Source organism: Amycolatopsis heterodermiae, assembly GCF_034929455.1.
Taxonomy (GTDB): Bacteria; Actinomycetota; Actinomycetes; order Mycobacteriales; family Pseudonocardiaceae; genus Amycolatopsis; species Amycolatopsis heterodermiae.
The window spans coordinates 1,632,727-1,744,479 of the sequence record NZ_JAYFSI010000001.1 but is presented as its reverse complement, the minus strand read 5'-3'; the positions used below and the strand labels follow the sequence as shown (position 1 = coordinate 1,744,479).

The following is a 111,753-nucleotide window of genomic DNA, read 5'->3' as shown; positions in this document are numbered from 1 at the left end:
AGAGGGCCGGGTCGCGGTCGCCGGCCCGCTCGGCGACGGCACCGGCGGCGTCACGCTCTACCAGGCCGACGACGACGCGCACCTGAAAGAGACGCTCGACCAGGACCCGTACGCCCTGGAGGGGGTCGTCGCCGAGCGGACCGTCCGCGAGTTCAAGCCGGTCATCGGCGCCTGGCTGCCCGAGGGCTCATAACTCCAGCACCGCGGGGCCGCGGTCGACGCAGATCCGCATCGATCCGCCGTCGGCCGTCGGCACCGCGCAGGTCCCGCAGAAACCCTGGCGGCACGAATACGGCGTGTCGGGCAGCACTTCGCGGACGACGTCGAGGGCGGACCGGTCGCCCGGGACGTCCAGGACCCGTCCGGACCGGCGCAACGTCAGCCGGAACGGCTCGCCCGCCACGATCGGCGGCGGCGCGAACCGTTCGAAGTGCACCGCGCCCGAGGTCAGCGCGAGGTCGACCCGGACGCCGGTGATCATCGGCACCGGGCCGCAGCAGTACACCGAAGCGCCCTCCGGCAGGCCGTCGAGGAGTTCGGTGCCCGAGGCCGGGATGCCGTACTCGGTGTCCGGGCGGATCCAGGCGCGGTCATAGCCCGCCAGTTCATCGACGAACGGCATCGACGCGCGGCTGCGGCCGGTGTAGACCAGCCGCCAGTCCGCTCCGCTCGCGGCCACCTGGCGGACCATCGGCAGGATCGGCGTGATCCCGATACCGCCCGCGATGAACAGGAACGGCCCCTCGCCCACGAGCGGGAACGCCGTCCGCGGCCCGCGCACGGTGATCCGCGTACCCGGCGTCAGGGCGTGCACTTCGGCCGACGCGGCACCGATCTTCCGCACGGCAATGCGGTAATGGTCCTTTTCGGACGGATCGCCGCAGAGGGAGTACTGCCGCACCCGGCCGGACGGCAGGACGAGGTCGACGTGCGCCCCCGGCCGCCAGCTCGGCAGCGGCGCACCGTTCGCCAGGCGCAGGCTCACGACGCCTTCGGCTTCGGGGCGAACCGCTTCGACCGTCAACGGCAGGTCCCGGTCGACGGCCCGCACCGGCGGCCGTCGTTTCCCGCTGAACTCGGACAGCTTGCGGTAGACGCCGACAACGCCCACCAAAGTGGACATCAGGCGGTCGGTCCGGTCGCTGCCGTCCAGCCGGGTGGGCCGGCCGAGGGTCACCCCGCCGCCCGCGCGGCGGGCGAAGAAGCCAGGTAGGCCACGGCCTGGTCGGTGTTGCCCGTCTCGGTCGGGTGGTACGCCTTCCGGAAGTACGGCCGGATCTCGCGCAGCAGCTGGCGCCCGGTCGGCAGCAGGCCCTTCTTCGCCGCCCGCCGGTAACCCCGCAGGGACGCGCGTCCCGGGCGGGTCGGGTCGTTGCGCATCAGGTACCGCGTGCCGCGGGCGAACACCCAGGCCAGCACCGGCGTCACCGCGGCCATGCTGCGCACCCGGCGGGTGTAGCGGCCGTCGAGGTGCACGAACAGGTCGAACGCGACCGACCGGTGTTCGACTTCTTCCGCGCCGTGCCAGCGCAGCAGGTCGAGCATCACCGGGTCCGCGCCGGCCTCGGCGAGCGGCGCGTCGAGCACCCACTGGCCGAGGAACGCCGTGTAGTGCTCGATCGCGGCGACGATGCCCAGCCGTTCGACCAGCCACTCCTCGGCGGCCTGGCCCGTGAGGTCGCGGTCGCCGAGCAGCTTCCGGAACAACCACTCCATCTGCGCGGTGTACGGCCGCACGCGCACGCCCGCGGCCTCCAGGTGCGCGGCCGCGCCGTCGTGCGCCTCGGCGTGCACCGCTTCCTGGCCGATGAAGCCGAGCACGTCCTGCTTGAGCCGCTCGTCGCGGATCAGCGGCACGGCCTGCTTGAACACCTCGACGAACCAGCGCTCGCCCTCGGGCAGCGCGAGGTGCAGCACGTTGATGGTGTGCGTGGCCTGCGGCTCACCGGGGATCCAGTGCATCGGCAGGCTCGCCCAGTCGAAGTGGACGTCCCGGGCGTGCAGCACGAACTGTTCGTCGCTCATGACGAGCGCCCGGAAAGCTCGTAGTCGGCGGGGTCCACCTTCCGCGTCTCCAGCCAGTACCGCCAGGTGAAGCCGGGCCAGATGGTCCGGTTGACCCCCTTGGCGTCGAGGTACCAGCTCTTGCAGCCGCCCTGCGTCCAGACGCCCTTGACCAGCTTGTCCTGGATCTCGCGCTGGAACTCGTCCTGCACGCCCGGCCGGACGTCGACCGCGGCGGCGCCGCGCGAGTCGGCCAGCTTGATGGCGTCGACGACGTAGCGCGACTGCGACTCGATCATGAAGACGACGGAGTTGTGGCCCAGCGCGGTGTTCGGGCCGAGCAGGAAGAAGAGGTTCGGGAAGCCGGACACCGTGATGCCCTTGTGCGTCCGCATCCCTTCGGCGGCCCACTCCTTGGCCAGGTTGCGGCCGTCGACCCCGGTGATGTCCAGGTACTCCAGCGCGTCGGTGACCTTGAAGCCGGTGCCGTAGACGATCGCGTCGACCTCGTGCTCCACCCCGGCGGAGTCGACGATCGAATGCGCCTTGACCTCCTTGATCCCGGAGGTGTTCACGTCGACGTTCGGCCGGTCCAGCGCCGGGTAGTAGTCGTTGGAGATCAGGACGCGCTTGCAGCCCATCGTGTAGTCCGGGGTGACCTTCTTGCGCAGCGCGCGGTCCGTGATGCCCTTCGCGATGTTCCGCTTGGCGATCAGCTCGCCGGCCTTCATGACGCCCGGGTGGCCGTTGAAGCCGATGGCGCGGGCTTCGAGAAGCCAGTACAGCGCGTTGCGGTAGGCGCGCTGCGCGCCGGGGACGCGGCGGAACAGCGTCTGCGACCACTCCGGCATCGCGTGGTCGGGCTTGGGCATGATCCACGGCGGCGTCCGCTGGAAGAGCGTCAGCTCGGCGACGTCCGGGGCGATCTTCGGGACGAACTGGACCGCGCTGGCGCCGGTGCCGACGACGGCGACGCGCTTGCCGCGCAGGTCGTACTCGTGGTTCCACTGCGCGGAGTGCCACGTCTGGCCCTGGAAGTTCGCGATCCCGGGCAGCTCGGGGACCTGCGGGATGTGCAGGCCGCCGACGCCGGAGACGAGGAACTGCGCGGAGAACTCCCGGCCGTCCTTGGTCGTCGCCGTCCAGCGGCGCTCCCGCTCGTCCCAGTGCGCGCCGGTGAGCTCGACGCCGAAGCGGATCTTCTCGCGCAGCCGGTACTTGTCCGCGACCCCCTTGAGGTAGTCGAAGATCTCCGGCTGCGGCGAGAACGACCGCGACCAGTCCGGGTTCTGCTCGTACGAGAACGAGTACATGTGCGACTGGACGTCACACGCGCACCCGGGGTACGAGTTGTCGCGCCAGGTGCCACCCACCTCGCCGGCCTTCTCCAGGATCACGTAGTCCCGGATGCCGGCCTTTTCGAGCTGGATCGCCTGGCCGAGCCCGGAGAACCCGGTGCCCACGATCACGACCTTGAACCGCTCGGTCATCTGTCGGCCTCCGCTGCTTCGAGGAAACTGCGGAGATGACGTTACCTCAAGTAACAGTTACTTGGAAGTATTACCTACCGACTAGTACGTCCCGCCGAGCTTCGTGTGGTCCCAGCTGACGATCTTCGTCGGGCGGAAGACCAGCCCGATCCGCTTGGGGGCCTGACCTGCGATGAAGGTGCTCAGCTCGGACGGTACGGGGTCGCCCGGCTTGGCGCCCGCGTAACGCTGCATGAGCGTGATCCCCATCCGGGTGACTTCCTCGGTGTCCTCGACGAGCTGGACGTCGGCCTCGAGCGAGATGCCGCGGAGCTTCTCGTAGCTGTCGCCGTCCTCGATGAGCACGGTCGCCTCCGGCAGGCGGCGCAGGTTCTTCGCCTTCTGCGACGTGCCGTACGTCCAGGTCGCGACGCCGTCCTCGTGCGGGTAGTACCAGAGCGGCGCGAGGTGCGGGCGGCCGTTCGGGCCGACGCTGGCCACGTTGATGACCTTCTGCTCGGCGAAGTACGCGCGCACCTCGTCCTCGGTCATCCTGATCTGGTCGCGACGTGACATCCGCAGCTCCTACGACTTCGTCGTGGCCGCGCGGCCGCCGTGCCCGGTGACCGCGGACTCGAACGCGCCGCGCGCCTCGATGTCGGCGAGCGCGGCCTTGTCCGCCGAAGGTACCCGGCTGCGCGAGCCGATCTCGATGATCGGCGGCAGGAACGCGCGGATCAGCTTGAGCCCGCCGACCCAGCGCGGCACGTGGATCGTCCGGGCGCGCTTGAGGATCCCGGCTTCGAGGTCGTCGAGGGCGACGTCCAGCGGATAGGTCTTGCCGATCAGGCCGGGCATCGACGCGCGGAGCTTGCCGAACACCGGGTGCGCGTCGGCGCTCTCGACCAGGTCGGTCCGGATCCACGTCGGGTGCGCGACGCCGACCTTGACACCCAGGTGGGCGACCTCGGCGCGCAGGCTGTTGGAAAAGGCTTCGACGCCGGCCTTCGCGGCGGAGTAGTTCGCCATGCCCGGCGCGTGCGTGATCGCGGCCAGGCTGGAGATCGCCAGCAGGTAGCCCTTGCGCTGGATGACGTGCGGCAGCGTGACGCGGAACGTGCGCCAGACGCCGAGCAGGTCGACCTCGATGACCTTCTCGAACGCGGCCCGGTCGACCGAGCGGACGAAGCCCGCGGTCGCGATGCCGGCGTTGGCGATGACGATGTCGATCCCGCCGAAGTGCTCGACCACGCCCGCTGTCGCGGCTTCCAGTGCGTCCCAGCTGGTGACGTCGGCTTCCCAGGACTTCGCGTTGGCGCCGATCCGGTCGGCGACCTTCTGCTGCTCTTCGGCTTCGAGGCCGACGAGGGCGACCTTCGCGCCGCGCGCGGCGAGGCGTTCGGCCAGCCCGGCGCCGATGCCGCGGGCCGCGCCGGTGATCAGGACGACCTTGCCGTCGACCTTCTTGGTGCCGCTGAACAGCGAAAACGGGTTGGCCACGGTGCCCTCCTGGACGTCGCACGTCGCTTCTGGAGGGCACCGTACCTCACCTTACCCGCAGTAAGCTACCCGATAGTAGGTTCAGGTTTCGCTCAATGCGGTGACTTCGGCGCCGGTCAGCTCGAGCGTCACGGACGCGATCAGGTCCGTCAGCTGCTCGGGGGTCCGGGCGCTGGCGATCGGCGCGGCGACCGTCGGCTGCACGCGCAGCCAGGCCAGTGCCACCGTGGCGACCGAAACGCCGTGCGCCTGCGCGACCTCGTCGAGGACCGCGAGCACGCGCTCGCCGTTCGCGTCCAAATAGGACGATGCGCGGGCGGCGCGCGGGCTGTCGACCGTCTCGTCCTTCGAGCGGTACTTGCCGGTGAGGAACCCCTTGGCGAGCGCGAAGTACGGCAGCGTCGCGAGGCCTTCGCGCGCGACGAGCGGGGCGAGGTCGTGCTCGTAGTCGCGTTCGACCAGGTTGTAGTGCGGCTGCAGCACGGCGAACCGCGCGAGGCCGTTCTTGTCCGAAGTGGACAGTGCGTCGGCGAGCCGTTCGGCGCTGTAGTTGGACGCGCCGAGGTGGCGGACCTTGCCCGCGCGCACCAGCGCGTCGAACGCGGTGAGCGTCTCCTCGAGTGGCGTGTCCGGGTCGTCCCGGTGCGCGTAGTAGAGGTCGATGTGGTCGGTTTGCAGGCGGCGCAAGGAGTCTTCGGCCGCGGCCTGGATGTTCTTCGCGGACAGGCCCGGCCGGCCGTCCCACATGCCGACCTTGGTCGCGACGACGACGTCGTCCCGGTTGCCGCGCGCGGTCAGCCAGTTGCCGAGGATCTCCTCGGAGCGGCCGCCACCGCCGTAGAGGTCGGAAGTGTCCACGAAGTTGCCGCCGGCCGCGGTGTAGGCGTCCAGCACGGCGAAGGACTGCGGCTCGTCGGCCGTCCAGCCGAAGACGTTGCCGCCGAGGTTGAGCCCGTACACGTCGAGGTCGGTGTTGCCCAGCTTGGTCATGTCACCACGCTAGCTTTCCCACGAGCTGGGAGGGTGGGAGGAAAATCGGCATCCCACGCGTTGGAGTGTTCCATGGCAATCGAACTGGGCAAGCTCGGAATCTGGCGCTACCACGGAAACGTCGACGCGAAGTTCGCGGCCGACGCGGAAGCCCTCGGCTACGGCGCGATCTGGCTGGGCGGCTCGCCCGGCGGCGACCTCGCGTCCGTCGACGACCTGCTCGCCGCGACGGAGTCGCTGGTCATCGCGACCGGCATCGTGAACATCTGGCAGGACGAGCCGGCGTCGATCGCGAAGGCGTACGAGCGGATCGCCGGCAAGTACCCGGACCGCTTCCTGCTCGGCGTCGGCGCGGGCCACCGCGAGGCGACCAAGGAGTACAAGAAGCCGCTCGCGGCGCTGGTCGACTACCTCGACGGCCTCGACGCGGCGGGCGTCCCGGTCGAGGGCCGGGCCCTGGCGGCACTGGGCCCGAAGGTCGTGGCGCTGTCGGGCGAGCGCACGGCGGGCGCGCACCCGTACCTGACCACGCCGGAGCACACGCGCGACACCCGCGAGATCCTCGGCGCGGGCAAGCTGCTGGCCCCGGAGCACAAGGTCGTCGTGTCGACGGATGCCACCGAGGCGCGCGCGATCGGCCGGGCGACGGTCAAGTACTACCTCGGGCTGTCGAACTACGTCGCCAACCTGCGCAAACTCGGTTTCACCGACGAGGACCTCGAAGGCGAGGGCAGCGACCACCTGATCGACGCGCTCGCCCTGCACGGCGACGCGGCGACGGTGGCCCGCGGCCTGTCGGCCCACCTCGAGGCGGGTGCGGACCAGGTGATCGTCCAGGTCCTGAACGAGGACCCGTGGCCCGCCTACCGGGCGCTGGCTTCCGAGCTGCTGTGATCCTCGTCCGGCCGCCGGTGCGCCGGCGGCCGGACGCACGCCTTCTGAACCGATTCCACGTGCGGGAAAGTTTCCCGTGGTTTCGGAGCGGGGACCGGTGTGCGGCGGCGGTACACCTCGTACGATGCGGTCGGGACCCATCCCTGCCAAGGAGGAATACCGATGCCCATCGCGACCCCCGAGGTCTACGCGGAGATGCTCGACCGGGCGAAGGCGGACCAGTTCGCCTACCCGGCCATCAACGTGACCTCGTCCGAGACCGTGAACGCCGCCATCCGCGGGTTCGCCGAGGCGGAGAGCGACGGGATCATCCAGTTCTCCACCGGCGGCGCCGAGTTCGCGTCCGGCCAGAAGGTCAAGGACATGGTCGTCGGCGCGACCGCGCTCGCCGAGTTCGCCAATGTTGTTGCGGCGAAATACGACGTCAACGTCGCGCTGCACACCGACCACTGCCCGAAGGACAAGCTGGACGGCTTCGTCCGCCCGCTGATCGAGATCTCGGCCGAGCGCGTCAAGAACGGCCAGAACCCGCTGTTCCAGTCCCACATGTGGGACGGCTCGGCGATCGACCTCGACGAGAACCTGGAGATCGCCGCCGAGCTGCTGGCGAAGACCGCCGCGGCGAAGATCGTCCTCGAGGTCGAGATCGGCGTCGTTGGCGGCGAAGAGGACGGCGTCGAAGCCGAGATCAACGAGAAGCTGTACACCGCCGAAGGCGACTTCCTGAAGACGATCGACGCCCTCGGCGCCGGCGAGAAGGGCCGCTACCTGCTGGCGGCGACCTTCGGCAACGTCCACGGCGTCTACAAGCCGGGCAACGTGAAGCTGCGCCCGGACGTGCTGAAGGGCGGCCAGGAAGCGGCGGCGAAGAAGCTCGGCCTCGACGCCGGCGCGAAGCCGTTCGAGCTGGTCTTCCACGGCGGCTCGGGCTCCCTCCCGGAGGAGATCCGCGAGGCGGTGACGTACGGCGTGGTGAAGATGAACGTCGACACGGACACGCAGTACGCGTTCACCCGCCCGATCGTCGACCACTTCTTCAAGAACTACGACGGCGTCCTGAAGATCGACGGCGAGGTCGGCAACAAGAAGGTCTACGACCCGCGCTCGTACTTGAAGGCCGCGGAGGCCGGCATGGCCCAGCGCGTGGTCGAGGCCTGCCAGGCCCTCGGCTCGGCGGGCACGAAGGTCAAGTAGCCCGTTCGAAGGCGGCACAGCCCCTGAAGGCCACCACGAGGCATCCCCATCCCTCGCGGTGGCCTTCAGCGCATCCGGGGTCGGAACGCCGGCGGCGTGGGCGGCACAAGGTCTTCCGTCGTCAGCCGGCGGTGGTGTGGCAGTGGCAGCAGCTCGGCGATCGCGGCGAAATCTTCGTCCAGCTCCCGATGGCTGATGATCTTCACGAGCCAAGTGTGCCTTGCGGTGTCAGGCCGCCACCCGTCGAGCGGTCCACCGCCGCGTGACCGGCCCAGCCGTCGCCCACAGCACGAACACCGCCACCAGGGCCACCCCCGCCGTCCAGTACGCCACCGGGGGTGCCGACTCCGTGTGCGCGTCACCCAGGACCCACGGCCGGAACTGCGACTGCGCCCACAGCGCGCCGTACCCGAACGCCGTCACCAGCAGCGCCCCCGCGCCGGCCCGGACCACGCCGTGGCCCATCGTGAAGGCCAGGTCCACCGCCAAGCCCACGAAGAGCAGGTAGAACGGGATCGTCGAGACCGGGAAGCCCAGGCCCAGCAGCAGCGGCCACATCACCGCGCGGTACGCGATGTACGCGAGCGCCACGAAGGACGCCGACCAGCGGCGGCCCAGGGTGTGGCGGGCCAGGGCCAGGATCAGCGCCATCACGCCGATGCCCCACAGCGGGTAGACCCACTCCGGGATCGGCATCGTGAAGTGCAGGATCGCCGTCCGGTCGACCGGGTGGCCGATCTGGTTGGCCGCGAACGAGAGCAGCGACGGCTCCGCCTCCGGCGCGCCGCGCTCCCAGGCGCGCAGGCCGAGGATGCCGTACTCCTGCTGGCCGTTCGGGAAGAACGTGTTCTCCAGGAAGAACGCCCACAGCGCGAGCAGCACGCCGGTGCGGAAGCGGCCCGGCGGCGACAGCCGCAGCCAGCCCAGCAGCACGCCCGCCTGCATGATGCCCGTGCCCAGGTAGAGCATCATGTGCGACGGGCTCCACGCGGTCAGGTCGAGGCCGTTGACGCGGTGGTTGATGACGTCCAGCGGGGCCGCGACCAGGAACGTCAGCAGGCCGATCTGCATCAGCCGCAGCGACGTCTTGTCGGCGCCGAGTCCGGTGTAGCTGTGGATCGCCACCAGCACGACGATGATCACGGTGCCGACGGTGTTGATCAGGTGCGGCGGCGCCAGGTCGTCGCGCAGCCACATGAAGTGCCACGACATGTCCCACGACGAACCGACCAGCTTGAACGCGAACGCCGCCAGCCACATCCCGTAGCAGAACCGGAGCACCCAGTCCGGTGTCGGCTGCCCGGGTGCGCCGCGGTGCCAGTGCCGCGAGAAGAACAGCCGCGTCTTGCCGATGGGGCTGCGCGGGATCACGTCCGCTACCGGGACGTCCACTGCCTTGGCCATGCGGACATCATGGCCGGTCATGGTCACGAGCGGGCCAAGACCGTGGCAAACGACGCCAAAATCGGGGTTCCCCCGACCTTCTTCCCCACCACCACCCTCAACGGAGGCGCTTCGCGCCAGGGTTCACCCCTACGGGTGGACGATTTGCTTTCGCCCAGCGCCGGTTGGCAAGGTGTGCCGCCATGATGCCGAAACGAGTTGTGGCCGCTGTCCTGATCGGCGCTCTGGTGCTGGCCGGCGGCGGGGTTCTGGCGGGCCTGTTCTTCTAGCCGGCGGGCGTGGGCAGAATGGGCGGCATGACGCACAACCTGCTCGGCCCCGAGCCGACGCTGCTGCCCGAGCACACCGCCGCCCAGGCCGCGCTCGACGCCGGGAACGACCCGGCGACCGTCGCGGCCGAACACCCCGACTACAGCGAGGCGTGGGCTTCGCTGGCCGAGAAGGCCTTCGAATCGGGTGAAACCGTCGCCGCCTACGCCTACGCGCGCACCGGCTACCACCGCGGGCTCGACCAGCTGCGCCGCGCGGGCTGGAAGGGCTTCGGGCCGGTGCCGTGGTCGCACCGCCCGAACCAGGGGTTCCTGCGCGCCCTCGCCGTGCTCGGCAAGGCCGCGGGCAAGATCGGCGAGACCGAGGAGTACGACCGCTGCCGGACGTTCCTCTCGGACTCCGACCCGGCCGCCGCGGAAGCCACCGGCCTGAAGTGACCCACCGGTCGTGGGTGGCGATCCGCGATCGCCACCCACGACCGGGCCGTAGAACCAGTGAGGCAGGTCACCATGTCCACCCCCGCGCCGCGCGGGCGGCCGCGGAAGCTCCCCGTCGGGGAGCAACGCGCCCGCGTGCTGCGGGCGACGGCGAAGGTCGTCGCGCAGCACGGGATGCAGGGCGCGACGATCGAGCAGATCGCGCGCGAAGCCGGCGTCTCGCGCCAAGCCGTCTACGAGCAGTTCGGCGACCGGACGGCGCTGTTCGCCGAGGTCGTGGCCGAGGTCGAGGGGCGGGCCTTCGCGGCCATCGCGAAGGCGTCGGTGGCCGACCCGCAGGCGGGGCTCCGGGAATGGGCACGGGCCAGCTACGCCGGCATGGTCACGTTCGTCGCCGAGAGCCCGGAGGCCTACGGCGTGCTCCGGGCCGCGGAACGCGCGGGCGACCCCGCTCTCACCCGGCTGCGGGAGCGACTGGCCGTCGTCTACGCCGAAGCCAGCGCCAAGCGGTGGGCCGCGCACGGCATCGACTCCGGACGCGCCGACCGGGCGCTCGTCACGCTCTTCTTCGCGATGACCGAATCACTGGTCCAGGCGACCTGGGACGGCGAACCGCCACCCCAGGACGCCCTGATCGACCTGCTGACCGAGTTCACCGTCGGGGGTGTCGCCCGCCTCCAGACGAAGGCGAGCGACGTCATCGAACGGCTGCGCTGAGCCCCCAAGCGGTTAAGCCACGGCCATTTCGAGGTCCGGCGACCCGATCACCCGGTTTCGCCCGCCGTGCTTGGCCGCGTAGACGGCCGCGTCGGCGGACGCCATCACCGCCTCGATCGACGCCCCGTCGAGCGGGTACGCGGCGACGCCGATGGACGCCGTCTGCCTTCGGATGTCCACCGCCTCGCCCTCGTTGGTGGTGGTGCTGATGATCAGCTCGCTGACCCGTTGCCTGATGCGTTCCGCGGTCACGATCGCGTCCGCTTTGGACGTCGAAGGCAACAGCGCGACGAACTCCTCGCCACCGAACCGGCCGACCAGGTCGTGCGCCCTGGTCTCCTGCTTGACCACGGCCGCGACCGCCTTGAGCACGTCGTCCCCCGCGAGGTGCCCGTAGGTGTCGTTGATCCGCTTGAAGTGGTCGAGGTCGATCATCATGGCGCCGAAGCTGCCGTTCTCACGCTCCGCGCGGGAGATCTCGCGCTCGGCGCCGTCCTGCCAGGTGGTCGCGTTGAGCAGCTGCGTCTTCTGGTCGGTGGTCGCGAGCTCCTCGAGCCGCTTGATCAGCACCGACCGCTGCAGCACGTACAGCGGCAGGATGACGAGCACCGAGAGCAGCGGCTCTTCGTTGAGCACCATCACCAGCAGCGCGCCGACGCACAGGGTGGACAGTTCCAGCAGGTTGTCGTCCATGGTGCCGAGGCACGACACGGGGGTCGCGCTCTCGGGGTCGGCGAGGTAGAGGCCGAGGCCGGTGAGCGCGGTGTTGACCGCGAAGAAGGCGAGCCCGGCCAGCGTCACGGTCGCGACACCGCTGCCGAGGGTCATGTGACCTACAACACCCCCGGCGAAGGCCGACAAGATCATCGTCGTCGCGTTCGCGGCCACGCGGTGAAATTCACCCGGACGGGTGCCAGACCAACTACGGAACGCGAGGTACACGTAGAGGACGACCCCGAGTGCGGCGACCAGCTGAGCCGGAAGCAGCAGTCCGGCGGGCAGCAGCCACACCGAAGTCATCGAGATGTACGGCCCCCGGCTGAGGATGCGGCGCTGCCGCTCCAGCCGCCTGCTGACCTCCGTCTGCGCCACGGCCAGGCCTGTGAGCAGCGCAAACGTGCCCAGTTGAGCGAGTGTGACCGGAACGGTCAACAGTGAAACGGCCGTCCACGTGAGCATGACCGTGATGGCGGTCAGCGTGGCGATGATCCAGTCGCGGGGGCGGGTCCACAGTGCCCAGCCCCTCACGCGAGAAATCAAGTCTTGGCCGCCCTGTTCCCCCGATGTGACCATTTTTCCCCCAGCCCCTTGCGCAGATCTACGGTGACAAAGTACTTACAGACAGTTTCAGACCGTTTGCCTGCTGTCCACAAGGGCAATCGGTGTGTACTTTTTCTTTGACACCGGAACGAGAGGTGGCCAGCGATGCGCGGCAAAGAACAGTGACCGCACAGCGCACCGCAAGGTCGCGCAGGTCGAGCCCACGCGCGGGGCATGTCATGCATGTTCTGCGCGTGCGGCTTCTTTGTCGTTCCCTCGTCTCGGCTCGCCCGACCGGGCCCGGGCCCACAGCGCCGCCAGCGGCAGGGTGAGCACGACCCCGACGATGCCGAAGATCCCGACGGTGCCGTGCGGGGTCAGCTGATCCGCGAGCACGCCGCCGATCAGCGGGCTGACGCCCATCATCGTGGTCAGCCCGGTGTTGGACAGGCCCATCACCTGCGCCCGCTGCTCGTCGGGCACGGCCAGCGTCAGTGACGCGGTCGCCTGCAGCAGGCAGACGGTGCCGAAGCCGCCGGAGACGATGAACAGCACGATCGACGAGACCGGCCCGGGGTTCAGGAAGCACAGCACGAGCGGGACGGCGCACAGCGCCGACAGCGGCCCGATCAGCTTCGGCCGCAGCCGCGCGGGCACCCAGCGCGTGTAGACGAAGGTCGCGATGACGCTGCCGATCGGGTCGGCCGCGAGCAGCAGGCCGATCGCCGAGGGGCCACCGCCCGACGCCGCCACGTACGGCGCCGCGATGCCCTCGTAGACCGGCAGGAGCCCCATCAGCCAGGTGAACAGCACCAGGGTGCGCAGCGACGAGTTCGCGAACGCCGTCCGGCCACCGCCGCCGAGCGTCGCGAAGAAGGACTTGCGCTGCTCGCCGGTCGCCGCGGCCGGCCGGGCGCGGACGCCGAAGCGGATGAACAGCGCGGAGAGCACGAACGTGGCCGCGTCGATGATCAGCGCGATGTGCGGGTCGAGCGCGATCAGCAGCGCGCCGCCGCCGGCGAACCCGAGCAGCTGGGCGCTCTGCACGGTCATGCTGCGGATGCCCATCCCGACGACGAACCGGTCGCCTTCGAGCACCTGCGGCAGCAGGGCCAGCTGGGACGCCTTGAACGGCGGGTTGATCATGGAGACGCCGCCGACCAGCACGCACATCAGCCAGAACGGCATGCCGGGCAGGGCGACGAGCAGGATCAGCCCGGCCCGCAGCAGGTCGACGAGCACCATCACGGAGCGGCGGGGGAAGCGGTCGGCGAAGCCGGTGAGGAAGATGCCGCCGAACAGGGACGGCGCGTAGGTCAGGGCGTACGTCAGGCCGGTCAGCGTGGCCGAGTTGGTGCCGGTGAACACCAGGATGGACAGTGCGACTCTCGCCAGCTGGTCGCCCGCGATCGACAGCAGTTCCCCGAACCAGAGCGCACGGAACTCGGCGATTCCGAACACCTCGCGGAACGTGATCCGGTCCGGCGGTGCTGCCATACGTCTTCTCCCGACCTCTTGTTCACACCGCGTCCTTCGCATGACCGACGGTGACGAGAGGACCAGCCAGTCATGAGGGAGTCACGGTATGTGTGTTACCTCCGATAGTGTCCCGTGACTGTTGGTGAATCTCTAGGTTCTTTCGCCGGTATCGAAGGTGTCACGGAGCTTTCCCGAACGTGTCAGACGATAGCCCGCCGTGTTTGACCGATCGCTCAGGAGTCACCAATGGATCATTCCGTACCCGTTGGCCCAGGACCAGAGGCAAAAGTAGCCACCTCGCGCGGGGCGAGGTGGCTACCGGGAGAAGCAGAAGATCAGCCGTCGACGGCCAGGGCGTCCTCGGCGGGCGCGCGGGTGGTCCCGGCGGCCCGCGCCGCGTCCCGCTTGGCGACCTCTTCGCGGACGATCGGGATGACGTACCGGCCGAAGTCGATCGTGTCGCCGAGCATGTCGTAACCCCGGGCCGAGAGGATCTCGACGCCGAGGTCGTAGTAGTCCAGCAGGGCCTGCGCGACCGTCTCCGGCGTGCCGACCAGCGCGTTCGAGTTGCCTGCGCCGCCCGTCGCGGCGGCCGTCGGCGTCCACAAAGCGCGGTCGAAGCGTTCACCCTGGGCCGCGACCGCCAGCAGCCGCTGGGAGCCGGTGTTCTCCGGCTCGGTCAGCTTGTGGCGGCGGGTCAGCGGCTGGCCGCCCTTGGTGCGGTCCTTGATCGCGCCGACCGTGCGGTGGGCCTTCTCCCAGGCCAGCTCCTCCGTGGGGGCGATGATCGGCCGGAACGCGACCTGGATCCGCGGCACGTCGGTGCGGCCGGCGGCCAGCGCGGCCGCCTTGACCGACTCGATCTGCTCGGCGGTCTGGGCCAGCGGCTCGCCCCAGAGGCAGAAGATGTCGGCCTCGGCGCCCCCGGCGGCGTACGCGGCGGGTGACGAGCCGCCGAACGAGACACCCGGCCGCGGCTGCTGCACCGGCTTGACGTCGCTGACGTAGTCGGCGAAGCGGTAGTACTCACCCTCGAAGTCGAACGGCTCGTCCGACGTCCAGGCCTTCTTGATGATCTGGATGGCCTCGCGGGTGCGCCCGTAGCGCTGGTCCTTCGTCAGGTAGTCGCCCTCGCGCTGCTGCTCGTGGTCGTTGCCGCCGGTGATGAAGTGCACTGTGAGCCGGCCGTCGGAAATCTGGTCGAGCGTGGCGAACGTCTTCGCGGCGAACGTCGGGTACGAGACGTTCGCCCGGTGCGCGAGCAGGATCTGCAGCTTGTCGAGCTTCGTCGCGACGTACGCGGCGGCCTGCGCGGGATCCGGCGAGCCCGAGCCGTACGCGAACAGCACGCGGTCCCAGCCGAAGTCCTCGTGCGCGCGGGCCAGGCGCAGTGTGTACTCCTTGTCGAACACCCCGCCCGAGCGGGCGTGCGTCTCCGACCCGTCGTGCGTGCCCCCGATGCCCAGGAACTCCACCGGCATGACGTCCACCTTCTCTCGCGTCGCTACCTCCCACGGCTACGCCTGGGCGCACCCGCGCGGCAACGGCGTCCGCAGGGTGGAACAGCGCGGGGCTTCCGGTCGTACGCACGCGGAATTCCGGAGTGTGGGAAGGACGTCCGGGCCTCCGGCTCCGGCGTAGCTTCGAACGCGTGGCCGATCCAGCGCCGTTCACACTCGCCGTCGTGGGCGCCGGACCCCGCGGGGTCGGCGTCCTCGAACGGCTCGGCGCGAACGCCGCCGAGCTGCTCGGCGGCCGGCGCCTCGACGTCCACCTGATCGACCCGTTCCCGCCGGGGCCGGGCCGGGTGTGGCGCTACGACCAGTCGCCGTTGCTGCGGATGAACTCCATGCCCGAGGACGTCACGATGTTCACCGACGACTCGGTGAAGATGGCGGGCCCGATCCTGCCGGGGCCGTCGCTGCTGGAGTGGGCGAAGAAGGTGCGTGACGGCTCGCTCGAGGCCGAGGTGCCGCCGGACGTCGTGACCGAGCTGACCGCGCTGGACGCCTTCCACTTCCCGACGCGGCGGCTGCAGAGCGCGTACCTGACCTGGGTGTACCGGAAGATCCTCGGTGACCTGCCCGAGGGCATCACCGTCGTCGAACACGCGGCGCGGGCGGTGGACGTCGACGGCTCGCTCGTCCGGCTGTCGGACGGTACGGAGCTGACCGCGGACGCCGTCGTGTTCACGGTCGGGCACCTCGACGCGGAACCGGACGAGTGGGAGCGTGAGCTGGCGTCGTTCGCCGGGCGGCACGGGCTGGCCTACTACCCGGCCGGCTACACCGCCGACGTCGACTACTCCGGCGTCGAACCGGGGGAAACCGTGCTGGTGCGCGGGTTCGGGCTGGCGTTCGTCGACCTGATGCTGCTGCTGACCGAAGGCCGCGGCGGCCGCTTCGAGGAGCTGGACGGCGGCGGCCTGCGCTACCACCCGAGCGGCCACGAGCCGGTGCTGCACGTCGGCTCGCGACGCGGGGTGCCCTACCACGCGAAGATCGGCTACCGGCTGTGCGGGAAACCGTTGCGGCTGCCCAGGTTCTTCGACGCCTACGCCATCGACGAACTGGCCGGGACGCCGGGCGCGCTCGACTTCCGCGCCGACGTCTGGCCGCGGATCGCCAAGGAGCTGGCCTGGGGCTACTACAGCGAGCTGTTCACCGGCCACCCGGACCGGGTGCGGCTGGACTTCGCCGTGTTCGCCGACGCCTTCGCCGACCTGGCCTGGGGTTCGCCGGGGATGCGGGACCTCGTCGAGCGGGCCGTGCCCGCCGAGGAGGACCGCCTCGACCTCGACGCGCTGGACCGGCCGATGGCGGGCCGCGAGTTCGGCACGCCGGAGGAGTTCGGCAAGGAGCTGCGCGAATACATCGAAGGTGACCTGGCGCGCCGCGCCGACCAGACGTTCAGCGCCGACCTCGGCGCGTTCATGGCGCTGCTTTCGGTGTACGGGCAGATGCCGGCGCTGGTCCAAAAGCGACGGTTGAACGCTGCCTCTCAAGTGTCCGATATGGACGGCTGGTTCCACGGGTTCTTCTCCTACTACGCCAGCGGTCCGCCGCCGCGCCGGCTGGAGGAGCTGCTCGCGCTGCACGAGGCCGGGGTGGTTTCGTTCGCGGGCGCGGAAATGCGCGTGACGGCCGACGCCGCGCGCGGCGTTTTCGTGGCGTCCGGCGCCAGCTACCCGGGTGAGATCGCAGCACGCACGCTGATCGAGGCGCGCCTGCCGGGCCCCAGCGTCACGCGGGCGGCGGACGGCCTGCTGCGGCAGCTGCGGGACACGGGCCAGCTCGCCGAGGAGACGGTGGCGGACCCGGAAACCGGCGTTCTCCTGCCGTCGGGCCGGATCCACACCCGCGTCTCGGACTCCCGACTGCTCGACGGCACCGGCACCCCGCACACGCACCGCTTCGCGGTGGGCCCGCACACGAGCGCCCGCTCGGCGGCGGCCTTCACCCGGCCACGCACGAACGCGTCGTCGTTCCGCCAGAACGACGCGGTGGCGCGGGAGATCCTGGCGCTGGTCAGCCCGCCCAGCTGACGAGCTCTTCGAGCACCTGCTCCGGCGCAGGCATCGCGGCGATCTCCCTTGCGACGCCTTCGGCGACCTCGCGCGGCTTCGGGTCGTCCAGCAGCTCGCGGGCCGACGTCTCGATCGCGTCCATCCGGATGGCCTCGCCCACCAGGGACTTCGCCGCGCCCAGCGCCGTCAGCGTCTCCGCGTTGACGAACTGGTCGGCGCCCTGGGGCAGCACCAGCTGCGGCAGGCCGGCGGCCAGCGAAGCGAGCACGGTGCCGGTGCCACCGTGGTGCACCACCAGGCCCGCGTGCTTCAGCACCGTGGCCTGCGGCACGAACCCGGCCGCCCGCACCCGGGGCGGCAGCTCGCCCAGCAGCGCGGGATCGCCGGGGCCGAGCGCCACCAGGACGTCGACCGGCAGGCGGGCCAGCGCGTGCAGCGCGCCGCGCAGGACCTGCGTCGCGCCGAAGACGACCGTGCCGAGGGTCAGGTAGACGAAGCCATCGGCTGGGAGGGGCGGCAGCGGGACGTCGGGGTCGAACGGCGTCGGGCGCATCCGGAACACCTTCGGCACGGCGGCGGTGCCCGGGTCGCGGACGCTGTCGGGCCAGACGTCGACGCACGCGTCGCCGAACATGGCGTCCGCGGGCAGCGTGCCCCAGAGCGGCGCCAGCCGTTCGGCGGCGAGGGCCAGCAGCTCCGGCGGCATCGACCGGCCGATCACGACGGAGACGGCGGGGACGCCCGCGCGCCGGGCCGCGACCCCGGCGCCGACGTCACTCTGCTCGTAGACCACCAGGTCCGGCCGCAGCTCCGTGAGCAGCGGCGTCAGGTCGTCAAGGAGCGCCAACGGCAGCAGCTCGGCGAACATCGTGATACCGACCTCGGCGAAACCGGCGTCCTCACCGTGGCGCCGCTTGGCCTCGGCTTCGGCGTCACCGATGGAGATCCCGGCCCGGCGGGCCTCGAACCCGAGATCACGTACGGTCTCGAGGAATTTCTCCCCGGTGCCGAACACGACGTCGTGCCCCGCCGCTTTCGCCGCGTTCGCCAGCGGGAGCAGGGGAAAGAGGTGGCCGTACGCCGGGCGGCACGAGAAGAGGATTCGCACCCACCCGAGCGTACTGGTCGGCCCGGCACGACCGGGCGGCTCAGACCTCCTGGACCGAACGGCCGGGGATCGCGGCCAGCAGTTCCTTCGTGTACTCCGCCTGCGGCTCGTGCAGCACCCGCGACGCCGGGCCCAGCTCGACCAGCGCGCCCGCCCGCAGCACGCCGACCTGGTCCGCGAGCTGCCGGACCACCGCCAGGTCGTGCGAGATGAACAGGTACGACAGCCCCAGCTCCGACTGCAGTTCCGCCAGCAGCTGCAGGATCTGCGCCTGCACCGAGACGTCCAGCGCCGACACCGGCTCGTCGCACACCACCAGGTCCGGCCGCAGCGCCAACGCGCGCGCGATCGCCACCCGCTGCCGCTGGCCGCCCGACAGCTCCGCCGGCTTCCGCCGGGCCATCGACGCGGGCAGCGCCACCTGTTCCAGCAGCTCCGGGACCCGCGTGCGCGGCAGCCCGAACGCCCGCAGCGGCTCCGCGACGACGTCCTCGATCGAGAACTTCGGGTTCAGCGACGCGTACGGGTTCTGGTAGACGATCTGCATCCGCCGCCGCAGCCTGCGCAGTTCGTTGCCGGACAACGCGGTGATGTCCTGGCCGTCGAACTCCACCGAACCCGCCGAGGGCGTTTCCAGCCGGAGCACCATGCGGGCCGTCGTCGACTTGCCCGAGCCCGACTCGCCCACCAGCGCCAGCGTCTGGCCGCGCGGGATGTCGAACGAGATCCCGTCGACCGCGCGGATGCCGCCGTCGAACGTCTTCGCGAGGTCCCGGACGGAAACCAGCGGCTCGGCGGGCGGCGCGGGCGGTCGGGTGGCGCTCGTCATGCTCGGTGCCGCCGCCAACAGCTGCTGCGTGTACGGGTGCGTCGGCGCGCTGACGACCGAGGAACCCTCTTCGACGACCGAACCCTGCGAGAGCACCACGATCCGCGACGCCCGGTCGGCCGCGACGCCGAGGTCGTGCGTGATCAGCAGGATCGCCGTTCCCGTTTCCAGAGCCAGCGACGTCAGGTGGTCGAGGATCCGGCGCTGCACCGTGACGTCGAGAGCGCTGGTCGGCTCGTCCGCGATGATCAGCTTCGGCCGTCCGGCCAGCGCCGACGCGATCAGCACGCGCTGCCGCAGCCCGCCCGACAGCTGGTGCGGGTACTGCTTCGCCCGCAGCTCCGGTTGCGGCACGCCCGCGCGTTCGAGCAGCTCGATGGCCTGCAGCGCGGCACCACGCCGGTCCGCGAGGCCGTGGATCTTCAGCACCTCCGCGACCTGGTCGCCGACCCGGTGCACCGGGTTCAGCGACACCGCGGGGTCCTGCGGCACCAGCGCGATCTCGCGCCCGCGCACCCCGCGCCACTGCTTGTCCGACAGGGAAAGCAGGTCCCGGCCGTCGAAGGTGATCGAGCCGCCGTCGACGCGGCCGCCGCGGGGCAGCAGGCCGATCGCCGCGTGCGCCGTGGTCGACTTGCCCGAGCCGGATTCCCCGACGACGGCGACCACCTCACCCGCGGCGACGTCCAGGCCGACGTCACGGACCGCCGGGACCTTCCGGTACGACACCGCGAGCCGGGAGATGCGCAGCAGGGTCATCGTTCGCCTCCGTCGAAAGCGCGGGACAGCCGGTTCGCGGACAGGACCACCGCCGCGACCGTCAATCCCGGGAACGTCGTCATCCACCAGGCCGTGGCCAGGAAACTGCGGCCGCCGGCGACCAGCGAGCCCCACTCCGGCGTCGGCGGGGTCGCGCCGAACCCGAGGAAGCTCAGCGCCGACACCTCGAGCACGGCCGTGCCGAGGGTGAGCGTCGCCAGCGCGAGCACCGGGCCCGCCGCGTTCGGCAGGACGTGCCGCAGCAGCACGCCGGACCAGCGCACTCCGCTGGCTCGCGCGGCTTCGACGAACACGCCGCTTCGCACGCGAAGCACCTCCGCGCGCATGACCCGCGCGAAGGACGCGAGGTTCGCGATGCCGACGGCGATCGCGACGTTCGTCGTGCCGAAGCCCAGCGCCGTGACCAGGGCCAGCGACAGCAGGATCGGCGGGATGGCCAGGAAGACGTCGACGATCCGCATGATCACGGTGTCCGCCCAGCCGCCGCGGAACCCGGCGAGCAGGCCCAGTGCCGAGCCCGCGATCAACGCCGTCAGCACGGCGATCGCGGTGGCGCGCAGCGAGAGCGACGCGCCGTGGATCACCCGCGCGTAGACGTCGCGGCCGGTCTCGTCGGTGCCGAACAGGTGGTGCAGCGACGGCCCCTGCAGCCGCTCGGCCGGGACGCCGGTGATCGGGTCGTAGCCGGTCAGCAGCCCGGGGACGAAGGCGGCGAGCAGCACGAACGCCAGCACCACGACGGCGATCACGAGCCCGGGCGGCACTTTCACGTGAAAGTGCCGCTTGGTGGCGAGGTCAACCACGGGCCACCGCCTCGGGGGTACGCGCGATCCGCGGATCGAGCAGCGGGTAGAGCAGGTCGACGATCAGGTTGAGCACCACGAACACCAGCGCGGCCAGCACGATCACCGCTTGCACCACCGGGACGTCCTGGGCGGTGACGGCGGCCGCGGTGACCCGGCCGACACCGTCGCGCGAGAACACCGTCTCGGTGATCACCGAACCGGCCACCAGGTTGCCCGCCACCACACCGGCGACGGTCAGCGTCGGCACGGCGGCGTTGCGCAGCAGGTGTCCGAAGTGGACGCGCCAGCGGCTCGCGCCCTTGGCCGCGGCGATCTCGGCGTACGGCTGCTCCTGCTGCGTGGCCAGGCTCTTCGCCAGCACCTGGCCGATGATCGCGCCGGTCGGCAGGGCGAGCGTGATCGCGGGCAGGATCAGCGCCGCGAAGCCCTGCGTGCCCAGCGCGGGCAGCAGCCGCAGCCGGAACGAGAAGAACTGGATCAGCAGCAGCCCGACCCAGAACGGCGGCAGCGAGATGGCCAGCGACGGCAGGGACAGCAGCGCTTGGCGCAGCCAGCGGAACCGGGTGAACGTCCCGAGGAACGCCGAGCCGCCGCCGAACACCACCGCGAACACCAGCGCCAGGCTCGTCACCGCGAGCGTCGGCGGCAACGCCGTGACGACCATGTGCGTGGCGTCGTCACCGGTCGCGACACTGCGGCCGAAGTCGCCGTGCAGCGCCGAGACCAGCCGTTTCAGGTACTGGACCGGCAGCGGCGAGTCCAGGCCGTACTCCGCGCGGGCCGCGGCGAGCTGCTCCGGCGTCGTCGACGACCCGGCCTCCCCGCCGGCGAGCTTCGCCGAAACGGCGTCCCCCGGCAGCAGGTAGAGGATCAGGAACGACAGCGTGAACGCCGCCCACAGCACGAAGACCGCTTGCGCGACCCGGCGGAGCAGGTAGTTCCTCACGACAGCCACGCGTCGAACAGCTGCAGCCGTGACGACGCCTCGAAGTCGACGGCGTGCGCCTTGGCGCTCTGCGCGACGACCTGGGTCAGCTCGAACACCGGGATCGCGTAGGCGTGGTCGACGATCAGCTTCTGCGCCTCGTCGGCGGCCGGCTCGCGCTTGGCTTTGTCCACAGTGGACGACTGGGCGTCCAGGGCGACGTCGAGCGGGTTGCCCGGCGTGAGCCGGCTGCGGTTGCCGGACTTCGTGGAGAACTGGCCGCGCAGGATGTCCGGGTCGGCGCGGGTCACGTTGTACCAGAGGAAGTCGTAGTTCCCGGCGAGCTGGATCTGGGTGGTCTCGGCGTTGGTGTGCTGCTCGATCTTGAGGTCGAAGCCGATCTTGCGCAGCTGCTGCTGGATCAGCTCCAGCACGCTGCGGTTCTGGTTGAACACCGGCGAGAACACGACGGCCGCACTCAGTTTTTGGCCGTTCTTGGTGCGGATGCCGTCGGGCCCGGGCACCCAGCCGTCGCCGTCCAGCAGCGCCGCGGCGCCGTTGCGGTCGAAGGCGAGCTGGGCGGACAGGTCGCTGTGCAACGGCGTCGCCGAGCCCAGGATGCTGGTGGCCGCCTTGTAGCTGGGCGTCAGCACGGTGTTCACGACCTCGGTGCGGTCGACGCCCTTGAGCACGGCCTGGCGCACCTTCTCGTCGGTGAGCACGCCGCGGGTGGTGTTCGCGTGCAGGTTGAACACGACGCCGGGGTTCGGCCGGATGTTCTCGGTGAAGCCGTTGCTCGTGAACTGCGGCTCGTCGACCGGCTGGACGTCGGTGATCGCGTCGAGCTGGCCGGAGGCGAGGCTGCCGGTGCGGACGCCGGGCTCCGGCACGATCTTGTAGTCGATCTTGTCGAGGTAGGCCTCACCCTGGTGCTTGAACAGCGACGAGCCCCAGGTGTAGCCCTTGCGCTTGGCCAGCACGATCTCCTGGTTCTGCTTCAGGCTCTCGAAGACGAACGGCCCGGAGCCGAGCAGGCCGTTGCCCTGGCAACGCTGTTCCGGCGTCCTCTGGAACGCGGCGGGCGCCAGGACGCCGAGCGAAACCGTCGAGCTGGCCTGCAGGAACTGGGCGCTGGGCGCGGAGAACTCGAGGCGCGCCGTCTGCGGATCGACGACCGTCGTGCTCTTGTAGGCCGCGAGGTAGCCGAAGCCGAGCTGGGCCTTCGTGCCGAGGGCCTTGATGCCGTCGAAGCTGGCCTTGACCGCGGCGGCGTCGACGGGCGAGCCGTCGGAGAAGGTCGCGCCGGCGCGCAGGCGGAAGGTGAACGCCGTCGAATCGGCGTTGCTCTCCCACTTCTCGGCCAGCCACGGCTTGATCTCACCGGTCTTCGGGTCCTGGTCGGTCAGCGAGTCGACCAGCTGGCGCGCGACGTTGATGGACGCGTTCGTGGCGGTCTGCTGCGGGTCGATGCAGTCGGGCGCGGACGAGATGCCGAGCCGGAGCGTGCCGCCGGGTTTCGGCGGACCGGAGGCGGCCTGTTCGGTGCCGGCGGCGGCGCACGCGGTCAGCAGCAGGGGCAGGGTGAGCAGGGCCGCGGCGTTGCGGGCACGGGAGAGTGGGGACACCGGACGGCCTCCAGCGGGAGTGGTTGCGTCTTCGATGAGCGACGCTAACCACGCGCTGAAGGCCGTCCCACAGAGCGAACCGCGGTCCCATTCCCTGGCACCGCAACGAATGCCCCTTGACTAAGCGCCCGCGATCAGCAGCGGCCGAGCATGTCCGTCAGGGCGGACTTCTCCGCGGTGTTGATCGTCAGCGAGAACTTGGTCTTCACCGCGACCCACATCTTCGCGTAGGTGCACCAATAGCTGGTGAGCGGCGGCTTCCACTGGTCGGGCGACTTGTCGCCCTTCTCCTGGTTGACGTTGTCCGTCACGGCGATCAGCTGCGGGTCGGTCAGGTCGTTCGCGTACGCCTGGCGCTGGGCCGTCGTCCACGACGACGCGCCGGTGCGCCACGCGTCGGCCAGCGGCACCACGTGGTCGATGTCCACATCGGACGCGGCGGTCCAGGTCTCGCCGTCGTACGGGCTGAACCAGCTGCCGGACGTCGCGGTGCAGCTCGAGTTGGTCTGCACGTTCGTGCCGTCGCGCTTGAGCACGACCTCACGGGTGTCGCAGTTGCTGCCCTGCTGGATCCAGTGCGGGAACTTGTCGCGGCTGTAGCCGGTCTGGGACCCGTCGGCCTTGACGGTCAGGGACGCCAGCTCGGACTTCGCCGTCGTGGTCGACGGGATGCCCGGCGGGGTGGCCTCGGCGACGCTGACCAGCGTCCCGGAGAAGACCGCGGCCGCGGCGAGGACAGTCAAGGAATGACGAACAGCACGCCTGGTTGGCATATTGCTGCCTCCATGTCAGGTGTGGGGACAGCTAACCCTGATACACCTGTGTGGCGAGTGCAACACGTATAGGTGACATGTTGCTGCCCGTTTCCGAACACAGCGTGTCCGGTTCCGCACTTCTGAGTGAAACTCGCAGGTCAGACCGCACCACGGACGAGCCGCAGATCCTCCGTGTGCCGGTACCAGGTCCACTTGTTCACCGCGCGTTCGTGCACGACGTCGTCGCTCACAGGGCGCGTCGGGATGCAGCCGATCTGGAACGCGCGCGAGTACAGCGTCGTCGGGCGCTTGAAGACGGTCCCCTTCACCACGCGCACGGCCATCCCGGGCCCGCCCGGGTCCGGCGTCACCTCGATCGACGCGGCCGCCCCGCGCAGCGCGACCTGCTCGTCGCAGTAGGCGACCCCGCGCACCATCCGCAGCAGCCCGCGCCCGACGAGTACGCCGCCGACGTCGTCGCGGATCAGCGGCACCGGGTCGACCTCGCCGCGCAGGGCCAGCGCGACCGCCTTCAGCGGGTTGAGCGGCAGCCCCCAGAGCGCGGCGACCGACGACTCCGGCGACGACGGCACGAACCCGACCGACACGCCGGAGATCGCGTCCTTGCGCACCAGCCGCAGCACTACCGCCGCGAAATCGGCGTCGGTGCCCGACACCACCAGGTGATCGTGTTCGCCCAGCAAGGGGTCGATTTCCGCCTTGCCGGGACGGCTCGGCACGCGGATCGATTCGACGTCATCGACCTCTTCGAAGCCCGCCGCGTCCGCGCCACAGGCCACCACTATTCCGCGCACCCGCGGGTCCTCCGTTACAGTCATGCACCGGCATTTACCAGCGCCACCGGTGTCCGCCCCGGACACTAAACCTCACGTCGTCGAACACCTTGGAGTGTCACATGCCGGCCATCGTGCTCATCGGTGCCCAATGGGGAGACGAAGGCAAGGGCAAGGCCACCGACCTGATGGGTGACCGCGTCCAGTGGGTCGTCCGCTACCAGGGTGGCAACAACGCCGGTCACACGGTCGTCCTGCCGAACGGCGAGAACTTCGCCCTGCACCTCATCCCCTCCGGCATCCTCACCCCCGGCGTGACCAACGTCATCGGCAACGGCGTGGTCGTCGATCCGGGTGTGCTGCTGGAGGAGCTGTCCGGACTGGAAGCGCGGGACGTCGACACGTCCAAGCTGCTGATCTCCGCCGACGCGCACTTGATCATGCCGTACCACGTGGCCATCGACAAGGTCACCGAGCGCTACCTGGGCAGCCGCAAGATCGGCACCACCGGCCGCGGCATCGGCCCGTGCTACCAGGACAAGATCGCCCGCGTCGGCGTCCGCGTGCAGGACCTGCTCGACGAGAAGATCTTCCGCCAGAAGGTCGAAGCCGCGCTGGAGTTCAAGAACCAGGTGCTGGTGAAGGTCTACAACCGCAAGGCGCTGGAGGCCGACCAGGTCGCCGACGAGGTGCTGGCCGCGGGCGAGAAGTTCGCGCACCGCATCGCCGACACGCGCCTGCAGCTCAACCAGGCGCTCGAGCGCGGCGAAACCGTGCTGCTCGAGGGCTCACAGGGCACGCTGCTCGACGTCGACCACGGCACCTACCCGTTCGTGACGTCGTCGAACCCGACGTCCGGCGGCGCGAGCGCCGGTTCGGGCATCGGCCCGGGCCGGATCGGCACGGTGCTCGGCATCCTCAAGGCCTACACCACGCGCGTCGGCTCCGGCCCGTTCCCGACCGAGCTGAACGACGAGTCCGGTGAGTACCTGCGCAAGCAGGGCGGCGAGTTCGGTGTCACCACCGGGCGTTCGCGGCGCACCGGCTGGTTCGACGCGGTGATCGCGCGCTACGCGGTCCGCGTCAACGGCATCACCGACTACTTCCTCACCAAGCTGGACGTGCTGTCCGGGCTGGAGAAGGTGCCGGTGTGCGTGGGGTACGAGGTCGACGGCTTCCGCACGCAGGACATGCCGATGACGCAGACCGACGTGCACCACGCGATCCCCATCTACGAAGAGCACCCGGGCTGGTTCGAGGACATCTCGGCGTGCCGCACGTTCGAGGAGCTGCCCGCGAACGCCCGCGCGTACGTCGAGCGCCTGGAAGAGCTGTCGGGCGCCCGGATCTCGGCAATCGGCGTCGGCCCGGGCCGCGACCAGACGATCGTGCGGCACCAGTTCGTCTAGGTCAGTTTCGTGCTGACCGGCGTCTCGTTGCGGAACAGGTCGAGCACCGGGCAGTGCTCGTCGACCTCGCGCTTGAGGTCTTCGTAGCGCTCCCGGCTCGCCGGCCCTTCGAGCTCGACGGACACCCGGACGTCCCCGAAACCGGGGCGGGTGTTGAGCGAGAAGCCGAAGAAGCCGTGGAGGTCGAGGTCACCGTCGACGGTGACCTTGATCGAGTCGATCGGGATCCCGCGCTTGGCCGCCCAGAACTGGTACGTGATCACCTGGCACGACCCGAGGGCGGCGAGCGCGAACTCGACGGGGTTCGCGGCCTGGTCGGTCCCGCCGAGCGCGGGCGGCTCGTCGACGGTGAACTCGTGGTCCCGCACCTTGACCGCGACTTCGGTCCTGGTGCCGGGCTTCAGGGTGTGGTCCACGCTGAAGGACACGGCGGCGTTGTGCGGGTCGGCGTCGACGGCCTTGCGAGTGCCGTCGATGACGTCGGTCAGCGACATGGGATCTCCTGAGGATGGTGATCGGGATCTCGCCAAGGGTGGGCGATTTCCGAACAGTTCGCCCGACTTCCCACGCGCTGGGAGAACCGGTTCCCGGGATGCGGAAGCGCTTGCCTGCCCGGCTGAGGCGGGGAACATGGCGCGGTGGTGTGCCTTCTCGCGTTCGGGGCTGCGGGTTCGGCTCGCGCGACACGACTTCCGGACCACCACGGCCATTCCGCCGCCGAGACGCACCCCGCCCTTCCCTGGGGGGCCGGTCCCGCCTCCAGCGTATCGGCACCCCGGGCGCGAAAACGGCGCCGACCGAAATCTGTGGACAACCGAACCCGTTGTGGACAACTCCGCCTCCCACGCGCTGGGAAGCCGGAAACCGGTGGCACCACGCGCTAGCGTCGGGATCATGACCATCGGAGTCACGCTTCCCGCCGGCGACACCGCCTCCGCGCCCAACCTCGTCGACGAACTCCTGGACCAGGCGAGACAAGCCGCCGATGCCGGGCTCGGGTCCGTCTGGTTCTCGCAGCTTCCGCTCAGCCAGGACGCCATCACCGTCGCCGCCCTCGCGGGGCGGGAGAATCCCGGGCTCGAGGTCGGCACCTCCGTCGTGCCCATCTACCCGCGGCACCCGCTGGTGGTCGCGAACGCGGCGCAGACCGCGCACGCCGCCACCCACGGGCGGTTCACCCTCGGTGTCGGGCTCGGGTCGAAGGGGTTCCTCGGGCCCGTCTACGGCGTCGAGTACCCGCCGCCGATCAAGCACCTGCGCGAGTACCTGACGGTGCTCAGGAAGGTCTTCGCCGGGGAGGAAGTCGACTTTGCCGGGGAGACCGTCCAGGCGCACGCGCCGGGACTGTCCACTGTGGGCGGTGACGTGCCGATCATCGTCGCGGCCATGGGGCCGCAGGCCCTGCGGGTCACCGGGGAGCTGGCCGACGGAACACTGCCGTTCCTCGCCGGGCCGCGGGCGCTGGCCGAACAGATCGTGCCGCACCTGCCCAGTGGCAAGCGGATCCTCGCCGCCGTGCCCGCGATCGTCACCGACGACCCGGACGCCGTGCGCGCCCTCGCCGTCGAACAGATGGGGTTCTACGCGCAGATCCCGTCGTATCAACGGATCCTGGCCGCGGAAGGCGTCGATCATCCGGCGGACCTGGCGATCATCGGTGACGAGAAGACCGTCCTGGCCGGGCTTCAGCGGTACTACGACGCCGGCGCGACCGACGTCCTCGTGTCGCAGACCGGCATCCGCTCGTCCGAAGAGCGGCGACGGACCTGGGAGGTCATCAGCTCAATCGGTTCGTGAGGGTCGTCGACACCGACAGTTCCTCCAGGTCCAGCTCGCGCAGCATCTTCCCGAGGATCTCGTCGTCGAGCCGGCCGGCGCGGTTCTCCTCGATCATCGCCTTGCGCTGGGTGATCAGCAGCTCGCGCCGGGCCTTGGCGAATTGCGCGTGCGGGCTGCCGGAGCGGTCCTCGCCGGACAGCGTGATCGCCGCCTTCGCGAACCGGTAGCGCGTGTCGACGAGCCGTTCGAGACGCTCGCGCAGCCGCTGGATCTTCTCCGGCGGCAGGTCCAGCTCGGCGAGCCGGTCACGGCTGATTTCGCGCAGCCGCTCGTGCGCCGCCTTCTGCGCGACCTCGCGGGCCGCGAGCTCCTCGGCCTCGTCGTGGGCCGCCTCCTCCGGATCGCCCACCTTCAGCACCCGGATCAGCGGCGGCAGGGTGAGCCCCTGGATGAGCACCGTGCCGATCGCCACCGCGAACGCGAACAGCTGGATCTCCTCCCGGCCCGGCGTGTCGGCCGGGACGCCGGCCGCGGCCGCGAGCGTGACGACGCCGCGCATGCCGGTCCACGAGATCACCGCGATCGTCTGCCAGTCCGGCGCCCGGCGGACCCGCCCGAACAGCCGCAACGTCTTCGGCAGGTACGCGAACAGCGCCACCGCCGGGATCCGCACCAGCATCGTCGCCGCGAGCACGGCCAGCGCCACCAGCGCGAGGGTGCCGTTGTCGCGGGCCGCGTGCGCGGCGCCGTCGAGCACGAACGGCAGCTGCAGGCCCATCAGCGCGAACACCAGCGCCTCCAGCAGGACGTCGATCGACGCCCAGACGGATCTATCCTGCATCCGGGTCGCTGGTGACGCGTAGAGCGATCGGTGGCCGAGGTAGAGCCCCGCGGCGACGACGGCGAGCACGCCCGAGCCGCTGAACTCCTCGCCGAACGGGTGCAGGTGCTCGGCGGTGACGTACGCGCCGAACGGCACGATGATCCCGAACGCCGACTCCAGCAGCGGGTCGTCGAGCAGCCGCCGGATCCCGACGACGAGCGCGCCGATCGCCAGCCCGACCGCGATGCCCAGCACGGTCGCGACGCCGAACACCGCGAAGCCGTGCCCGGCCGAGCCCGCGGTGCCGGCGACGGCCGCGAGCGCGACCTTGTAGAGCGTCAACGCGGCGGCGTCGTTGACCAGGCTTTCGCCGGTCAGCACGCTCATCACCCGCCGCGGCAGCCCCAGCTTGCGCCCGATCGCCACCGCCGTCACCGCGTCCGGGGGCGCCACGACCGCGCCCAGGACGAGCGCCGACGCGAACGGCACGTCCGGCAGCAGCAGGTGCACGACCAGCGCGACGACCACCGCGGTGACGGCCACCAGCACCACGCCCAGCGCGACGATCGGCCGCAGGTTGCGCTTGAAGTGCGTCAACGAGCTTTCGAGCGACGTCGAGTAGAGCAGCGGCGGCAGCACGACGGTGAGGACGAGCTCCGGCTCCAGCTCGAGCCGCGGCACGCCGGGGATCAGCGCGACCCCGAGCGCGACCACCACGACCAGCAGCGGGGCGGACAGGTTGTAGCGCCGCGCGAACGCCGTCAGCGCGAGCGAACCGGCGAGCACGCCCATCAGAACCAGGATCTCCACGCGCGTGATCCTCGCTCAGGTGGCGAGCTTGCGCTCGGCTTCCGGTGAATGGAAGTGACCTGGATTACGCCGTGTCCGATATGCATACTTGTTCGCACTACGCACACTTGTGCGGATCACGTGCACCGACGCACATCCGGAGGTTCCCCCATGTCCCCTGGCACCCGCTCCTGGGTCGTGCCCCTGGCCTGGACCGCCGTTCTGCTCGACGGGTTCGACCTCGTCGTGCTCGGCTCCGTGCTGCCCGTGCTCCTCCGCGACCACGTCTGGGGCCTGACGCCCGGCACGGCGTCGGTCGTCTCGACCGTCGGCTTGGCCGGGATGATGCTGGGCGGTTTGGCGATCGGCACGATCACCGACGTCATCGGCCGCCGGAAGTCCCTGATCATCTCGGTCGCGCTGTTCTCGCTGTGTACGCTCTTGTGCGCCTTTGCGCCCTCGACGTTCATCTTCGGTCTGCTGCGCTTCGTCGCCGGTCTCGGCCTCGGCGGCTGCCTGCCGACGGCCATCACGCTGGTCACGGAGTACGCGCGCCGTGGCAAGGCGGGCAGCGCGACGACCACGGTGATGACCGGCTACCACGTCGGCGCGGTGCTGACGGCGCTGCTGGCCATCGTGCTGATCTCGCCGCTGGGCTGGCGCGCCATGTTCGTCGCCGGGGCGCTCCCGGCCGTGGTGCTGATCCCGCTGATGCTGAAGTTCCTGCCGGAGTCCGAGTCGTTCCAGCGGGTCCGCGAGACCGAGCGCTCGGCCGGGCACGCCGTCGCCGGCCTGTTCCGCGGCGGGCTGCTGCGCGCCACCATCGCGTTCTGGGTGACGTCGTTCATGGGCCTGCTGCTGGTCTACGGCCTGAACACCTGGCTGCCGGAGATCATGCGCCAGGCCGGTTACCCGCTCGGCGCCGCGCTCAGCCTGCTGCTGACGCTGAACCTCGGCGGCATCGTCGGCCTGCTCGTGGCGGGCCGGGTCGCCGACCGCGTCGGCATCCGGCCGTCGGCGATCGTCTGGTTCTGCGCGGGTGCGGTGTTCCTGGCCCTGCTGAGCGTGCGGCTGCCGGCCGTCGGGCTGTACGCGGCGGTGTTCCTGACCGGCTGCTTCGTCTTCAGCGCGCAGGTGCTGGTGTACGCCTACATCGGCCGCATCTACCCGGACGCGATCCGCGCGACCGGCCTCGGCTGGTCCGCCGGCATCGGCCGGATCGGCGCGATCTCCGGCCCGCTGCTGGGCGGCGCGCTGCTGACGGCCGGAATCGCGTACCCGTGGGGCTTCTACGCCTTCGCCGCGGTCGGCGCCCTGGGCGCAACAGCCGTCACGGTGGTCCGCCCCGGCCACAATGCCCGCGTCGAAGAACCCACCCCAGCGCGGGAAGCCACCGCCTGACCAGGAAAGTCCGTGAAGGCCACATTGAGGGACTCAGAGTCCCTCAATGTGGCCTTCACGGACCGTCAGCCGAGTTCCTTGAGTTCCTGTTCCACCGCCGCGAGTTCGGCTTCGGACCCCTGGACCTTGGGGCCCTTGAACCACTTCCGGGCCGAGACCGCCCACCACAGGCCGGCGCCGCCGAGGACCACCAGGAACGCGATCGGCGTGTAGTTGAACGAGTCCACCGTCACCGGCGACGCCTGCGGCAGCATGAACAGCACGAAGATCACGACGACCCAGACCGTCGCGATGATGCCGACCGGCTTGCCCCAGCGCCCGAGGTGCCACGGCCCGCGCTCGAAGTCGTCACCCTGCCGGACCCGCAGGAACACCGGGATCACGTACGCGACGTACAGGCCGACGACGGCGATGGACGTGACCGCGCTGTAGGCCGTGTAGCTCCACAGGTACGGCAGGGCCAGCACGAGCGCGCCGCCCGCGCCGAGCCAGACGGCGTTGGTCGGCGTCTGCGTCCGCTTGTTGATCTTGTGCCAGAACTTCGACCCCGGGATCGCGCCGTCGCGGGCGAACGCGTAGATCATCCGCGAGTTCGCCGTCACCGACGCCATGCCGCAGAACAGCTGGGCGCCGATGCAGATCAGCAGCAGGAACTTGCCGGTGACCGCGCCGGTCGCGTCGATGAAGATCTGCGCGGGCGGGACGCCGGTGGCCGAGCCGACCTCGCCGGCGTAGTCCTGGATCGCGAACGTCAGGCCGATCAGCAGGATCCAGCCCGCGACGAGCGAGACGACGATCGACATCACGATGCCGCGCGGGCCGGCCGTCGCCGCGCTCTTCGTCTCCTCGGTCATGTGCGCCGACGCGTCGTAGCCGGTCAGCGTGTACTGCGCGACCAGCAACCCGAGCGCGAAGACGTAGAACGCCGAGCCCCAGCCCGTCTGGTTCACGAAGCTGCCGAAGACGAACGACGCGTCCTGGTGCTTGGCCGGCACGAAGATCAGCACGCCGACGATCACCAGCACGCCGATGAGGTGCCACCACACGCTGACGTTGTTGAGGATCGCGACGATCCGGACGCCGAAGGTGTTCAGCAGGCCGTGCACAACGAGGATGATCGCGAGCAGCAGGATCGTGTGCCCCGGCGTCGCCGAGAAGCCCCACTGCAGGTCGAGGAACGCGTTGAGGAACAGCGCCGCCCCGAAGTCGATGCCCGCGGTGACGGCGATCTGCCCGACGAGGTTGAACCAGCCGGTGAACCACGACCACGCGGGGCCGTTCTTCCGCGCCAGCCGCGCCGCCCAGTAGTACAGGCCGCCCGCGGTCGGATAGCTGGAGCAGACCTCGGCCATGCCGAGACCGACCAGGATGACGAAGATCCCGACCAGCGGCCAGCCCCAGATCATCGCGGCCGGGCCGCCCGTCTTCATGCCGAAGCCGTAGAGCGTCAGGCAGCCGGACAGGATGGAGATGATGGTGAACGAGACGGCGAAGTTCGAGAACCCCGACATCGTCCGCTTGAGCTCCTGCGCGTAGCCCAGCTGGTGCAGCCGTGCGGAGTCGTCATCGTGGTCGGGGGTGGTCTGCTGGTCGGAGACATCCATCGGGCACCTCTTGAAAGGTATGCGGCCAGACCATTGAATTCGCCGAAGTTAGCCCTGGTGGGTGAGGGGTGTCAAGGCTTCGTCAAGAACTCGTCCAGCTGCCTGAGCAGCGGCCCGCCGCCGCGGTGGTCGTTCGAGATCAGCGTCGCGGTGACGCCGTCGGCGTGTGTGCTCCGGAACGTGACGCCGTAGTCGCCGCCTTCGAGCCGGACGCCGCCGGGCCATGGCAGCCAGAAGCCGAGGCCGTACCGGTCCGCGTGCGGGCGCAGCATCCGGCCGACCCACTCGCGCGGCACGATCCGGCCCTCGAGGAACGCGGGCCAGAACCTCCGGATGTCCGGCGCGGTGCTGTAGATCCCGCCGTCGCCATGGCCGACCACCGGCAGGCTGAACACGTTGGTACGGCCGTCTTCCAGGTAGCCGGTGGCGGTCCGGCCGGGCAGGGCGTCCGAACGGAGGAACGCCGTGTCGGTCATCCCGGCGGGCTCGCAGACGCGCTCGTGGACGAGGTCGTGAAAAGGTCTTCCCGCGATCCGTTCGGCGATCAGGGCCAAGACGGCGAACGCGCCGTTGTTGTACCGGAACTCCGTGCCGGGCAAGGATCTCTGCGGGAACCCGTCGAGCGCGGCGAGGTAGTCGGCGGACGTGGCGAGCAGGGGTTGCAGCGGCGGGTCCGCCTCTTCGTCGCAGTAGTCGCCGATGCCGGAGGTGTGCGTCAGCAGGTGCTCGACGGTCACGGCGTCGTCGATCAACGGCAGGTCGCCGCCGAGGACGTCCCGCGCCCGGGTGTCGAGGGTCAGCCGTCCCTCGGCGATCAGCCCGACGACGACCAGCGCGGTGAACCCCTTGGTACCGCTGGCGATCGCGAACCGGGTGCCGACGGTGTTCTCGACGCCGTAGCCGCGGTGCGCGAACCCGCGCGCCTCGGACACCAGGATCTCGTCGCCGCGGGTCACGAGCACGACGCCGGAAAAACCCGTGAGGGGCACCTTCATGGACGAAGAGTCCCTGAAGGTGCCCCTCACGGCAAAGCGATTAGCGACCCAGGAACGCGTGCAGCGACTCGAGGGCGGTGTCGGCCTGGTCGGCGAAGAAGCCGTCGACGCCCGCCTTGAGGAACGCCGCCTCTTCGGTGAACACGTCACCGTAGGCGTCCGGCTCCGCCGAGGAGCGCAGGTTGGCCGGCAGGAACGGGTTCTCGTTGCGGAAGGTGTACGGCTGCACCTTCAGGCCCGCCTTGTGCGCGTCCGCGACGATCGAGGACGGCTTGGTCAGGTTGCCGGCCGCGTCCAGCGGGATGATCTGCGCCTTGTCCGGCCCGAGGTACTTCGCGTACTTCGCGACCTCACGCAGCCCGGACGCCGTCACGAGGTCCGCGTACGTCCGCTTGTCGCCGCTCGCGACGAAGTCCGCCGGGGCGCCGCTCGCCGACGTCAGCTGCAGCAGCGGCGTCCGCACCTGCTTGTGCAACGCGATCAGGTTCGACACCTCGAACGACTGGATGATCGCCGGCGCGTCCGGGCGGTCGAGGCCGTTCTTCTTGAGGGCCGAAACCAGCTTCGGCTCGACCGGGTTGCCGATCGACTGGAAGAACGTCGAGTGCTTGACCTCGGGGTAGGTGCCCAGCGTCCGGTGCAGTTCCTTGCCGAGCCGCTTGGTCAGGTCGAGCACCTCCTGGAAGGAGGCGATCTGGTACCGGCCGTTGTACAGCGTGTTGTGCGGCCGGTTGGCCGGGATCCGCTCGACCGCGCGCAGCGTCTTCAGCTCGGCCAGCGTGAAGTCCTGGGTGAACCAGCCGGTCGTCGAGACGCCGTCGATCACCAGGGTCTTCTTGCGGTTCGCGAACTCCGGGTGCTTCGCGACGTCGGTGGTGCCGCCGATCTCCGGCTCGTGCCGGGCGACGAGCTGGCCGTCCTTCGTCGGGACGAGGTCGACGTCGACCCAGCTCACGCCCATCCGGTAGGCGAGCTCGTACGAGGCGAGGGTGTGCTCCGGGCGGTACCCGGGCGCGCCGCGGTGTCCGATGATCACCGGGTCATCGTGGCCCCGCCCGTGCGCGGCCGCATCGGCGGACCCCTCGCTCTCGGCCGCGTTCGCCGAGCCGATCGCGAATCCGGTGACGCTCAGCAACGCCAGTCCGGCGAGTGCCAGGACGCCGACACGTTTGCGCTTCATCTGGTGACCTCTTTTCACAGGGTGTGCCCTGACTACCCGCGCCACCCTCGCCGCCGCAAGCATCCGAAGTGCGTATCCGGGCGAAAGCGGCGGTAAACGGCACGTGGACACCCGTTCCGGGGACGGCGAAATGTCCGGCGCGAAGCCGTCCGGATACGCTGTGCGGCGTGCGCGTACTGGTAATCGGCTCCGGCGCCCGTGAGCACGCTCTCGTCCTCGCGGCGTCCGGCGACCCCGCCGTCACCGCCATGGCCTGCGCGCCCGGCAACGCCGGGACGGCCGCGATGGCCGAGCAGCTCGGCGTCGACGCCGCCGATCCCGAAGCGGTCGCGACGCTGGCCAAGAGCTGGCACGCCGACCTGGTGGTGATCGGGCCCGAGGTCCCGCTCGTCGCCGGGGTCGCCGACGCCGTCCGCAAGGCGGGCATCGCCTGCTTCGGCCCGTCGGCCGCGGCGGCCCGCATCGAAGGCTCCAAGGCGTTCGCGAAGGACGTCATGGCCGCGGCGAACGTGCCGACCGCGCGCAGCGAGGTGGTCGACAACCCGGCCCGCCTCGACGCCGCGCTCTCGCGCTTCGGCCCGACCTGGGTGGTGAAGGACGACGGTCTCGCCGCGGGCAAGGGCGTCGTCGTCACGACCGACTACGACGTCGCGCGCAAGCACGCCATCATGCTGCTCGACGGCGGCCACCCCGTCCTCCTGGAGTCCTTTTTGGACGGTCCGGAGGCGTCGCTCTTCTGCTTCGTGGACGGCCACACCGTCGTGCCGCTGCTGCCGGCGCAGGACTTCAAGCGCGTCGGCGACGACGACGCCGGCCCGAACACCGGCGGCATGGGCGCGTACGCCCCGCTGCCCTGGGCGCCCGAGAACCTGGTCGACGAGCTGGTGGAGCGGGTCGTCCAGCCGGTCGCCGACGAGCTGGTCGCGCGCGACGCGTCGTTCTCCGGCCTGCTCTACGCCGGGCTCGCGCTGACTTCCGAAGGCCCGCAGGTCATCGAGTTCAACTGCCGCTTCGGCGACCCGGAGACCCAGGTCGTGCTGGCCCTGCTGCGCACGCCGATCGCCGGGCTGATGCAGGCCACCGCCACCGGCAAGCTCGCCGAGCACCCGCCGCTGGAGTGGGCGGGCGGCGCCGCGGTCACCGTCGTGATCGCCGCCGACGGCTACCCCGGCAAGCCGCGCACCGGTGACGTCATCACCGGCGGCGAGATCGACGGCGTGCTGCACGCGGGCACCCGCCGCCGTGACGACGGCGCGGTCGTCTCCTCCGGCGGCCGGGTCCTCTCGGTCGTCGGCACCGGCAAGACGCTCAAGTCGGCGCGCAAGCACGCGTACGAAACCGTGGAGAAGGTGCACCTCGCGGGCTCGCACCACCGCACGGACATCGCGCTCAAGGCGGCGAACGGCGAGGTCAGCGCCCCGGTGGCGCAGCAGAACGCGTGATCTGACGCCTCGGGGGAACCGGCGGGCGACGAACTTCGTCCAAACTCAGGCCGCTGCTACATCCTGGTTGGTAGCCTCAACGGGAGTCGGCCGGTCACCGTCGGTATCACGTCAGGGGAGAGCATTGTCAGGACCCTCGTACGACCTCAGCACGGCCGTCCCGGTGGCGCCGGCGGCCGCGGACGTCCTGGTCCACCCGGACAAGCTCCTCGACGTCGCCCGGATCGTCGAAGAGCAGGCCAACGGCCTCGAAGACCAGCTGCTGACCCGCCTCGGCCTGCTGCGGATCGACGCCCCGTCCGCGGACGTGATCAGCACCCAGTCGATCGACGCGTGGAACGCGCTGATCGCCGACGGCGACCGCTCCTACGCCGGCCAGGTCCGCGAGTACGTCGCCGGCCTGAAGCGCCTGGTGTCGCAGCTGCGTGAGGCCGCGAAGGACTACAACGTCAGCGAAGACGAGAAGGCGGCGGTGTTCGGTGACCGCGGCAAGCACGGTGCGTAACCGGACCTTGCGGATCACCGGGGGCGTGCTCGCGACGGCGGCGCTCGCCGGCTGCTCGGCGGGCACCGAAGGCACCCCCTACCCGGTCGAGACGGCCGCGACCGCGGCGTCGCAGAGCGCCAAGGCGGCCCAGCTGCCGCAACGGCCGGCCGAACTGCCGCTGCAGAACGTCGACCTGTGCGACGTGCTGCCTCAGGTGCAGCTCGACGCCTTGAAGATCACCAGCGTCCCCCGCGAGGCACCGGAACCGGACGGGCCGGTCTGCGTCCTCGACGCGGACGGCGCCGAGCCGATGCACTCCTACCACGTGGGGGCCGTGGCGGCGGACCTCGACCAGTGGATCACCGGCGCCCGCAAGAAGAACAGCATGACCACCGAGCCGAAGAACATCGGCGGTTACCCGGCGCTGACGAACTACCGCGCGGCCGGCGACCCGGCCGACTGCGAGACGCTCGTCGGCGTCGCGAAGGGTCAGACGCTGACCGTCCAGACTTTCGCCATCACCCGCGGCAAGCTCACCCAGCCGCAGCTGTGCGAGATGTCGGTGCACGCCGCCGACCTGGCGCTGCAGTCCTTGAAGTCACGCAACTAGGGAGGGCGCGTGGAATTCTCCGAGCTCGCGGCCGGGATCCAGAACCACCGGTTCGACGGCTGGACCAACACCGCGATCGCCGACCAGATCACGCGGATGATCAACGGCGACGGCACCGGCAGCATCGGCACCGCCGTCGACGCGCTGAAGGGCGTGGCGACGGCGCTCGCCCACACCGACCAGACCCTGCGGGCCCAGCTGCTCAAGCTCGGCGTCGAGTGGCAGAGCCAGGCGGGCGGCGCGGCCAGCCAGGTGCTCACCGAGCAGGCCGGGTTCTCCCAGGACGCCACCACGAAGGTCGCGCACGCGGCGGAGATGGTCTTCGCGCAGGGCGAGGCGTTCAACCGCACCAAGTACAAGCTCCCGGACGCCGAAACGGTCCGGAAGGGCGCGGGCGGCTACAGCCTCACCGACGGCGTGCTGCTGAGCCTCATCGGCTTCGAGACCGACCACGCGCGTCAGGTCGAGGCGGCGAACGACGCCAAGGCGCAGGCGACGCAGGCCCTGAACGAGTACGCGCAGGACAGCGGGACCAACCTGCTGTCGACGCAGTCGCTGTCGGACCCCGAGTCGCTGAAGCTGGCCGCTCCCGGCGTCACCCCCGGGGTGCTGGACGTCGCCGCCGCGTCCGTCGCGGTGACCCCGGACGGCAGCGTGCGGCCGGCCTCGGACAAGGTCCGGTCGGTGCACGTCGACCCGCCGGTGGTGCAGCCGGTGTCGCACACCGTCCACGCCGACCCGCCGACCCCGGTCTACGGCACCCCGGTGCAGCAACAGCCGTCGTCCCGGCCGCCGGCGCAGCCGCCGCGCCAGACCGGCGTGACCGCCCCGGCGGCGGCGAGCCAGGGCACCACACCCAGCTCCGCGACGGCGCCTTCGGGCGCGAAGCCGCCGACGTCACCCGGTCCCGGCTGGGTCACCGCGCCGGGCCGCGGCCCGTCCGGCGAGCCCGGCCGTCCCGGCGGGTTCAACCCGGGCCTGCCCGGTGGCGGCGGCGACCCGAACACCTTCGTCCCGCCCGGCGCCCCCGGCTCGTCCGGTGTACCCGGCGCCCCCGGCTCGCCCGGCCAGCTGCCCGGCGGCCCGGGCACCGGCTCGACGGCGACGTCGCCGATCAAGGGGCTCGGCGGCGGCGGCGCGTCCGGCGCCGGCGTGACCGGGCTCGAAGGCTCGGCCGCCGGCGCGAACCGCGGCGCGGACGGTGTGCTGGCCAAGGGCCGCACGGTCGGCGCCCTCCCGCAGGCCCCGGTCGCCCCCGGGCAGTACACCGCCGAGCGCAGCCTCACGGCGAAGCCGGGCGCGACCCCGGGCGACCTGGGAGCGGGCGCTGCGGCGGTCGGCGCGGGCGCGGCCGGTGGCGCGCTCGCCGGCGACAAGGACCGCGAGAAGCGCAGCCAGAGCCAGTCGAAGGGCCCGGTGCGGCCCCTGCCGGTCGGCGAGCTGCCCGAGGAAGAGGCGGCCGCGCTGCGGAAGTCGGAGCAGATCGGCGCGAAGCAGAAGGGCGAGGACCCGAGGTTCCTGTCGAAGGCGGCCCCGCAGGAGGAGGACGCCGAGCACGTCCGCCGCTTCGGCGTCGACGACAAGGACCTGTTCGCGGACCAGCGGATGGTCTCGCCCGACGTGATCGGTGACCATGACGCGTGACCACGGCAGCCTCGTGCTGTCCGCGCTGGAGTTCGACGTGCTCTGGGAGTCGCTCGAACTGCCCCGGCGGCACGTCGCGCTGGACGTGCCGAGCGCGGGAACCACCCGCACGGAACGTCTCGAGCTGGTCGAAGCGGCGTGGACGTCCTTGGCGGAGCGGCGCCTGGCCCGCAACCGCCGGGTGGCCGGCGAGGTGGCCGACATGCTGCACCTGCTGGCCCGCCCGCAGTTCGGCGTGGACGTGTGGGTGTGGGCCGAACGCGAGATCCGCGGCCGCGCGGTCAGCGTCCGCAGCCAGGCGGTGCTGGCGGTGGTCGACAGCGGCGAGGTGTGGCTGATCCCGGCGACCGAGGACGGCCTCCCGGAGGCGGCGGTCTCGGTGGCCGGCGATCTGGGCCCGGGCATCGGCCAGACGGTCAGCATCCCGTACGACACCCTGCGCGCGGCGGACGCGGCGGCGAAGGGCGACCCGAAGGCGCTGGTCACGGCGCTGGAGGATCAGGGCGTGGTGCTGTTCCAGGCCCAGGAGCTGTCCGGGATGCTGCTGGGCCAGGAGGCCCGCGGCCAGTTCGGCGCCGAGCGCACGAGCCGCGACGGCATCGCCCACCGCGGTCCCCGCGTCGTGGCGTTCTTCGACACGGACGCGGGCCGCTACCTGTTCCAGGTGGCCAAGGACCGCGACGGCCGCGAGTGGGCGACGGTCACGCCGTCGGACAACGTCCTGCTGGCGACCCGGATCCGCGAGCTGATGGCGGAGGCCTGAGGCCCCGCCGGGTGGAACTTGGCGGAGATCGGTACGCAGAGTGCGCGGGAAGTCATAAAGTATGCGGGGAACCGTCCTGCTCATGACGACGTCTGATCGGGCGGACACCAGTTTTCCGAAGGGGATGACGAACCGTGCCTGTCTACGACACCGACTCGATGGCCATCGCGGCCGGCCAGGTGGAGAAGCTGAAGGACGAGTTCGAGAAGTCCAAGCAGAAGGTCACCGGCTTGGACCACGAGAAGGAAAGCCCCTTCGGCGGAATGGACGACAAGGGCGACGCGCACGGCGCGGTCGGCAAGTTCAAGGACGGCGTGCACAGCCAGTTCGACGCCGCGGGCAAGCACATGGAGGCGCTGGGGTTCGCCATGCGCAGGGCCGCCGGCCTGATCGCCGAAACCGACGAGGTCGGGGCGAGCGACCTGAAGCTGCACGTCGACAAGTGAACTGAGCAGGGGGCACGAGAGTGGCATTGAACGGGGTCGGCGCCGGGACACCGGACAATTGGGACGCCTTCATGAAGAAGGTCGATCAGGTCGAAAAGGTCAATCTGCAGAAAATCACCGACGCCGCGACGCAGTTCCGCGACGCCGGAAAGAACGCGGGTGACCACAACGCCTCGCTGAAGACCTCCACGGACTCCCTCGACGCGCAGGTGTGGGCCGGCCCGGCGGCGGACCAGTTCTTCACCTACGTCCGCCAGGTCCGCGACGCCGGCACCAAGGTGCAGACCCACCTCGAGGACGTCGCCAAGGATCTCGACGACCTGCAGCAGAACCTCGCGCAGATCAAGAAGACCGTCCAGGACAAGCAGCTGGCCGCGGAAAAGGCCGTCAACGACCGCAACACCCAGGCCGAGTCCGCCATGAACACGGCGCTGGCCGCGGCCAAGAAGGCCGTCGAGGACGGCAAGCCCGGCCCGAGCCCCACCGCCGCGGAGATCCTGGCCACGGCGAAGACCGACATCCACACCATCACCGCGGGCTACGACGGTGACGTGGCCGGGCTGCAGACCCAGGCCGACACCGCGATCAAGGCGTCGCAGACCCTGATGTCCCAGCAGATCGAAGGCGGTTACGACCAGGTGCCGCTGCCGGCCAGCTCGGCCGCGGCCCCCAAGAGCACCGGCGGCATCCACTCCAACGGCGCGTCCCACGGCGGCGGCGGCGGTGGCGGTGGAGGCGGCGGCGGTGGCGGTGGCGGCCTCGGGCCCAGCGGCGGCCCGCCTGCTTCACCGCCCCCGGGCAACGTCCAGCAGTGGATCCAGGAGGCCATCAAGGCCCTCCAGGCCGCGGGCGTCCCGGTGACGGACGCCGACATCCCCAACATCTGGGCGATCATCCAGCACGAGTCCGGCGGCAATCCGAACGCGATCAACAACTGGGATTCGAACGCGGCCGCGGGGCACCCGTCCAAGGGGCTCATGCAGTGCATCGACTCGACGTTCAACGCGCACAAGCTGCCCGGCCACGACAACATCTACAACCCGGTCGACAACATCATCGCCGGGGTGAAGTACTCGATCGACCGCTACGGCGGCCTCGGGAACGTGCCCGGCATCAAGGCCATGGCCCACGGCGGTGCCTACCAGGGGTACTAGAACTAGCCTGGCCGCATGGCCGACCTCGAGGCGGGTCCCGCGCTGCGGGCCGGTGTGCCGCCCTTCCACGTCATGGACGTCCTTTCCGCGGCGGGCGCGCGGCAGCGCAGCCACGGTGACCTCGTGTCGCTCGCCGCCGGGCAGCCGTCCGCGCCCGCGCCGAAGCCCGTCCTCGAAGCCGCCCAAAAAGCGCTCCAGAACCACACCCTCGGCTACACCGAGCAGCTGGGCGTCCCGGAGTTGCGGGACGCCGTCGCGGGGCACTACCAGCGGAAGTACGGCCTCGACGTCACCGCGCAGGACGTCGTCATGACGACCGGGTCGTCTGGTGGGTTCCTGCTGGCCTTCCTCAGCGCGTTCGACCCCGGCGCCCGGGTCGCGATGGCCCGGCCCGGCTACCCGGCCTACCGCAACCTGCTGTCCGTGCTCGGCTGCGAGGTCGTCGAGTTCGCGACCGGCGCCGACACGAACTTCCAGCCCACCGTCGCGCTGCTCGACGAGCTCGGGCCGATCGACGGCCTGATCGTCGCCAGCCCCAGCAACCCGACCGGCACCGTGCTGCCGCCCGGGGAGCTGGCCGCGATCACCGGCTGGTGCGCGTCACACGGCGTCCAGCTGGTCAGCGACGAGATCTACCACGGCATCTCCTACGGCGCCGAACTCGACTGCGCGTGGCAGTACGGCCGCGAGCCGATGGTGCTCGGCAGCTTCTCGAAGTACTTCGCGATGACCGGCTGGCGGCTCGGCTGGATGCTCGTGCCCCAGCGCCTGCACCGCGCGGTCGACGTCCTGACCGGCAACTTCACCATCTGCCCGCCCGCCGTCTCGCAGTACGCGGCGATCGCCGCCTTCACGCCCGAGGCGTACGCCGAGGCCGACGCGCACGTCGAGCACTACCGCGCCAACCGCGACCGGCTCTTCACCGGCCTGAAGGGCATCGGCCTCGACAAGCTCGCCCCCGCCGACGGCGCCTTCTACGCCTACGCCGACGTCAGCGCCCACACCGAGGACAGCCTGAGCTGGTGCCAGCGGCTGCTCGCCGACACCGGCCTGGCCATCACCCCGGGCATCGACTTCGACCCGGTCGACGGCGGCAAGTACGTGCGCTTCTCCTTCGCCGGGAGCGCCGCCGACATCGACGAGGGCGTCCGCCGCCTGGGGGCCTGGCTGGGCCAGGGGGAACCCTGATTCATCCCTGAACGTTGCTCCGACGAGGGGAGTTTCACCGGCCGAAGTGGCACGCTTGAGTCACCAGGCCGGAGGGGCCACGGGAACACATCGGAGGAAGCCATGTTCTGGAAGATCGTCGGCGGCCTGATCGTCGCCTGGGTGGCGTTCATGGTGCTGGGCGCCGTGATCGGCTTCGTGTTCAAGGCCGTCCTGTGGATCGCCATCATCGGCGGCATCGCCTTCCTGGGCGCGGCCGGCTACCGCGCCATCAGCGGCAAGAAGGACTCCAAGCAGATCAACCGCTACTGAGCGAGCCGGCGGCCCGGGGGCTCAGCCGAGCCACGCCCGGGCCGCGTCGGCGCCGTTCCACAGGCGGGCCTGGAGCCCGACCGCGTTCGCGCCGTCCACATTGGACTGCCGGTCGTCGAAGAACAGGCAGTCGCCGGGCTTCGCCTCGAGCTGTTCGAGCAGCAGCTCGAAGATCTTCGCGTCCGGCTTGACGCACCGGACGTCGCCCGAGAAGAGCGTCACCTTGAACAGCCGCGCCCAGTCCTGGGCGCGGACCCATTCGCCGAACACCGACGGCGCGTTCGAGAGCAGGGCCAGCGAAGCGCCCGCCTCGGCCAGCGCCTCGAGCAGGTCCTTCGACGACGGTTCGAGGTGGCTCCAGCCCTCGACGTCGATCCGGGTCAGCTCGTCGGAGAGCGCCTCGTCGACCGGGGCGTCCAGCGTGTCGCCGACGGCCTGCCAGTACTCCAGCGGAGTGCTGCCGGCGTCGTACGGAATCCGCAGGTCCCAGTAGGCCCGCTCGAACTCCGGCAGTTGCACGCCCAGCTTGGCGGCCATTTCCGGGCGGGCCGCGCTCGGCTTGCTGAGCACGTCGCCGTAGTCGAAGACGATCCAGTTCATCGTTTCCCCATCCGGTGCAGAGCTTCGTCGACGTCGGCCGTGCTCAGGTCCCGGTGCGTGACGAACCGGACCTTGCCCGCCATCGGCACCGCGCGGATCCCCAGCGAGTCGAGCCAGGCCAGCGCCGTCGGCACGTCGGGCACCTCGGCCAGCACGATGTTCGTGTCCGGCGTGTTCGCCGACCAGCCGTACTCGCGCAGGCCTTCGGCCAGCCGCCGGGCGTTCTCGTGCGACTCGGCCAGGTCGGGGACGCGGTCCAGGGCCACCAGGCAGGCCGCGGCGAGGACGCCGCCCTGCCGGACGCCGCCGCCGAGCATCTGCCGCATCCGGCGGGCCCGTTCGACGAACTCCTTGCTGCCCGCCACGACCGAGCCGACCGGCGCGCCGAGGCCCTTGCTGAAGCAGGCCGACACGCTGTCGACGCCGACGGTCAGCGCGGCCGGCGGCACCTCGAGGGCCACCGCGGCCTGCCAGAGCCGGGCGCCGTCGAGGTGCACGGTCAGCCCGGCGTCCTTCGCGACGGACAGCAGCTGGGCGTGCTCGTCGGGCGGGGTCACCGCGCCGCCCGCCGCGTTGTGCGTGTTCTCGAGGCAGAGCAGAGATGTCCGTAATGTGAAGTACGGCCCGGGTTGTCCGATCGCCGCCTTGAGGGCGTCCGGCGAAGGGCGGCCCGGGCCGCCGTCGTGCTCCAGGGCCTCCGGCATGCCGCCGGCCAGCCACGCGGCCGAGCCCAGCTCGTTGCTCAGCACGTGCGCGCCGCGCGTGGCGAGGAACCGGTCGCCGCGGCTCAGGTGCAGGCTCAGCGCGATCAGGTTGGCCATCGTCCCGCTCGGCGTCCACAGGGCGGCCGGCATGCCCAGGACGTGCGCGGCCCGCTCCTCCAGCGCCGCGATCGTCGGGTCGTGCTCCAGCACGTTGTCCCCGACTTCGGCGGAGGCCATCGCCGCGCGCATCGTGTCGTCCGGTTGGGTGACGGTGTCGGAACGGAAGTCCAGCGGCGGCAGCGTGAAGGTCACGGAGTGATCACATCACACCGACCGGACGGGGATCAATGAGCCCTCGGGTGGTCGAACCCGGGTGGTCCGTGCAACCGTGGACGCCCCTGATTCCGTCCTACCCACCGACGACGACAGAGCGGAGCACGACAGCGCGTGGATCAGCGCGACGAGCAGGAGTTCGCGGAGTACTTCGCCGCCAGGCGGGACGCCGTGCGCCGGACCGCGTACATGCTCTGCGGTGACTGGCACCGGGCGGACGACCTCGCGCAGACGGCGTTCGTCGCGCTGCACCGGAGGTGGAAGAAGATCAGGGATCGCGCGGCGACCGACGCGTACGTGCGCAAGACGCTCGTGCGCGCGTCGATCGACGAATCGCGGCGTCCGTGGCGGCGCGAATGGCAGACCGAGACGCTGCCGGAACGGGCCGACGACGGCCCCGGCCTCGACGACCTCGTGGCGACCAGGGAAGACCTGCTCGCGGCGTTGAAGGAAGTGCCGCCCAAGCAGCGGGCGGTGCTGGTCATGCGGTTCTTCGAAGGACTGGACGTGACCGGCGCGGCGCAGGCGCTGGGCTGCAGCGAAGGCAACGTGAAGAGCCAGACCGCCCGCGGGCTGGCGAACCTCAGGCAGGTACTGGAACGGGAGGTGGAGACCAATGGATGAGCAGGAGCTGCGTTCGCTGTTCTCCGCCGCGCCCGGAGACGAGCCGTCGGCGGGCTTCACGCAGGAGGACGTCGTCCGCGAGTCCCGCCGCCAGACCCTGCGGCGCCGGAACCGGATCACCGCCGGCGTCAGCGCGGCGGCCCTGGTGGTCGTCGGCTTCGGAGCTTACGGACTGCTCTCCGGGGGTACTCCCGGGTTGACCTCGGCGAAGGACAACGCCGCCGTGTCGGCGCAGTCCGGGCAACCCGGCCTCGGCCCGGCACGTCCTCAAGTCGGCGGGGAGTCACCGAACTTCTCCTCCACGCCGCCCCAGCAGGGGGGCAGCGGGGACGGGAAGACCGGCCAGCTGGCCGAAGGCGCCTCCGGGTGCGAACAGGTGGACGGGGAGCTCGCCATCGCCCTCGCTGGCGAGCTCCCCGGCCACGTCGCCGCGGCCCAGGCGTCCCCGGGCAGCGCCTGTACGACGGCGTCGCGGTCCGCGGGGTTCCCGGTTCCGGGCGGCGAGGTCGCCGCGGCGGTGTACCCGAAGGGCATCCCGGTGGCCTTCAAGTCCCAGCCGGCCGGCACGGTGACGGCCCAGGTGGCCACGACCTCCGGTGGCACGCTTGTGCTGGTGAGCGTCCCCGGCGCGGAGAACGCGGCCCCCTACGCGGGTGACGTCGACCGGTTCGCGCGCGAACTCGCGCCCCGCTTCTGAGCCGGGCCGGACCCGGTTGGCAGAATCAACGGTCATGACCGCTGCGGCCACGCCCAAGGGGGAACGACGGCGCGCCGCGCTCGTCGAAGCCGCCGCGAAGCTGCTCGTCGAGGGCGGCTTCGACGCCGTGCGGCACCGCGCGGTCGCCGAGCGGGCCGAGCTGCCGCTCGCGTCCACGACGTACTACTTCGACTCGCTGGAAGACCTGGTGGCCGCGGCCGTCGAGCACCACGGCAACGCCGAGCTGGCGACCGGCCGCCGCCGGCTGGAGGAGCTCGCGACCCGCAACCGCGGGGTCCAGGCGATGGTGGAGCTGGTCCTCGACATGCTGCTCGGCCCGGAGAGCGGCGACGAGGAAGCGGACGCCGAGGCGGTGCTCCTGCGTTACGAGCGCCTGGTCGCCACCGGCCGCCGCCCGTACCTGCGCCCGCTCATGCGGACGCTGTCCGTCCAGCTCAACGAGCTGCTGACGGAGATCTTCGCGCGCTCGGGCACCCCGGTGACCGAGGCCGAGCTGGAGAAGCTGGTCGCGCTGGTCGACGGTGCGGTCGTCAACGCGCTGATCGCCGTCGACCCGGCGCCGCGCGCCGCGGCGGCCCGGATGCTCCAGGCCGCCCTCGACGGCTCGTGACCGCTCACGGCTTCTTGCGCTGAGCCTTCGCCAGGTCGTCACGGGACTTGGTGACCAGCGCCAGCATCGCCTGCTCGGCCGCGACGGGGTCCTGGGCGATGATCGCGTCCAGTACCTTCCGGTGGGACGGCACCGGGTCCTCCGCCGCCGAAGCGCCGTGCACGAGCTTGTCGCGCTCGGCCAGCCCGATCGCGATCACGCGCTCCATCCGCATCAGGAAGTTGTTGTGGGTGGCGGCCATCAGCCGCCGGTGGAAGGCCAGGTCGGCCTGGACGCTGGCCTCGGCGTCGGTCGCCGCGGCCATGTCGGACAGCGCCTCGCGCAGTGAGTCCAGGTCCTCGTCCGACGCCCGTTCGGCGGCGATGCGCGCCGCCGCGGGTTCGACGACCGTGCGGACCTCCGTCAGCTCGTCGAGCAGGCCCGGGTCGTCGGCGGCCGCGGTCTGCCAGCGCATGACGTCGGCGTCGAGCATGTTCCACTTCTCGCGCGGCTGGACGAACGTGCCGCGCTTCTGCCGCGCGTCGATCATTCCCTTGGCGGCCAGCACTTTCAGGGCCTCACGCAGGGCCGTGAGGCTGATGTCGAGCTCTTCGCGCAGCGCCGGCAGGTCGAGGACGGTGCCCTCGCCCCACTCGTCGGAGAGGATCCGGCTGGCCAGTGCCTCCACGGTCTGGCCGTGCAGCCCGCGTGGCCGGTGTTCGGTCAATGGAGGGCCCTCTCAGCTGGCGGCGGTCGTGCTGCGAGCATCCTACGCCGTCCACTAAGTCGTCATAAATTATGAATACATCTTGACAGCGACGTCGCCCGGTTGCACTCTTTGGCAGCAGTCACGCCAGTGCACATGACAAAGGGGTCACGACATGACGAGTGCAGGCCTGTCCCGCCGTCGTTTCCTGCGCAACGCGAGCTTGGCCGGCCTGGGCGCGATCGGGTCCGGCAGCTTTTTGGCCGCCTGCGCCACTTCCGCGTCCAACGGCCCGGTCAAGCAGGCCGCCGGCGCGGTCACCGTCCAGTCGAACCTCTCCTCGCCCGAGGCGAAGAAGGCGATCGAGGCGCTGGCCAACGCGTTCAGCGCGAAGGGCGGCACGAAGGCGACGGTCAACACCGTCGCGTCCGAGACCTTCCGCACCCAGCTGCCCAGCTACCTCACCGCGGCCAACCCGCCGGACACCTTCACGTGGTACCCGGGTTCGCTGCTGTCCGGGTACGCGCGCAAGGGCCTGCTGCTCGACGTCGGCGACGTCTGGCAGACCATGGGCAACTACAGCGCGGCCTTCCGCACCCTCTCCGGCGACGGCGCCGGGCACCAGGTCTTCGTCCCGACGTCCTACTACTGGTGGGGCTTCTTCTACCGCAAGTCGAACTTCGCGAAGTGGGGCGTGCGGCCGCCGACGAACTGGAGCGAGTTCCTCGCCCTGTGCGAAACCCTGAAGGGCAAGGGCATCGCGCCGATCGGCATGGGCGCGGGCGGCACCACGCCGTGGACCGCGTCGGCCTGGTTCGACTACCTGAACATCCGGATCAACGGCGCGCCGTTCCACCGCGAGCTGCTGGCCGGCAAGCAGCGCTTCGACGACCCGCGCGTCAAGAAGATCTTCGACCCGTGGCGCCAGGCGCTGCCCTACACCGACCCGAACGGCACCGCGATCGCGTTCCAGGACGCCACGACCGTGCTGCTCCAGGGCCGTACCGGGATGATCCTGACCGGCACGTTCTTCGCCGACGCCGCCCCGAAGGACGCCCTGGACGACCTCGACTTCTTCCAGTTCCCGATCCTCGACCCGGCCGTGCCGGTCGCCGAGGAGGGCCCGACCGACGGCTTCTTCGCCAGCGCGCGCACCCCGCACGTCGCCGAGGTCAAGGAGTGGTTCAAGTACGTCGCGACGGCCGAGGCGCAGGAGCTCTACATCAAGAACTCCTCCGGCACGGTCCTGCCGACCAACCCGGACGCGAAGGACAACGGCACGCCGCTGGTCCAAAAGGGACGGAAGCTGCTCACCGACGCCAAGGAGATCACGCAGTTCTTCAACCGCGACTCCTCCGACGCGCTGCAGCCGACGGCCGACGCGGCGCTGATCCGGTTCATCCAGAAGCCGAACGAGCTCGACTCGATCCTGGCCGACTGGCAGACCGCCGCGCAGAAGGTCTGGCAGTCCTGAGATGGCGGTGCTGACCGCGGAACGACCCAAGACGGCCGCGCGGGCGCCGAAACGTCGTCGCCGGATCTCACCCGTGCTGCTGGCGTTCGTCCTGGTGCCCCTCGTGGTCGAGGGGTTCTGGGTGTTCTGGCCGGCGTTGCAGGGGTTCTACCTGTCGCTGACGAACTGGGACGGCGTCTCGGCGCCCGAGTTCGTCGGCCTCGGGAACTTCGCCGAAATGTTCTCCGACGACATCTTCGGCACCGCCGCGTTCGACACGGTGATCTGGATCGTGCTCTTCGGCGGCCTCTCGGCCGTCGGCGGGCTCGCGCTGGCCACGCTGTTGCAACGCGAACGCAAGGGCGTCGGCTTCTACCGTGCCGCGTTGTTCACGCCGGTGGTGTTCTCGCTGGTCGCGACGTCGCTGATCTGGCAGGTGATCTACCAGCCGGACGGCGTGTTCAACAAGGTTCTCGGCGCGATCGGGCTCGGCAGCTGGCAGCACGCCTGGCTCGCCGACCCGAAGACCGCGCTGTACGCGGTGCTCGTCCCGGCGCTGTGGCGGCAGCTCGGGTACGTCATGGTGCTGTACCTGGCCGGGCTCAAGGGCATCGACCCGGCGCTGTACGAAGCGGCCAAACTGGACGGTGCCACAGCGTGGCAGCAGTTCCGCAACGTCACCTGGCCGCAGCTGCGCAGCGTCAACTCCGTGGTCCTGTCGGTGATCATCATCGACTCGCTGCGGTCGTTCGACGTCGTCTGGTCGATGACCAAGGGCGGGCCGTACCACTCGTCCGAGCTGCTCAGCACGTACATGTACGCCACGGCGTTCCAGTCGCTGCGGCTCGGGTACGCGTCGGCGCTGGCCGTCGTGATCTTCGTGCTGGCGTTCGGCGTGATCGTGACGTACCTCGTGCGCGCTTTCCGGGAGGACTCGTGAGGAGGACGCGGACGGCCGGGTTCCACCTGCTCGCGGGTGGCCTCTCGGTGCTGTGGCTGCTGCCGATCGCGCTGGTGCTGACGACCAGCGTCCGGACGTTCTCGGACATCGCGTCGAACGGACTCGGCGCGTTGCCCGCGTCGTTCTCCCTCGACGGCTTCGGCCAGGCGTGGGGCGAGGGCGGCGGCGGGCACGCGATGGTCAACAGCCTGATCGTCACGATCCCGACGGTGCTGCTGTCGCTGCTGCTCAGCGCGGCGGCGGCGTTCGCGCTCAGCCGGTACCGGATCCCGTTGCGGCGCACGATCATCCTGGTGATGCTGTCGGGAAACCTGCTGCCGCCGCAGATCCTGCTGGTGCCGGTGGCGAAGCTGTCGGAGCTGCTGGGGATCTACGACACGCTGACCGCGCTGATCATCGTACAGGTCGGGTTCGGCCTCGGGTTCTACACGTTCGTGCTGCAGGGGTTCATGCGGTCGATCCCGGACGAGATCCAGCAGGCGGCGCTGATCGACGGCGCCGGTGTCGTGCAGATCTTCGTGCGGATCATCCTGCCGATGACCCGCCCGGCGCTGGCCGCGCTCGGCGCGCTGGCGTTCACCTGGACGTTCAACGACCTGCTGTGGTCGATCACCGTGCTGCGCACCGGCACGGTGATGCCGGTGACGCCGGCGCTGCTCGGCCTGCAGGGGCAGTACGTGTCCAACTGGAACGTGATCGCGGCGGGCTCGGTCATCGCGGCCGTGCCGACGGTCGCGGTGTTCCTGCGGTTCCAGAAGCACTTCATCTCGGGCCTCGCGATCGGAGCGATCAAGTGACGTGGACCGTGCCGCTCGCGACCACGTCGTACACCGTGGCGCTGGATCCGTCTTCCCGATGGGCCGAGCTGGTGGCCTGGGGGCCGCACGGCGTCGAGGATGGGCCGTCGGTCTTCACGAACGCGGGAGACGTCCATTTCATCACCGAGGCCGACGCGGCGCCGGTGGAGTACGCGCCGCTGGGCCTGCGCCCGTTCTTCGGCGCGGACGTCGCCGTCCGGGGCGGTTCGTGGTGGCGGTTCGACTCTGCTTCTTCGGATGCGGATCTGCGGTTGACCTTTGTGGACGAACTCACCGGGTTGCGGGCGGTGCTCTGCTACCGGCCGGTGCCCGGCACCGACGTCCTGACGCGGTGGGCCGAGTTCTCGAACGACGGTTCGTCGACGCTGGAGTTCGACCGGCTGGGTTCGGCGGGCGTGTGCGTCCCGACGGTCGGTGGCGCCCGGCTGACCTACCTGACCGGGCAGTGGTCGCAGGAGTTCACGCGGCAGTCGGTGGTGCTGCCCGCGGGCGGGTTCCGGATGGAGAGCCGGTTCGGCGTCCCGGGGCACGCCCATGTGCCGTGGCTTGCGGTGCAGGACGCTGTCGGCGGTCCCGCTTACGGCGTCTCGTTGGAGTGGCCGGGATCCTGGGAGATCTCCGCGGATGTGGAGCCGTCCGGCCTGACGCGCATCCGAGCCGGGCGGCTGCCGTCTCCGGGTCCGGTCCTCCTGGAGCCCGGTGCCTCCCTGACGACTCCCGCGGTGGCCTTGGCGTCCAGTGTGGACGGTCTCTCGGGGCTGGCTTCGGTGTGGCACGACTACGACCGCGTGCTGGCCGGCTCGCGATGGCGACGCCCGCGTCCGGTGCTCTACAACTCCTGGGAAGCCACGGGCTTCGACGTCCGGAGCACGCACCAGCTGGATCTGGCCAAGCGCGCGGCCGACCTCGGCGTCGAGCTGTTCGTGGTGGACGATGGCTGGTTCACCGGCCGCGACGACGACACCGGCGGCCTGGGTGACTGGACGCCCGCGGAGTCTTCCTTCGGCGATTTCGTGGACAGCGTGCGTGAGCTGGGCCTGGAGTTCGGCCTGTGGGTGGAGCCGGAGGCGGTCAGCCCGAAGTCGCGGTTGTACGCTGAGCACCCGGACTGGGTCTACCGCATCGACGGCCGCCCGTTGACCTTGATCCGCAACCAGCTGCTGCTGGACCTGGGACGCCCTGAAGTGGTCTCCTTCGTGAAGTCCACTTTGGACGCACTGCTGGCGGCGTACCCGATCTCGTACCTGAAGTGGGACATGAACCGCCCGCCCACGGAACGCGGCCGCCCCGGTGCCCCTTTCGCGGACCTCGACGCGGAGCACGTCGCGGGCTACCTCGCGGTGCTGGACCACCTGCGCGCGCAGCACCCCCACGTGACGATCGAAGCGTGCGCGGGCGGCGGCGGCCGCACGGACCTGGCCACGGTCGCGCGCACGGACGTCGTCTGGCCGAGCGACAACACCGGTCCGCTGGACCGCCTGGCCATCCAGGACGGCTTCCTGCTGATGCACGCACCGCACCTGATGAGCTCCTGGGTGACGGACGCCCAGGGCGTCTTCGACCCACGCCCCAGGTCCCTGCGCTTCCGCTTCGTGACGGCGATGGCCGGGGTGCTGGGCATCGGCGCAGACCTGTCGCGCTGGACGTCCGCTCAGCACACGGAAGCGGCTTCGCTGGTCGCTCTCTACAAGTCGATCCGCCCAGTGATCCACCACGGCGTCGCCCAGGTCATTCACGGCCCCACTGAACCCACAGCGGCCAAGCAATACACCTCCGAGGACGGCAACACAGTGGTCGTCCTGGCGTGGAACACGGGCACCCTGACCGGCGCACCGCTGGTCCCAGGCCGTTCCTCCCGAGTCCGGCTGGACGTGGTCTCGGAAGCGTCCTATGTGGACTCAGCGGGAAACCACTACTCGGGAGCGCACTTGAAGCACGCGGGCCTCCCGTTCGACTGGACCGCAGACCACGACGCCGACGTGGTGATTCTCCGCCGAGAGCTGCGGTAGATGACCAGGCTGGCTTGTGGTCACAGCAGACCGGCTTGGTGAAGCTTCAGGAGCATGCCGGCAACACCCGGGGTAGCGCCGATCAGCAGCATCCGCAGGACGCGCACGGCTCGGTCGGCTCGGCGATGGTTGCGGTCGAGCACGGCGACCACGACGACGAACGAGATCAGCAGCAACACGTAGCCGGCCGCCGCCGCGATGAGCCACTCCCGCATCGCACACCTTCCTCACCTGAAAGATCAGGCGAGGGCACAACCTTCGGGGCCCGCTTCGCTTCATACCGCGCGTGGGCCGAAAAAGCAACGCCGAGGCGACAGAGCTCGGAAGTCCCGATTTACTATTTGACCTGCAGCTTTGTGCCGATTCAAGCTTATCTGGAGTTATCGCGAGGATGCAGGATTAGGGCGATACTGGACTAACCTCAGGGAAGTGAAACCGGCAGCACGAACGTCGGCGACCCGGTCGGATAGCGGCGCAGCTTCGACTCACCCGACGCCGTCAGCGTGAACGCCGTGATCGCGTCGTCCGACTGGGCCGCCACGTAGCAAGTGCCGTCCACCAGGGCGAAGTGGCGCGGGTTCGCGCCGCAGGGCTGGTCGGCGACCGCCAAGCCGTCGTCGAGGGCGAACTCCGTCACGCAGTCCGGGCCGCGGTTCGACACGTACATCCGCGAGCCCGCCAGCTCCAGGTGGGCCACCAGGTTCGGCGTCACCGACGACAGCGTCGAGGCGGTGGAAGACACCACGTCGAAAGCGCCCGGCGACGTCTCGCGGACCGTCACCACCGTTCCGGCCAGCTCGCCCACCACGTACGCCAGGTCGGTGCCGGGCCGCCGGACCAGCTGGCGCGGACCCGTGCCCGGCGGCAGGGAAGACACCGCGAGCAAGTCCAGGGAACCGTCGGACGACAGCGTGTAGCTGCGGATCTCGTCCGTGCCGAGGTCGACCGCGCTCACGATGCCGTCGCCGGGCACCGCCATGTGGACGTGCGCGGCCTCCTGCCGGTCCGCGGACGGGCCGCTGCCGGTGTGCTGGACCAAGGCCGTCCGAGAGACCAGGGCGCCCGAGGGGGACAGGGAGAACACCGCCAGGCTGCCGCCGGTGTAGTTGGCGCACAGCAGGAACCGGCCGTCCGGGGTCACCGCCAGGTGACACGGGTGCGCGCCACCCGTCTCCAACGTGCCCAGCACCGAAAGGGCCCCGGACGGAGAGACGGAAAGCGCCGTCACCTCACCCGAAGAGGTCTCGTTCGCCGCGTAGATCACCGGGAGCGACGGGTGCCGGGTCAACCACGACGGCGACTCCATCGGCAGCGAAGCGACCTCGGTCAAGTCGCCGGAAGACGATCGCGAGAACGTCGTGATCCCGGTGCCGTTCCCCGCGTCGCCGGTGTAGCACCCGACGAAGACCAGCTCAGCCATGCGCGCTCCTCAACAGCGTCTCGACGCGAGCGGAGATCTCCTCGGTGGTGCCGCGGGTCAGCGCCGAGCCGACCCCGCAGGCCACCGCGCCCGCCGCCAGCCAGCCTGGCACGTCGTCCGGGCCGATGCCGCCGGTGGGTACCAGCGGCGCCTGCGGCAGCGCCGCCCGCACGTCCGAGATCCACGACGGCGCCAGCGCTGACGCCGGGAACACCTTCACCGCGTCCGCGCCTTCCTCCAGCGCCCGCACGATCTCCGTCACCGAGCCCGCGCCCGGGAACGCCGCGACGCCGTACCGGTGAGCCGTGCGGATCACCCCGGCGTCCACCGACGGCGACACCAGGAACCGCGCACCCGCGCGGATCGCCAGTACCGCCGACGCCTCGTCGAGCACCGTGCCGGCGCCGATCGTCGCGTCCGGGTACGCCGCGGACAGCCCCGAGATCGCGTCCAGCGCACCCGGGTTGGTCAGGGGCAGCTCGATCGAGCGCAGCCCGCCTTCGAGCGCCGCGCGGGCCGCCGCAACCGCGGATTCCGCGTCGTGCGTCCGCACGATCCCGACGACGCCCTGGCGCAGCGCGTCCGCCGTGATCTCCCAGCGGTAGGTCATCGGTCCACCTCCGTACTGATCAGTGCCAGTTCTCTCTGGTCCGGCAGGCCTTCGAGGTCGGTCCGCGTGCCGACGACCCGGGCCGCGCAGGCCGCGCCCGCGCGCAGCGCTTCGGCCGGCGAAGCGCCCCGAAGCCACGCCGACAGGTAACCCGACGTCAGCGCGTCACCCGCTCCGACCGGGTCGACGACCCGCGTGACCAGGCTTTCCTGCTTCCACGAGCCCTCCGCCGTGACGGCCCGCGCGATCTTGTCCCGCTGCTTGACAACCACCGTCTGCGCCCGGCCCGCGAGCAGTGCTTCCGGCGACTGCCCCAGCAGCTCGAGCTCGTCCTCACCGGCGAAGACGAGGTCCGCCCTGGTCAGCAGCGGCCCGACGGTCTCGCGCCAGCGCTCCGGGCGGCCGAGCTTCAGCCGGACGTTCGGGTCGAAGGACACCCAAGCGCCCGAAGCGCGGGCAAGCGCGAAGAGTGCTTCGACGGCTTCGCGCGCGTCAGGCGAGAGCATCGCCGTGATGCCGGAGACGTGTACGAGCCGAGCACCGTCGAGACCTGCTTCGCGCACGTACGCGGCCGAGAGGGCCGAAGCGGCGGAGCCGCTTCGGTGGTACTCGACGGTCTCGGCGTCCCGGATCAAGAAGCCCGTGAAGCGCTGAGGATCGACTTCGACGCGTGAGACGTCGACGCCGTCCGCGCGCAGCGTCGCGAGCACGTGGGCGCCGGACGGATCGTCGCCGACGCGGCTCAGCCAGCGGACGCCGTGCCCGAGCCGGGCCAGGCCGACCGCGACGTTCGTCTCGGCGCCGGCGACCGACGAGGTGAAGGTGTGCGCACGTCGCAGGGCGACGCCGGGCTCGGCGAGCAGCAGCCGCATCGCCTCGCCGAGAGTGACGACTTCGGTGTTCATCGAGCAGAGCATAGCGCGTGAAATCTTAATTTAGGATTTATTCTTGACGGAGGATGAGACGCCCCGGCATGCTGCTCCCCGGCTAGCTGACGCTGTTTCATCGGAGAAGGGTGTCCAGCAACATGCTCCTGAAGAGATCCCTAGCGGTCGTAGCAGCGGCTGCCGCCGCGCTCACCGCGATCGCGATCCCCGCACAGGCAACACCGGCCGCGGACCAAGGCGCTCCCGACTACTACGACAGCGGGGTCGCCAAGACCCCGTACATGGGCTGGAACACCTACTACGGCCTGGGTGCGCCGAGCGAGGCGTCGGTCAAGTCCGTCGGGGACTTCCTCGTCACGAGCGGCCTGCGTGACGCCGGCTACCGCTACGTCTGGATCGACGGCGGCTGGACCGCGCCCGACCCGCGCGACAAGAGCGGCAACCTCCTCGCGGACCCGGCCAAGTTCCCGAGTGGACTGTCCACTTTGGTCAACTACCTGCACGCCCGCGGGCTCAAGGCCGGCATCTACACCGACGCGGGGGCGTCGGACGGCAAGAACTGCGCGGCCGGCTCCGGCGGCCACTACGAGCAGGACACCAAGCGCTTCGCGAGCTGGAAGTTCGACGCCGTCAAGGTCGACTTCCTCTGCGGCATCGCCCAGAACCTCAAGCCCGCCGACGCGTTCTCCCAGTTCAGCAAGGCCCTCGCCAAGGCGGGGCGGCCGATGGTGCTCAACGTCTGCAACCCGGTCACCGACGAGTGGGGCACCCCGCACGGACCGGACCAGGTCGCCGGCATCGCCTACAGCTACGGCCCGCTCGTCGCCGACTCGTGGCGCACCAGCACGGACATCGCGTTCGGCACGCCGTACGAGGGGATCTGGACCGACGTCCTGCGCAACATGGACGCCAACGCCGCGCACCCCGAGGCGAACGGGCCGGGGCACTACAACGACCCCGACTACCTGATCCCGATGCGCAAGACCGAGCAGGGCACCTACGAGCTGAACGAGGAGGAGTCGACCACCCAGTTCGTCATGTGGGCGGAGATGGCCTCCCCGCTGATCCTCGGCTCGGACCCGCGCACGCTGCCCGCGTCGATGATCAGCACGCTGAAGAACCCGGAGATCGTGGGCGTCAACCAGGACCGCCTCGGCATCCAGGGCGTCCGCGTCGCGACGAACGGCAGCACCGACACCTACAGCAAGGTCCTCTCCCGCGACGGCGACCGCGCGGTCGTCCTGCTCAACCGCGGTGAGACGCCGACGCAGATGACGCTGAACTTCGCCGACGCCGGGCTCAAGGGCCGGGTGTCCGTCCGCGACCTGCGCGCCCGCGCCGACCGGGGCAGCACGACCGGCTCGTACACGGTGACCGTGCCCGCGCACGGCACGGCGTTCCTGCGCCTGCACGGCACCGACCTCGTCCCCGGTGACGACCTCGGCGGCGACGCCTCCGCCAGCCCGGCGATCGTCCGCACCGGCGGCAAGACGGTGACGTTCTTCCGGGACCGCGACGGCTCCCTGCAGGTCAAGGGCCTCGACGGGCCGCGTCAGGTCGGGGGCAAGTTCCTCGGCCAGCCCGCCGCGGTCGCCGGTCCGAACGGCATCGACGTCTACGTCCGCGGCCTCGACAACGCGGCCTACCAGCGCACTTACGCGAAGGGCCGCTGGGGCGACTGGAAGCGGCTCGGCGGCACGCTCACCGATTCGCCGTCCGTCACCAGCGACGGCACGCTCTTCGCGCGCGGCGCCGACGGCCAGGTCTGGCAGCGGACCAGTGCCGGTCAGTGGTCCGGTCTCGGTGCGCCCGGCGGCAAGCCGATCTACGGCCGTCCCGGCGCGGCGACGTCCACGAGCGGCACGGTCGTCGCGGTCCGCACCGCCGACGACAGCGTCTGGACGCGCACGAGGACCGGCACCACGTGGTCGGACTGGACGGGCATCGGCGGCACGGTCAGCAGCAGCCCGACGCTCGTCGCCGTCGGCGCGAAGGTCGCGCTCACCGCGTCCGCGAGCGACTACTCACTGTGGGCCAACGAGTGGTCCGGCACCTGGGCGGGCTGGTTCAAACGGCCGGAGTACCCGAGCGGGAGCATCGTGGGAACCCTCGGCGCGGCATCCGACGGCGCGTCGTTGTGGTTCGCGGCCCGCGGGCCGGACGACCATGTGCACGTAGCGAAGTTCTAGGAACGGGAGAGGCGATGTCTGCGCGGACAGCGGTGGTGACCGGTGCGGCGTCCGGGATCGGGGCGGCAACGGCCCTGAAACTGCTCGACGACGGCTACCGCGTGCTCGGCGTGGACATCGCCGAACTCCCCGGCGGCGTCACCCCGGTCCGGGGCGACGTCACCGACGAGGCGACCTGGGCGGCCATCGGCGAGGTGGACGCCCTGGTCAGCAACGCCTACGTGCCCAGCGTCGGCCCGCTGCACGAGATCGACCGCACGCAGTGGCAGCGGCAGCTCGACGTCAACCTGACCGGCACGTACCTGGCCCTGAAGGCCTGCCTGCCCTCGCTGCGGGCCCGGGGCGGCGCGGTCGTGCTCGTCTCGTCGGTGCACGCGCACTTCGGCCTGCCGGGTCACCCCGCGTACGCCGCGAGCAAGGGCGCGCTGGTCGCGCTGGCCCGGCAGCTGGCCGTCGAATACGCCCCGGACGTGCGGGTCAACTCCGTGCTGCCGGGGCCGGTGCTGACCGAGGCCTGGAACCGCATCTCGCCCGAGGACCGCGAGCGCAGTGCCCGCGCGACGCCGGCCGGGCGGCTCGGCAAGCCGGAGGAGGTGGCGGACGTGATCGCCTTCCTGCTCTCGGACGCCGCGTCGTTCGTCACCGGGGCCGAGCTGACCGTCGACGGCGGCTGGTCGGCCGCCAAGGATTCCGCGTAGATGGGGGACACGGGTGAAGATCACCGGCATTGAAACGTTTCTGGTGGCGCCGCGCTGGCTGTTCCTCAAGGTGAGCACCGACGAGGGCATCAGCGGCTGGGGCGAGCCCGTCGTCGAGGGCCGCGCGGAGACCGTGCGCGCGGCCGTCCACGAGCTGTCCGAGCTGCTCATCGGCCAGGACCCGCTGCGCATCGAGGACCACTGGCAGGTGCTGCGCCGCGGCGGGTTCTACCGCGGCGGGCCGGTGCTTTCGAGTGCCCTGGCCGGGTTCGACCACGCGCTGTGGGACATCGCCGGCAAGGTCCGCAACGCCCCGGTGCACGAGCTGCTCGGCGGCCCGGTCCGCGACCGCGTCCGGGTCTACAGCTGGGTCGGCGGCGACCGGCCCTCGGGCATCCGCGAAGCGGTGACCGCGCAGGTCGAGGCGGGTTTCACGGCGGTGAAGATGAACGTCGCCGGGCCGCTGACGGCGATCGCGTCCCCGCGGGAAGCCGACGCGGCGGTGGCGCGCGCGTGGGAGGCGCGGGAGGCCCTCGGCCCGGACCGCGACCTCGCGATCGACTTCCACGGCCGCGTCTCACCCGCGATGGCGCGGCGGCTGGTCAAGCTCCTCGAAGACGTCCAGCCGATGTTCGTCGAGGAGCCGATCCTGCCGGAGACGCAGGGCGGCGCGCTGCGCTCGGTCGTCGAGGCGTCGACCGTGCCGATCGCGGTCGGCGAGCGGCTGTACTCGCGCTGGGAGTTCAAGCCGGTGCTCGACGCCGGGGTCGCGGTCCTGCAGCCGGACCCGTCGCACGCCGGCGGCATCTCCGAGCTGCGGCGGATCGGCGCGCTGGCCGAGATGTACGGTGCTTCGCTCGCACCCCACTGCCCGCTCGGGCCGATTTCGCTGGCGGCGTCGCTGCAGGTCGCGTTCGCGACGCCGAACTTCCTGATCCAGGAACAGAGCGTCGGCATGCACTACCACGAGGGCAGCGAGCACGCCTACCTCGTCGACCCGTCGATCTTCACCTTCCAGGACGGGTACGCGGCCCGCCCGCTCGGGCCCGGCCTCGGCATCGAGGTCGACGAAGCCGCCGTCCGCCGCGCCGCCGAGATCGGGCACGCCTGGCGCTCGCCGGTGTGGCGCCACGACGACGGCGGCCTCGCCGAATGGTGACCTGGCTCGAGCGCGGCGACCTGCGGCTCGGCCTGGTGCCGGAGCTGGGCGGCCGGCTGCTGTCGGTGCGCCACCGCGGTGCCGAGCTGCTCTGGCGGAACGCGTCGCTGCTCGGTGACGACCTGCTTGGCGACTACGTCCCGAACTCCGGCCGGATGGGCGACTGGGTCAACTACGGCGGCGACAAGACGTGGCCCGCGCCGCAGGGCTGGTCCGGCCCGGACGAGTGGGCGGGCCCGCCGGACCCGGTGCTGGACTCCGGCCCGTACTCCGTGGCCGCCGACGGCGACACGGTCACCATGACCAGCGCCCCGGACCCGCGCACCGGCCTGCGGTTCACGAGGGCGATCACGATCCTCGACGACGGCTACCGGCTGGACCTGCGCGCGGAGAACGTCTCGTCGCGTGAGGTCCGCTGGGCGTTGTGGAACGTGACCCAGCTCCCCGGCGGTGGCGCGGTCACCGCGGGACTCAGCCGCCCCGACGTCGTCGCGCTGGTCGCCGGGACGGGCACACCGGAGTACACAGTGGACGGTGACCGGCTGCTCGTGCCGCCGCAGGACGTCGTCGGCAAGCTGGGTGTGCCGGGCACCGCGGGCTGGGTTTCCTACGGCGCCTTGACGCTCTCCTTCGACGTCGACCCGGCTGGCGACTACCCGGACGGGGGCTCCCCGCTGGAGGTCTGGCTGGAGCACCCACTCCCGTCACCGCTGGCTTCCCTGGGCGACCTGGACCCGCCGGCGCGGATCGTCGAGCTGGAGGTCCTCGGCCCGCTGACGACGCTGGAACCGGGGGCCTCGACCGCCCTCACGATCCGCGCGACCCTCGTCTGACCTGCGCAGGTATCGTGAGGGCGTGACGGACAAGCCCCGCATTCCCAACGTGCTCGCCGCCCGCTACGCCTCGCCGGAGCTGGTCTCGCTCTGGTCGCCGGAGTACAAGGTCGTGCTGGAGCGCCAGCTCTGGCTCGCCGTCCTCCGCGCGCAGAAGGACCTCGGCGTCGACGTGCCCGACGGCGTCGTCGAGGACTACGAGCGCGTCGTCGGCCAGGTCGACCTCGAGTCGATCGCGGCCCGGGAGCGTGTCACCCGTCACGACGTCAAGGCCCGCATCGAGGAGTTCAGCGACCTCGCCGGCCAGGAGCACATCCACAAGGGCATGACCTCGCGTGACCTCACCGAGAACGTCGAGCAGCTGCAGCAGCTCCGTTCGCTGGAGCTGGTCCGCACCCGCGTCGCCGCCGTGCTGGCCCGGCTGGCCGCGCTCGCCGTCGAGCACGCCGACACCGTGATGGCCGGGCGCTCGCACAACGTCGCCGCGCAGGCCACCACCCTCGGCAAGCGGTTCGCCACGGCCGCCGACGAGCTGCTGGTCGCCTTCGAGCGGCTCGACAACCTCATCGGCCGCTACCCGCTGCGCGGCATCAAGGGCCCGGTCGGCACCGCGCAGGACATGCTCGACCTGCTCGGCGATGAGTCCACTTTGGACGATCTCGAAGACCGTGTGATGCAGCACCTCGGGTTCGGCCGTCGATTCGTCAGCGTCGGCCAGGTCTACCCGCGCTCGCTCGACTTCGACGTGCTGTCCACTGTGGTCCAGGTCGCGGCGGCGCCGTCCAGCCTGGCCAAGACGATCCGGCTGATGGCAGGCCACGAGCTGGTCACCGAGGGCTTCAAGCCCGGCCAGGTCGGCTCGTCCGCCATGCCGCACAAGATGAACACCCGTTCCTGCGAGCGCGTCAACGGCCTCGCCGTCGTGCTGCGCGGGTACCTGTCGATGATCGGCGAGCTGGCCGGCGACCAGTGGAACGAGGGGGACGTCTCCGACTCCGTCGTCCGCCGGGTCGCGCTGCCGGACGCGTTCTTCGCGCTCGACGGCCTGCTGGAGACGTTCCTCACGGTGCTGGCCGAGTTCGGCGCCTTCCCGGCCGTCATCGAGCGTGAGCTCGATCGCTACCTGCCGTTCCTCACCACGACCAAGGTGCTCATGGCGTCGGTCCGCGCGGGTGTCGGACGTGAGACGGCCCACGAAGCCATCAAGGAGCACTCCGTCGCCGTCGCGCTGGAGATGCGCGAAGGCCGCGCGGAGAACGACCTGCTCGACCGGTTCGCGGCCGACAGCCGCATCCCGCTCGACCGCGGTGAGCTGGACAAGCTGCTCGCCGACCGGATCTCGTTCACCGGCACGGCCGGGCGTCAGGTCTCGCAGGTGGCCGAGCGCGTCACGCGGATCCTCGAGCGCTTCCCGGAAGCGGCGGGCTACGCGCCCCAGCCGATCCTGTGAGCTGACGCACGAGTCCACGGACTGGAACAAAGCCACACGAACGGGCGAAATCCCTAATCTCGATCGCTGACCCACGGAGCGCTGCGAAGCGCATGCCCTCACCATGGAAGAAGCGATGAGATCCACGCTGTCCAGAATCGCCGCCGCCCTCACCGCGGGCGCGCTGACGTTGACCCTCGCCGCCTGCGGCAGCTCCGACGCGGGGGCGAGCACGACCCTGCGCGTCGGCACGCTGAGCGACGCCCCGCCGTCGATCTACCTGGAGAACGGCCGGTTCACCGGCTACGACAACGAGCTGCTGCGCGACATCGCGAAGCGTGAAGGCTTCGAGGTCGAGTTCGTCGGCACCGAGTTCTCCGGCCTGCTGGCCGGCGTCGCGACGGGCAAGTTCGACATCGGCAGCTCGACGATCTCGAGCACCGAGGCGCGCAAGAAGACGGTCTCGTTCTCCAACGGCTACAACACCGGCTTCACCACGATCGTGACGAAGAAGGGCGCGAACCTCAAGGACCCGGCGGCGTTCGCGGGCAAGCGGCTTGGCGTCGTCCAGGGCTCGGTGCAGGACGAGTTCGCCGGCAAGACCGCCGGCGCGCAGGTCGTCCGCTTTCCCGACTACAACGCGGGTTTCGCGCAGCTGAAGAACGGCACGCTGGACGGCTGGGTCGTGCCGCAGGACATCGGCCAGAAGTACCTGGACCAGAACCCCGCGGTGCCGCTGGAGCTCGGGTACACCGTCGAGGACAAGGACACGCCGTCGGCCTTCGCGGTGGCCAAGACCAACCCGGACCTGCTGAAGAAGCTGAACGACGGCCTGGCCAAGGCCATCGCGGACGGCTCGGTGGCCCGCATCTACGGCCAGTTCTACAAGACGACGCCGTTGTCGAAGGAACTGCAGCAGGGTGGCCCCGGCCTGCCCGTGAAGAACCTGGGGGCGTGACATGAAGAAGCTGATCGTCACGGCTCTGGTCGCGGCCCTCACGCTCACCGCGTGCGGCAGCGGCTCGGACAGCGCTTCCTCGACGTTGCGCGTGGGGACCCTGAGCGACGCGCCGCCGAACATCTTCCTCTCCGGCGGCAACTACACCGGCTTCGACAACGAGCTGCTCAAGGCCATCGCGGCCAAGCAGAACCTGAAGCTGGAGTTCGCCGCGACGGACTTCTCCGCGCTGCTCGGGCAGGTCGCGTCGGGTCGTTACGACATCGCCAGCTCGGCGATCGCGCAGACCGACGAGCGGAAGAAGACCGTCGACTTCTCGGCGGCCTACGACTTCGAGACCATGAGCATCCAGGCCAAGCAGGGCACGCCGGTCACCGACGAGAAAGCCTTGGCGGGCAAGCGGGTCGCCGTCATCCAGGCGACCGTCGGCGACCACTGGCTCGGCACCACAGTGCCGGCCGCGCAGGCCGTGCGCTTCCCGGACTACGCCGCCGCGCTGACCGCGTTGAAGACCGGCGCCGTCGACGCGTACATCCTGGACCAGAGCATCGCCGAGAAGAACGTCACCGACAACCCGGACGCCAAGCTGGTCGTCGTGAAGAGCTTCGTCACGGACGTGCCGCACGGCTTCGCGGTCAAGAAGGGCAACACCGAACTGCTCGGCAAGATCGACACCGGGCTCAAGCAGGTGATCTCCGACGGCACCTGGCTTAAGCTGCACCAGCAGTTCCTGCCGACCGCTCCGGTGCCGGCCGGGTTCCAGGGTTAGGAGAACCATGAAGAAGACACTGGTCACGGCGGTCGTGGCCACGCTGCTGGCCGCGCTCACGGCGTGCGGCGGCGGCTCGGGCAGCAGCGGCGGTGACAAGACCCTGCGCGTCGGCACGCTGAGCGACTCCAAGCCGAACGCCTACCAGGAGAACGGCACCTTCACCGGCTTCGACAACGAGCTCCTCAAGGCCATCGCGCAGAAGGAAGGCCTCAAGCTCGAGTTCGTCGCGACGGACTTCTCCGCCCTGCTCGGCCAGGTCGCGAACGGCACCTTCGACATCGGCAGCTCGGCGATCTCGCAGACCGACGCCCGCAAGAAGACCGTCGACTTCTCGGCGCCGTACAACTACCAGTCCCTCGGCATCGAGGCCAAGGAGACCGCGGGCATCACCGACGAGAACTCGTTGGCGGGCAAGCGGATCGGGGTCGTCCAGGGCACGGTGTCGGACACCTGGCTCGGCACGAACGCGCCGACCGCGCAGGCCGTCCGGTTCCCGAACGACGCCGCCGCACTGGCCGCGCTCAAGACCAGCGCGGTCGACGGCGCCGTGTTCGACCAGGCCACCGCCGAGGACTACGCCAAGAACAACCCGGACGCGAAGCTCAAGGTGACCAAGGCGATCACCACGACCATCCCGCACGGGTTCGCCTTCAAGAAGGGCAACGACGACCTGATCGGCAAGGTCAACGACGGCCTGAAGAAGGTCATCGCGGACGGCACCTGGGTCAAGGTGCACGACCGGTTCGAGCCCACCGCGCCGGTGCCGGCGGAGTTCAAGGCGGGGCAGTAGCACCGCGATGGACCAGTTCTTCAGCACCTTCCTCGACTGGGAGTACATCTGGCAGGTCTTCCCGGACCTGCTGAAGACCGGCCTGCTCAACACGCTGATCCTGGCCTTCACCTCCGCGGTGATCGGCACCGTGCTCGGCATGGTCGTCGCGGTGATGGGCCTGTCCACCAAGGCGTGGCTGCGCTGGCCGGCCCGGGTGTACACCGACATCTTCCGCGGCCTGCCGGCGATCCTGACCATCCTCGTGATCGGCCAGGGGCTCGGCACGCTCGCGCGGGACGTCGTCGGCACCAACCCGTACCCGCTGGGCATCCTGGCGCTGAGCCTGATCGCCGCCGCCTACATCGGCGAGATCTTCCGGGCCGGCATCCAGAGTGTCGAAAAAGGACAGTTGGAGGCCAGCCGCGCGCTCGGGATGAGCTACAGCAAGGCGATGCTGCTCGTCGTCATCCCGCAGGGCGTGCGGCGGGTGCTGCCCGCCCTGGTCAACCAGTTCATTTCGCTGGTCAAGGACTCCAGCCTGGTGTACTTCCTCGGCTTGCTCTCCGAGCAGCGCGAGCTGTTCCGGATCGGGCAGGACCTCGCGGCCAACACCGGCAACCTGTCGCCGCTGGTCGCCGCCGGGTTCGTCTACCTGGTCATCACCGTGCCGCTGACGCACCTGGTGAACTACATCGACAAGAAGCTCCGGACCGGGCGCAAGGTCCGGGCCGACGAGCCGGACGAAGGCGACCCGGTGGAGATCGGTCCCGGCGGAAGGGTGAGCGCGTGGTGACGACGACAGCGGTGCGTTCGTCCAGTGTGGAACTGCGGGACATCCACGTCAGCTTCGGCACGCTGGAAGTCCTGCGCGGGGTCGACCTGAAGGTGCCGAGCGGCAAGACGACCTGCGTGATCGGGCCGTCCGGCTCGGGCAAGTCGACGCTCCTGCGGTGCGTGAACCGCCTGCAGGAGCCCGACTCCGGCGACCTGCTGCTCGACGGCGAGTCCGTGATCAAGGCCGACCCGGATGCGCTGCGCCAGCGGGTCGGCATGGTGTTCCAGCACTTCAACCTCTTCGGCCACCGGAGCGTGCTGGACAACATCGTGCTGCCGCTGCGCAGCGTGAAGAAGCTGAGCAAGGAGGAGGCGTCGGCGATCGCCCGCGCCCGGCTGGCGGACGTCGGACTGGCCGACAAGGCGCCGTACCGGCCGAGCGCCCTCTCGGGCGGCCAGCAGCAGCGCGTCGCGATCGCGCGGGCCCTGGCGATGGAGCCCGAGGTGATGCTCTTCGACGAGGCCACGAGCGCCCTCGACCCGGAGCTGGTCAAGGGCGTGCTGACGCTGATGGCGGGCCTGGCCGAGCGCGGCCTGACGCTGATCGTGGTCACCCACGAGATGGGCTTCGCCCGCAGCGTCGCCGACGAGGTCGCGTTCATGGACGCGGGCAGGATCGTGGAGCAGGGCCCACCGGCCCAGCTCTTCGACGAGCCGGAGAGCCCCCGCCTGCAGCGCTTCCTCTCGCAGGTGCTCTGACACCGGAGCTGCGTAAAGATGGCGCGGCGGCCGCGGGGGCGCCGGTAGCCTGCGAGGCATGGCGAGGATCGCGCGGCTGACCTACTACCCCGTCAAGGGCTGTGCCGGCACGTCGGTGCCGGTCGCCGAGGTCGGGCCCGCCGGGCTGGTGCACGACCGGGTCTTCCAGGTCGTCGCGCCGGACGGTGACTTCCGCAGCCAGCGGCGTTATCCGCTGCTGGCCGCGGTGCGGCCGCGGGTCCTCGACGGCCGGCTCACGCTGTCCGCGCCGGGTGTCGAAGACCTCGTCCTCGACATCAGCCGCGACGGCCCGCGGCACCCGGCGTCGACCTTCTCCTGGCACGGTGACGGCGTCCACCAGGGCACCGAAGCCGCGGAGTGGTTCTCGGACCTCCTCGGCCTGCCCTCGGTGCTGGTCGGCGTCGCGCCGGACCACGAGCGCGTCACCAGCGGTGAGACGCCGGGCACGGCCGCGTTCGCCGACGGCCACGCGCTGCTGCTCGCCTCGGAGTCCTCTTTGGACGATCTGAACGCCCGGATCTTCGAACGAGGCGGCGAGCCCGTGCCCATGGATCGCTTCCGGCCCAACGTCATCCTCTCCGGCTGGCCCGAGCCGCACCGCGAGGACGACGTCCGGGTGATGTCCGCCGGCACCGCGAAGTTCGGGTACGCCAAGCAATGCGTGCGCTGCACGGTGCCGATGGTCGACCAGGAGACCGGCGCGAAGGCCGGTCCCGAGCCGATCCGCACGCTCGCCGGCTACCGCCGTCACCCGGACGGCGGGGTGGTGTTCGGCATGAAGGCCGCTGTCCTCCGGCCGGGTCAGGTGGCCGTCGGCGACGAGGTGATCGTGCACTCCTGGGCCGGGCCCAGCCCGAGCACCGCGGCCGCCGAACCGCCGTTGATGGCGACGGCGAGCCGGCCGGCCGAATCGGTGTAGAGCACGCTCGCCCCTGCGGGCACGTCCGCGAACGTCCGCCCGACCGCCGTGGTCACTGCGACCCGCTCGCTGTGCACCGAAACCGCGCCGGTCAGGCCGCTCAGCTCGAGATCGGCGGGGGTCGCGGCGAGCTGGACGTTGCCGAAGTGGTCGACCGTCAGCACCTCTGACACCAGCTTGCCGGGGAACGCCGCCACGAACGGCTCGGGCAACTCCACCAGCGTCTCGACGGCGTTGCCGAATGCGGAAGGCAAGACCGCCAGTGCAAGGTGCGCGGCCGCGGGCGCGAAGACGTCCCGGCCGTGGAAAGTGGCCGACGTCACGGGCAGCCGCAGCGACGGCTCGGCCAGCTCGTACGCGGCCCGCACCCCGCCGAGCGCGTGCGCGGCCGGCAGCAGCAGGCCGTTGTCCGGCCCTACCAGCACTCCGCCGTCGGTGACGACGACCACGCCGAGCCGCGCCGTGCCGACCCCCGGGTCGACCACGGCGACGTGCACGGCCTCCGGCAGGAACGGCACCGTCTGCGCCAGCGCCATGGCCCCGTGCCGGACGTCCTGGGGCGGGACTTCGTGCGTCACGTCGATGACGCGCACGGCGGGCGCCAGTCGCGCGATCACCCCGTGGCAGGCCGCCACGAAGCCGTCGCGCAGCCCGTAGTCGGTCGTCATCGAGACCCATGTCAGCGCCATGTGCAGCATCATCCTCGGTGGCGGAGCGTGCCCGTTAGGGTTCAGCCCGTGACACCCCTCCCCAGACACCCCAAGCTCGTCACCGGCAAGGTCCGCGACCTCTACGACGCGGGTGACGACCGGCTCCTGATCGTTGCTTCCGACCGCATTTCCGCATTTGAGCGTGTATTTGCCACACCCGTCCCCGACAAGGGCCGGGTGCTCACGGCGATGAGCGTCTTCTGGTTCGGCGAGCTCGCGGACGTCCTGCCGAACCACCTCGTCGCGTGCGACGGGCCCGCGATTCCGGACACGGTCCGTGGTCGGGCGATGCTGGTCGAGCGGCTCGAGATGCTGCCGGTCGAAGCCGTCGTCCGCGGTCACCTCACCGGCCGCGGGTACGCCGACTACCGCCGTGACGGCGCCGTGTGCGGGCTCGAGCTGCCGCGCGGGATCACCGAATCGGCCCGGCTGCCCGAGCCGATCTTCACGCCGTCGACCAAGGCCCGTCCCGGCGAGCCCGACGAGAACATCGACTTCGGCACGTTCGTTTCGATCCTCGGCCGCGCGCTCGCCGAAGAGGTCCGGGAGGCGTCGCTCGAGCTGTACCGCCGTGGCGCCGCGCGGGCCGCGGAGCAGGGCCTGCTGCTGGCGGACACGAAGTTCGAGTTCGGCATCGGCAAGCACGGCGGCCTGGTGCTGGCCGACGAGGTGCTGACCCCGGATTCGGCGCGCTACTGGCTCGCCGACGGCCACCGGCCCGGTCGTCCGCGGCCGTCGTTCGACAAGCAGCACGTGCGTGACTGGCTGGTCGGCCCGGCGTCCGGCTGGGACTGCGTGTCCCAGCTGCCGCCGTTGCCGCCGGAGGTGGTGACGGCCACGCGCGACCGCTACATCGAGGCATATCACCGCATCACCGGGCTGTGCCTGGCAGACTGGCCGCGTGATCCTGCTGATCTGCGGCAGCCTGCGAGCAGGCTCGGGCAATGCGGCGGTACTGGGGACCGCCGCGACCCTCACGGAGACCACGACGTTCACCGGGCTCGGCGAACTCCCGCACTTCAACCCCGATGACGACCGCGACCCGCTGCACCCCGCCGTCGCGGGGCTGCGGGCGGCGATCAAGGACGCCGACGCGGTGTTGATCTGCACCCCGGAGTACGCCGGCGGCCTGCCGGGTTCGTTCAAGAACCTGCTCGACTGGACGGTCGGCGGTGGCGAGATCTACGGCAAGCCGGTCGCCTGGATCAACGCGTCGTCCGTCGCGGCGCCGACCGGCGGCCGCGACGCGCACGACTCGCTGCGCAAGGTGCTGACGTACGCGGGCGCCAAGATCGTCGACGAGGCCTGCGCGCGGATCCCCGTTTCCCGCGCGGTGGTCGCCGACGGCCAGGTCGCCGACCCCGACCTGCGCGGCCGCATCGCCGTGGCCGTGCAGCGCCTGCGCGAGGGCGTCTGACCCTTCCGGCAACCGACGCCCGCCCGTTCTGCGCAGTTCACGGGCCGGTCAGACGCGTGCGTCCCAATGATGGGGTGGACGCTCAGTTGCTGGTTTCGCTGTCGGGCATCACCCCGCGCACGCTGCACCGGTGCGCCGATCTCGCGGCCGAGCTCGACCGCCGCAAAGTACCGCTCTCCGTGCTGTACGCCGCTCGCACCGGCGAAGGCCCGGTGACCGAGTGGGTGCGCACCCGCGCCCGCCTCGGTGATTCCGTGCTGCTGCACGGGTACGACCACGTCGTCACGCCCACGCACCGCACGGTGTACCTGGGCAAGAAGGCCGAGTTCGCGACGCTCCCGGCGCACGAGGCCCGGCTGCGGCTGATCGCCGCGAAGGCCGCGCTGGACGCCGCCGGCCTGGGTGTCGACGGCTTCGCGCCGCCGCGCTGGATCGCGTCCCAGGGCACGCTGCAGGCCCTGTCCGAGCACGGCTTCCGCCTGTGCGCGGACCTCGGCGCGGTGCGCGACCTCGTCACCGGCGAGGTGCGCCGCGCCCGCGTCCAGGAGTTCACCAGCCAGTCGCAGCGCACCGAGACGGTCCGCTGTTTCGCGCTGGTGCTGGCTTCCGCGCGGGCGGCGAAGAAGGGCGGGCTGGTCCGGCTCGGCGTCGACGCCACCGACCTCACCCGCCCCGGCCTCCGCCAGGCGCTGCTCGACGCGGTCGACGTCGCCCTGGAGAACCGCGCGTTCGGCGCGACCTACGGCTCGCTGCGCACGGTCGCCGCGTAAGGAGCCGCGGGTGGCGGCGAAGGGTCAGAGCTTCACCGGCTCCGCGCGGTCGAGCACCTTCACCTCGGTGCCTTCCGGCGCGAGGTTCCCGAACAGGCCGTAGTGCAGGGCCGGGTTGGCCAGCACGGCTTCGTGGATCGGCACGGCGAGCCGCGGCGCCACCGCACGCAGGTAGTCGACCGCTTCGCCGGCCTTGAGCCACGGCGCGCCGGTCGGCAGGCCGAGGACGTCGATCTTCTGCTCGGGCACGAAGAACGAGTCGCCGGGGTGGAAGAACGCGCCGTCGTCGAAGACGTACCCGATGTTCGGGATCGTCGGGATGTCGCTGTGGATCACGGCGTGCTCGCCGCCAACGGCCTTGATCGAGGTGTCGCCGACCGCGAACGCGTCACCGACGTTGGCGATGTCGAACTCGACCCCCAGCTTTTCGACGGCTTCGACGGAACCGGGGTCGACGATCAGCTTCGCGCCGGGATTGGCTTCGAGCACCTTCGGCAGCCGCTCGACGTCGAGGTGGTCGAAGTGCTGGTGGGTGATCAGCACGGCGGACAGCTCACGCTCGCGCTCGAAGTCCGTGGAGAACGCGCCGGGATCGATCAGGATCCGCTCGGAGCCGGTCTCCAGCAGGACGCAGGCGTGTCCGAAATGGACGATACGCATCGATGAATCTCCTTCTCGGGTGGGAGGATTCCAGCCTAGTCAGAGTTCGCCGCGGAGCAACGCCTCGCCGAGTCCGGTCCGCCGGTAGAGGACCCGGTGCCCGGTGCGCTCCGACGTCAGCAGCCCGGCCCCGCGCAACGCCGTCAGGTGCGCCGACACCGTCGCCGGGGCGAGCCCGAAGCGGTGCGCGAGGTCGGCCGTCGCGGCGGGGTCGTCCAGGGTCGCCAGCAGCAGCGCCCGCGTCCGGCCGAGCACCTCGGCCAGCGGTTCCGGCGGCGCCGCGGCCGCCGCCCACAGGGACGCGACGCCGCGAGCGGGGTAGAGCAGCGAGACCTGCCACGGCGGCACGGTGATCACCCCGACGTTCGGCCACGCGAACACCGCCGGGATGAACAGCAGCCCGCGGGAGTCGATCTCGAGCCGTTCGCCGGACCGGACGTCGACGAGCACCGACGTCCCGGTCAGCCGCACCTGCGGGTGGAGCCCGGCCAGCATCGCGGCGATGCCCCCGGACCCGAGCAGCCGCGTCCGGTACGCGATGTCGGCCGCCAGGAGCTCGCGCAGCTTCGGCCACTGCGGCGCCAGCAGCGTGTTCCAGACGGTTTCGAGCTGGTCGGCCAGCAGGTTCCGCGCGGCCGCCGGGTCAGCGGGGAGCAGCGAAAGGTCGGCGTCGACCATCGCCAGCTCCAGCGCGACCTGGTGCGGCGGGGTCGCGCGGACCACGCGCAGCTGGGCTTCGGCCGTCGTCTCCGGCCCCTCGGGCGGCGGGCTGAGGAACTCCGTGAGGTAGTGCCGCGCGCTCAGGACCGCCGCCAGCTCGGGGACGTCGAGCGCGGGTGCTTCGGAGATCCACGGCAGGTGCGCCGGGTGACTGCGGACGCCGAGCAGCGTCTGGACGGCGCCGAGCACCTCTTCCAGCGGCGAGATCGCGAAGCGGACGCGCTGGCTGCCGGCCGCGGTCAGGACCAGCTCGATCATGGTGACCTCACGATTCGCTCGTGCCCGAATCAGTATGGCGCAAACCGCCGCCGTAAGAGCGTGCTGACATGTCGTTGTTCACCCATCGCGCCTACTGGCGCTGGTCGGCGGGCGTCCAGCTCGCCCGGCTCCCGGCGACCATGGCGCCGCTCGCGTTCACCCTGCTGACCACGGCCACCACCGGCTCGTACCGCCTTGGCGGCGTGCTGATGTCGGTCTACGTCGTCGCGGAGATGGCCGGCGCGGTGCCGGTCGGGCGGCTGATCGACCGCGTCGGCGTCACGCGCGGCCTGCCGGCGCTCCTGCTCCTGACGGCCGTCGGATTCGGGGTGCTCGCCTTCGCCGCCTCCGCCGACGCGCCGAACGCCGTGCTGCTCGCGCTGGTCCTGCTGCCCGGCGTCGCGGCGGGCGCGTTGTCCGGCGGGTTCCGGACGCTGCTCGCGGACACCGTCGACGACGACCTGCTGCCGCGGGCCATCTCCGTCGACGCGATGCTCCTGGAGGGGGTGCTCATCGGCGGTCCGGCGCTGGTCGCGCTGCTCGACCTGGCCGGTTCGCTCGTCCCGCTCGTCGCGATGGCCGCCGCCTGCGTGTGCGCCGCCGTGCTCGTGCCGCGGCACGGGGGTGAGCGCGAACGGGTGGATTCGGCGCCGTCTCCCGGGGCCGGCGGTTACCTGCCGTGGCTGTGCTGCGCGTTCACCGTCGGGCTGCTGCTGTCGACGATCGAGGTCGCGCCGCTGCCGCTCGTCCAGCGGCTCGGCGCCCCGGAGACGGCCGCGCCGATCGTGATCGTGGTGCTGAGCGGCGCGAGCATCCTGGGCAGCGCGCTCTACGCGTGGCGCGGCAAGACCGGCGACCCGCGGCTGTTCCTCGGCGGGTTCGTCCTCGGCGGACTCGCCCTCGCGGGCGACTTCGGCTGGCCGGGGCTGATCGCGTCCGTGGCCGTGATCGGCGGGTGCACCGGCCCGCTCGTGGCGGCGACGTCGGTCAACCTGCAGCGGCTGCTGCCGAAGAACCGCAGGTCGGCGGGGTTCTCGCTGTCGTTCACGGTGCAGGCGTGCGGCTTCGGGCTGGGCTCGCTGGCCGTCGGCGTCCTGCCGTTGTGGCTCGCGCCGCTGTTCGGTGTCTTTGCTGCGGCCATCGCCGGTGCAATGCTGGTGGCGAAGCCCGCGGGCGCTATTGGCACCACGTCAGTAACGTCGTAACCTGGGCTGAACCGCGAACTTACGGGAGACGCCGATGACTGCCGTCCAGCCGAAGCCGACGTCCCTCGGCGAGACCTTCGACTCGCTGAGCCCGGCGAACGACGAGGTCGTCGGAACCTACCCCGTGCACAGCGCGGAAGACGTGCAGGCCGCCGTCGCGCGGGCCCGTGTCGCGGCGCAGTGGTGGGCGGACCTCGGTTTCGCCGGGCGCGCGGAGCGGCTGCGCGCCTGGAAGGGCGTGCTGACCCGCCGGCTGGCCCAGCTGTGCCAGGTGGTGCGCGACGAGACCGGCAAGCCGATCGCCGACGCGCAGCTCGAGAGCGTCCTGGCCATCGAGCACATCGCGTGGGCCGGCAAGCACGCGAAGAAGGTCCTCGGCAAGCAGAAGCGCTCGGCCGGGCTGCTGATGTCGAACCAGGCGGCCACCGTCGAGTACCAGCCGCTCGGCGTCGTCGGCGTGATCGGCCCGTGGAACTACCCGGTGTTCACGCCGCTGGGCTCGATCGCGTACGCGCTCGCCGCGGGCAACGCCGTGGTGTTCAAGCCGAGCGAGTACACCCCCGGCGTCGGGAAGTGGCTGGTCGACGCGTTCGCCGACGTCGTCCCGGAGCAGCCGGTGCTCCAGCTGATCACCGGTTTCGGCGAGACGGGCGCGGCCCTGGTCGGCGCCGGCGTCGACAAGATCGCCTTCACCGGCTCGACGGCCACCGGCAAGCGCATCATGGCCGCGGCCGCCGAGACGCTGACCCCGGTCGTCATCGAGGCGGGCGGCAAGGACCCGGTGCTGGTCGACGCGGACGCCGACCTCGACGCCGCGGCCGACGCGACGGTCTGGGGCGCGTTCTCCAACTCCGGCCAGACCTGCATCGGCGTCGAGCGGGTGTACGTCCACGAGAAGGTCCACGACGAGTTCGTCGCGAAGGTCGTCGAGAAGTCGAAGGACGTGCGCGCGGGTTCGGACGAGGCCGCGCAGTACGGCCCGGTGACGATGCCGTCGCAGCTGGGCGTGATCAAGCGGCACATCCAGGACGCACTGGCCCGCGGCGGCAAGGCGGTGCTGGGTGGCGAGGAGTCCGTCGGCGACCGCTACGCCCAGCCGACGGTCCTGATCGACGTCCCGGAGGACTCCGAGGCGGTCACGGAGGAGACGTTCGGCCCGACGGTGACGATCGCGAAGGTCCGCGACATGGACGAAGCGATCGACAAGGCGAACAGCACGAAGTACGGCCTGGGCTCGACGGTCTTCTCGAAGTCCCGCGGCGTCGAGCTGGCGGAGAAGCTGCGCACGGGCATGACGTCGATCAACGCCCCGCTCTCGTTCGCGGGCATCGCGTCCCTGCCGTTCGGCGGAGTCGGCGACTCGGGCTTCGGCCGCATCCACGGCCCGGAGGGCCTCCGCGAGTTCGCCCGCACGAAGGCCATCGCCCGCCAGCGCTTCACGGCCCCGCTGACCCTGACGTCGTTCACCCGCAAGGAATCCACGGACGCCCTGGTGGTCAAACTGGTGACCATCCTCCACGGCAAGCGCTGACCGGCCCGGGGTTGTGGACAACCCAGCTCCACAACCCCGGAACTGTCGGTCCCCCTCGGTAAACTGGATACCGGGGGCCGCGGCCCACCCCGCGCAATTCCGGCCGCCGCCGATCGGCTGGGCGCGGTAGAACCACACAAGCCGAACCACCAGCCGATGTGATCGTGCTGCGGCCGCTCGCTGCGGTTGCCACGATCCGCGGTGGCCCTCGATCGACCGGCGCCGCCGCTGCGGTTGCCACGATCCACGGAACGAGTCCCGCGACTCCGGGACCGGGTAGCTGATCCGCGCGAGCCGATCCGGCGCCAAACGTGATCGGGCCGCGGCGGCCACTCGATCGACCCGCACCGGCGGCAGCGATTGGCGCGGCCCGAATTCCGCGACTCCGCGACCGGCCAGCTGATCAACGCAAGCCAAACCAGCGGCCGCCCTGATCAGGCCCGCAGCGCCAGTCCAAACGACCGCAGCGAAAGCAGCCGCGACCGTGGCGCCAGCCAGGGCACCACGGTCAGCAGCCCAACGTCACCGCCCCCGGATCAGGTCCGCCGCCTTCTCCGCCACCATGATCGTCGGCGCGTTCGTGTTCCCGCGCGGCACCACCGGCATCACCGACGCGTCCACCACCCGCAGCCCCTCGACCCCGCGCACCCGCAGCTGCGGGTCCACCACCGCCTGCTCGCCCGTGCCCATCGCGCACGTCCCGACCGGGTGGTACAGCGTCTGGCTGTTCTCGCGGACGTGCTCGGCGAACTCGGCGTCGGTCAGGTCGTGCCGGTCCGGCAGGAACGGCTTGTCCAGGAACTTCGTGAGCGGCCCGGCGCGACCGATCTCGACGAGCGCCTTCAGCCCGGCGACCATCACGTCCATGTCCTTCGAGTCCGCGTAGTACGCCGGGTCGATTTCCGGCTTCCACAAGGGATTCGCCGACTTCAGCCGCAGCCGGCCGCGGCTGGCGACGTCGACGACGGTGGCCGCGGACGTGAACCCGGCCACGGTCGGCTCGCGCAACCCGTTGTCGTAGAACAACGTCGGCGCGACGTGGATCTGCATGTCCGGCGCGGGCAGGCCGTCGCCGGTCGGGAAGAACGCGCCCGACTCGGCGATGGTCGAGGTCAGCGGACCGCGCTTGGTCAGCTGGTAGCGGACGAGGCCGGCCGGCGTCGCGGCGTCGACCAGGTCGGTGGTGCCGCGGGTGGACCAGGTGATCCCGCACGCCGGGTGGTCGTGCAGGTTCTCGCCGACGCCGGGCAGCGCGGCGACGACGTCGACGCCGTGCTCGCGCAGGTGCTCGGCGGGGCCGACGCCGGAGACCATCAGCAGCTGCGGCGAGTTGACCGCACCGCCGCTGAGCAGCACCTCGGCCGACGCGTGCGCAGTGCGCTCGACCCCGGTGTCCAAATAGGACACACCGACGGCGCGGGTGCCCTCGAACACGATCCGGGTGGCCTGCGCGCCGGTCTTCACCGTGAGGTTCGGCCGGTCCATCGCCGGGCGCAGGTAGGCGTCGGCGGTCGACCAGCGGCGGCCCTTCTTGCAGGTCACCTGGTAGAGGCCGGCGCCTTCCTGGCTCTCGCCGTTGAAGTCGTCGGTGCGCTTGAGGCCCCACGCGACGGCGGAGTCGACCCAGGCGCTCGACAGCTCGTGGGTGAACCGGCGGTCCTCGACGTTCAGCGGCCCGTCGGTGCCGTGCAGCGGCCCGCCGTGCCGCTGGTTGGCCTCGGCGCGCTTGAAGTACGGGAGGACGTCGTCCCAGCCCCAGCCCTCGGCGCCGTGGGAATCGCGCCAGCCGTCGTAGTCGGCGCGGTTGCCGCGGATGTAGAGCATCGCGTTGATCGACGAGCAGCCGCCGAGCATCTTCCCGCGCGGCCAGTACGCCGGCTTGCCGGTGTGCTTCTGCTCGACGGTCTCGTAGTTCCAGTCCCACCGGGTCTTGAACAGCGACGGGAAGGCGGCCGGGATGTGGATTTCGTCGGCGGTGTCCTCGCCGCCCGCCTCCAGCAGCAGGACGTGCGCCGACGGATCCTCGGTGAGCCGGTTCGCCAGCACGCACCCGGCGCTGCCCGCACCGACGATCACGTAGTCATAGGAGTCCTGGACGGCCACGGTGCCTCCACTCGCTGTTGGCGCGATGTCAACGACTCATCATGGCGCAGCTCCGCGCCGTCGGCCAGTCTAGGTTTTCCGGTGGCCCTCGCCACCTGGGCGCCAGGGGGGCCGACCGTGTGAACTATGCTCGCCGGGTACCCACGACCTGCGTGAATAAGGAGCAGCCTGCCGTGGCCCGAGTCGTCGTCGACGTCATGCCGAAGCCCGAAATCCTCGACCCGCAGGGACAGGCCGCGCTTCGCGCCCTCGGCCGCCTCGGCTTCGCCGGAATCGAGGAGATCCGCCAGGGCAAGCACTTCGAGATCGAGGTCGACGACACCGTCGACGACGCGACGCTCGAGAAGATCGCCGAAGGCTTCCTCGCGAACCCGGTGATCGAGCAGTGGACCATCACCCGGGTGGGCGCATGAGCGCGCGCATCGGCGTCATCACCTTCCCCGGCACCCTCGACGACGGCGACGCGGCCCGCGCGGTCACGTACGCCGACGCCGAGGCGGTGTCCCTGTGGCACGCGGACGAGGACCTGCGCGGGGTCGACGCGGTCGTCGTCCCGGGTGGCTTCTCGTACGGCGACTACCTGCGCGCGGGCGTGATCGCCCGGTTCGCGCCGGTCATGACGTCGGTGATCGAAGCGGCGCGGGCCGGGATGCCGGTGCTCGGCATCTGCAACGGGTTCCAGATCCTCTGCGAGGCCGGCCTGCTGCCGGGCGCGATGATCCGCAACCAGGGCCTGCACTTCATCTGCCGCGACCAGTGGCTGCGCGTCGAGAACACCGAAACGGCGTGGACCTCCCGGTACGAGCAGGGCGCCGAGATCCTCATCCCGATGAAGAACATCGACGGCTGCTACGTGGCCGAGCAGTCCACTTTGGACGCGCTCGAGGCCGAGGGCCGCGTCGTGTTCCGGTACGTGGGCGGCAACCCGAACGGGTCGCGCAACGACATCGCGGGCATCCGCAGCGAAAACGGCCGGGTCGTCGGCCTGATGCCGCACCCGGAGCACGCGATCGACGCGCTGACCGGCCCGTCGGACGACGGCCTCGGCATGTTCTACAGCGCGGTGGACGCGCTGATCAAGGCTTGAGCTTCGCTCAGGGTCGTGAGTGGGAACACGGTTCCCACTCACGACCCTGAGCCGCGGGCAATTCAGCTCGCGGCCGCCACCAGCCGGGCGTACGAACCCCCGGCCGCCAGGAGCGAGGCGTGCGGGCCCAGCTCCGTGATGCGGCCGTCCTCGACCACCGCGACGCGGTCGGCCGCCGCGGCCGTGTGCAGGCGGTGGGCGATCGCGATCACCGTGCGCCCGGCCAGCACGCGGTTCAGCGACCGCTCCAGGTCGCGCGCCGAGCCCGTGTCCAGCAGCGACGTCGCCTCGTCGAGCACCAGCGTGTGCGGGTCCGCCAGCACGACGCGGGCCAGCGCCAGCTGCTGCGCGACCGACGCCGGCACCGGGTGGGCGCCCGAGCCGATCTTCGTGTCGAGACCGTCCGGCAGCGTCGCGACCCAGTCGGACGCGCCCGCCGACGCCAGGGCCGACGTCAGCTCGTCGTCCGTCCAGTCGCCCTCCGCGCGACGCGCCGGGAGCGCCAGGTTCTGCCGCAGCGTCCCCGAGAACACGTGGTGCTCCTGGGTCAGCAGCAGCACCTCACCGCGCAGGATGTCGTCCGCCAGCGCCGAGACGTCCTGGCCGCCGATCCGCACCGAGCCCGACGACGGCGTCGCGATGCCGGCCAGCAGCCGGCCGAGCGTCGACTTGCCCGCCCCGGACGGCCCGACGATCGCCAGCCGCTCCCCGCGCGGGACACGCAGGTCGATGCCGTGCAGCACTTCGCGGTCGGCGGTGTAGGCGAACCGGACGCCGTGGACGTCGATGTCACGCCCGCGCGGCACCTCCGTCACCTTCGGCGCCTCCTCGGCCGCCGCCTCGCGGATGCCCAGGATCCGGCGAGCCGCGGCCGCCGCGACCTGCAGGTCCTCCAGCCAGAACAGCGCCTCGTTGAGCGGGGCCGCCATCGCCTGCATGTACAGCAGCATGGTGGTGATCTCGCCCAGCCCGGCCCAGCCCTGCGTGTAGGCCAGCAGCCCGAGCGGCAGCATGACCGCCAGCGGCAGCACGTAGCTGATCTCCAGCGACGGCAGCCACCGCATCTGCAGCGCCCGCATCCGGCGTTCGCCGAGGATGCCCTGGTCGAGCGCGTCGTGCGCCGCTGCGACCCGGCGTTCGGTCAGCCCGAGCGCCTCGATCGTCCGGGCGCCCTCCGCCGTCTCGTGGACGCTGGTCGTCAGGTCGGACCAGCGGTCCAGCATCCACTGCATCCGCGCCGGGATGCGCCGCTGGTACCAGACGTTGACGCTCACCAGCAGCGGCAGCGCGACCAGCAGGCCCAGCGCCAGCAGCGGCGACGTCAGCACCATCGCGACGACCGTGAGCACCACCGTCACCGTCGCGACCAGGATCTCCGGCGCCGCGAACCGCGCCGCGTGGTCGATCCGGCCGAGGTCGGTCGTGGCCCGGCTGAGCAGGTCGCCGGTGCCGGCCGCCTCGACCGTGCCGAGCGGCAGCTGCAACGCCGTCCCGACGAACTCCTCGCGGGTCTCGGCCAGCACCAGCTCGGCGAACACCGCCCCGCGCAGCCGCGCGATCTTCCGCGCCACCGCCTGCAGCAGCAGGATCACGACGAACACCGCCGCGAGCACGTCGACCTCGACGGTCGTGGTGCCCGACGCGACGTCGTCGACCAGCTTGCCCAGCAGCTGCGGCCCGGCCAGCCCGATGAGCGTGGACAGGCAGAGCGCGCCGAGCAGCAGCCCGAACTCGCGCTTGTGGGCCGCCGCCGTCTTCAGCGCCCAGCGGCGGACGTCCCGCCGGGACGCCGTGGGAAGCCGCTTCACACCGTCACCCCCTTCGCCGTGCAGACCTCGTCGGCCACGTGTGTCCACAGTGGACTTTGACTGAACACCACCGTCGTCTTGCCGCGCCTCAGCTCGGCGACGCGCTCGGTGATCCGGGCCTCCGTGTGCGCGTCGACCGCCGACGTCGGCTCGTCGAGCACCAGGACGTCCGCGTCCGCCGCCAGCGCGCGGGCCAGGTTCAGCCGCTGCCGCTGGCCGCCGGACACCTCGCGGCCGCGTTCGCCGATCACCTCGTCGACGCCGTCGGGCAGCGCCTCGACGATGTCGTCGGCGTCCGCCGCGAACAGCGCCTCGGTGGTGCTGACGCCGCCCGGTCGCGCCGGCGCGAGCTGCTCGCGCAGCACACCGGAGAACCAGATGTCCTGGTTGTGGGCGTAGACGATCCGCCGTCGCAGCTCGGCGAGCGCGACTTCGTCCGCCCGGACGCCGCCGATCAGCACCTCCTCGCCGTCGGTGGCGTCGGCGAACCGGGCCAGCCTGTCGGCCACCGCCTCGCCGTCGGCGCCGAAGTCGACGACCGTCAGCCGCCCGGCCGCGACGCGCACGCCGGACTCGGTGTCGACCAGCTCCAGCGGCCCGTCGGGCAGCCGCACCGGCGTCTCCGGGTCGGCCAGCTTCGGGCGCAGCGCCAGCAGCGCCACCACCTTCCGCGACGCCACCAGCGCGGAGGTGATCGCCCCGACCGCCTCCGTCGCGGTCGAGACCGGCCAGATGAGGAACGCCGAAACGCCGTAGAACGCCACCAGCTGCCCGATGCCGATCGAGCCCTCGACGGCCAGCCGCGCGCCCAGCCAGGTGATCACCACGGTGACGAGGCCCGGCAGCGCGACCTCGGCCGCGGCCAGCCAGCCTTCGGCCTTGCCGACCTCCACACCGGCGCCCCGGACCCGCTGGCTCGCCTCGTGGAACCGGGCGAAGAACCGGCGTTCGCCGCCGATGCCCCGCAGGATCCGCAGGCCGGACACGATGTCCGCGCCGAGCGCGTTGACGTCACCACGTTGCTCGCGCTGCGCCGCCTTGCGCTTCTGCAGCGGCGCGAGCAGCGGCCCGATGCCCAGCACCGCGAGCGGCACGCCGACCAGCGCGATCACGCCGAGCAGCGGTGACGTCGAGATCAGCCACGCCGCGACCACGACGAACGCCAGCATGGAACCGAACGCCCGGCCGCCCATCGCGGTGGCGTTGCCGATGTGGTTGACGTCGGTGGTGGTGATCGCGACGAGGTTGCCGGTGGTGGTCTTCTCGCGCAGGCCGGCGCCGACGCGCGTGGTGTGCGCCGACACGGCCCGCTGGGTGGCGCCCGCGCCGTGCATCCACAGGGCGTAGTCGACGAAGTGGAGCCAGGTCCCGGACAGGGTCTGCACGACCCCGAGCGCGGCCGCGGCCAGCGCCCAGCGCCAGACTCCCGCCCCGTCGTGCGCGGTGATGGCGCCGATGCCCTGGCCGATCACCAGGGGCAGCAGGGCGCCGGGCAGCGCCCACACGACACCGATCGAGGCCGCGCCCAGCACCGTGCCGAGGCGGGCCCGGAACACGGCGAGCAGGAAGCGGCTCGCGCTCGGCCGTGCGGGCAGCCGCAGCGGCGGAAACGGATATGTGGCGGAAAGCACGATTCCTGACGGTAAGCCGACTTCCCGGGGAAGGCGACCGATTTTCGCGACGCCGGAGCACGAGCGGCCCGTTCGTGCTCCGGCCCGGCCGTTTGGGCACGAACGGACCGTTCGCGCCGGTCGTCGCTTGCGCGGCCGCGGATCGCCCGGTAGCGCGCACCCGCGTTGTCAGGTGGCTCACAGCGGAACCGGCGCGATCAGGCGGCCGCGGGAGAGCACCGGATCTACGGTGGCCCACCGTCCGGGGCACCCGGGCCCGGCACGTATCCTGGCGGCCGTGGCGAACCCTGACACGGACACCGTGACCAGCACCGTTGACACCACCGAGCGGGCCGGGGCGACCCCGGACCACACCCAGCCCTATCGCGAGCTCGGGCTCGCCGACGACGAGTACGCCCGCATCCGGGAGATCCTCGGCCGCCGGCCCACCGACGCCGAGCTGGCCATGTACTCGGTGATGTGGAGCGAGCACTGCTCCTACAAGTCCTCCAAGAAGCACCTGCGCTACTTCGGCGAGACCGCGACCGACGAGATGAAGGCCAAGATGCTGGCCGGCATCGGCGAGAACGCGGGCGTCGTCGACATCGGCGAGGGCTGGGCGGTCACCTTCAAGGTGGAGAGCCACAACCACCCGTCCTATGTGGAGCCCTATCAGGGCGCCGCGACCGGCGTCGGCGGCATCGTGCGCGACATCATGGCGATGGGCGCGCGCCCGCTCGCGGTGGCGGACGCGCTGCGCTTCGGCCCGGCCGACGCCCCCGACACCAAGCGCGTGCTGCCCGGTGTCGTCGCCGGCGTCGGCGGGTACGGCAACTGCCTCGGCCTGCCGAACATCGGCGGCGAGCTGGTCTTCGACCCGTCCTACGCGGGCAACCCGCTGGTGAACGCGCTGTGCGTCGGCGCGATGCGCGTCGAGGACCTGCACCTGGCCTTCGCGTCCGGCACCGGCAACAAGATCATCCTGTTCGGCGCCCGCACCGGCCTCGACGGCATCGGCGGCGTTTCCGTCCTGGCGAGTGACACCTTTTCGGGTGACGAGTCGTCGGGCGGCCGCAAGAAGCTCCCGAGCGTCCAGGTCGGCGACCCGTTCACCGAGAAGGTGCTCATCGAGTGCTGCCTCGACCTGTTCGCCCAGGACCTCGTGGTCGGCATCCAGGACCTCGGCGGCGCCGGCCTGTCGTGCGCGACGTCCGAGCTGGCCGCGGCCGGCGACGGCGGCATGCACATCTACCTCGACCGGGTTCCGTTGCGCGCCACCGGGATGACGCCGGCCGAGGTGCTCTCGAGCGAGTCGCAGGAGCGCATGTGCGCGGTCGTCTCGCCGGACAACGTCGAGGCGTTCATGGCGGTCTGCCGCAAGTGGGACGTCATCGCCACCGACATCGGCGAGGTCACCGACGGCGAGCACCTGGTGATCACCTGGAACGACGAGGTCGTCGTCGACGTCCCGGCGCACACGGTCGCCCACCAGGGCCCGGTCTACGACCGGCCGATCGAGCGACCGTCCTTTCAGGACGCACTGATCGCCGACACGTCGGCGAACCTGCCGCGTCCGTCCACTCCGGACGAACTGCGCGCGGACGTGCTGCGGCTGATCTCGTCGCCGAACCAGGCGTCGAAGGAATGGGTGACGTCGCAGTACGACCGCTACGTGCGCGGTAACTCGGTGCTGTCACAGCCGTCCGACTCGGGCATGATCCGGATCGACGAGTCGAGTGGCCGCGGCGTCTCGGTGGCGACGGACTGCAACAGCAAGTTCGTCTACCTCGACCCGTACCGCGGCGCGCAGCTGGCGCTGGCGGAGGCGTACCGCAACGTCGCGACGGGCGGCGCGACCCCGGTCGCGGTGTCGGACTGCCTGAACTTCGGCGCGCCGACCGACCCGGGCGTGATGTGGCAGTTCGAGCAGGCCGTGCACGGCCTCGCGGACGGCTGCGTCGAGCTGGGCATCCCGGTCACCGGCGGCAACGTGAGCTTCTTCAACCAGACCGGTTCGACGGCGATCCTGCCGACGCCGGTGATCGGCGTCCTCGGCGTGATCGACGACGTCACCCGCCGCATCCCGACCGGCATCGGCGCGGAAGCCGGCGAAACCCTGCTGCTGCTGGGCGAAACCCACGACGAGCTGGACGGCTCGGCCTGGGCCCGCGAGCTGCACGGCCACCTCGGCGGCGTCCCGCCTCGCGTCGACCTGGCTCGCGAAAAGCTCCTGGCGGACATCCTGGTGGCGGGCTCCCGCGACGGCATGATCTCGGCCGCGCACGACCTCTCGGACGGCGGCCTGATCCAGGCCTTCGTCGAGACCGTCCTCATCGGACAGTGCGGCGCCCGCGTCTTCCTCGACAGCGACCAGGACCCGTTCGTCCAGCTGTTCTCCGAGTCGTCGGGCCGCGTGCTGGTGGCGGTCCCGCGCACGGAGGAGCTGCGTTTCACGGAGATGTGCACCGCACGCGGCCTCCCCTGGCGCAAGACCGGCGTGGTCGACCCGGAGTCGGGCACGCTGGAACTGCAGGACATCACGGAGTTCACCCTCGACGAGCTCCGCACTGCCTGGGAGAAGACCCTCCCTGCCCTGTTCGACTGAGCCCTGTGGACAGCTGAGTGGAGGGCACCGGCTTTTGTCGGTTCCCTCCACTAGCGTGGAAACGGGGGCTGCTCAGCTCGCGGCGGTGATGGCGCGCAGCTCCGCCGCCCCGGCCGCGAGCAGCCTCGCGAAATCGGTGTCCTCGCCGGCCAACCACCGCTCCGTGGCCAAGCGCAGCACGGCCATCCCGGCGTCGGTAGCCAGCCGAGCCGTCGGCCGATCGCAGCCGCGTCCCTCCAAAGCCGCGGTGAGGGACTCGGACAGTGACACCAGCTTGATCAGTTCGCGTTCCTGCAACGGCGGGTTCGCCGCGATGACCGCCGCCCTCTCGTCCAGGAACTCCCGTGGTCGCAGCACTTCCGGCGTCACCGCGAACGCGGCCAGCAGGGTCGGCAGCGCATCGGTGTCCGCCGGGACCGCGGCGATCGCGGCGACGAACCGCTCCTCCAGTTCGTCGCCGGCGAAGAGTACTTCGCGCTTGTCGCTGAACCAGCGGTAGAACGACCGCTCGGTGAGGTTCGCGCGCCGCGTGATCTGGGCGATCGTCGTGCGGTCGTAGCCCTGCTCGGTGAACAGGTCCAGGGCGGCCCGCTCGAGCCGGCCGCGCGTGTTGCCTTCCCAGCGAGCCATGGTTCGAGTCTAACGACAACAGATGCTGTCGTCACTCTGGTAGCGTGAGTGACGACAGCACCTGTTGTCATCACTCCCGGAGGAGACCCCATGCGCACCCTTCGCTTCCACGAGCACGGCGACCCGCAGGACGTCCTGCGCCTTGAAGACGCCGCGGTCCCGGCCCCCGGACCTGGGCAGATTCGCGTCGCCGTCCAGGCGTGCGGGATGACCCCGGCGGACTGGGCCCTCTGCCGCGGGCTCTTCGCCGGCGACCTGCCGCGTGGGATCGGGCTCGAGGTGGCCGGCACGGTCGACGCTCTCGGCGATGGCGTGACCGGCGTCGGCCTCGGTGACACGGTGTTCGGCCCGGCGCCGTTCCGGGGCCCGACCGCCGGTGCGTCGGAGCAGGCCCTGCTCGACGTCTGGTTCCCGCGACCGCCCGCGCTCGACCCGGTCGACGCGGCCGCGTTGCCGATGGCGGTCGAGACGGCCTACCGCGGGCTGGACGTCCTCGGCGTCCGCGCCGGCACCACCGTGCTCGTGCACGGCGCGGGCACCACCGTCGGGTACGCCGCGGTGCAGATCGCGATCGGGCATGGCGCGCGTGTCATCGCCACCGCCGGCGAGACCTATGCCGACGCCCTGCGCGCCGCCGGCGCCGACGTCACGGACTACGGCGACGGCATGGCCGAGCGCGTCCGGGCCCTCGCGGGCGGCCCGGTCGACCTCGTCCTCGACACGGCGCCGGTCAGCAACGCGCTGCCGGGCCTCATCCGCACCGTCGAGGCGCCGGACCACGTGCTGACGCTCAGCGACTTCGCCGCGGCCAACGAGCTGGGCACCCGCGGCGGCGGCCCCGACGCCCACGCCGAGCTCCGTACGGACGTCCTCGGCGAGTACGCCCGGCTGGCGGCCGAGGGACGCTTCTCGGTCCCGGTCGCCCGGACGTTCCCGCTGGAGGAATGGCGCACGGCCGCCAAGCTGAGCCAGTCCGGGCAGGCCCGGGGAAAGCTGGTCCTGAAGATCGGCTAGCGCTCGGCGACGATCCGCTCTTCGCCGTCTCGCAGCTCTTCACGCGCCCACCCGGCCGGCAGCTGAACGTCCTTTTCGGACAGAACGCGCGTGTTGTACAGCGAGACCGACTCGGGCAGCGACGCGAACCGCAGGTCGGTCTGGCCTTCGAAGCGGGTTCGCCGCAGGTCGATTTCGGTGGACACGATGACATCGGTGAAATCCGCGGCCTTGGCGAACTTCGCGTCCTTGAACGTCGTCTTCCCGGCGAACGTCGTCTGCGTGAAGTCCGCGTCCTCGGCGAAACTCGTCCCGCTGAACCACGCGTGGCTCTCGAAGATCGCGCCACGGCAACGGAAGTAGCCCAGCAGCCGGCCGCGCTCGGCACCCGCGGCGGTGAGGTACACGCGTCCCTTGAAGCGGCAGCCGCTGAAGTTCGTGCTGCTGCGCAGCGACGCGTACCGCAGGAGCAGGCCGCCGACCAGCTTGCCCGAGAGGTCGAAGTACTCCAGCGTCGCGCCGGTGAGATCCAGGTCGTACGCCGGGCCTTCGTCGTCCCGCCCGGGCAGCAGGTCGGTGACCAGCCGTTGCGCCGTGAGCCGGACGGTGAGTTCGCGTTCCCCCTCCGGATCTTCCTTCGGATCCGGCGAGTCGTTGTCCCGTACGAACGAGAAGGGCCGCCGCAGGTAGGAGCACAGCACGTCCAGCACCGTCTGCGTGTACGACGGCCGGTTGCGGGCCAGGCCCGCCAGTGCGTGCAGCGCCCCCACCCGCACCTGGTCGGCCGCGTGGCCGAGCAGCTCGACCGCCTTCGCGAACCGCTCGTCCGCCACCCGCTCGCGGTCCTGCTCCGCGCGCTGCGACTCGAGCTCGTGCCGCTGCCGCTCGATGTCCTGGCGGCGTTCCTCGACGCGGCGGCGCCGGTCGTTCAGCCACAGCGCGTACAGCGCCACGATCGCGCCGCCGGCCAGGCCGCCGGTCTTCAGCGCGTCACTGCGGCTGGTGGCGGGGTCGGTCAGCAACCAGCCGCCGACCCCGAGCAGCAGCACCAGTGACGCGGCGAACGTCCACGCCAGCGGTGATCGCCACGGTTTCACCAGTTCAGGACACCAGCATGGTGCTGACGCAGAAGCCCTTGTCGTCGAAGTTCGTCGCGCTCAGCGTGCCCTTGACGGACTTGCCGGCGGACGTGCCCGTGACCTGGCCCTCGACCAGGAACTCGTCGTCCGGCACGTCACCGAGCTCCAGCTGCAGCGGCGACTTGAGGAACGTCTTGAGCCACGAGTCGAGCAGGTCCTTCGAGTCCGAGCAGCCCATGGCGATCGCGGCCTGGTTGTCACCGGCGTTCAGCTTGTCGATGAAGCCCTGCAGCACGACCTTGCCCTGCCCCGCGCCCGAGCCACCGCCCGGCGTCGACGCCTTGGTGCTCGGCGTCGTCGACTTCCTGGGGGTGGTCTTCGGCGCCGTCGGCTTCGACGAGGAGCTCGAAGCCGGGGCCGCGGTATTGCTGTCCTTCGACAGGAAGAACCCGGGCGCGACGAAGCCGGTGATGCCGAGGCCGGCCAGCACCAGCACCACGACGGCGCCGATGGCGATCCACATCCCGGTCTTGCTCTGCTTCGGCGGCGCGGGCGGCCCGCCGAAGCCCTGGCCGTAACCACCGTGCTGGTCCCAGCCGGACATCTGGCCGCCCGCGTTCGGGTCCCACGCCTGCTGGCCGTACTGCTGCGCGTTCGGGTCCGCCCACGCCTGCTGCTGCTGGGCGTTCGGGTCGGCCCAGCCCTGCTGCTGGTTGGGGTCGCCCCAGCCCTGCTGCTGCGGGTAGCCGCCGGGCTGCTGGTAGCCCTGCTGGTTCGGGTCCCATCCCTGCGGGTACTGCTGCGTCGGGTACGGCTGTTGCTGCTGGTTGGGGTCCCACCCGCCCTGCTGGGGGTACGGCTGCTGCGGGAACCCGCCGGACTGCGGCTGCTGGCCGTAGGGGTCGGGCTGGCCGGGCTGGCCCGGCTGAGGCGGGTACGTCATGGGGTCATGCCTTCCGGGCGCTGGGTGTTCGTGCGCATCCGACGCCCGGCGGACGCGAGCGGTTCCCCCAGGACGTCGTGAGCAGCATTCTGCAAGCTCGGACGGTACGGCATGAAACCGGCTCCCGGCCGTGACGACGCGAAGTCGTCACAACCGGGAGCCAGCTTGGTGTGGATCAGCCGTTGGCGAGGGCCTGGAGCCGGTCGATGGCACCGTTGAAGGTGTCCTGGTCGAGCGGGCTCGAGGTGTACTGCCAGACGGTGTAGAAGCCCCAGTTGTAGGGCAGGGCGCCGACCGACGACGAGTACCGCGCGACCCACAGCGGGGCCGTGCTGGAGAAGTCGGCGCTGACGCACTGGTTCCACCAGCTCTGCGACGTGTAGATCACGGGCCAGCGGCCGGTCTTGGCGTGGTAGGTGTCGTGGAAGTCGAGGATCCACGACGTCATCGCCGCTTGGCTCAGCCCGTAACAGGTCGCGCCGTACGGGTTGTACTCCATGTCGAGCGCGCCGGGCAGCGTCCTGCCGTCCTTCGACCAGCCGCCGCCGTGGGCGAGGAAGTAGTTCGCCTGGGCCGCGCCGCTCGCGGTGTTCGGGGTGGCGAAGTGGTAGGCGCCGCGGATGAAGCCCTGGTTGAAGGAGCCGTTGTACTGCTGGGCGAAGTACGGGTTGGTGTAGCTGGTGCTTTCGGTGGCCTTGGTCCAGACGAACCGCTTGCCCTGGTTCCACCAGCTCGCCCAGTCGACGTTGCCCTGGTAGCTGGCGACGTCCATGCCGGCCACCGTGGCCAGCACCTGGCCGGGGATGGCCTGGGCGGGCTGCGGCTGCTGCGCGGCCTTCTGCGTGTCCGGCGTCGACTTGTCACCTTCGACGCGCCGGATCTGCGAGCCCATGTCGTGGTTGTGGACGGCGATGTCCGCGTTGATCGCGGTCACCGGGTCGGTCTCCGGGGAGAAGGTCGCGGCCGTCGCCTGGACCGTGCTGCCGAGCAGGAGCAGCGTGGCGGGGACGACCAGGGCAGCGAGCAGCCGCCCTCTTCGGGAAGTGGACATCGTTGAATCCCTTCACAGATACCCTCGCTGAGGACGGCTTACTGCAGGTAGCCGCCCGCGCACGATTGTTAGCGACGCACCCGGGGTTTGTCACTCAGTTCCGTGAAATTGGGTATACGTGTGGGTGATTTTCTCGGGAAGTTGATCGTCAATTGGTGACCGGTTAACACCTATTACCCAAAACGCTGAGCCGTTCAGCCCAGTGCGAGCGCCCGGAGGCGGTCGGCCGCGCCGTTGAACCAGTTCTGGTCGCCGGGCAGCGTCCCCTTGTCGGCGAACTGCCAGATCGTGTGCACGGTCCAGCCGGCCGGGAGCTCGCCGATGTAGGTGTTGTAGCGGGCGATCCAGAGCGGGTTGGCGCCGAAACCGCCGTTGTTCGCGGTGCACCGCTTCCACCAGCTGGTCGACGTGTAGATCGTCGGGTACCGGCCGGTGGCCGCGCGGTAGGTCTCGGAGAAGTCGCTGAGCCACCGGACCATGCCGGCGGCGTCCTTGCCGTAACAGGTTTCGCCGTACGGGTTGTACTCCGCGTCGAGCGCGCCCGGCAGGGTCCGGCCGTCGGCCGACCAGCCGCCGCCGTGGGCCAGGAAGTAGCGCGCCTGCGACGCACCGTCGGAGACGTCCGGCCGGGCGAAGTGGTAGGCGCCGCGGATCAGCCCCGCGTCGTAGGACCCGTTGTACTGCTGGGCGAACTGCGGGTTGACGAAGCCGGTGCCCTCGGTCGCCTTGACGTAGACGAACTTCGCGCCGGCGCCGGCCGCGCCGCCCCAGTCGACCGGGCCCTGGTGGCCGCTGACGTCGTGGCCGAGCTGCTGGTCGTCGGCCGCGTACAGCACGTCCGGCAGGGCTTCGATGCCCTCGACCTTGGCGATCTGCGAGCCCGCGTAGTGGTCTTCAGCGCCGTCGTAGAGGTCGATGGCCTTCGCGGGTGTCTGCCCGGCGACCAGGAGTGCGGCGGCGGCTAGGAGCGGCAGCGAATGTCGGTTCACCCTCTTGCCCCCCACCGGTCCCGTGAGTCTCATTGAGCCTCACGATGCACCCGCGTCGCCGGATCGGCTACCCGGTGACACTCGAAAGTGTGAGGGGCGAAAGGGTGACGCCGTCAGCGCTGCTGCTCGTCGGCCAGGGCCTTCAACAGGTGCTCGGCGGGCACGACGGCGGTGATCAGGTCGTGCGGGTTGATCGCGACCGGGTGACCACCCAGAAGGCTGACGATGTCGCGGCCGACCACGGCCCGCGCGTGCGGCCACTCGCGCGGCACCAGCGCCTTGCGGGTGTACGCAGGCACCATGACCCGGCCGTCGGTGTTGTGGAAGCCGATCACCGTGCGCTGCACCGGCGACATCGCGTAGACGAACAGCGTCGAGTCGAGGACGACCTTCGGCAGGTCCGACGGCGGCCGGTGCTCGGTGCGGACGAGCTGCAGCAGCTGCTCGAGGTCGTTCGACGGCTCCGGGAACCCGAGCGCCTTGGGCGAGGGCCGGTAGCGGTCGTTGGGGTGGAAGTCGGCCACGACGTCGCCGGTGCCGTTCACCGGGTAAGCGCCGACGACCGCCCACGACGGCACCGGGCCGTTCGGGTCGAAGGCCTCGTCGATGACGTAGAGCCAGCTGTTGGGGTTGGCGCGGGCGTTCGCACGCATCTCCTCGGTGATCTCGGGCGTGCCGTGCTTGCCGGAGCGCCGGGCCTGCTGGCCGCCGCGCCGCGCCGGACGGCTGTGCTTGCCGTGCTTCCCGGGGCGATCGGCTCCGCTTCCGGTGGGCTGCTGCGAAACCATCCGATCCGCCTCGTCCCGCTGCGCCATCGTCATCCCCACGTTCTCGGGTGTGCCTGAAAACTCTTGGTGCGCCACTCTACTGTTTGCCCATGGCCTCTTCGCGTTCGGTCGACCCCGGACAGTTACGTGCGGCGGTGCAGGCGATTTCCCCGTGGCTGCAGGGGGACGCGCCGGATCCCGCGCGCGCCGAGCTCGCGGCCGCGGTCCGGCTCAGCCTGCGCACGCTCGCGGCCGACGCCTCGGGCCGCACGGTCGAGGTCCGGGTGCCGCCGTTCGCCGCGGTGCAGTGCGTGGAAGGGCCGCGCCACACGCGTGGCACCCCGCCCAACGTGATCGAGACGGACCCGCGCACGTGGCTGGAACTCGCCACGGGCCTACTGGACTGGACCACTGCGGTGGCCGACGGCCGGGTGTCCGCTTCGGGCACCCGGGCCGACCTCTCGCAGTGGCTCCCGCTCGTCCGCGTCTGACTACGGCTTGCGGCCGACGCCGCCGGCGATGGTGCGCTGCGCGACGTTGAGCTCCTTGAGGCGCGGGCCGTCCGGCCACCAGTCGGCGCACAGGGTCACGCCAGGATCGACCATTTCGAGGCCGGGGAACAGTTCCTCGATCTCCGTCTGCGTCCGGAACGTGCCCGAGCCCATCGGGCTGTGCACGAAGAAGTCCTCCATGCGGCGCGCTGTGTCCGAGTCTTCGTTCTGCGGGTCGAAGAAGTGGCTGAGCCCGACGAACGAGCCCGACGGCAGCGCGTCGACGTACTGCCGCATGATCTCCGCCGGCCGCTTCCGGTCGCCGTTGAAGTGGTGCAGCGTGCCCATCTGCAACAGGATCAGCGGCTGGGTGAAGTCGATGTGCTCGCGCACGACCTCGTTCTCGAGGATCCGCTCCGGCTCGAAGATGTCCTCGGCGACGAAGTGGGTGTGCTCGTTCTCCTCCAGCAGCGCGCGGCCGTGGGCGAGCACGACCGGGTCGTTGTCGACGTAGACGACGCGGGTCTCCGGGTTGATCCGCTGGACGACCTGGTGGGTGTTCTCGGCGGTCGGCAGACCGGACCCCAGGTCGAGGATCTGGGTGATACCCGTCTGGCCCGCGAGGAACCGGCACACGCGAATGAGGAAACCACGGTTTTCGAAGGCGAGGTCCTGCGCCTCGGGGGCGGCCTGCCGCACCTGCTTCAGGACCTCCCTGTCGATCTCGTAGTTGTCCTTACCCAGCAGAAACGCGTCGTAGACGCGGGCGATGCTCGCCCGGTTCGGATCCACTCCGACGGGAACTCGTTCGGTCCGGGTCGCGGCGTCGGGCATCTTGAACCTCGCAAGTTCTGTGTCGAAAGTCTCGTACTCTACGTAGAGTAGGACTACACACGCATGCGGTAAACCGGGTCACCTCTTTGCGCAGGACGGCCCAACGTGTACTTTCGGTAGTCGGGCTAGAGCCCCCTGGTGACTGACGCGCGGAAGGTCCGGGAATGAACGCGGTGAACGCGTCCAGTGCTGAACAGAACATCGGCCCGACGGCGCGCCGGATGATCCTCGGCTCGCAGCTGCGCCGGCTCCGTGAAGAGGCCGGGGTCACGCGCCAGCAGGCGGGCTACAACATCCGCGGGTCCGAATCGAAGATCAGCCGCCTCGAGCTGGGCCGGGTCGGCTTCAAGGAACGCGACGTCACCGACCTGCTGACGATGTACGGCGTCGACGACCCGAACGAGCGCCAGACCTTCCTCGACATGGTCAAGCAGTCGAACGAACCAGGTTGGTGGCGGCGCTTCGGCGAGACGATGCCGAACTGGTTCACCGACCTCGTCGGCCTGGAAGAGGCCGCGGCCCGGATCCAGATCTGGGAGCCGCTCTACGTCTCGGGCCTGCTGCAGATCGAGGGGTACGCGCGGGCGATCTTCAGCCACGGCCGTCCGGAGATGGCCGACGACCGCGTCGACCAGCTGGTCGCGCTGCGGATGCGGCGGCAGAAGATGTTCAGCAGGCCGGACGCGCCGCGCGTCTGGATGGTGCTCGACGAGTCGGTGCTGCACCGGCCGATCGGCGGCATGAAGGTGCTGAAGCGGCAAATCGAATACCTGCTCGAGATGAGCGCGCTGCCGCACGTGTCGGTGCAGGTCCTGCCGTACTCGCGCAGCGGGCTGTCCGCGGAGCACGCGTTTTCGCTGATGCGGTTCGGTGAACCGGAACTGCCGAACATCGCCTACGTCGAGTACCTCACCGGCGCGCACTACATCGAAAAGCGCGAAGAGATCGAAAAGTACAGCCGCTCGCTGGACATGCTCGCGGTCGACGCGGAGACGCCCGACCGGAGCCGGTCGATGCTGGCGAAGCGCCGCCAGGAGATCTGAGACCGTCGTTCGACGGTATCGACGAGTACCCACTGAGCGGTAACCGCGCGTAGCGACTAATCCGTTAGTGCACGTTTCTGTCACCCGTTGGATGAAGGATGACCTGCTGATCCTTCACTGGCGGAGAAGTTTGCAAGAAATTCTGCACGTGCATTTACCGCTGCAGGCACACGTGCTAGCCTCTGATACGCGGGCAAATGCACATGCAGATGCATTGCCTCAACAGCTTCCGCATCGAGAAGGTGGGACCATGGCTGAGCGATTCGAGAACGGCATCCCGGCCGACCGGCTGTCCGGTGCCGAGTGGCGTAAGGCGAGCTACAGCGGCGCCGTCGGCAACTGCGTCGAGGTCGCCCCCCTGTCCAGCGGTGAGATCGCGATGCGCAACTCGCGCTTCCCGACCGGTCCCGCGCTCGTGTACACGCGCGCGGAGATGGCGGCGTTCCTCGCGGGCGCCAAGGACGGTGAGTTCGACGATGTCCTCGGCTGAGGCCGTCGCCCCCGTCTACGACATCGAGACCGGACTGCAGGAACTGGTCGCCCGCGGCTACCAGTTCGTCCACCCCGCCGACGAGCGCGGCGAGGTCCTCGCTGTCGTCGGCGTGCGGGTGCACGATGACGTCGTCGACGTGGTCCGGCTCAACGCCGAGGACGACGTGGTGGCGACGCGGATGCCCGGCACCGAAGAGAACATCTTCGAACCGGAGCGGTGGCTGTGGCGCCGCAGCGGTGACGGTGCCCGCGTGCTCACGGAGATCCTCGCGCTGCCGGATGCCTGCTAGCGCAACGAAAGAACTTCAGGCCCTGTCCGAAGTGGTCAGAACCACTCCGGGCGGGGCCTGACTCATGTCCGGCCCGGTTACACTGAATTCGGCCTGACCACGTCTTCCTGGGAGCACCTCGGTGGTTTCCGACCCGCAGCTCGTGTCCTCCGACCAGCCCGACCCGGAACCCCGCGAGGAGTGTGGCGTCTTCGGCGTCTGGGCTCCCGGGGAAGAAGTCGCGAAACTGACCTACTACGGCCTCTACGCCCTGCAGCACCGGGGCCAGGAGGCCGCCGGCATCTCCGTCTCCGACGGCTCGCAGATCGTGGTCTTCAAGGACCTCGGCCTGGTCAGCCAGGTGTTCGACGAACAGATCCTGCAGTCGCTGCAGGGCCACATCGCCGTCGGCCACTGCCGGTACTCGACCACCGGCGCCACCATCTGGGAGAACGCGCAGCCGATCTTCCGCACCACCGAGACGGGCAGCGGCCTGTCCTTCGCGCACAACGGCAACCTCGTCAACACGGCGGAGCTGCGCGAACGCACCATCGCCGCGGGCCTCAAGCCGCACGCCGGGCTGACCGGCTCGTCCAGCGACTCGGACCTGGTCTGCGGGCTGCTCGCCGCGAACGCCGCCGACAAGGGCATCGAAGGCGCCGCGATGGAGCTGCTGCCCACGCTGAAGGGCGCGTTCTGCCTGGTGTTCGCCGACGAGAACACGCTGTACGCCGCGCGTGACCCGCACGGGGTGCACCCGCTGGTGCTCGGCCGCCTCGAGCGCGGCTGGGTCGTCTCCAGCGAGACCGCCGGCCTGGACATCGTCGGCGCGTCGTTCGTCCGCGAGGTCGAGCCGGGTGAGCTGATCGCCATCGACGCCGAGGGCCTGCGTTCCTCGCGGTTCGCCAACCCGGAGCCCAAGGGCTGCGTCTTCGAGTACGTCTACCTGGCCCGCCCCGACACCACGATCGCCGGCCGCGGCGTGCACGCCACCCGCGTCGAGATCGGCCGCCGCCTGGCCGGCGAGCAGCCCGTCGAGGCCGACCTGGTGATGCCGGTGCCGGAGTCCGGCACCCCCGCCGCCATCGGCTACGCGCAGGGCTCGGGCATCCCGTACGGCACCGGCCTGGTGAAGAACGCCTACGTCGGGCGCACGTTCATCCAGCCGTCGCAGACCATCCGCCAGCTCGGCATCCGCTTGAAGCTGAACCCGCTGCGCGACGTCATCCGCGGCAAGCGGCTGGTCGTCGTGGACGACTCGATCGTCCGCGGCAACACCCAGCGCGCGCTCGTCCGGATGCTGCGTGAGGCCGGCGCGCTCGAGGTGCACGTCCGGATCGCGTCGCCGCCCGTGCGCTGGCCGTGTTTCTACGGCATCGACTTCGCGTCGCGGGCCGAGCTCGTCGCGAACGGCGTCGACCTCGACGGCATCCGCCGTTCGATCGGCGCGGACTCGCTCGGCTACATCTCGCTCGACGGTCTCGTCGCGGCGACCGAGCAGCCGAAGTCGCGCCTGTGCACGGCCTGCTTCTCCGGCGAGTACCCGATCGCCCTGCCCGACGACGCGCTCATCGGGAAGAACCTGCTCGAGAGCCTCGACGCGGTCAATGGCGCGGCGACGCCGGTCAGCCCGGCCGGGTACGGTGCCGAGGACGCTGTTCGGCGTCCCTAGCTCTTCCGGGCTAGTCCTTCCAGTTGGGAGTCCTTCTACCGTGAGCGAGTCCACGAGCGCCACGTACGCCGCCGCCGGCGTCAGCATCGACGCCGGCGACCAAGCCGTCGAGCTGCTCAAGCCGCACGCCGAGCGGGCCACGCGCCCCGAGGTCATGGGCGGCGTCGGGGGCTTCGCCGGGCTCTTCTCGCTGAAGCTCGACAAGTGGAAGGAACCGATCCTCGCCTCCTCCACCGACGGCGTCGGCACCAAGATCGCCGTCGCGCAGGCGCTGGACAAGCACGACACCGTCGGCATCGACCTGGTCGCGATGGTCGTCGACGACCTGGTCGTGACCGGCGCCGAGCCGCTGTTCCTGCAGGACTACATCGCCGTCGGCAAGGTGCACCCGGAGAAGATCGCCGCGCTGGTCGGCGGCATCGCCGAGGGCTGCGTCCAGGCCGGCTGCGCGCTGCTCGGCGGCGAGACCGCCGAGCACCCCGGCCTGATGGGCGAGCACGACTACGACATGTCGGCCACCGGCGTCGGCGTGGTCGAGGCGTCGGCGCTGCTGTCGCCGGAGAAGGTCCGCCCGGGTGACGTGGTTCTGGCGCTCGGCTCGTCGGGATTGCACTCGAACGGGTACTCCCTGGCCCGGCACGTGCTGCTGGACATCGCGCGGATGCCGCTCGGCGGCCACGTCGAGGAGTTCGGCCGCACCCTCGGCGAGGAGATGCTGGAGCCGACGCGGATCTACGCGAAGGACTGCCTCGCGCTGGCGGCCGAGACCGAGGTCCGGACGTTCGCGCACATCACCGGCGGTGGCCTGGAGGCCAACCTGGCCCGCGTCATGCCGCGCGGCCTGGTCGCCCGGCTCGACCGCGGCACCTGGTCGCCGGCGCCGGTGTTCGCGCTGATCGGCCAGCGCGGCAAGGTCGAGCGAGCCGAGCTGGAGAAGACGTTCAACATGGGCGTCGGCATGGTCGCGATCGTCGGGGCCGAGGACGTCGACCGGGCGCTGGCCATGCTGACCGCGCGGCACGTCCCGGCGTGGGTGCTGGGCGACGTCCAGCCCGCCGACGACGTCGACGGCCCGCGCGCGCTGCTCTCGGGTGACCACCCGCGCTTCTAGATACGCACTTGATCGCGGCTGTCACACTGGTGTCATGGCAGCCGGAGACGTGGTGATCGGCTCCCGGTTCACGATCCCGGGAGCCGAGCTCAACGAGCGCTTTTCGCGGTCGTCCGGCCCGGGCGGCCAGGGCGTCAACACCACCGATTCGCGGGTCGAGCTGTCCTTCGACGTCGCTGGTTCGCCGTCGATCCCGGAGCACCTGCGGGCTCGGGTGCTGGCCGGGCTCGAAGGCCGTCTCGTCGACGGCGTCCTGACGATCGCCGCCAGCGAACACCGCTCCCAGCTGCAGAACCGCGAGGCCGCGCGCGGCCGCCTGACGAACCTGCTGCGCGACGCGTCGGCCCCGCCGCCGGCCAAGCGGCGCCCCACGAAGCCGTCTCGCGGTTCGAAGGAGCGCCGCCTGGCGTCGAAGAAGCGCCGGAGCGACGTGAAGCGTGGCCGCTCCGGCCGCTTGAACGACTAGCTCAGCGAGAGGTGCACGCACTCTCCGGCCGGCCCGTAGCCGACCCGGGCGTAGACGTTGCCGATCCCCAGGTCACCGGGGGTGAGGAACGCCGTGTGCGCGCCGGCCTCGTGCACTTCGCGGGTGAGCCGGGCGGTGATCGCCGCGGCGATCCCGCGGCCGCGGTACGGCTCGAGCACGGCGATGCCGGCGACCTCGGTGGTGCCGTCGACGACCACGAGCGCCAGCCCGCCGCCGATGACCGCGCCGGTGGCGGTGTCCTCCGCGAGGAGGTGCCGCACCCCGGCCTCGATGCCGGACCGCAGGCGTTCGACCTCGTCGTCGGGGACCTCCGGCGACTCGCCGAACGCCGTGTTCTGCGCCGACCGCAGGCCTCGGACGTCCTCGTCGGACTCCGGCGCGCGCAGCCGGATCCCCGCCGGGACCGGTTGGCCGACCAGGCCGTCCGGGCCGCAGGTCATCAACGGCACGCGCCGTTCCAGCGCGTAACCCGCCTCGACCAGGAGGTTCTCCAGGTCGGGAGCGACGTCGGTGAAGTACTCCAGCCGCGGGAGCAGGCCCCGCCGCCGGTACGCGCTGGTCAGCGCGTCGATCTCGGCCGCCGACGGCCGCGCGCCGTCGTCCGGGATCGCGTAGTTGAGCATCGGGTGCTCGGTTTCCGGCGAGTAGGTGGCCAGGAACGGGCCGACCCGTTCGGTCTCCCGGCCACGGGGCGCCGTCTTGCGGACATACGTCTGGATAGCAGACATTGCTGGTGGAAGCCCTTTCGAGAGCACGTCGAGGAACCGCAGCTCGGTGCGGGTGGTTCGCTGGGCGTCGGGCCTAGCGGAGGCCGACGCCGGAGACGGCGCCAGGCATAGGCGTTCATTCCTCGAGTCGAAAGGGCTCTTCCGGGCCAGTGTGGCACGGCCCGCAAGCCGTTTACTGCCGGTCGGGGTGGGCGATCGCCGCGTACCGCGCGTCCCAGACCGACCGCGGGACCCGCATGGTGAGCGTCGGGGCTTCGCAGATCGTGCGGCGCTGCTGGGTCGGGATCACCACCGGCGGCGGCTCCAGCGAGTACCAGGCGCGCCGGCTCAGTGCCGCGCCGAGGATCGCGCCCGTGGTGTTGAGCAGGACGTCGTCGGTGGACGTCACCCGGCCGTTGTGGATCAGATATTGCGTACCTTCCACCAGCACGGACACGGCCAGCGCGGCCAGTGCGATCCGCAGCAGCGTGCGCAGGCCGCGCATCCGCAGCGGGAGCAGCGCGCCGAGCGGGCAGAGCAGCAGGACGTTGCCGATCACCTGCCAGAGCGAGCCGTCGTCGCCGAACGCGGCGGTGATGTCGGCACCCGGAACGAGGTCGAGCGTGCTCCCGCCGGACCCGTTGACCGGCATCGTGACCAGGCACAACACCAGAAACGCGACCAGGACGGCGGCGCTGTCGACGCCGGCGGTGGCGCTCGCGTAGCGGGGCGGGAGTCTTCGCCGCCGTCGAGCCGCGAGCAGGGGCCACCCGAGCAGCGCGTACGGCAGCGCGATGGCCGAGACCGGAATCATCCCCCAGAAGGCGCGCAGCAGGGTTTCCATGCGCCTCCCTCCTTGAGCACCCAAAGATCGTCTGTGCGCTGGAAACGGCCCTCCCAAGATCACCTTCGCATCACAAGATCGTCTCGGCACTCTGAGGGAGGCGCACTATTCGGTGATCTTTGCGGTGGCGCGACGGAACCTTCCGTGGTTCGGTCGGGAGGCGCACTGTCCACTGTGGATGCTGTGGACAACCCTGTGGATGGATTGGGGGATGCTTTCCGAACCCCTTGATTCACAACGGAAATCCGCAGGTGGTGCCTGTGTACTACTTGGTGTTGTCGGCCAGCTCTCGAGCGCGTTCGAGCAGGCCCTGCAGGTGCAGGCCGCGGCGGACGTCGCAGGGGTGGGCCGTGGTGCCGCTGGCGATCATCGCCGCGAAGTCGTCCAGCAACGCCGTGTAGGACTCCGACGCCGAACCGGGCTTGCGGCCGAGCGTGCGGTAGCCGTGGTCACCCCAGACGGCGACCTCGACGACGGTCGGCTGCACCGGCAGCCGCAGCGAGAGCGTGGCCGTGCTGACCACGTCGTTCTCGTGGGCGAGCATCAGGTGCCACAGGTCGCCGGGGCTGCACCGCGCGGCGACGACGTCGGTGATCGGGCCGAGCGCGGCGTCCAGCATGTCCAGGGCGTGCGGGCCGATGTCGAACAGCGCGCCGCCGCCTTCCTGCCGCCACTCCGAGGCCGCGTACTGGCCGCCGAGCAGGGCACCGGACAGCCAGCGCGCGCCGCCACCGGCCCAGCCGCCCGCCTGGCCGAGGCCGGCGAGCCACTCCTGGGTCTGGGTCGAGTACCGCAGGGTCAGCATGACCAGGGCGGCGACGTCGGCGGCCGCGACGGCGTCGGCCAGCCGCTGCGCGCCGGCCAGGTCGGCGGCGATCGGCTTCTCGAGGATCAGGTGCTTCCCGGCTTCGGCGGCGCGCACGCCCAGCTCGGCCTGGATCGACGGCGGTACGGCGAACGCCACGGCGTCCACCTGCTCGAACAGCTCTTCGACGCTGCTCGCGGCGGCCGCGCAGTGCGTGTCCGCAAGCGCTTGCGCCGCTTCCGGCCGGCGGGCCCAGACGGCGGTCAGCGCCGTGCCGGGGTGATCCGCCAGACCGGGCGCGTGAATCGTCGTCGCCCACGGACCGGCGCCGACGAGGCCGACCCGCAGCTGTCCTTCCGCGATGAGCTGTCCCACGGGCCGCAGTCTAGGTGTGGCCGGCGTTGCACCGGAACCGCACCTGCGGGCCGGCCGTCCTGGTTAAAGTGCCCGCATGATCACCCTGCCGTCCCGCATCGCCGCGGTCTGTCTCCTCCTCCTGGCCGGCTGCTTCGCCGGGGCCTCGCCCGCGTCGGCGACGGGCTCGGACGGCACCTGCCCGGCCGGCGGCGGTGTGACGGTGGTCGTCGACTTCGGTGACCTGGGCCCGCAGCCCCTGGTCCGCTGCGCCCCGGGCACGCCCGCGTCCGGCATCGCGGCGCTGCAGGGCGCGGGGATCGACGTCGCCGGCTCGCAGAAGTACGGCCTCGCCGTCGCCTGCCGGATCGACGGCAAGCCGGGCCCGGACGTCGAGTCGTGCGCGGGCATGCCGTCGGCGACGGCGTACTGGAGCTACTGGCACGCCACGGCCGGTGGCACGTGGGAGTCGAGCCAGGAAGGCGCGCAGACGTCGAAGCCGAAGGCCGACGGGTTCGAGGGCTGGGCGTTCGCGCGGCCGAAAACGGCCAACGACCTGCCGGCGCCGCCTCGCGTGGCGCCGGTCCGCCAGGCCGCGCCGCCTGCGTCCGACGTCTCGGACGCGAGTGTCAGCTCGTTCCCGTGGGGCGTGGTGATCGCCGTCGTGGTGATCCTGCTGATCGGCGGCGCCGCGGTGGTCGTCTCCTCGCGCCGTCGCCGTCGGCGTGACCAGTAGGGCGCTGCACCCCGGCGCGTGGTGGGCCTGGGCGCTCGCGCTGGCTGTCGCGGCCAGCCGGACGACGAACCCGCTGCTGCTGGGCCTGATCATCGCGATCATCGGCTTCGTCGTCGCGAACCGGCGGAGTGACGCGCCCTGGGCGCTGGCGTTCCGGCTGTACGCCTACGTGGGCGCGGTGATCGTCGCGACGCGGGTGCTGTTCCGGATCCTGATCGGCGGCGAGGACGGCGGGCACGTCCTGTTCACGCTGCCGCGGATCCCGCTGCCGGCGTTCGCGGCCGGGGTGTCGCTGCTCGGGTCGACGTCGGCGGAGGAGCTGCTCGGCGGGTTCTACGACGGCCTGAGGCTGGCGACGATGGTGCTCTGCGTCGGCGCGGCGAACGCCCTCGCGAACCCGAAACGCCTGCTCAAGGCCGTGCCGGGAGCGTTGTACGAGGTCGGCACGGTCGTGACGGTCGCGCTCACGGTGGCCCCGCAGCTGGTCGAGAGCGTGCAACGCGTCCGGCGGGCGCGAAGGCTGCGGGCGGGGCGGACTCGCGGGCTGCGGGCGGTCAAGGGCATCGTGGTGCCGGTGCTGGAGGACGCGATGAACCGCTCGCTGCTGCTGGCGGCCGCCATGGACTCGCGCGGCTACGGGCGGCGTGCGTACCTGAGCGTCGGCGTGCGCGCGACGATCGCCGGCTGCGTGCTCGGCGGGCTGGTCGGCGTGTGCGTCGGCGTCTACGGCGTGCTCGACGGGACGTCGTCGTGGCTGGGCGTGCCGCTGCTGGCGCTGGGGCTGGTCGTGGCCGCGGTGGGGTTCGTGCTGGGCGGACGCCGGATCCGGCGGACGGCGTACCGCCCGGATCCGTGGCGGTGGCCGGAGACGCTGGTCGTCGCGTCCGGGGTCGGGGCGTGCGCGCTGCTGTTCTTCTCCTCGCGGGTCGACCCGGGGAACCTCTACCCGTCACTGAGTCCGCTTCGGTGGCCCGACGTGTCTCCCTGGCACGCGCTGTCCCTGCTCGTCGGGGTGCTGCCCGCGTTCGTCGCACCCCGTCCCCCGTCGGAGGTCGTCCGGTGATCGAGTTTTCGCAGGTCACGGTGACCTATCCGGATGCCGCGCGGCCGGTGCTGGCCGACGTCTCGCTGCTCGTCGAGGAGGGCGAGCTGTGCCTGGTCGCCGGGCCGACCGGCGTCGGCAAGTCGACTTTTCTCGGCGCGATCAACGGGCTCGTCCCGCACTTCACCGGCGGGCGGCTGGCCGGGCGGGTGCTGGTCGACGGGCGGGACACCGCCGTGTTTCCGCCGCGCGAGCTGGCCGCGGTGGTCGGCGTCGTCGGGCAGGACCCGCTGGCCGGGTTCGTGACCGACACCGTCGAGGAGGAACTCGCGTACGCGATGGAGCAGCTGGCGGTGGCGCCGGACGTCATGCGCAAGCGCGTCGAGGAAACCCTGGACCTGCTGGGCATCGCGGAGCTGCGCAACCGTCCACTTCGGACGCTTTCCGGCGGGCAGCAGCAGCGCGTCGCGATCGGCTCGGTGCTGACGGCGCACCCGCGCGTCCTGGTGCTCGACGAGCCGACGTCCGCGCTGGACCCGACGGCGGCCGAGGAGGTGCTCGCGGCGATCACGCGGCTGGTGCACGACCTCGGGACCACGGTGGTCGTCGCGGAGCACCGCATGGAGCGCGTCGTCCAGTACGCCGACCGGCTGCTGTACCTGCCCGGCGACGGTTCGGTGCGGTCCGGGCCGCCGTCGGAGATCCTGGCGACGGCGGAGATCGCGCCCCCGATCGTCGAGCTGGGTCGGCTCGCGGGCTGGTCGCCGCTGCCGCTCTCGGTGCGGGACGCGCGGCGGGTTGCGGGGCCGCTGCGCTCGCGGCTTCAAGAATTGTCGGTGGTGGGTCGTACCCTCTCGGTGACCGGTCAAGCACTGGACGTGAGAGGGGTGGTGGTCCGCTACGGAGATGTCCTGGCGGTGCGTGGGGTGGACCTGCGCGTCGGGCCGGGGGAGATCGTCACGCTGATGGGACGCAACGGCTCCGGCAAGTCGTCGCTTCTCTGGGCGGTGCAGGGCAGCGGCCCGCGGTCGGCGGGGAAGGTCGACGTCGGCGGCGCGGACCCCGCGTCGCTCAAGCCACGCGCGGCTCGTCAGCGTGTCGGGTTGGTCCCGCAGTCACCGGCCGACCTGCTGTACCTCGATTCGGTAGACGCCGAGTGCGCACAGGCCGACACCGAATCCGGGGCCGCGGCAGGCACGGCGAGGTCACTGCTGGACCGGCTGGCCCCCGCGATAGCCGGTGAAGCGCACCCCGGCGACCTGTCCGAAGGGCAGCGACTGGCGCTGGTGCTGGCCGTCCAGCTGGCGGCGGCACCCCCAGTGGTCCTCCTCGACGAACCGACGCGCGGCCTGGACTACCACGCAAAACGGCGCTTCGCGGCGATCCTGCGAGAGCTGGCCTCGCAGGGCCACGCGATAGTCCTGGCCACCCACGACGTCGAGTTCGTGGCATCGGTGGCCCACCGAGTGGTGGTCATGGCCGAGGGCGAGGTAGTGGCAGACGGCCCGACGAAGGAGGTCATCGTCGCGTCCCCGGCGTTTGCACCCCAGGTGGCGAAGGTACTGGCCCCGCAGGAGTGGCTGACGGTGGACGAAGTAGCGGAAGCTCTGCCATGACACTCGCCGCGCCACGTCGCCTGCCTGCCCGGCCACCTCACGAACCGGCGCCGGGTGGCCACGCCTTGCCGCCTGCATCCCGGGCGCCTTCTCGCGACCTGGTGTCGGGTGGGCAGTTGCGTTGCCGCCCACGGGTGTCGGGCGGTCGCGCCTCGGCGCTTGCATTGCGGGTGCGCTCTCGCGACCAGGTGTCGGGTGGGAAGTTGCGTTGCCGCTCACGGGTGTCGGGTGGCCACGCCTTGCCTCCTGCATCCCGGGTGCGTCCTCGTGACCTGGTGTCGGGTCGGCTGCTGCGCTGTTGCGAACTCGTGCCGGTGACCGCGCCTCGCCTCCGCATTGGGGATGCGAGCGCGCAGGGAGCAGTTCCACGCAAACTCGCGTCGCCGGCGGTCTCGTCGCCCCGCGACGAGTGCGTGAGCACCACTGGCGTGGTCTCACCTGCTCGAGCGGCCCTCTCCGCCCGAGGTTTCGGCGCGCCCTGCGCCCGTGTCCGCCGGTTGCCCAAGCCGGCGCGGTCCGGTGCCTGTCCCGCCTTGCCAGTGGTTTCGCCGACTCGACCACCCACAGCGTCGGCGCGACTGGAGGAGCGACCCTCTTCGGGGCGCCTGTGTCTTCCAGGGAGCGCCGCCTGCCCCAACGCGACCTGGCTGCCCCCGACCATCCCTGCCTGTCCGCGGCCTGGCGCGACCCAAGCCGTGGCGGGGTGGTGACGTGACCGGCTTCCTCGACCCACCGCCCCGGGCCATCCGCCTCCGCCTGCGGCCCGCGCTGGTGCTCACCGTCGCGGCCGTTCTCGGCCTGGTCATGTTCTGCTGGCCGCTCTTCGCGCACCCCGCGCCGAGCGTGTCCGCGCACACCGCCGATGCGCCGTTCGTCTTCATGGTGACTCTGCCGGTGCTGATCCTCGTCGTGCTGGCCGAGCTGTCGCGCGGGGGGATCGACGCCAAAGCGCTTGCGTTGCTGGGGGTGCTGTCCGCGGTGAACGCCGGGCTGCGGCCGCTCGGGGCCGGGACCGGGGGGATCGAGCTGGTGTTCTTCCTGCTCGTGCTCGCCGGGCGGGTGTTCGGGCCCGGGTTCGGGTTCGTGCTCGGCTCGACGTCGCTGTTCACCTCGGCGTTGCTGACCGCGGGCGTCGGGCCGTGGCTGCCGTTCCAGATGCTCGCCTCGTCGCTCATCGGGCTCGGGGCCGGGCTGCTGCCGCGCGCCCGCGGGAAGGCGGAAATCGCGCTGCTCGTGGTCTACGGCGTCGTCGCGGCCTACTTCTTCGGGCTCCTGATGAGCCTGTGGTCGTGGCCGTTCCTCGCCGGCACGTCGTTCGGGGGCGCCACCGCGGGGCTCGGGTACGTGCCGGGCGCGCCGCTGCCGGCCAACCTGCACCGGTTCGCCGTCTTCACGGTCCTGACCTCGACGCTCGGCTGGGACACCGGCCGCGCGATCACCAACGCGGTCGCGATCGTCCTGCTGGGGCCGGCCGTCCTGGCTGTCCTGCGCCGGGCTGCACGGCGGGCCGCCTTTGACGCGCCGGTGGTCTTCGATCAGGCGGGCGCCAAGCGGTCGTAGATGTCCACCAGCTGGGCCATGTGCGGCGCGTCCGGGACGTGGCTCGTGTCCAGGTCGAGCACGTGAAAGCGGTTTCCCGGCGTGGCCGCGTCCGCCTCGCGGATCATGCGGTCCTGCAGCGCCAGGGGGACGATCCGGTCTCGCAGGTGCCGGACGTAGACCCGCGGGACCCGGCCCCACCGGTCGCGGGTGCCGCGGGCCGGGGTGGCTCCCTTGCCGAGGAGGTCGTCCGGGGCCATCGAGTTGAGGAACGCGTAGAACTCGGCGTCGGTGGCCTCGGCGAGGAACGCCTCCTTGGCCTTCGTGAGCAGGGCAGGGTCCGCCGTGCGCCAGTTGAACCGGATCGCGCCGATCACCGACGGGTCGGCCGCCATGAACCCGAGGAGGTCGCCGACGCGGGTGTCGGCCGCCTCCGGGGTCGCCATGTACTCGTCCGGGGTCGCGAGGTCGACGCAGCAGAACGCCGTGTCGTAGACCAGCAGGTCGATCAGGTCGGGCACGGCGTCCGCGACCAGGCTGATCGCCGCGCCGCCGATGCTGGCGCCGACGAGGACCACCGGGCCGTGCGCCGCCGCGCGGCGGACGACCTCGACCGTGGCCGCCACCTGGTCGGCGACCGTGACGCCGGCCAGCGCCGACGGTTCCGTCGCGAACGCCGCCAGGTCCTGCGGGGCCTGGTAGGAGCGGCGGAACTGCTGCCCGGGCTGGTCGACGCCGACGCCGCGGTGGCCGCGCAGGACCAGCTCGTTCGGGGCGGCCGAGACACCGTTGGCGCCCGCGGCGAAGACGAAGGTGGTCACACGAAGGCTCATGCCGACAGTCAAGCGAGCCGTCACCGCGCTGCCCAGCCGAGAAAGTTGCCGCCCGGACCCACGAAAGTGGATCGGCGGAAACCCTCAGCCGTACGAGTAGAAGCCGCGGCCCGTCTTCTTGCCCAGCAGGCCCGCGTCCACCATGCGCAGCAGCAGCGGCGGCGAGGAGTACAGCGGCTCCTTGAACTCCGCGTACATCGAGTCCGCGATGGCCTTGATGGTGTCCAGGCCGATCAGGTCGGACAGGCGCAGCGGGCCCATCGGGTGGGCCGTGCCCAGCTCCATGCCGCGGTCGATGTCCTCCGCCGAGGCGAAGCCCGACTCGATCATGCGGATCGCCGACAGCAGGTACGGCACCAGCAGCGAGTTCACGATGAAGCCGGCCCGGTCCTGGGACCGGATGACCGTCTTGCCCAGCGCCGTCGTCGCGTGGTCCTCCGCGCGGCGGGCGGTCTCCTCGCTCGTCAGGAGCGACGGGACCAGCTCCACCAGCGGCAGCACCGGCACCGGGTTGAAGAAGTGGATGCCGACCACCTGCTGGGGGCGGTTCGTCGCCATGCCCAGCTTCATGATCGGGATCGACGACGTGTTGGACGCGAACAGCGCGTCCTCCGCCTCGACGATCTTGTCGAGCTGGCGGAAGACGTCGACCTTCGCCTGCTCCTGCTCGAGGATCGCCTCGATGACCAGTTCGCGGTCGGCGAACTCGGCGATGTCCGTGGTGAACCGGAGCCGGCCGAGGGCCGCGTCGGCGTCCTCGGTCGAGAGCTTGCCGTTCTTGACGCCGCGCTGGAGCGACTTCTCGATGCGTGCCCGGCCCGCGTCGAGCGCTGGCTGGTTCACCTCGGTGACCACGACGTCCAACCCGGACCTGGCGTGCACCTCGGCGATGCCGGAACCCATCAGCCCGGCCCCGACCACTCCAACCCGACTCACCATCGGCTACTCCTTACATCCGCCTCGCAGCCCAGATCTTGGGCAGCACGCAGCGCACGAGGGCGGTCGCCGGGTTGTGCCCGGCTCACGCCCTCGCGCGGTTACGCGTGCTCAACGACGGTACTCGTCGTACCCGTCGTCGTACGGATCTTGATCATTGCTATCGGGCTCCTCGTAGTGGTGACCACTAGAGGAACCACTCGACAGCTCGCGCTGCAAAGCATCGAAGTCGGTCTCGTGCGAGCTGTACTTGAGCTCGCGCGCCACCTTCGTCTGCTTGGCCTTAGCCCGGCCGCGCCCCATGGCTCGACCCCCTCGCACAGGGGCGGGGCGGCCGGGGGAATCGGCGGCCCCGCATCGTCTCGACAATTCTTTCCTGCTCACACCGTACCGTGTCCGGGGGGTTCGATGCGACGTGGCACGGTGTGCCGGTCGTGACAGTGTCGGCCGGACACCGGTTACCGGCCGGTCGGTGACGATCAGCGCAGGTCGGCGTGCCACGATCTACTCGTGCTCCGTCCCTTCGTGGCCTATCTGCGGGTGTACGAACCCCTGCTCGCCCTGGGCGAGCCGCCCGACGATCGGCTGCGCACGGCCGTCGCGGCGGCCAAGCTGGGGCGGACCGACGCGGGCGCCCGCGAGCAGGCCATGTGGCTCAAGTCACAGGTCGCCGCGCCACGCCGGTTGCTGCCCGCCGAGCTCGCCAACGGGCGCCCCGCGCCCAGCCTGCTGACCGACGTCCTGGTGCTCGACCCGGCCGACGTGCCGGACGGCCAGCGCGTACACGGGCCGTTCGTGTGCCCGCTGGAGCTGCGCGCCCGGTCCGCGGCCGCGCTCGTGACCTTCCTCGGTGACGCGCACCCGGCGCTGAAGAACGTGATCCTCGACGAGGGCGGCTTCACCCAGGACGCGATCCGCGCCCGCACGAAGTCCGCGCTGTCGGACCTCAGCACGTCCGCCGCGCACACGCTGTCGACCACCTGGACCGTCCCGCTGCCGTGGTTCGTGCTGGTCGACCCGGAGGACCGCAAGCTCGTGCTCGGCAGCGGCCGCGACGACCCGAAGCGGGAGCTGTCCTGGCGGACCACCCTCGCCGACGCGCAGCACCGGGCGCGCGAGGCCGGTGACCTGCTGGAACAGACCTTCGGTGACTCCGGGCCGGGCCGGGTGCTGTTCGAGACGCGGCGCTGGCTCGACAACTTCCACGCGGACTCGATCGTCGAACTCGACTACGGCGGCCTCGTGCAGCTGTTCGCCGACCCCATCCTCGAGGCCGACACCACCGCCGAAGAGGTGCACGACATCCTGGACGCGCTGCGCTCGGGCAACGTCGAGGAGCTCGCCGAACTGTTCTCCGACCTGCGGGAGTTCTGGGGTGACCTGGCCGCGCGGGAACGCGCCAACTAGCTAGGCGCGCAGCTCCGGCACCCGGATCTCGCCGACCGGGCGCCCGCCGCCGAGCACCGGCCCGCGGGCGAGCTCGTCCAGGCCGGAGACGTCCACGCCGAGGAAGCGCAGCGCCTCGACGGCCAGGGGCGTGCAGGCCCGCTTCGCGCCGTCGTCGATCTTGATCGCCACCGCGAAACCGTCCGGCAGCGCGAACGCCTGGACGCCCTCGGCGCCGGCCTTCGAGACGAGACCGTCCACGGCGGACATCAGCTCGGTGTCCTCGCGCCCGGTGCCGCCGACCAGCCACGGGTGCGCGCGCATCGCCTCGGCCACCGTCCGCTCCGGACCGCCGGACGCGGTCGCGATGCGGCCGAACGCGCGGGCCAGCCCGGTCAGCGAGAAGCCGAAGAGCGGCGCACCGCAGCCGTCGACGCCGGTGTGCGCGATCGGCTCGCCGGTCAGCTCGGCGACCGCGACGGCGATCGCCTGCTGCAGCGGGTGGTCCGGGGTCTCGTAACCGGCGGTCGGCCAGCCGGCGCGGACGCAGGTGGTGAGCATCCCGGTGTGCTTGCCGGAGCAGTTCATCATCACGCGCCGCGGCTCGGCGGCGTCGCGCATGCTCGGCACGTGCAGCGGGAAGTCGGCCGGGCACGCGAGGTCGTCCTCGGTCAGGCCCGCTGCCTGCAGCAGTTCGAGGACCCGCTTGACGTGCCCGGGCTCGCCGGAGTGGGACGCGCAGGTCAGCGCCAGGTCCTCGCCGGTGAAGTCCAGCCCGGACCGCAGCATGCCGACGGCCTGCAACGGCTTGTTCGACGACCGCGGGAAGACCGGCGACGTGACGTCACCGAGCGCCAGCCGGACGTCGCCCTCGGGGCCGGTCACCACGAGCGCGCCGCGATGGACGCTTTCGACGAAATCGGAGCGGACGACTTCGGCCAGGACGGGGTTGGTCACTGGGCCTCGTGCCCGCCTTCGCTCTCCAGCAGCTCGTCCACTGTGGCCGAACCCTGCTGGTAGCGCTGCGCGATCTCCGCGTTCAGGGTGTCCATGACGGTCTGGACCTCGCGCCGGAACGACGACACCGAAAGCTCTTCGCGGGCGTAGGTGTCCAAAGCGGAGGCGAGCTTGTCGTCCGTCAGGGAGCTGACGTCGGTCAGGTCGGTGTCGCCGATCAGCGCCTCGGCGTGCCGCCGGTGCTCGCCGGCGCGGGACGGCTCGAGCTGCTGGTGACGCCCGGATCCCGCGGCCGGGCCCAGCGCGTTGTCGGCGAGGATCGTGGCCAGCTGGTCGACGATGCTGGACTCGCCGCCGGAGCTGCGCCGGGTCTGCTCGGCGCGGACGATGTCGATCCGGGCGTGCAGCAGCCGGCGCAGGTAGGACAGGTCGGTCTCTTCCTGGGCGGCTTCGTCCCGCCGCTCGCGGAGCACCTTCAGCGGCAGGTCACCCACACCACTGAGGTATCCCGGGCCGAGCACGCGGTCGATCCGCCGCCTGCCGCCGGGCCGCACTTCGATCACAGCGCAGTTTATCCCGGTTGGGCGTGATCCTGCTGTCAGGGGTTTTTGATCAGCCACGAAGTTGCGCCGCCGCGGCCCGCCCGGGCGCCGGGAGTTCCGAAGGCACGGAGTCGGGGTCGATCGCCGCCTGGACGAGGTCGTCTTCCGAGCCGGTCAGCAGCTCGGCGCCCACCGGCGTCGACCGCTTGACCAGGGCCAACGCGATCGGGCCGAGTTCGTGGTGCTGGATCACCGTGCCGACGCGGCCGACCGTGCGGCCGTCGAGCAGCACCGGGGCGCCGGGCTCCGGCCGGATCTCGGGCGAGCCGTCCAGGTGGAGCAGCAGCAGGTTGCGCGGCGGACGGCCGACGTTGTGCACCTTCGACACGGTCTCCTGGCCGCGGTAGCAGCCCTTGGCGACGTGCGCGGCCGAGCCGACCCAGCCCACCTCGTGCGGGATCGTGCGCTCATCGGTGTCGACGCCCAGCCGCGGCCGCAGCGACTCGACGCGCAGCGCGTCGAACACCCAGCTCCCGGCCGCCCGCGCGCCGGCGTCGGTGAGCTTCTTCCACCAGCCGGCGAGCTCGGCGCGCGGCACGGCGAGGTCGACGCTGAACCGGCCGGGCCACGGCATCCGCCGCGCGAAGCCGGTGCCACCGGGCAACGCGGCGACCGCGTACGGCTCCGGCCCGACCTCGACGCCGACCGCGCTCAGCACGCGCTCGCTGTCCGGGCCGAGCACCGTGAGCAGCGCGAACTCTTCGGTCGCGTCGCGGATGTCCACCTTGGACCAGAACTTCATGGCTTCGAGGTACTCGCGCAGCGTCTGGGGGCCGCCCTTCGGCAGCGCGCTGGTGACGCTCGTGCCGGGGTCGGTGTCGAGGTACACGGTGCCGTCGAGGTGCGCGACCACCATGTGCGTCTCGACGCGGCCCTGGCTGTCGAGCACCAGTGCCTCGGTGCCGGACCCTTCGGCGAGCTCGGTCACGTGCTGCGAGATCACCAGGTGCAGCCACGACAGCCGCTCTTCGCCCGTCACGGCCAGGACTTCGCGGTGTGACCGATCGATCACGACGACGCCGCGCGACGCGGTGCGCTGCTCCGCGAAGGGGTCTCCCCAGTGCCAGGGGACGCCGGCTTCGGGGTGGTCGTCGGGCGGGGGGATGGATCCGGGCACGTCCAGCAGCGGCGAGCGGTACGGCATACCGCCCAGCCTAGGTGAGTATCAATCCGGCCAAAAGGAGGCCGACACCCCGGGCGGCACGTGACCGTCGCCGCAAAGCCATCGGCCGTGACTGTGGTCGGATTGATACCGGTCGGCACAGTACCGTGTGGGAATGCGCGTGCTCGTCTTCCTCGACGGAACCCTGGCCGACCCGGACACCGCCCAGATCAAGGTCGACGACCTCGGCCTGATGCGCGGTGACGGCGTCTTCGAGACGATCCTGGTGGTCGGCGGCAAGCCCCGTGAGCTGCGGCCGCACCTCGACCGGCTGGCGCGTTCGGCGGCCATGCTCGACCTGCCGGAGCCCGATCTCGCGGCCTGGGAGCGGGCGGTTTCGCTCGTGCTCGACCACTGGACCGGCAGCCCCGAAATGGTGCTGAAACTGGTGTACACCAGGGGTTCCGACGGCGATCCCGACGCCGTCCCGACCGGCTTCGCACTGGGTTCGGAGGTCGCGCCGTCGATCCTGAAAGCGCGTGCCGAGGGCGTTGCCGCGGTCACGCTGGAACGCGGCTTCCCGCCGGACCTCGCCGAGCGCGCGCCGTGGCTGCTGCTGGGCGCGAAGCCGTTGTCGTACGCCATGAACATGGCCGCGCTGCGCGAAGCCCGCCGCCGTGACGCCGAAGATGTGATTTTCACCGCCGCCGACGGCTCGGTGTTCGAAGGCCCGACGGCGACCGTGGTGCTCGCGAAGGGGCGGACGCTCTTCACGCCGCCGTCGAGCGTCGGCATCCTGCCGGGCACGACCCAGGCCGCGCTGTTCCGCGGCGCCGAGAAGGCCGGCTGGTCGGTGAAGGTGGAGCCGCTGCGCGTGCGTGACCTCGTCGAGGGTGACGGCGTGTTCATGGCGTCCTCGGTCCGCAAGCTGACGCGGGTCCACACGCTGGACGGCGCGCGGCTGCCCGACTCGTCGGCCGTCTACGCCGAGCTGGTGGCGGCCTACGAAGCCGAGTACGCCTGAGCGATCCGCACGACCGCCGGCGCGATCTCTTCGGCGCGGTAGGCGGCGATCTTGTGGTGGCCGTCGAGGATCAGTTCGCGTTCGCCGTCGCCCAGGACCACGGCGACCGGCCGGTGGCCGGTGCGGATGGCGGTCCGGTAGTAGCCGACGCGCGCCTCGTCGGACGGCGGCCAGGTGTCGGTGGGAGTGAGGGACTGACCGTCCGGCACGCGTTCCGGGCCGCTGACGCGGTAGTCGCCGTCGACGAGCAGGTCGAGCACCGGGCCGAGCGTGGTGGCCAGCGGACGTCGCAGCTGCCCGGTGGCGAGCGCGATCCGCAACGCCTGGGGCAGCTCCGCCCGCGCGCGCTTGTTCACATCCAGGAAACCCGTGCCACCGCTGATCGTCACCTGTTCCACAGCTATCAGGACGGCCGGCGGCGCGACATGGTTCCAGCCCCTACCCGGACGGGTGCACCGCGTGACCCGGGTCTCACCCGCGTGGCGGTACAGACCTTTCACGTCACCCGGAAGCGCACTCGCGTGCCGGGTCGTGCTTGGGCGAGGGCGCTCAGCGACGAGGTCCGGACCACCGCCGCGACGGGGTAGCCGCCGGTGGTGGGGTGGTCGGCCAGGAAGACCACCGGCAGGCCGCTCGGCGGGACCTGGATCGCCCCGGTGACCACTCCCTCGCTGGGCAGCTCCGCCTCGGCGAACTGCGCGGCTCGGCGCAGCGGGGTGCCGTCCAGGCGGAGGCCGACGCGGTTCGACTCCGGCGTCACCGTCCACCAGGCTGACAGGCCCTCGGCCGGGGAGTCCAGCCAGTCTTCGCGCGGGCCCGGCGTCACCGGGATCACCAGGCTCGCGGGCGCCGCGGCCGGCGTGACGACGTCCGCGCCCGCCGGAACCCCGCGGACCGGGCCGAGCGGCAGGACGTCACCGGGTCGCAGCGGCGCGGGGCCGATGCCGGACAGGACGTCGCGGGAACGGCTGCCCAGCACCTCCTCGGCGTCGATCCCGCCGGACACGGCCAGGTAGCAGCGCAGCCCCGCGGCAGGCGTGCCCAGGGTGAGCGTCTGGCCGGCTCGGACCGCGACCGGCGTGTGGGAGCCGAAGGGACGGCCGTCGACGTCGACCGGGACCGCGGGGCCGGTCACCGCCACCGTCGCCGACGTCGTGAACCGCACCGAAAGGCCGCCCAGCAGGGCTTCGATGCCCGCCGAACCCTCAGGATTGCCGACGAGCCGGTTCGCCAGCCGCAGCGACGCCGTGTCCAGCGCACCCGACGGGGCCACGCCGAGGTGCGCGTACCCGGGCCGGCCGAGGTCTTCGACGAGCGCGAGAGCGCCCGGCGAAACGACCTCCAGCGACCTCACCGGACGCTCCGGAACCGCACGTGGTCGCCCGGTGCGAGCAGGGCGGGCGGGTCGGCGTGGGCGTCGAACAGGGGCGTGGTCGTGTGCCCGAGCAG

General features: G+C 71.0%; 113 protein-coding genes (2 of these 113 cut by a window edge). 58 read left to right on the top strand and 55 right to left on the bottom strand.

Features of this window, described 5'->3' with window-relative positions; genetic code table 11:
• Positions 1-193 carry the 3' portion of a YciI family protein gene (locus tag VA596_RS08565; protein WP_323324792.1) on the top strand. It extends 92 nt beyond the left edge of the window, so only the last 193 of its 285 coding nucleotides appear in the window; its start codon lies off the left edge, out of view; the stop codon is at positions 191-193.
• On the opposite strand, the gene VA596_RS08560 is transcribed toward VA596_RS08565, so the two are convergent.
• The 6 genes from VA596_RS08560 to VA596_RS08535 all read right to left on the bottom strand — a co-directional run bounded on the left by VA596_RS08560 (position 188) and on the right by VA596_RS08535 (position 5,963).
• Positions 188-1,123, bottom strand: coding sequence for a PDR/VanB family oxidoreductase (locus VA596_RS08560; RefSeq protein ID WP_410171871.1), 936 nt, complete (start codon positions 1,121-1,123; stop codon positions 188-190). The two genes, VA596_RS08565 and VA596_RS08560, sit on opposite strands and share 6 nt — an antisense overlap.
• A 50-nt stretch (positions 1,124-1,173) precedes the next feature.
• Entirely contained in the window at positions 1,174-2,025 is an 852-nt protein-coding gene (locus VA596_RS08555; protein ID WP_323324788.1) for a metal-dependent hydrolase, read from the bottom strand.
• Complete coding sequence (locus VA596_RS08550; protein ID WP_323324786.1) at positions 2,022-3,494, bottom strand: flavin-containing monooxygenase; 1,473 nt, start codon at positions 3,492-3,494, stop codon at positions 2,022-2,024. Before VA596_RS08550 ends, VA596_RS08555 begins: the two co-directional genes overlap by 4 nt.
• A gap of 81 nt (positions 3,495-3,575) precedes the next feature.
• Positions 3,576-4,049 carry a pyridoxamine 5'-phosphate oxidase family protein gene (locus VA596_RS08545; protein WP_323324784.1) on the bottom strand — a complete coding sequence of 158 codons (474 nt, stop codon included), beginning with the start codon at positions 4,047-4,049 and terminating at the stop codon, positions 3,576-3,578.
• A gap of 9 nt (positions 4,050-4,058) precedes the next feature.
• Complete coding sequence (locus tag VA596_RS08540) at positions 4,059-4,973, bottom strand: SDR family oxidoreductase (RefSeq protein ID WP_323324782.1); 915 nt, start codon at positions 4,971-4,973, stop codon at positions 4,059-4,061.
• Between the two features lie 81 nt (positions 4,974-5,054).
• The gene (locus VA596_RS08535) at positions 5,055-5,963 is read right to left on the bottom strand and encodes an aldo/keto reductase (RefSeq protein WP_323324780.1); all 909 of its coding nucleotides are present in this window, start codon (positions 5,961-5,963) and stop codon (positions 5,055-5,057) included.
• A 72-nt stretch (positions 5,964-6,035) separates the two neighbouring features.
• Between VA596_RS08535 and VA596_RS08530 the strand changes: the two genes are divergently transcribed.
• Positions 6,036-6,857: an LLM class F420-dependent oxidoreductase gene (locus VA596_RS08530; RefSeq protein ID WP_323324778.1), complete on the top strand. Its 822-nt coding sequence runs from the start codon at positions 6,036-6,038 to the stop codon at positions 6,855-6,857.
• 162 nt (positions 6,858-7,019) lie between these two features.
• Complete coding sequence (gene fbaA, locus VA596_RS08525) at positions 7,020-8,051, top strand: class II fructose-bisphosphate aldolase (RefSeq protein ID WP_323324776.1); 1,032 nt, start codon at positions 7,020-7,022, stop codon at positions 8,049-8,051.
• A gap of 65 nt (positions 8,052-8,116) precedes the next feature.
• On the opposite strand, the gene VA596_RS08520 is transcribed toward fbaA, so the two are convergent.
• Together VA596_RS08520 and VA596_RS08515 are read right to left on the bottom strand one after the other, a co-directional pair.
• A complete protein-coding gene (locus VA596_RS08520; protein ID WP_323324774.1) occupies positions 8,117-8,257 on the bottom strand; it encodes a hypothetical protein in 141 nt (46 codons plus the stop codon).
• 22 nt (positions 8,258-8,279) lie between these two features.
• Positions 8,280-9,455, bottom strand: a complete 1,176-nt coding sequence (locus VA596_RS08515; RefSeq protein ID WP_323324772.1) for a hypothetical protein — start codon at positions 9,453-9,455, stop codon at positions 8,280-8,282.
• Positions 9,456-9,751: 296 nt separating this feature from the next.
• Here VA596_RS08515 and VA596_RS08510 point away from each other — a divergent pair, with 296 nt between their 5' ends.
• Positions 9,752-10,162: a DUF3151 domain-containing protein gene (locus tag VA596_RS08510; RefSeq protein ID WP_323324770.1), complete on the top strand. Its 411-nt coding sequence runs from the start codon at positions 9,752-9,754 to the stop codon at positions 10,160-10,162.
• A gap of 72 nt (positions 10,163-10,234) precedes the next feature.
• Positions 10,235-10,879 (top strand): TetR/AcrR family transcriptional regulator, encoded by a 645-nt coding sequence (locus VA596_RS08505; protein WP_323324768.1) that lies wholly within the window; start codon positions 10,235-10,237, stop codon positions 10,877-10,879.
• A 12-nt stretch (positions 10,880-10,891) separates the two neighbouring features.
• Here the strand turns inward: VA596_RS08505 and VA596_RS08500 are convergent, their stop codons facing one another.
• From VA596_RS08500 to VA596_RS08490, 3 genes are all read right to left on the bottom strand, one after another.
• Positions 10,892-12,058 carry a GGDEF domain-containing protein gene (locus VA596_RS08500; protein ID WP_323325725.1) on the bottom strand — a complete coding sequence of 389 codons (1,167 nt, stop codon included), beginning with the start codon at positions 12,056-12,058 and terminating at the stop codon, positions 10,892-10,894.
• Between the two features lie 318 nt (positions 12,059-12,376).
• Positions 12,377-13,636, bottom strand: a complete 1,260-nt coding sequence (locus VA596_RS08495; RefSeq protein WP_323324766.1) for an MFS transporter — start codon at positions 13,634-13,636, stop codon at positions 12,377-12,379.
• Positions 13,637-13,953: 317 nt separating this feature from the next.
• On the bottom strand, positions 13,954-15,099 hold the full coding sequence (locus tag VA596_RS08490) for an LLM class flavin-dependent oxidoreductase (protein ID WP_323324764.1): 1,146 nt from the start codon (positions 15,097-15,099) through the stop codon (positions 13,954-13,956).
• A 170-nt stretch (positions 15,100-15,269) separates the two neighbouring features.
• Between VA596_RS08490 and VA596_RS08485 the strand changes: the two genes are divergently transcribed.
• The gene (locus VA596_RS08485) at positions 15,270-17,162 is read left to right on the top strand and encodes an FAD/NAD(P)-binding protein (protein WP_323324763.1); all 1,893 of its coding nucleotides are present in this window, start codon (positions 15,270-15,272) and stop codon (positions 17,160-17,162) included.
• Here VA596_RS08485 and VA596_RS08480 read toward each other — a convergent pair.
• The 7 genes from VA596_RS08480 to VA596_RS08450 form a co-directional block, all read right to left on the bottom strand.
• The gene (locus VA596_RS08480; RefSeq protein WP_323324762.1) at positions 17,146-18,252 is read right to left on the bottom strand and encodes a glycosyltransferase; all 1,107 of its coding nucleotides are present in this window, start codon (positions 18,250-18,252) and stop codon (positions 17,146-17,148) included. The genes VA596_RS08485 and VA596_RS08480 overlap by 17 nt on opposite strands.
• Positions 18,253-18,292: 40 nt before the next feature.
• Positions 18,293-19,840: an ABC transporter ATP-binding protein gene (locus VA596_RS08475; RefSeq protein ID WP_323324761.1), complete on the bottom strand. Its 1,548-nt coding sequence runs from the start codon at positions 19,838-19,840 to the stop codon at positions 18,293-18,295.
• Positions 19,837-20,664: an ABC transporter permease gene (locus VA596_RS08470; RefSeq protein WP_323324760.1), complete on the bottom strand. Its 828-nt coding sequence runs from the start codon at positions 20,662-20,664 to the stop codon at positions 19,837-19,839. Before VA596_RS08470 ends, VA596_RS08475 begins: the two co-directional genes overlap by 4 nt.
• Positions 20,657-21,613 carry an ABC transporter permease gene (locus VA596_RS08465; protein WP_323325723.1) on the bottom strand — a complete coding sequence of 319 codons (957 nt, stop codon included), beginning with the start codon at positions 21,611-21,613 and terminating at the stop codon, positions 20,657-20,659. Before VA596_RS08465 ends, VA596_RS08470 begins: the two co-directional genes overlap by 8 nt.
• The gene (locus VA596_RS08460; RefSeq protein WP_323324759.1) at positions 21,610-23,217 is read right to left on the bottom strand and encodes an ABC transporter substrate-binding protein; all 1,608 of its coding nucleotides are present in this window, start codon (positions 23,215-23,217) and stop codon (positions 21,610-21,612) included. Before VA596_RS08460 ends, VA596_RS08465 begins: the two co-directional genes overlap by 4 nt.
• Positions 23,218-23,351: 134 nt before the next feature.
• Positions 23,352-23,990, bottom strand: a complete 639-nt coding sequence (locus tag VA596_RS08455) for an HNH endonuclease family protein (RefSeq protein ID WP_323324758.1) — start codon at positions 23,988-23,990, stop codon at positions 23,352-23,354.
• Positions 23,991-24,130: 140 nt separating this feature from the next.
• Entirely contained in the window at positions 24,131-24,775 is a 645-nt protein-coding gene (locus VA596_RS08450; protein WP_323325721.1) for a hypothetical protein, read from the bottom strand.
• Between the two features lie 113 nt (positions 24,776-24,888).
• On the opposite strand from VA596_RS08450, the gene VA596_RS08445 reads away from it, so the two are divergent.
• Positions 24,889-26,175 carry an adenylosuccinate synthase gene (locus tag VA596_RS08445; RefSeq protein WP_323324757.1) on the top strand — a complete coding sequence of 429 codons (1,287 nt, stop codon included), beginning with the start codon at positions 24,889-24,891 and terminating at the stop codon, positions 26,173-26,175.
• On the opposite strand, the gene VA596_RS08440 is transcribed toward VA596_RS08445, so the two are convergent.
• The gene (locus VA596_RS08440; protein ID WP_323324756.1) at positions 26,172-26,669 is read right to left on the bottom strand and encodes an OsmC family protein; all 498 of its coding nucleotides are present in this window, start codon (positions 26,667-26,669) and stop codon (positions 26,172-26,174) included. The two genes, VA596_RS08445 and VA596_RS08440, sit on opposite strands and share 4 nt — an antisense overlap.
• 400 nt (positions 26,670-27,069) lie before the next feature.
• Between VA596_RS08440 and VA596_RS08435 the strand changes: the two genes are divergently transcribed.
• On the top strand, positions 27,070-27,972 hold the full coding sequence (locus VA596_RS08435) for a TIGR03564 family F420-dependent LLM class oxidoreductase (RefSeq protein WP_323324755.1): 903 nt from the start codon (positions 27,070-27,072) through the stop codon (positions 27,970-27,972).
• On the opposite strand, the gene VA596_RS08430 is transcribed toward VA596_RS08435, so the two are convergent.
• Positions 27,953-29,587, bottom strand: coding sequence for a cation:proton antiporter (locus VA596_RS08430; protein ID WP_323324754.1), 1,635 nt, complete (start codon positions 29,585-29,587; stop codon positions 27,953-27,955). The two genes, VA596_RS08435 and VA596_RS08430, sit on opposite strands and share 20 nt — an antisense overlap.
• A 150-nt stretch (positions 29,588-29,737) precedes the next feature.
• Here VA596_RS08430 and VA596_RS08425 point away from each other — a divergent pair, with 150 nt between their 5' ends.
• A complete protein-coding gene (locus VA596_RS08425) occupies positions 29,738-30,967 on the top strand; it encodes an MFS transporter (protein WP_323324753.1) in 1,230 nt (409 codons plus the stop codon).
• Positions 30,968-31,032: 65 nt separating this feature from the next.
• Here the strand turns inward: VA596_RS08425 and VA596_RS08420 are convergent, their stop codons facing one another.
• From VA596_RS08420 to VA596_RS08410, 3 genes are all read right to left on the bottom strand, one after another.
• On the bottom strand, positions 31,033-32,571 hold the full coding sequence (locus VA596_RS08420; protein ID WP_323324752.1) for an amino acid permease: 1,539 nt from the start codon (positions 32,569-32,571) through the stop codon (positions 31,033-31,035).
• A gap of 71 nt (positions 32,572-32,642) precedes the next feature.
• Positions 32,643-33,566 (bottom strand): serine hydrolase domain-containing protein, encoded by a 924-nt coding sequence (locus VA596_RS08415; RefSeq protein ID WP_323324751.1) that lies wholly within the window; start codon positions 33,564-33,566, stop codon positions 32,643-32,645.
• A gap of 40 nt (positions 33,567-33,606) precedes the next feature.
• Positions 33,607-34,746: a glycerophosphodiester phosphodiesterase gene (locus tag VA596_RS08410; protein ID WP_323324750.1), complete on the bottom strand. Its 1,140-nt coding sequence runs from the start codon at positions 34,744-34,746 to the stop codon at positions 33,607-33,609.
• Between the two features lie 167 nt (positions 34,747-34,913).
• Between VA596_RS08410 and purD the strand changes: the two genes are divergently transcribed.
• The 9 genes from purD (at position 34,914) to VA596_RS08365 (ending at position 42,771) form a co-directional block, all read left to right on the top strand.
• On the top strand, positions 34,914-36,188 hold the full coding sequence (purD, locus tag VA596_RS08405) for a phosphoribosylamine--glycine ligase (protein ID WP_323324749.1): 1,275 nt from the start codon (positions 34,914-34,916) through the stop codon (positions 36,186-36,188).
• 163 nt (positions 36,189-36,351) lie between these two features.
• Complete coding sequence (locus tag VA596_RS08400) at positions 36,352-36,693, top strand: hypothetical protein (protein ID WP_323325719.1); 342 nt, start codon at positions 36,352-36,354, stop codon at positions 36,691-36,693.
• A 25-nt stretch (positions 36,694-36,718) separates the two neighbouring features.
• Positions 36,719-37,285 carry a DUF3558 domain-containing protein gene (locus VA596_RS08395; protein ID WP_323325717.1) on the top strand — a complete coding sequence of 189 codons (567 nt, stop codon included), beginning with the start codon at positions 36,719-36,721 and terminating at the stop codon, positions 37,283-37,285.
• 9 nt (positions 37,286-37,294) lie between these two features.
• Positions 37,295-38,929 carry a hypothetical protein gene (locus VA596_RS08390; protein ID WP_323324748.1) on the top strand — a complete coding sequence of 545 codons (1,635 nt, stop codon included), beginning with the start codon at positions 37,295-37,297 and terminating at the stop codon, positions 38,927-38,929.
• On the top strand, positions 38,919-39,692 hold the full coding sequence (locus tag VA596_RS08385) for an ESX secretion-associated protein EspG (RefSeq protein ID WP_323324747.1): 774 nt from the start codon (positions 38,919-38,921) through the stop codon (positions 39,690-39,692). The genes VA596_RS08390 and VA596_RS08385 overlap by 11 nt, the downstream gene beginning before the upstream one ends.
• A 134-nt stretch (positions 39,693-39,826) precedes the next feature.
• The gene (locus VA596_RS08380) at positions 39,827-40,138 is read left to right on the top strand and encodes a hypothetical protein (RefSeq protein ID WP_323324746.1); all 312 of its coding nucleotides are present in this window, start codon (positions 39,827-39,829) and stop codon (positions 40,136-40,138) included.
• A 71-nt stretch (positions 40,139-40,209) separates the two neighbouring features.
• Entirely contained in the window at positions 40,210-41,292 is a 1,083-nt protein-coding gene (locus tag VA596_RS08375) for a transglycosylase SLT domain-containing protein (protein WP_323324745.1), read from the top strand.
• Positions 41,293-41,307: 15 nt separating this feature from the next.
• A complete protein-coding gene (locus VA596_RS08370) occupies positions 41,308-42,480 on the top strand; it encodes a pyridoxal phosphate-dependent aminotransferase (protein WP_323324744.1) in 1,173 nt (390 codons plus the stop codon).
• Between the two features lie 102 nt (positions 42,481-42,582).
• Entirely contained in the window at positions 42,583-42,771 is a 189-nt protein-coding gene (locus VA596_RS08365; protein WP_323324743.1) for a hypothetical protein, read from the top strand.
• Positions 42,772-42,792: 21 nt separating this feature from the next.
• On the opposite strand, the gene VA596_RS08360 is transcribed toward VA596_RS08365, so the two are convergent.
• Both VA596_RS08360 and VA596_RS08355 read right to left on the bottom strand, forming a co-directional pair.
• Complete coding sequence (locus VA596_RS08360) at positions 42,793-43,371, bottom strand: HAD family hydrolase (protein WP_323324742.1); 579 nt, start codon at positions 43,369-43,371, stop codon at positions 42,793-42,795.
• The gene (locus VA596_RS08355) at positions 43,368-44,387 is read right to left on the bottom strand and encodes a threonine aldolase family protein (RefSeq protein ID WP_323324741.1); all 1,020 of its coding nucleotides are present in this window, start codon (positions 44,385-44,387) and stop codon (positions 43,368-43,370) included. Before VA596_RS08355 ends, VA596_RS08360 begins: the two co-directional genes overlap by 4 nt.
• A 135-nt stretch (positions 44,388-44,522) precedes the next feature.
• On the opposite strand from VA596_RS08355, the gene VA596_RS08350 reads away from it, so the two are divergent.
• The 3 genes from VA596_RS08350 to VA596_RS08340 are packed head-to-tail and all read left to right on the top strand — an operon-like array spanning position 44,523 to position 46,360.
• Positions 44,523-45,032: a SigE family RNA polymerase sigma factor gene (locus tag VA596_RS08350; RefSeq protein WP_323324740.1), complete on the top strand. Its 510-nt coding sequence runs from the start codon at positions 44,523-44,525 to the stop codon at positions 45,030-45,032.
• Complete coding sequence (locus VA596_RS08345) at positions 45,025-45,729, top strand: hypothetical protein (protein WP_323324739.1); 705 nt, start codon at positions 45,025-45,027, stop codon at positions 45,727-45,729. The genes VA596_RS08350 and VA596_RS08345 overlap by 8 nt, the downstream gene beginning before the upstream one ends.
• Before the next feature lie 34 nt (positions 45,730-45,763).
• Positions 45,764-46,360 (top strand): TetR/AcrR family transcriptional regulator, encoded by a 597-nt coding sequence (locus VA596_RS08340; RefSeq protein WP_323324738.1) that lies wholly within the window; start codon positions 45,764-45,766, stop codon positions 46,358-46,360.
• Between the two features lie 4 nt (positions 46,361-46,364).
• Here the strand turns inward: VA596_RS08340 and VA596_RS08335 are convergent, their stop codons facing one another.
• Positions 46,365-47,066, bottom strand: a complete 702-nt coding sequence (locus tag VA596_RS08335) for a FadR/GntR family transcriptional regulator (RefSeq protein ID WP_323324737.1) — start codon at positions 47,064-47,066, stop codon at positions 46,365-46,367.
• Between the two features lie 154 nt (positions 47,067-47,220).
• Between VA596_RS08335 and VA596_RS08330 the strand changes: the two genes are divergently transcribed.
• The 4 genes from VA596_RS08330 to VA596_RS08315 are packed head-to-tail and all read left to right on the top strand — an operon-like array spanning position 47,221 to position 52,286.
• Entirely contained in the window at positions 47,221-48,519 is a 1,299-nt protein-coding gene (locus VA596_RS08330; protein WP_323324736.1) for an ABC transporter substrate-binding protein, read from the top strand.
• A 1-nt stretch (position 48,520) separates the two neighbouring features.
• Positions 48,521-49,438 (top strand): carbohydrate ABC transporter permease, encoded by a 918-nt coding sequence (locus VA596_RS08325; RefSeq protein WP_323324735.1) that lies wholly within the window; start codon positions 48,521-48,523, stop codon positions 49,436-49,438.
• A complete protein-coding gene (locus tag VA596_RS08320) occupies positions 49,435-50,256 on the top strand; it encodes a carbohydrate ABC transporter permease (protein WP_323324734.1) in 822 nt (273 codons plus the stop codon). The genes VA596_RS08325 and VA596_RS08320 overlap by 4 nt, the downstream gene beginning before the upstream one ends.
• On the top strand, positions 50,253-52,286 hold the full coding sequence (locus tag VA596_RS08315) for an alpha-galactosidase (protein ID WP_323324733.1): 2,034 nt from the start codon (positions 50,253-50,255) through the stop codon (positions 52,284-52,286). The genes VA596_RS08320 and VA596_RS08315 overlap by 4 nt, the downstream gene beginning before the upstream one ends.
• A gap of 20 nt (positions 52,287-52,306) precedes the next feature.
• Here the strand turns inward: VA596_RS08315 and VA596_RS08310 are convergent, their stop codons facing one another.
• The 4 genes from VA596_RS08310 to VA596_RS08295 form a co-directional block, all read right to left on the bottom strand.
• Positions 52,307-52,501: a hypothetical protein gene (locus VA596_RS08310; RefSeq protein ID WP_323324732.1), complete on the bottom strand. Its 195-nt coding sequence runs from the start codon at positions 52,499-52,501 to the stop codon at positions 52,307-52,309.
• Between the two features lie 206 nt (positions 52,502-52,707).
• Positions 52,708-53,706 (bottom strand): lactonase family protein, encoded by a 999-nt coding sequence (locus VA596_RS08305; RefSeq protein WP_323324731.1) that lies wholly within the window; start codon positions 53,704-53,706, stop codon positions 52,708-52,710.
• Positions 53,699-54,316, bottom strand: a complete 618-nt coding sequence (locus VA596_RS08300) for a bifunctional 4-hydroxy-2-oxoglutarate aldolase/2-dehydro-3-deoxy-phosphogluconate aldolase (protein WP_323324730.1) — start codon at positions 54,314-54,316, stop codon at positions 53,699-53,701. Before VA596_RS08300 ends, VA596_RS08305 begins: the two co-directional genes overlap by 8 nt.
• Positions 54,313-55,221, bottom strand: a complete 909-nt coding sequence (locus tag VA596_RS08295) for a sugar kinase (RefSeq protein WP_323324729.1) — start codon at positions 55,219-55,221, stop codon at positions 54,313-54,315. Before VA596_RS08295 ends, VA596_RS08300 begins: the two co-directional genes overlap by 4 nt.
• A gap of 122 nt (positions 55,222-55,343) precedes the next feature.
• On the opposite strand from VA596_RS08295, the gene VA596_RS08290 reads away from it, so the two are divergent.
• The 11 genes from VA596_RS08290 (at position 55,344) to VA596_RS08240 (ending at position 66,486) form a co-directional block, all read left to right on the top strand.
• On the top strand, positions 55,344-57,392 hold the full coding sequence (locus VA596_RS08290; protein ID WP_323324728.1) for a hypothetical protein: 2,049 nt from the start codon (positions 55,344-55,346) through the stop codon (positions 57,390-57,392).
• Between the two features lie 14 nt (positions 57,393-57,406).
• A complete protein-coding gene (locus VA596_RS08285) occupies positions 57,407-58,090 on the top strand; it encodes an SDR family NAD(P)-dependent oxidoreductase (RefSeq protein WP_323324727.1) in 684 nt (227 codons plus the stop codon).
• Between the two features lie 13 nt (positions 58,091-58,103).
• Positions 58,104-59,249: a galactonate dehydratase gene (gene dgoD, locus VA596_RS08280; RefSeq protein WP_323324726.1), complete on the top strand. Its 1,146-nt coding sequence runs from the start codon at positions 58,104-58,106 to the stop codon at positions 59,247-59,249.
• Positions 59,243-60,082: a DUF4380 domain-containing protein gene (locus VA596_RS08275; protein WP_323324725.1), complete on the top strand. Its 840-nt coding sequence runs from the start codon at positions 59,243-59,245 to the stop codon at positions 60,080-60,082. The genes dgoD and VA596_RS08275 overlap by 7 nt, the downstream gene beginning before the upstream one ends.
• A 22-nt stretch (positions 60,083-60,104) precedes the next feature.
• Entirely contained in the window at positions 60,105-61,532 is a 1,428-nt protein-coding gene (gene purB, locus VA596_RS08270) for an adenylosuccinate lyase (RefSeq protein WP_323324724.1), read from the top strand.
• A gap of 115 nt (positions 61,533-61,647) precedes the next feature.
• A complete protein-coding gene (locus VA596_RS08265) occupies positions 61,648-62,469 on the top strand; it encodes a substrate-binding periplasmic protein (RefSeq protein WP_323324723.1) in 822 nt (273 codons plus the stop codon).
• A gap of 1 nt (position 62,470) precedes the next feature.
• On the top strand, positions 62,471-63,238 hold the full coding sequence (locus tag VA596_RS08260; protein ID WP_323324722.1) for an ABC transporter substrate-binding protein: 768 nt from the start codon (positions 62,471-62,473) through the stop codon (positions 63,236-63,238).
• Positions 63,239-63,245: 7 nt separating this feature from the next.
• The gene (locus VA596_RS08255) at positions 63,246-64,031 is read left to right on the top strand and encodes an ABC transporter substrate-binding protein (protein WP_323324721.1); all 786 of its coding nucleotides are present in this window, start codon (positions 63,246-63,248) and stop codon (positions 64,029-64,031) included.
• A 7-nt stretch (positions 64,032-64,038) separates the two neighbouring features.
• A complete protein-coding gene (locus tag VA596_RS08250) occupies positions 64,039-64,806 on the top strand; it encodes an amino acid ABC transporter permease (protein ID WP_323324720.1) in 768 nt (255 codons plus the stop codon).
• Positions 64,803-65,546 (top strand): amino acid ABC transporter ATP-binding protein, encoded by a 744-nt coding sequence (locus VA596_RS08245; protein WP_323324719.1) that lies wholly within the window; start codon positions 64,803-64,805, stop codon positions 65,544-65,546. Before VA596_RS08250 ends, VA596_RS08245 begins: the two co-directional genes overlap by 4 nt.
• A 58-nt stretch (positions 65,547-65,604) precedes the next feature.
• The gene (locus tag VA596_RS08240; protein ID WP_323324718.1) at positions 65,605-66,486 is read left to right on the top strand and encodes an MOSC domain-containing protein; all 882 of its coding nucleotides are present in this window, start codon (positions 65,605-65,607) and stop codon (positions 66,484-66,486) included.
• On the opposite strand, the gene VA596_RS08235 is transcribed toward VA596_RS08240, so the two are convergent.
• Positions 66,369-67,175 (bottom strand): SAM hydrolase/SAM-dependent halogenase family protein, encoded by an 807-nt coding sequence (locus tag VA596_RS08235; protein ID WP_323324717.1) that lies wholly within the window; start codon positions 67,173-67,175, stop codon positions 66,369-66,371. The genes VA596_RS08240 and VA596_RS08235 overlap by 118 nt on opposite strands.
• Before the next feature lie 48 nt (positions 67,176-67,223).
• Between VA596_RS08235 and VA596_RS08230 the strand changes: the two genes are divergently transcribed.
• From VA596_RS08230 to VA596_RS08220, 3 genes are all read left to right on the top strand, one after another.
• Complete coding sequence (locus tag VA596_RS08230; protein ID WP_323324716.1) at positions 67,224-68,228, top strand: phosphoribosylaminoimidazolesuccinocarboxamide synthase; 1,005 nt, start codon at positions 67,224-67,226, stop codon at positions 68,226-68,228.
• Entirely contained in the window at positions 68,122-68,613 is a 492-nt protein-coding gene (locus tag VA596_RS08225) for an NADPH-dependent FMN reductase (protein WP_323325715.1), read from the top strand. The genes VA596_RS08230 and VA596_RS08225 overlap by 107 nt, the downstream gene beginning before the upstream one ends.
• Before the next feature lie 74 nt (positions 68,614-68,687).
• Positions 68,688-69,383 (top strand): DUF2334 domain-containing protein, encoded by a 696-nt coding sequence (locus tag VA596_RS08220; RefSeq protein ID WP_323324715.1) that lies wholly within the window; start codon positions 68,688-68,690, stop codon positions 69,381-69,383.
• Positions 69,384-69,407: 24 nt separating this feature from the next.
• Here the strand turns inward: VA596_RS08220 and VA596_RS08215 are convergent, their stop codons facing one another.
• Together VA596_RS08215 and VA596_RS08210 are read right to left on the bottom strand one after the other, a co-directional pair.
• On the bottom strand, positions 69,408-70,043 hold the full coding sequence (locus VA596_RS08215) for an MBL fold metallo-hydrolase (protein WP_323324714.1): 636 nt from the start codon (positions 70,041-70,043) through the stop codon (positions 69,408-69,410).
• 39 nt (positions 70,044-70,082) lie between these two features.
• Complete coding sequence (locus VA596_RS08210; RefSeq protein ID WP_323324713.1) at positions 70,083-71,021, bottom strand: DUF5937 family protein; 939 nt, start codon at positions 71,019-71,021, stop codon at positions 70,083-70,085.
• 68 nt (positions 71,022-71,089) lie between these two features.
• On the opposite strand from VA596_RS08210, the gene VA596_RS08205 reads away from it, so the two are divergent.
• Both VA596_RS08205 and VA596_RS08200 read left to right on the top strand, forming a co-directional pair.
• Positions 71,090-72,226, top strand: a complete 1,137-nt coding sequence (locus tag VA596_RS08205) for an MFS transporter (protein WP_323324712.1) — start codon at positions 71,090-71,092, stop codon at positions 72,224-72,226.
• Positions 72,227-72,260: 34 nt separating this feature from the next.
• Positions 72,261-73,757, top strand: coding sequence for an aldehyde dehydrogenase family protein (locus tag VA596_RS08200; protein WP_323324711.1), 1,497 nt, complete (start codon positions 72,261-72,263; stop codon positions 73,755-73,757).
• Between the two features lie 522 nt (positions 73,758-74,279).
• On the opposite strand, the gene VA596_RS08195 is transcribed toward VA596_RS08200, so the two are convergent.
• Positions 74,280-75,860 (bottom strand): GMC family oxidoreductase, encoded by a 1,581-nt coding sequence (locus VA596_RS08195; protein ID WP_323324710.1) that lies wholly within the window; start codon positions 75,858-75,860, stop codon positions 74,280-74,282.
• 173 nt (positions 75,861-76,033) lie between these two features.
• Here VA596_RS08195 and purS point away from each other — a divergent pair, with 173 nt between their 5' ends.
• Positions 76,034-76,273 carry a phosphoribosylformylglycinamidine synthase subunit PurS gene (gene purS / locus VA596_RS08190; protein ID WP_323324709.1) on the top strand — a complete coding sequence of 80 codons (240 nt, stop codon included), beginning with the start codon at positions 76,034-76,036 and terminating at the stop codon, positions 76,271-76,273.
• On the top strand, positions 76,270-76,947 hold the full coding sequence (purQ, locus tag VA596_RS08185) for a phosphoribosylformylglycinamidine synthase subunit PurQ (protein ID WP_323324708.1): 678 nt from the start codon (positions 76,270-76,272) through the stop codon (positions 76,945-76,947). Before purS ends, purQ begins: the two co-directional genes overlap by 4 nt.
• 62 nt (positions 76,948-77,009) lie before the next feature.
• Here the strand turns inward: purQ and VA596_RS08180 are convergent, their stop codons facing one another.
• Both VA596_RS08180 and VA596_RS08175 read right to left on the bottom strand, forming a co-directional pair.
• Complete coding sequence (locus VA596_RS08180; protein ID WP_323324707.1) at positions 77,010-78,755, bottom strand: ABC transporter ATP-binding protein; 1,746 nt, start codon at positions 78,753-78,755, stop codon at positions 77,010-77,012.
• Complete coding sequence (locus VA596_RS08175) at positions 78,752-80,386, bottom strand: ABC transporter ATP-binding protein (protein WP_323324706.1); 1,635 nt, start codon at positions 80,384-80,386, stop codon at positions 78,752-78,754. The genes VA596_RS08180 and VA596_RS08175 overlap by 4 nt, the downstream gene beginning before the upstream one ends.
• Positions 80,387-80,663: 277 nt before the next feature.
• Here VA596_RS08175 and purL point away from each other — a divergent pair, with 277 nt between their 5' ends.
• Positions 80,664-82,970: a phosphoribosylformylglycinamidine synthase subunit PurL gene (purL, locus tag VA596_RS08170; protein WP_410171852.1), complete on the top strand. Its 2,307-nt coding sequence runs from the start codon at positions 80,664-80,666 to the stop codon at positions 82,968-82,970.
• A gap of 72 nt (positions 82,971-83,042) precedes the next feature.
• Here the strand turns inward: purL and VA596_RS08165 are convergent, their stop codons facing one another.
• Positions 83,043-83,600, bottom strand: a complete 558-nt coding sequence (locus VA596_RS08165) for a TetR/AcrR family transcriptional regulator (protein ID WP_323324705.1) — start codon at positions 83,598-83,600, stop codon at positions 83,043-83,045.
• A gap of 90 nt (positions 83,601-83,690) precedes the next feature.
• Here VA596_RS08165 and VA596_RS08160 point away from each other — a divergent pair, with 90 nt between their 5' ends.
• The gene (locus VA596_RS08160; RefSeq protein WP_323324704.1) at positions 83,691-84,614 is read left to right on the top strand and encodes an NADP-dependent oxidoreductase; all 924 of its coding nucleotides are present in this window, start codon (positions 83,691-83,693) and stop codon (positions 84,612-84,614) included.
• Here the strand turns inward: VA596_RS08160 and VA596_RS08155 are convergent.
• The 5 genes from VA596_RS08155 to VA596_RS08135 all read right to left on the bottom strand — a co-directional run bounded on the left by VA596_RS08155 (position 84,611) and on the right by VA596_RS08135 (position 89,476).
• A complete protein-coding gene (locus VA596_RS08155; RefSeq protein WP_410171851.1) occupies positions 84,611-85,690 on the bottom strand; it encodes a pentapeptide repeat-containing protein in 1,080 nt (359 codons plus the stop codon). The two genes, VA596_RS08160 and VA596_RS08155, sit on opposite strands and share 4 nt — an antisense overlap.
• Positions 85,691-85,694: 4 nt before the next feature.
• The gene (locus tag VA596_RS08150) at positions 85,695-86,615 is read right to left on the bottom strand and encodes a hypothetical protein (RefSeq protein ID WP_323324703.1); all 921 of its coding nucleotides are present in this window, start codon (positions 86,613-86,615) and stop codon (positions 85,695-85,697) included.
• A 175-nt stretch (positions 86,616-86,790) separates the two neighbouring features.
• A complete protein-coding gene (locus VA596_RS08145; protein WP_323324702.1) occupies positions 86,791-87,666 on the bottom strand; it encodes a lysozyme in 876 nt (291 codons plus the stop codon).
• 194 nt (positions 87,667-87,860) lie between these two features.
• On the bottom strand, positions 87,861-88,688 hold the full coding sequence (locus VA596_RS08140; protein WP_410171850.1) for a lysozyme: 828 nt from the start codon (positions 88,686-88,688) through the stop codon (positions 87,861-87,863).
• Between the two features lie 80 nt (positions 88,689-88,768).
• Complete coding sequence (locus tag VA596_RS08135; RefSeq protein ID WP_323324700.1) at positions 88,769-89,476, bottom strand: type VII secretion system-associated protein; 708 nt, start codon at positions 89,474-89,476, stop codon at positions 88,769-88,771.
• Between the two features lie 56 nt (positions 89,477-89,532).
• On the opposite strand from VA596_RS08135, the gene VA596_RS08130 reads away from it, so the two are divergent.
• Entirely contained in the window at positions 89,533-89,913 is a 381-nt protein-coding gene (locus VA596_RS08130; protein ID WP_323324699.1) for a sterol carrier family protein, read from the top strand.
• On the opposite strand, the gene VA596_RS08125 is transcribed toward VA596_RS08130, so the two are convergent.
• Positions 89,914-90,747: an SAM-dependent methyltransferase gene (locus VA596_RS08125; RefSeq protein ID WP_323324698.1), complete on the bottom strand. Its 834-nt coding sequence runs from the start codon at positions 90,745-90,747 to the stop codon at positions 89,914-89,916.
• A gap of 164 nt (positions 90,748-90,911) precedes the next feature.
• On the opposite strand from VA596_RS08125, the gene VA596_RS08120 reads away from it, so the two are divergent.
• The 6 genes from VA596_RS08120 (at position 90,912) to arfB (ending at position 95,800) form a co-directional block, all read left to right on the top strand.
• The gene (locus VA596_RS08120; protein WP_323324697.1) at positions 90,912-91,790 is read left to right on the top strand and encodes a helix-turn-helix domain-containing protein; all 879 of its coding nucleotides are present in this window, start codon (positions 90,912-90,914) and stop codon (positions 91,788-91,790) included.
• Positions 91,791-92,040: 250 nt separating this feature from the next.
• Entirely contained in the window at positions 92,041-92,280 is a 240-nt protein-coding gene (locus VA596_RS08115; protein ID WP_072475608.1) for a DUF397 domain-containing protein, read from the top strand.
• On the top strand, positions 92,267-92,572 hold the full coding sequence (locus tag VA596_RS08110; RefSeq protein ID WP_323324696.1) for a hypothetical protein: 306 nt from the start codon (positions 92,267-92,269) through the stop codon (positions 92,570-92,572). The genes VA596_RS08115 and VA596_RS08110 overlap by 14 nt, the downstream gene beginning before the upstream one ends.
• 121 nt (positions 92,573-92,693) lie before the next feature.
• Positions 92,694-94,223, top strand: a complete 1,530-nt coding sequence (gene purF / locus VA596_RS08105; RefSeq protein WP_323324695.1) for an amidophosphoribosyltransferase — start codon at positions 92,694-92,696, stop codon at positions 94,221-94,223.
• 40 nt (positions 94,224-94,263) lie between these two features.
• Entirely contained in the window at positions 94,264-95,334 is a 1,071-nt protein-coding gene (gene purM / locus VA596_RS08100; protein WP_323324694.1) for a phosphoribosylformylglycinamidine cyclo-ligase, read from the top strand.
• Between the two features lie 34 nt (positions 95,335-95,368).
• Positions 95,369-95,800: an alternative ribosome rescue aminoacyl-tRNA hydrolase ArfB gene (arfB, locus tag VA596_RS08095; protein ID WP_323324693.1), complete on the top strand. Its 432-nt coding sequence runs from the start codon at positions 95,369-95,371 to the stop codon at positions 95,798-95,800.
• Here arfB and VA596_RS08090 read toward each other — a convergent pair.
• From VA596_RS08090 to VA596_RS08080, 3 genes are all read right to left on the bottom strand, one after another.
• Positions 95,797-96,549 (bottom strand): GNAT family N-acetyltransferase, encoded by a 753-nt coding sequence (locus VA596_RS08090; protein WP_323324692.1) that lies wholly within the window; start codon positions 96,547-96,549, stop codon positions 95,797-95,799. The two genes, arfB and VA596_RS08090, sit on opposite strands and share 4 nt — an antisense overlap.
• Before the next feature lie 172 nt (positions 96,550-96,721).
• Positions 96,722-97,372, bottom strand: coding sequence for a VanZ family protein (locus VA596_RS08085; RefSeq protein ID WP_323324691.1), 651 nt, complete (start codon positions 97,370-97,372; stop codon positions 96,722-96,724).
• Between the two features lie 265 nt (positions 97,373-97,637).
• Positions 97,638-98,552, bottom strand: coding sequence for a Gfo/Idh/MocA family protein (locus VA596_RS08080; protein WP_323324690.1), 915 nt, complete (start codon positions 98,550-98,552; stop codon positions 97,638-97,640).
• A gap of 76 nt (positions 98,553-98,628) precedes the next feature.
• Between VA596_RS08080 and VA596_RS08075 the strand changes: the two genes are divergently transcribed.
• The 4 genes from VA596_RS08075 to VA596_RS08060 all read left to right on the top strand — a co-directional run bounded on the left by VA596_RS08075 (position 98,629) and on the right by VA596_RS08060 (position 103,485).
• Entirely contained in the window at positions 98,629-99,267 is a 639-nt protein-coding gene (locus tag VA596_RS08075) for a hypothetical protein (RefSeq protein WP_323324689.1), read from the top strand.
• Positions 99,257-100,330 (top strand): CbiQ family ECF transporter T component, encoded by a 1,074-nt coding sequence (locus tag VA596_RS08070; RefSeq protein WP_323324688.1) that lies wholly within the window; start codon positions 99,257-99,259, stop codon positions 100,328-100,330. The genes VA596_RS08075 and VA596_RS08070 overlap by 11 nt, the downstream gene beginning before the upstream one ends.
• Positions 100,327-101,925, top strand: coding sequence for an ABC transporter ATP-binding protein (locus VA596_RS08065; RefSeq protein ID WP_323324687.1), 1,599 nt, complete (start codon positions 100,327-100,329; stop codon positions 101,923-101,925). The genes VA596_RS08070 and VA596_RS08065 overlap by 4 nt, the downstream gene beginning before the upstream one ends.
• 711 nt (positions 101,926-102,636) lie before the next feature.
• The gene (locus tag VA596_RS08060) at positions 102,637-103,485 is read left to right on the top strand and encodes an ECF transporter S component family protein (RefSeq protein WP_323324686.1); all 849 of its coding nucleotides are present in this window, start codon (positions 102,637-102,639) and stop codon (positions 103,483-103,485) included.
• Here the strand turns inward: VA596_RS08060 and VA596_RS08055 are convergent.
• From VA596_RS08055 to VA596_RS08045, 3 genes are all read right to left on the bottom strand, one after another.
• On the bottom strand, positions 103,461-104,297 hold the full coding sequence (locus tag VA596_RS08055; protein ID WP_323324685.1) for an alpha/beta fold hydrolase: 837 nt from the start codon (positions 104,295-104,297) through the stop codon (positions 103,461-103,463). The genes VA596_RS08060 and VA596_RS08055 overlap by 25 nt on opposite strands.
• 84 nt (positions 104,298-104,381) lie before the next feature.
• Complete coding sequence (locus VA596_RS08050) at positions 104,382-105,236, bottom strand: 3-hydroxybutyryl-CoA dehydrogenase (protein ID WP_323324684.1); 855 nt, start codon at positions 105,234-105,236, stop codon at positions 104,382-104,384.
• 108 nt (positions 105,237-105,344) lie between these two features.
• Positions 105,345-105,536 (bottom strand): DUF3073 domain-containing protein, encoded by a 192-nt coding sequence (locus VA596_RS08045; protein WP_323324683.1) that lies wholly within the window; start codon positions 105,534-105,536, stop codon positions 105,345-105,347.
• A 207-nt stretch (positions 105,537-105,743) separates the two neighbouring features.
• Between VA596_RS08045 and VA596_RS08040 the strand changes: the two genes are divergently transcribed.
• Positions 105,744-106,640 carry a hypothetical protein gene (locus tag VA596_RS08040; protein WP_323324682.1) on the top strand — a complete coding sequence of 299 codons (897 nt, stop codon included), beginning with the start codon at positions 105,744-105,746 and terminating at the stop codon, positions 106,638-106,640.
• Here the strand turns inward: VA596_RS08040 and VA596_RS08035 are convergent, their stop codons facing one another.
• Genes VA596_RS08035 through ygfZ form a run of 3 tightly spaced genes read right to left on the bottom strand, consistent with a single transcriptional unit; the run spans position 106,641 to position 109,322 of the window.
• On the bottom strand, positions 106,641-107,576 hold the full coding sequence (locus tag VA596_RS08035) for an asparaginase (protein WP_323324681.1): 936 nt from the start codon (positions 107,574-107,576) through the stop codon (positions 106,641-106,643).
• Positions 107,573-108,139 (bottom strand): RsiG family protein, encoded by a 567-nt coding sequence (locus VA596_RS08030; protein ID WP_323324680.1) that lies wholly within the window; start codon positions 108,137-108,139, stop codon positions 107,573-107,575. Before VA596_RS08030 ends, VA596_RS08035 begins: the two co-directional genes overlap by 4 nt.
• Before the next feature lie 49 nt (positions 108,140-108,188).
• A complete protein-coding gene (gene ygfZ, locus VA596_RS08025) occupies positions 108,189-109,322 on the bottom strand; it encodes a CAF17-like 4Fe-4S cluster assembly/insertion protein YgfZ (protein ID WP_323324679.1) in 1,134 nt (377 codons plus the stop codon).
• A 133-nt stretch (positions 109,323-109,455) separates the two neighbouring features.
• Here ygfZ and VA596_RS08020 point away from each other — a divergent pair, with 133 nt between their 5' ends.
• The gene (locus VA596_RS08020) at positions 109,456-110,304 is read left to right on the top strand and encodes an aminodeoxychorismate lyase (protein WP_323324678.1); all 849 of its coding nucleotides are present in this window, start codon (positions 109,456-109,458) and stop codon (positions 110,302-110,304) included.
• Here VA596_RS08020 and VA596_RS08015 read toward each other — a convergent pair.
• From VA596_RS08015 to VA596_RS08005, 3 genes are all read right to left on the bottom strand, one after another.
• Positions 110,283-110,702, bottom strand: coding sequence for a hypothetical protein (locus VA596_RS08015; protein ID WP_323324677.1), 420 nt, complete (start codon positions 110,700-110,702; stop codon positions 110,283-110,285). The two genes, VA596_RS08020 and VA596_RS08015, sit on opposite strands and share 22 nt — an antisense overlap.
• 98 nt (positions 110,703-110,800) lie before the next feature.
• Complete coding sequence (locus VA596_RS08010) at positions 110,801-111,658, bottom strand: 5-oxoprolinase subunit C family protein (protein WP_323324676.1); 858 nt, start codon at positions 111,656-111,658, stop codon at positions 110,801-110,803.
• Positions 111,655-111,753, bottom strand: partial view of a 5-oxoprolinase subunit B family protein gene (locus tag VA596_RS08005; RefSeq protein ID WP_323324675.1) — the 3' end only. It continues 498 nt past the right edge of the window; 99 of the gene's 597 nt are visible here — the last part of the coding sequence; its start codon lies beyond the right edge, outside the window — the gene reads right to left on this strand; it ends in the stop codon at positions 111,655-111,657. Before VA596_RS08005 ends, VA596_RS08010 begins: the two co-directional genes overlap by 4 nt.

Bases quoted from the DNA above. Each gene is read 5' to 3' on its own strand.
- VA596_RS08130 (WP_323324699.1), top strand. From the start codon at position 89,533: ATGGCCTCTTCGCGTTCGGTCGACCCCGGACAGTTACGTGCGGCGGTG.
- VA596_RS08505 (WP_323324768.1), top strand. From the start codon at position 10,235: ATGTCCACCCCCGCGCCGCGCGGGCGGCCGCGGAAGCTCCCCGTCGGG.
- VA596_RS08050 (WP_323324684.1), bottom strand. From the start codon at position 105,236: ATGGTGAGTCGGGTTGGAGTGGTCGGGGCCGGGCTGATGGGTTCCGGC.
- VA596_RS08305 (WP_323324731.1), bottom strand. From the start codon at position 53,706: ATGGCTGAGCTGGTCTTCGTCGGGTGCTACACCGGCGACGCGGGGAAC.
- VA596_RS08055 (WP_323324685.1), bottom strand. From the start codon at position 104,297: ATGAGCCTTCGTGTGACCACCTTCGTCTTCGCCGCGGGCGCCAACGGT.
- VA596_RS08515 (WP_323324772.1), bottom strand. From the start codon at position 9,455: ATGGCCAAGGCAGTGGACGTCCCGGTAGCGGACGTGATCCCGCGCAGC.
- VA596_RS08420 (WP_323324752.1), bottom strand. From the start codon at position 32,571: ATGGATGTCTCCGACCAGCAGACCACCCCCGACCACGATGACGACTCC.
- VA596_RS08290 (WP_323324728.1), top strand. From the start codon at position 55,344: ATGCTCCTGAAGAGATCCCTAGCGGTCGTAGCAGCGGCTGCCGCCGCG.
- VA596_RS08265 (WP_323324723.1), top strand. From the start codon at position 61,648: ATGAGATCCACGCTGTCCAGAATCGCCGCCGCCCTCACCGCGGGCGCG.
- VA596_RS08295 (WP_323324729.1), bottom strand. From the start codon at position 55,221: ATGAACACCGAAGTCGTCACTCTCGGCGAGGCGATGCGGCTGCTGCTC.
- VA596_RS08255 (WP_323324721.1), top strand. From the start codon at position 63,246: ATGAAGAAGACACTGGTCACGGCGGTCGTGGCCACGCTGCTGGCCGCG.
- VA596_RS08125 (WP_323324698.1), bottom strand. From the start codon at position 90,747: ATGCCCGACGCCGCGACCCGGACCGAACGAGTTCCCGTCGGAGTGGAT.
- VA596_RS08435 (WP_323324755.1), top strand. From the start codon at position 27,070: ATGACCATCGGAGTCACGCTTCCCGCCGGCGACACCGCCTCCGCGCCC.
- fbaA (WP_323324776.1), top strand. From the start codon at position 7,020: ATGCCCATCGCGACCCCCGAGGTCTACGCGGAGATGCTCGACCGGGCG.
- VA596_RS08210 (WP_323324713.1), bottom strand. From the start codon at position 71,021: ATGATCGAGCTGGTCCTGACCGCGGCCGGCAGCCAGCGCGTCCGCTTC.
- VA596_RS08115 (WP_072475608.1), top strand. From the start codon at position 92,041: ATGGCTGAGCGATTCGAGAACGGCATCCCGGCCGACCGGCTGTCCGGT.
- VA596_RS08365 (WP_323324743.1), top strand. From the start codon at position 42,583: ATGTTCTGGAAGATCGTCGGCGGCCTGATCGTCGCCTGGGTGGCGTTC.
- VA596_RS08445 (WP_323324757.1), top strand. From the start codon at position 24,889: ATGCCGGCCATCGTGCTCATCGGTGCCCAATGGGGAGACGAAGGCAAG.
- VA596_RS08260 (WP_323324722.1), top strand. From the start codon at position 62,471: ATGAAGAAGCTGATCGTCACGGCTCTGGTCGCGGCCCTCACGCTCACC.
- VA596_RS08215 (WP_323324714.1), bottom strand. From the start codon at position 70,043: ATGCGTATCGTCCATTTCGGACACGCCTGCGTCCTGCTGGAGACCGGC.
- VA596_RS08530 (WP_323324778.1), top strand. From the start codon at position 6,036: ATGGCAATCGAACTGGGCAAGCTCGGAATCTGGCGCTACCACGGAAAC.
- VA596_RS08560 (WP_410171871.1), bottom strand. From the start codon at position 1,123: ATGTCCACTTTGGTGGGCGTTGTCGGCGTCTACCGCAAGCTGTCCGAG.
- VA596_RS08410 (WP_323324750.1), bottom strand. From the start codon at position 34,746: ATGAAGCGCAAACGTGTCGGCGTCCTGGCACTCGCCGGACTGGCGTTG.
- VA596_RS08425 (WP_323324753.1), top strand. From the start codon at position 29,738: ATGTCCCCTGGCACCCGCTCCTGGGTCGTGCCCCTGGCCTGGACCGCC.
- VA596_RS08415 (WP_323324751.1), bottom strand. From the start codon at position 33,566: ATGAAGGTGCCCCTCACGGGTTTTTCCGGCGTCGTGCTCGTGACCCGC.
- VA596_RS08090 (WP_323324692.1), bottom strand. From the start codon at position 96,549: ATGTCTGCTATCCAGACGTATGTCCGCAAGACGGCGCCCCGTGGCCGG.
- VA596_RS08020 (WP_323324678.1), top strand. From the start codon at position 109,456: ATGCGCGTGCTCGTCTTCCTCGACGGAACCCTGGCCGACCCGGACACC.
- VA596_RS08110 (WP_323324696.1), top strand. From the start codon at position 92,267: ATGTCCTCGGCTGAGGCCGTCGCCCCCGTCTACGACATCGAGACCGGA.
- VA596_RS08120 (WP_323324697.1), top strand. From the start codon at position 90,912: ATGAACGCGGTGAACGCGTCCAGTGCTGAACAGAACATCGGCCCGACG.
- VA596_RS08550 (WP_323324786.1), bottom strand. From the start codon at position 3,494: ATGACCGAGCGGTTCAAGGTCGTGATCGTGGGCACCGGGTTCTCCGGG.
- VA596_RS08375 (WP_323324745.1), top strand. From the start codon at position 40,210: ATGAAGAAGGTCGATCAGGTCGAAAAGGTCAATCTGCAGAAAATCACC.
- VA596_RS08285 (WP_323324727.1), top strand. From the start codon at position 57,407: ATGTCTGCGCGGACAGCGGTGGTGACCGGTGCGGCGTCCGGGATCGGG.
- VA596_RS08145 (WP_323324702.1), bottom strand. From the start codon at position 87,666: ATGTCCACTTCCCGAAGAGGGCGGCTGCTCGCTGCCCTGGTCGTCCCC.
- VA596_RS08240 (WP_323324718.1), top strand. From the start codon at position 65,605: ATGGCGAGGATCGCGCGGCTGACCTACTACCCCGTCAAGGGCTGTGCC.
- VA596_RS08330 (WP_323324736.1), top strand. From the start codon at position 47,221: ATGACGAGTGCAGGCCTGTCCCGCCGTCGTTTCCTGCGCAACGCGAGC.
- VA596_RS08140 (WP_410171850.1), bottom strand. From the start codon at position 88,688: ATGAGACTCACGGGACCGGTGGGGGGCAAGAGGGTGAACCGACATTCG.
- VA596_RS08370 (WP_323324744.1), top strand. From the start codon at position 41,308: ATGGCCGACCTCGAGGCGGGTCCCGCGCTGCGGGCCGGTGTGCCGCCC.
- VA596_RS08085 (WP_323324691.1), bottom strand. From the start codon at position 97,372: ATGGAAACCCTGCTGCGCGCCTTCTGGGGGATGATTCCGGTCTCGGCC.
- VA596_RS08250 (WP_323324720.1), top strand. From the start codon at position 64,039: ATGGACCAGTTCTTCAGCACCTTCCTCGACTGGGAGTACATCTGGCAG.
- VA596_RS08205 (WP_323324712.1), top strand. From the start codon at position 71,090: ATGTCGTTGTTCACCCATCGCGCCTACTGGCGCTGGTCGGCGGGCGTC.
- VA596_RS08535 (WP_323324780.1), bottom strand. From the start codon at position 5,963: ATGACCAAGCTGGGCAACACCGACCTCGACGTGTACGGGCTCAACCTC.
- VA596_RS08045 (WP_323324683.1), bottom strand. From the start codon at position 105,536: ATGGGGCGCGGCCGGGCTAAGGCCAAGCAGACGAAGGTGGCGCGCGAG.
- VA596_RS08440 (WP_323324756.1), bottom strand. From the start codon at position 26,669: ATGTCGCTGACCGACGTCATCGACGGCACTCGCAAGGCCGTCGACGCC.
- VA596_RS08490 (WP_323324764.1), bottom strand. From the start codon at position 15,099: ATGCCGGTGGAGTTCCTGGGCATCGGGGGCACGCACGACGGGTCGGAG.
- VA596_RS08200 (WP_323324711.1), top strand. From the start codon at position 72,261: ATGACTGCCGTCCAGCCGAAGCCGACGTCCCTCGGCGAGACCTTCGAC.
- purQ (WP_323324708.1), top strand. From the start codon at position 76,270: ATGAGCGCGCGCATCGGCGTCATCACCTTCCCCGGCACCCTCGACGAC.
- VA596_RS08340 (WP_323324738.1), top strand. From the start codon at position 45,764: ATGACCGCTGCGGCCACGCCCAAGGGGGAACGACGGCGCGCCGCGCTC.
- VA596_RS08150 (WP_323324703.1), bottom strand. From the start codon at position 86,615: ATGACGTACCCGCCTCAGCCGGGCCAGCCCGGCCAGCCCGACCCCTAC.
- VA596_RS08455 (WP_323324758.1), bottom strand. From the start codon at position 23,990: ATGCCAACCAGGCGTGCTGTTCGTCATTCCTTGACTGTCCTCGCCGCG.
- VA596_RS08165 (WP_323324705.1), bottom strand. From the start codon at position 83,600: ATGGCTCGCTGGGAAGGCAACACGCGCGGCCGGCTCGAGCGGGCCGCC.
- VA596_RS08300 (WP_323324730.1), bottom strand. From the start codon at position 54,316: ATGACCTACCGCTGGGAGATCACGGCGGACGCGCTGCGCCAGGGCGTC.
- VA596_RS08325 (WP_323324735.1), top strand. From the start codon at position 48,521: ATGGCGGTGCTGACCGCGGAACGACCCAAGACGGCCGCGCGGGCGCCG.
- ygfZ (WP_323324679.1), bottom strand. From the start codon at position 109,322: ATGCCGTACCGCTCGCCGCTGCTGGACGTGCCCGGATCCATCCCCCCG.
- VA596_RS08555 (WP_323324788.1), bottom strand. From the start codon at position 2,025: ATGAGCGACGAACAGTTCGTGCTGCACGCCCGGGACGTCCACTTCGAC.
- VA596_RS08510 (WP_323324770.1), top strand. From the start codon at position 9,752: ATGACGCACAACCTGCTCGGCCCCGAGCCGACGCTGCTGCCCGAGCAC.
- VA596_RS08160 (WP_323324704.1), top strand. From the start codon at position 83,691: ATGCGCACCCTTCGCTTCCACGAGCACGGCGACCCGCAGGACGTCCTG.
- VA596_RS08275 (WP_323324725.1), top strand. From the start codon at position 59,243: ATGGTGACCTGGCTCGAGCGCGGCGACCTGCGGCTCGGCCTGGTGCCG.
- VA596_RS08385 (WP_323324747.1), top strand. From the start codon at position 38,919: ATGACGCGTGACCACGGCAGCCTCGTGCTGTCCGCGCTGGAGTTCGAC.
- VA596_RS08235 (WP_323324717.1), bottom strand. From the start codon at position 67,175: ATGGCGCTGACATGGGTCTCGATGACGACCGACTACGGGCTGCGCGAC.
- VA596_RS08545 (WP_323324784.1), bottom strand. From the start codon at position 4,049: ATGTCACGTCGCGACCAGATCAGGATGACCGAGGACGAGGTGCGCGCG.
- VA596_RS08345 (WP_323324739.1), top strand. From the start codon at position 45,025: ATGGATGAGCAGGAGCTGCGTTCGCTGTTCTCCGCCGCGCCCGGAGAC.
- VA596_RS08075 (WP_323324689.1), top strand. From the start codon at position 98,629: ATGATCACCCTGCCGTCCCGCATCGCCGCGGTCTGTCTCCTCCTCCTG.
- VA596_RS08500 (WP_323325725.1), bottom strand. From the start codon at position 12,058: ATGCTCACGTGGACGGCCGTTTCACTGTTGACCGTTCCGGTCACACTC.
- VA596_RS08135 (WP_323324700.1), bottom strand. From the start codon at position 89,476: ATGACGATGGCGCAGCGGGACGAGGCGGATCGGATGGTTTCGCAGCAG.
- VA596_RS08360 (WP_323324742.1), bottom strand. From the start codon at position 43,371: ATGAACTGGATCGTCTTCGACTACGGCGACGTGCTCAGCAAGCCGAGC.
- VA596_RS08310 (WP_323324732.1), bottom strand. From the start codon at position 52,501: ATGCGGGAGTGGCTCATCGCGGCGGCGGCCGGCTACGTGTTGCTGCTG.
- VA596_RS08495 (WP_323324766.1), bottom strand. From the start codon at position 13,636: ATGGCAGCACCGCCGGACCGGATCACGTTCCGCGAGGTGTTCGGAATC.
- arfB (WP_323324693.1), top strand. From the start codon at position 95,369: ATGGCAGCCGGAGACGTGGTGATCGGCTCCCGGTTCACGATCCCGGGA.
- VA596_RS08475 (WP_323324761.1), bottom strand. From the start codon at position 19,840: ATGACCCTGCTGCGCATCTCCCGGCTCGCGGTGTCGTACCGGAAGGTC.